At 71.0% G+C, this 115,343-nt stretch carries 94 protein-coding genes and 4 pseudogenes (1 of these 98 running past the window's edge); 54 read left to right on the top strand and 44 right to left on the bottom strand.

Translation table 11 applies throughout. From position 1 onward, the window contains the following. Both hrpB and LE548_RS11355 read right to left on the bottom strand, forming a co-directional pair. Positions 1-1,086 carry the start of an ATP-dependent helicase HrpB gene (hrpB, locus tag LE548_RS11360; RefSeq protein WP_225096579.1) on the bottom strand. The gene continues 1,521 nt to the left of window position 1, outside the view, so the window shows 1,086 of its 2,607 coding nt (coding positions 1-1,086); the start codon lies at positions 1,084-1,086; its stop codon lies beyond the left edge, outside the window. A gap of 66 nt (positions 1,087-1,152) precedes the next feature. After that, the gene (locus LE548_RS11355; protein ID WP_225096822.1) at positions 1,153-2,028 is read right to left on the bottom strand and encodes a class I SAM-dependent methyltransferase; all 876 of its coding nucleotides are present in this window, start codon (positions 2,026-2,028) and stop codon (positions 1,153-1,155) included. 366 nt (positions 2,029-2,394) lie between these two features. Between LE548_RS11355 and rpsA the strand changes: the two genes are divergently transcribed. The 4 genes from rpsA to LE548_RS11335 all read left to right on the top strand — a co-directional run bounded on the left by rpsA (position 2,395) and on the right by LE548_RS11335 (position 6,111). Further along, positions 2,395-3,888, top strand: a complete 1,494-nt coding sequence (rpsA, locus tag LE548_RS11350) for a 30S ribosomal protein S1 (protein WP_055707059.1) — start codon at positions 2,395-2,397, stop codon at positions 3,886-3,888. A gap of 172 nt (positions 3,889-4,060) precedes the next feature. Beyond that, a complete protein-coding gene (locus LE548_RS11345) occupies positions 4,061-4,999 on the top strand; it encodes a PAC2 family protein (RefSeq protein WP_225096578.1) in 939 nt (312 codons plus the stop codon). 45 nt (positions 5,000-5,044) lie between these two features. Further along, entirely contained in the window at positions 5,045-5,680 is a 636-nt protein-coding gene (coaE, locus tag LE548_RS11340) for a dephospho-CoA kinase (protein WP_225096577.1), read from the top strand. Between the two features lie 50 nt (positions 5,681-5,730). Then, positions 5,731-6,111, top strand: coding sequence for a tetratricopeptide repeat protein (locus LE548_RS11335; RefSeq protein ID WP_225096575.1), 381 nt, complete (start codon positions 5,731-5,733; stop codon positions 6,109-6,111). Between the two features lie 67 nt (positions 6,112-6,178). On the opposite strand, the gene LE548_RS11330 is transcribed toward LE548_RS11335, so the two are convergent. Further along, positions 6,179-6,502 carry a DUF6343 family protein gene (locus LE548_RS11330; RefSeq protein WP_225096574.1) on the bottom strand — a complete coding sequence of 108 codons (324 nt, stop codon included), beginning with the start codon at positions 6,500-6,502 and terminating at the stop codon, positions 6,179-6,181. An 86-nt stretch (positions 6,503-6,588) separates the two neighbouring features. Between LE548_RS11330 and LE548_RS11325 the strand changes: the two genes are divergently transcribed. Both LE548_RS11325 and LE548_RS11320 read left to right on the top strand, forming a co-directional pair. Beyond that, the gene (locus tag LE548_RS11325; protein ID WP_225096573.1) at positions 6,589-7,497 is read left to right on the top strand and encodes an acyltransferase domain-containing protein; all 909 of its coding nucleotides are present in this window, start codon (positions 6,589-6,591) and stop codon (positions 7,495-7,497) included. Between the two features lie 98 nt (positions 7,498-7,595). Continuing rightward, entirely contained in the window at positions 7,596-8,279 is a 684-nt protein-coding gene (locus tag LE548_RS11320; protein WP_225096572.1) for a bifunctional 2-polyprenyl-6-hydroxyphenol methylase/3-demethylubiquinol 3-O-methyltransferase UbiG, read from the top strand. Positions 8,280-8,342: 63 nt separating this feature from the next. Here the strand turns inward: LE548_RS11320 and LE548_RS11315 are convergent, their stop codons facing one another. Then, the gene (locus LE548_RS11315; RefSeq protein WP_225096571.1) at positions 8,343-9,155 is read right to left on the bottom strand and encodes an RNA-binding S4 domain-containing protein; all 813 of its coding nucleotides are present in this window, start codon (positions 9,153-9,155) and stop codon (positions 8,343-8,345) included. A gap of 171 nt (positions 9,156-9,326) precedes the next feature. Here LE548_RS11315 and LE548_RS11310 point away from each other — a divergent pair, with 171 nt between their 5' ends. After that, positions 9,327-10,019 carry a uracil-DNA glycosylase gene (locus LE548_RS11310; RefSeq protein WP_225096570.1) on the top strand — a complete coding sequence of 231 codons (693 nt, stop codon included), beginning with the start codon at positions 9,327-9,329 and terminating at the stop codon, positions 10,017-10,019. A gap of 313 nt (positions 10,020-10,332) precedes the next feature. Here LE548_RS11310 and LE548_RS11305 read toward each other — a convergent pair whose 3' ends face one another. Next, positions 10,333-11,010: a GntR family transcriptional regulator gene (locus tag LE548_RS11305; RefSeq protein WP_225096569.1), complete on the bottom strand. Its 678-nt coding sequence runs from the start codon at positions 11,008-11,010 to the stop codon at positions 10,333-10,335. Positions 11,011-11,154: 144 nt separating this feature from the next. Here LE548_RS11305 and LE548_RS11300 point away from each other — a divergent pair, with 144 nt between their 5' ends. Both LE548_RS11300 and LE548_RS11295 read left to right on the top strand, forming a co-directional pair. After that, complete coding sequence (locus tag LE548_RS11300) at positions 11,155-12,615, top strand: NCS1 family nucleobase:cation symporter-1 (protein WP_225096568.1); 1,461 nt, start codon at positions 11,155-11,157, stop codon at positions 12,613-12,615. 5 nt (positions 12,616-12,620) lie between these two features. Further along, positions 12,621-13,340, top strand: a complete 720-nt coding sequence (locus LE548_RS11295; RefSeq protein WP_225096566.1) for an aspartate/glutamate racemase family protein — start codon at positions 12,621-12,623, stop codon at positions 13,338-13,340. Positions 13,341-13,353: 13 nt separating this feature from the next. On the opposite strand, the gene LE548_RS11290 is transcribed toward LE548_RS11295, so the two are convergent. The 4 genes from LE548_RS11290 to LE548_RS11275 are packed head-to-tail and all read right to left on the bottom strand — an operon-like array spanning position 13,354 to position 23,433. Next, on the bottom strand, positions 13,354-13,812 hold the full coding sequence (locus LE548_RS11290) for a GNAT family N-acetyltransferase (RefSeq protein ID WP_225096565.1): 459 nt from the start codon (positions 13,810-13,812) through the stop codon (positions 13,354-13,356). Further along, complete coding sequence (locus tag LE548_RS11285; protein ID WP_225096564.1) at positions 13,805-14,230, bottom strand: RidA family protein; 426 nt, start codon at positions 14,228-14,230, stop codon at positions 13,805-13,807. Before LE548_RS11285 ends, LE548_RS11290 begins: the two co-directional genes overlap by 8 nt. 36 nt (positions 14,231-14,266) lie before the next feature. After that, entirely contained in the window at positions 14,267-16,534 is a 2,268-nt protein-coding gene (locus tag LE548_RS11280) for a UvrD-helicase domain-containing protein (protein ID WP_225096563.1), read from the bottom strand. Further along, positions 16,531-23,433: a DEAD/DEAH box helicase gene (locus tag LE548_RS11275; protein WP_225096562.1), complete on the bottom strand. Its 6,903-nt coding sequence runs from the start codon at positions 23,431-23,433 to the stop codon at positions 16,531-16,533. The genes LE548_RS11280 and LE548_RS11275 overlap by 4 nt, the downstream gene beginning before the upstream one ends. 319 nt (positions 23,434-23,752) lie before the next feature. Here LE548_RS11275 and LE548_RS11270 point away from each other — a divergent pair, with 319 nt between their 5' ends. Both LE548_RS11270 and LE548_RS11265 read left to right on the top strand, forming a co-directional pair. Continuing rightward, positions 23,753-24,172, top strand: a complete 420-nt coding sequence (locus LE548_RS11270) for a hypothetical protein (RefSeq protein WP_225096561.1) — start codon at positions 23,753-23,755, stop codon at positions 24,170-24,172. Further along, positions 24,169-25,374, top strand: a complete 1,206-nt coding sequence (locus tag LE548_RS11265; protein ID WP_225096560.1) for a hypothetical protein — start codon at positions 24,169-24,171, stop codon at positions 25,372-25,374. The genes LE548_RS11270 and LE548_RS11265 overlap by 4 nt, the downstream gene beginning before the upstream one ends. Positions 25,375-25,382: 8 nt before the next feature. On the opposite strand, the gene LE548_RS11260 is transcribed toward LE548_RS11265, so the two are convergent. The 5 genes from LE548_RS11260 to LE548_RS11240 all read right to left on the bottom strand — a co-directional run bounded on the left by LE548_RS11260 (position 25,383) and on the right by LE548_RS11240 (position 30,349). After that, positions 25,383-26,324 carry a hypothetical protein gene (locus tag LE548_RS11260; RefSeq protein WP_225096559.1) on the bottom strand — a complete coding sequence of 314 codons (942 nt, stop codon included), beginning with the start codon at positions 26,322-26,324 and terminating at the stop codon, positions 25,383-25,385. Positions 26,325-26,351: 27 nt separating this feature from the next. Next, positions 26,352-27,497: a DUF3696 domain-containing protein gene (locus LE548_RS11255; RefSeq protein WP_225096557.1), complete on the bottom strand. Its 1,146-nt coding sequence runs from the start codon at positions 27,495-27,497 to the stop codon at positions 26,352-26,354. Beyond that, positions 27,494-28,789 (bottom strand): DUF262 domain-containing protein, encoded by a 1,296-nt coding sequence (locus LE548_RS11250; RefSeq protein WP_225096556.1) that lies wholly within the window; start codon positions 28,787-28,789, stop codon positions 27,494-27,496. The genes LE548_RS11255 and LE548_RS11250 overlap by 4 nt, the downstream gene beginning before the upstream one ends. 73 nt (positions 28,790-28,862) lie before the next feature. Then, positions 28,863-29,822, bottom strand: coding sequence for an expansin EXLX1 family cellulose-binding protein (locus LE548_RS11245; RefSeq protein ID WP_225096555.1), 960 nt, complete (start codon positions 29,820-29,822; stop codon positions 28,863-28,865). Between the two features lie 98 nt (positions 29,823-29,920). Beyond that, entirely contained in the window at positions 29,921-30,349 is a 429-nt protein-coding gene (locus LE548_RS11240) for an ATP-binding protein (RefSeq protein WP_308030175.1), read from the bottom strand. A gap of 138 nt (positions 30,350-30,487) precedes the next feature. Between LE548_RS11240 and LE548_RS11235 the strand changes: the two genes are divergently transcribed. Both LE548_RS11235 and LE548_RS11230 read left to right on the top strand, forming a co-directional pair. After that, the gene (locus LE548_RS11235) at positions 30,488-31,324 is read left to right on the top strand and encodes a helix-turn-helix transcriptional regulator (RefSeq protein ID WP_225096554.1); all 837 of its coding nucleotides are present in this window, start codon (positions 30,488-30,490) and stop codon (positions 31,322-31,324) included. After that, on the top strand, positions 31,321-31,503 hold the full coding sequence (locus tag LE548_RS11230) for a DUF397 domain-containing protein (protein ID WP_225096553.1): 183 nt from the start codon (positions 31,321-31,323) through the stop codon (positions 31,501-31,503). Before LE548_RS11235 ends, LE548_RS11230 begins: the two co-directional genes overlap by 4 nt. Before the next feature lie 47 nt (positions 31,504-31,550). Here LE548_RS11230 and LE548_RS11225 read toward each other — a convergent pair whose 3' ends face one another. The 4 genes from LE548_RS11225 to LE548_RS11210 all read right to left on the bottom strand — a co-directional run bounded on the left by LE548_RS11225 (position 31,551) and on the right by LE548_RS11210 (position 41,420). After that, positions 31,551-36,611: a class I SAM-dependent DNA methyltransferase gene (locus LE548_RS11225; protein WP_225096552.1), complete on the bottom strand. Its 5,061-nt coding sequence runs from the start codon at positions 36,609-36,611 to the stop codon at positions 31,551-31,553. Positions 36,612-36,639: 28 nt separating this feature from the next. Next, positions 36,640-39,504 (bottom strand): DEAD/DEAH box helicase, encoded by a 2,865-nt coding sequence (locus LE548_RS11220; protein WP_225096551.1) that lies wholly within the window; start codon positions 39,502-39,504, stop codon positions 36,640-36,642. A 46-nt stretch (positions 39,505-39,550) separates the two neighbouring features. Next, entirely contained in the window at positions 39,551-40,687 is a 1,137-nt protein-coding gene (locus tag LE548_RS11215) for a serine/threonine-protein kinase (protein WP_225096550.1), read from the bottom strand. A gap of 118 nt (positions 40,688-40,805) precedes the next feature. Continuing rightward, positions 40,806-41,420: a hypothetical protein gene (locus tag LE548_RS11210; protein ID WP_225096549.1), complete on the bottom strand. Its 615-nt coding sequence runs from the start codon at positions 41,418-41,420 to the stop codon at positions 40,806-40,808. A gap of 38 nt (positions 41,421-41,458) precedes the next feature. Here LE548_RS11210 and LE548_RS11205 point away from each other — a divergent pair, with 38 nt between their 5' ends. The 6 genes and pseudogenes from LE548_RS11205 (at position 41,459) to LE548_RS11180 (ending at position 48,770) form a co-directional block, all read left to right on the top strand. Further along, a complete protein-coding gene (locus LE548_RS11205; RefSeq protein WP_225096548.1) occupies positions 41,459-43,408 on the top strand; it encodes a toll/interleukin-1 receptor domain-containing protein in 1,950 nt (649 codons plus the stop codon). 4 nt (positions 43,409-43,412) lie between these two features. Beyond that, positions 43,413-44,180: pseudogene (locus LE548_RS11200) on the top strand (nucleotidyltransferase domain-containing protein). 147 nt (positions 44,181-44,327) lie between these two features. Further along, the gene (locus LE548_RS11195) at positions 44,328-46,286 is read left to right on the top strand and encodes an FUSC family protein (RefSeq protein ID WP_225096547.1); all 1,959 of its coding nucleotides are present in this window, start codon (positions 44,328-44,330) and stop codon (positions 46,284-46,286) included. Positions 46,287-46,525: 239 nt separating this feature from the next. Next, positions 46,526-47,692: a cytochrome P450 gene (locus LE548_RS11190; RefSeq protein WP_225096546.1), complete on the top strand. Its 1,167-nt coding sequence runs from the start codon at positions 46,526-46,528 to the stop codon at positions 47,690-47,692. A gap of 78 nt (positions 47,693-47,770) precedes the next feature. Further along, a complete protein-coding gene (locus LE548_RS11185; RefSeq protein ID WP_225096545.1) occupies positions 47,771-48,421 on the top strand; it encodes a DUF899 domain-containing protein in 651 nt (216 codons plus the stop codon). 175 nt (positions 48,422-48,596) lie between these two features. Continuing rightward, entirely contained in the window at positions 48,597-48,770 is a 174-nt protein-coding gene (locus tag LE548_RS11180) for a hypothetical protein (RefSeq protein ID WP_225096832.1), read from the top strand. Between the two features lie 6 nt (positions 48,771-48,776). On the opposite strand, the gene LE548_RS11175 is transcribed toward LE548_RS11180, so the two are convergent. The 4 genes from LE548_RS11175 to LE548_RS11160 form a co-directional block, all read right to left on the bottom strand. Continuing rightward, positions 48,777-50,738 carry an ABC transporter ATP-binding protein gene (locus LE548_RS11175; protein WP_225096544.1) on the bottom strand — a complete coding sequence of 654 codons (1,962 nt, stop codon included), beginning with the start codon at positions 50,736-50,738 and terminating at the stop codon, positions 48,777-48,779. Positions 50,739-50,894: 156 nt separating this feature from the next. Continuing rightward, positions 50,895-51,308 (bottom strand): hypothetical protein, encoded by a 414-nt coding sequence (locus LE548_RS11170; protein ID WP_225096820.1) that lies wholly within the window; start codon positions 51,306-51,308, stop codon positions 50,895-50,897. 65 nt (positions 51,309-51,373) lie between these two features. Next, the gene (locus tag LE548_RS11165; protein WP_225096543.1) at positions 51,374-51,529 is read right to left on the bottom strand and encodes a hypothetical protein; all 156 of its coding nucleotides are present in this window, start codon (positions 51,527-51,529) and stop codon (positions 51,374-51,376) included. A 268-nt stretch (positions 51,530-51,797) separates the two neighbouring features. After that, positions 51,798-52,397 (bottom strand): ATP-binding protein, encoded by a 600-nt coding sequence (locus tag LE548_RS11160; RefSeq protein WP_225096542.1) that lies wholly within the window; start codon positions 52,395-52,397, stop codon positions 51,798-51,800. A 232-nt stretch (positions 52,398-52,629) separates the two neighbouring features. Between LE548_RS11160 and LE548_RS11155 the strand changes: the two genes are divergently transcribed. From LE548_RS11155 to LE548_RS11145, 3 genes and pseudogenes are all read left to right on the top strand, one after another. Next, entirely contained in the window at positions 52,630-53,490 is an 861-nt protein-coding gene (locus tag LE548_RS11155) for a helix-turn-helix transcriptional regulator (RefSeq protein ID WP_225096541.1), read from the top strand. After that, on the top strand, positions 53,491-53,745 hold the full coding sequence (locus LE548_RS11150) for a DUF397 domain-containing protein (protein ID WP_071382716.1): 255 nt from the start codon (positions 53,491-53,493) through the stop codon (positions 53,743-53,745). A 71-nt stretch (positions 53,746-53,816) separates the two neighbouring features. After that, positions 53,817-54,648 (top strand): annotated as a pseudogene (locus LE548_RS11145) (SAM-dependent methyltransferase). A 67-nt stretch (positions 54,649-54,715) separates the two neighbouring features. Here the strand turns inward: LE548_RS11145 and LE548_RS11140 are convergent. After that, positions 54,716-56,156 (bottom strand): annotated as a pseudogene (locus tag LE548_RS11140) (PLP-dependent aminotransferase family protein). A gap of 46 nt (positions 56,157-56,202) precedes the next feature. Between LE548_RS11140 and LE548_RS11135 the strand changes: the two are divergent. Then, a complete protein-coding gene (locus tag LE548_RS11135) occupies positions 56,203-56,787 on the top strand; it encodes a carboxymuconolactone decarboxylase family protein (RefSeq protein WP_225096540.1) in 585 nt (194 codons plus the stop codon). A 57-nt stretch (positions 56,788-56,844) separates the two neighbouring features. Here LE548_RS11135 and LE548_RS11130 read toward each other — a convergent pair whose 3' ends face one another. The 4 genes from LE548_RS11130 to LE548_RS11115 form a co-directional block, all read right to left on the bottom strand. Further along, entirely contained in the window at positions 56,845-58,332 is a 1,488-nt protein-coding gene (locus tag LE548_RS11130) for a glutamate synthase subunit beta (RefSeq protein WP_225096539.1), read from the bottom strand. 137 nt (positions 58,333-58,469) lie between these two features. Further along, on the bottom strand, positions 58,470-58,949 hold the full coding sequence (locus tag LE548_RS11125; RefSeq protein WP_225096819.1) for a DUF1772 domain-containing protein: 480 nt from the start codon (positions 58,947-58,949) through the stop codon (positions 58,470-58,472). A 184-nt stretch (positions 58,950-59,133) separates the two neighbouring features. After that, the gene (locus LE548_RS11120) at positions 59,134-59,835 is read right to left on the bottom strand and encodes a DUF2293 domain-containing protein (protein ID WP_225096538.1); all 702 of its coding nucleotides are present in this window, start codon (positions 59,833-59,835) and stop codon (positions 59,134-59,136) included. 5 nt (positions 59,836-59,840) lie between these two features. After that, on the bottom strand, positions 59,841-60,599 hold the full coding sequence (locus LE548_RS11115) for an NAD(P)-dependent oxidoreductase (protein WP_225096537.1): 759 nt from the start codon (positions 60,597-60,599) through the stop codon (positions 59,841-59,843). A gap of 152 nt (positions 60,600-60,751) precedes the next feature. On the opposite strand from LE548_RS11115, the gene LE548_RS11110 reads away from it, so the two are divergent. Both LE548_RS11110 and LE548_RS11105 read left to right on the top strand, forming a co-directional pair. Then, a complete protein-coding gene (locus LE548_RS11110; protein WP_225096818.1) occupies positions 60,752-61,132 on the top strand; it encodes a helix-turn-helix domain-containing protein in 381 nt (126 codons plus the stop codon). Between the two features lie 104 nt (positions 61,133-61,236). After that, a complete protein-coding gene (locus LE548_RS11105) occupies positions 61,237-61,869 on the top strand; it encodes a uridine kinase (protein WP_225096536.1) in 633 nt (210 codons plus the stop codon). Positions 61,870-61,872: 3 nt separating this feature from the next. Here the strand turns inward: LE548_RS11105 and corA are convergent, their stop codons facing one another. Continuing rightward, the gene (gene corA, locus LE548_RS11100) at positions 61,873-63,000 is read right to left on the bottom strand and encodes a magnesium/cobalt transporter CorA (RefSeq protein ID WP_225096535.1); all 1,128 of its coding nucleotides are present in this window, start codon (positions 62,998-63,000) and stop codon (positions 61,873-61,875) included. Positions 63,001-63,297: 297 nt separating this feature from the next. On the opposite strand from corA, the gene LE548_RS11095 reads away from it, so the two are divergent. Then, a complete protein-coding gene (locus tag LE548_RS11095; RefSeq protein WP_225096534.1) occupies positions 63,298-64,092 on the top strand; it encodes a methyltransferase in 795 nt (264 codons plus the stop codon). Positions 64,093-64,296: 204 nt separating this feature from the next. Here the strand turns inward: LE548_RS11095 and LE548_RS11090 are convergent, their stop codons facing one another. Together LE548_RS11090 and LE548_RS11085 are read right to left on the bottom strand one after the other, a co-directional pair. Then, a complete protein-coding gene (locus LE548_RS11090) occupies positions 64,297-65,220 on the bottom strand; it encodes a PfkB family carbohydrate kinase (protein WP_225096533.1) in 924 nt (307 codons plus the stop codon). After that, entirely contained in the window at positions 65,217-66,125 is a 909-nt protein-coding gene (locus tag LE548_RS11085) for a pseudouridine-5'-phosphate glycosidase (RefSeq protein WP_225096817.1), read from the bottom strand. The genes LE548_RS11090 and LE548_RS11085 overlap by 4 nt, the downstream gene beginning before the upstream one ends. 108 nt (positions 66,126-66,233) lie before the next feature. Between LE548_RS11085 and LE548_RS11080 the strand changes: the two genes are divergently transcribed. Further along, positions 66,234-66,665, top strand: a complete 432-nt coding sequence (locus LE548_RS11080; RefSeq protein ID WP_225096532.1) for a VOC family protein — start codon at positions 66,234-66,236, stop codon at positions 66,663-66,665. 34 nt (positions 66,666-66,699) lie between these two features. Here LE548_RS11080 and LE548_RS11075 read toward each other — a convergent pair whose 3' ends face one another. Together LE548_RS11075 and LE548_RS11070 are read right to left on the bottom strand one after the other, a co-directional pair. Further along, positions 66,700-67,254: a methylated-DNA--[protein]-cysteine S-methyltransferase gene (locus LE548_RS11075; RefSeq protein ID WP_225096531.1), complete on the bottom strand. Its 555-nt coding sequence runs from the start codon at positions 67,252-67,254 to the stop codon at positions 66,700-66,702. A 41-nt stretch (positions 67,255-67,295) separates the two neighbouring features. Next, the gene (locus LE548_RS11070; RefSeq protein ID WP_225096530.1) at positions 67,296-68,171 is read right to left on the bottom strand and encodes a glycerophosphodiester phosphodiesterase family protein; all 876 of its coding nucleotides are present in this window, start codon (positions 68,169-68,171) and stop codon (positions 67,296-67,298) included. A 280-nt stretch (positions 68,172-68,451) separates the two neighbouring features. On the opposite strand from LE548_RS11070, the gene LE548_RS11065 reads away from it, so the two are divergent. The 6 genes from LE548_RS11065 (at position 68,452) to LE548_RS11040 (ending at position 76,644) form a co-directional block, all read left to right on the top strand. After that, complete coding sequence (locus tag LE548_RS11065) at positions 68,452-69,306, top strand: MHYT domain-containing protein (RefSeq protein WP_225096529.1); 855 nt, start codon at positions 68,452-68,454, stop codon at positions 69,304-69,306. Positions 69,307-69,355: 49 nt separating this feature from the next. Beyond that, on the top strand, positions 69,356-71,494 hold the full coding sequence (gene uvrB / locus LE548_RS11060; RefSeq protein ID WP_225096528.1) for an excinuclease ABC subunit UvrB: 2,139 nt from the start codon (positions 69,356-69,358) through the stop codon (positions 71,492-71,494). A 155-nt stretch (positions 71,495-71,649) separates the two neighbouring features. After that, a complete protein-coding gene (locus tag LE548_RS11055; RefSeq protein WP_225096527.1) occupies positions 71,650-72,228 on the top strand; it encodes a TerD family protein in 579 nt (192 codons plus the stop codon). Positions 72,229-72,282: 54 nt separating this feature from the next. Next, positions 72,283-74,172, top strand: a complete 1,890-nt coding sequence (locus LE548_RS11050) for a TerD family protein (protein ID WP_225096526.1) — start codon at positions 72,283-72,285, stop codon at positions 74,170-74,172. A gap of 222 nt (positions 74,173-74,394) precedes the next feature. Next, positions 74,395-75,411: a TerC/Alx family metal homeostasis membrane protein gene (locus LE548_RS11045; RefSeq protein ID WP_225096525.1), complete on the top strand. Its 1,017-nt coding sequence runs from the start codon at positions 74,395-74,397 to the stop codon at positions 75,409-75,411. A gap of 135 nt (positions 75,412-75,546) precedes the next feature. After that, positions 75,547-76,644, top strand: a complete 1,098-nt coding sequence (locus LE548_RS11040; protein WP_225096524.1) for a calcium:proton antiporter — start codon at positions 75,547-75,549, stop codon at positions 76,642-76,644. Here LE548_RS11040 and LE548_RS11035 read toward each other — a convergent pair. Continuing rightward, entirely contained in the window at positions 76,634-77,905 is a 1,272-nt protein-coding gene (locus LE548_RS11035; protein ID WP_225096523.1) for an MFS transporter, read from the bottom strand. The genes LE548_RS11040 and LE548_RS11035 overlap by 11 nt on opposite strands. Before the next feature lie 210 nt (positions 77,906-78,115). Between LE548_RS11035 and aroQ the strand changes: the two genes are divergently transcribed. Then, positions 78,116-78,589: a type II 3-dehydroquinate dehydratase gene (gene aroQ, locus LE548_RS11030; RefSeq protein ID WP_225096522.1), complete on the top strand. Its 474-nt coding sequence runs from the start codon at positions 78,116-78,118 to the stop codon at positions 78,587-78,589. Here the strand turns inward: aroQ and LE548_RS11025 are convergent, their stop codons facing one another. The 5 genes from LE548_RS11025 to LE548_RS11005 all read right to left on the bottom strand — a co-directional run bounded on the left by LE548_RS11025 (position 78,590) and on the right by LE548_RS11005 (position 82,871). Beyond that, positions 78,590-79,342 carry an amino acid ABC transporter ATP-binding protein gene (locus LE548_RS11025; protein WP_225096521.1) on the bottom strand — a complete coding sequence of 251 codons (753 nt, stop codon included), beginning with the start codon at positions 79,340-79,342 and terminating at the stop codon, positions 78,590-78,592. Then, positions 79,339-80,256: an amino acid ABC transporter permease gene (locus LE548_RS11020; protein ID WP_225096520.1), complete on the bottom strand. Its 918-nt coding sequence runs from the start codon at positions 80,254-80,256 to the stop codon at positions 79,339-79,341. The genes LE548_RS11025 and LE548_RS11020 overlap by 4 nt, the downstream gene beginning before the upstream one ends. Continuing rightward, a complete protein-coding gene (locus tag LE548_RS11015; protein WP_225096519.1) occupies positions 80,253-81,137 on the bottom strand; it encodes an ABC transporter substrate-binding protein in 885 nt (294 codons plus the stop codon). The genes LE548_RS11020 and LE548_RS11015 overlap by 4 nt, the downstream gene beginning before the upstream one ends. A 347-nt stretch (positions 81,138-81,484) precedes the next feature. Continuing rightward, on the bottom strand, positions 81,485-82,141 hold the full coding sequence (locus LE548_RS11010; RefSeq protein ID WP_225096518.1) for an MBL fold metallo-hydrolase: 657 nt from the start codon (positions 82,139-82,141) through the stop codon (positions 81,485-81,487). Positions 82,142-82,187: 46 nt separating this feature from the next. Next, a complete protein-coding gene (locus LE548_RS11005; protein WP_225096517.1) occupies positions 82,188-82,871 on the bottom strand; it encodes a maleylpyruvate isomerase family mycothiol-dependent enzyme in 684 nt (227 codons plus the stop codon). Positions 82,872-83,095: 224 nt separating this feature from the next. Between LE548_RS11005 and uvrA the strand changes: the two genes are divergently transcribed. Then, on the top strand, positions 83,096-86,122 hold the full coding sequence (gene uvrA, locus LE548_RS11000) for an excinuclease ABC subunit UvrA (RefSeq protein ID WP_225096516.1): 3,027 nt from the start codon (positions 83,096-83,098) through the stop codon (positions 86,120-86,122). Positions 86,123-86,292: 170 nt separating this feature from the next. Here the strand turns inward: uvrA and LE548_RS10995 are convergent, their stop codons facing one another. Together LE548_RS10995 and LE548_RS10990 are read right to left on the bottom strand one after the other, a co-directional pair. Next, a complete protein-coding gene (locus LE548_RS10995) occupies positions 86,293-87,204 on the bottom strand; it encodes a carbohydrate kinase (protein ID WP_225096515.1) in 912 nt (303 codons plus the stop codon). Next, complete coding sequence (locus LE548_RS10990; RefSeq protein WP_225096514.1) at positions 87,201-88,331, bottom strand: LacI family DNA-binding transcriptional regulator; 1,131 nt, start codon at positions 88,329-88,331, stop codon at positions 87,201-87,203. The genes LE548_RS10995 and LE548_RS10990 overlap by 4 nt, the downstream gene beginning before the upstream one ends. 377 nt (positions 88,332-88,708) lie before the next feature. Between LE548_RS10990 and LE548_RS10985 the strand changes: the two genes are divergently transcribed. Continuing rightward, positions 88,709-89,134 (top strand): Rieske (2Fe-2S) protein, encoded by a 426-nt coding sequence (locus LE548_RS10985; RefSeq protein WP_225096513.1) that lies wholly within the window; start codon positions 88,709-88,711, stop codon positions 89,132-89,134. A 64-nt stretch (positions 89,135-89,198) separates the two neighbouring features. Here the strand turns inward: LE548_RS10985 and LE548_RS10980 are convergent, their stop codons facing one another. Then, positions 89,199-90,146 (bottom strand): hypothetical protein, encoded by a 948-nt coding sequence (locus tag LE548_RS10980; protein ID WP_225096512.1) that lies wholly within the window; start codon positions 90,144-90,146, stop codon positions 89,199-89,201. A gap of 324 nt (positions 90,147-90,470) precedes the next feature. Here LE548_RS10980 and LE548_RS10975 point away from each other — a divergent pair, with 324 nt between their 5' ends. From LE548_RS10975 to pgi, 12 genes and pseudogenes are all read left to right on the top strand, one after another. Continuing rightward, on the top strand, positions 90,471-90,878 hold the full coding sequence (locus LE548_RS10975; protein ID WP_225096511.1) for a hypothetical protein: 408 nt from the start codon (positions 90,471-90,473) through the stop codon (positions 90,876-90,878). A gap of 67 nt (positions 90,879-90,945) precedes the next feature. Next, the gene (uvrC, locus tag LE548_RS10970) at positions 90,946-93,033 is read left to right on the top strand and encodes an excinuclease ABC subunit UvrC (RefSeq protein WP_225096510.1); all 2,088 of its coding nucleotides are present in this window, start codon (positions 90,946-90,948) and stop codon (positions 93,031-93,033) included. Next, positions 93,030-94,049 (top strand): RNase adapter RapZ, encoded by a 1,020-nt coding sequence (gene rapZ, locus LE548_RS10965; RefSeq protein ID WP_225096509.1) that lies wholly within the window; start codon positions 93,030-93,032, stop codon positions 94,047-94,049. The genes uvrC and rapZ overlap by 4 nt, the downstream gene beginning before the upstream one ends. Continuing rightward, a complete protein-coding gene (gene yvcK, locus LE548_RS10960) occupies positions 94,046-95,113 on the top strand; it encodes a uridine diphosphate-N-acetylglucosamine-binding protein YvcK (protein ID WP_225096508.1) in 1,068 nt (355 codons plus the stop codon). The genes rapZ and yvcK overlap by 4 nt, the downstream gene beginning before the upstream one ends. Then, positions 95,104-96,093, top strand: a complete 990-nt coding sequence (gene whiA / locus LE548_RS10955) for a DNA-binding protein WhiA (RefSeq protein ID WP_225096507.1) — start codon at positions 95,104-95,106, stop codon at positions 96,091-96,093. Before yvcK ends, whiA begins: the two co-directional genes overlap by 10 nt. A 608-nt stretch (positions 96,094-96,701) precedes the next feature. Beyond that, positions 96,702-97,098: pseudogene (locus LE548_RS10950) on the top strand (zinc carboxypeptidase); the annotation flags it as partial. Positions 97,099-97,451: 353 nt separating this feature from the next. Further along, a complete protein-coding gene (gene gap, locus LE548_RS10945) occupies positions 97,452-98,459 on the top strand; it encodes a type I glyceraldehyde-3-phosphate dehydrogenase (RefSeq protein ID WP_225096506.1) in 1,008 nt (335 codons plus the stop codon). 134 nt (positions 98,460-98,593) lie between these two features. Next, complete coding sequence (pgk, locus tag LE548_RS10940) at positions 98,594-99,805, top strand: phosphoglycerate kinase (RefSeq protein ID WP_225096505.1); 1,212 nt, start codon at positions 98,594-98,596, stop codon at positions 99,803-99,805. A 6-nt stretch (positions 99,806-99,811) separates the two neighbouring features. Further along, positions 99,812-100,588 (top strand): triose-phosphate isomerase, encoded by a 777-nt coding sequence (tpiA, locus tag LE548_RS10935; protein WP_225096504.1) that lies wholly within the window; start codon positions 99,812-99,814, stop codon positions 100,586-100,588. 114 nt (positions 100,589-100,702) lie between these two features. Beyond that, complete coding sequence (gene secG / locus LE548_RS10930; protein WP_225096816.1) at positions 100,703-100,933, top strand: preprotein translocase subunit SecG; 231 nt, start codon at positions 100,703-100,705, stop codon at positions 100,931-100,933. A 217-nt stretch (positions 100,934-101,150) separates the two neighbouring features. Further along, positions 101,151-101,486 (top strand): RNA polymerase-binding protein RbpA, encoded by a 336-nt coding sequence (locus LE548_RS10925; protein ID WP_003957010.1) that lies wholly within the window; start codon positions 101,151-101,153, stop codon positions 101,484-101,486. A gap of 179 nt (positions 101,487-101,665) precedes the next feature. After that, positions 101,666-103,318 (top strand): glucose-6-phosphate isomerase, encoded by a 1,653-nt coding sequence (gene pgi / locus LE548_RS10920; protein WP_225096503.1) that lies wholly within the window; start codon positions 101,666-101,668, stop codon positions 103,316-103,318. Positions 103,319-103,393: 75 nt separating this feature from the next. Here pgi and LE548_RS10915 read toward each other — a convergent pair whose 3' ends face one another. Genes LE548_RS10915 through LE548_RS10905 form a run of 3 tightly spaced genes read right to left on the bottom strand, consistent with a single transcriptional unit; the run spans position 103,394 to position 106,949 of the window. Next, on the bottom strand, positions 103,394-105,676 hold the full coding sequence (locus LE548_RS10915; protein WP_225096815.1) for an FtsX-like permease family protein: 2,283 nt from the start codon (positions 105,674-105,676) through the stop codon (positions 103,394-103,396). A gap of 20 nt (positions 105,677-105,696) precedes the next feature. Next, complete coding sequence (locus tag LE548_RS10910; protein WP_225096502.1) at positions 105,697-106,446, bottom strand: ABC transporter ATP-binding protein; 750 nt, start codon at positions 106,444-106,446, stop codon at positions 105,697-105,699. Further along, entirely contained in the window at positions 106,443-106,949 is a 507-nt protein-coding gene (locus LE548_RS10905; RefSeq protein ID WP_225096501.1) for a PadR family transcriptional regulator, read from the bottom strand. The genes LE548_RS10910 and LE548_RS10905 overlap by 4 nt, the downstream gene beginning before the upstream one ends. A 123-nt stretch (positions 106,950-107,072) precedes the next feature. Here LE548_RS10905 and LE548_RS10900 point away from each other — a divergent pair, with 123 nt between their 5' ends. From LE548_RS10900 to LE548_RS10875, 6 genes are all read left to right on the top strand, one after another. Then, positions 107,073-108,344 carry an ABC transporter substrate-binding protein gene (locus tag LE548_RS10900; RefSeq protein ID WP_225096500.1) on the top strand — a complete coding sequence of 424 codons (1,272 nt, stop codon included), beginning with the start codon at positions 107,073-107,075 and terminating at the stop codon, positions 108,342-108,344. Between the two features lie 156 nt (positions 108,345-108,500). After that, positions 108,501-110,123, top strand: coding sequence for a glycoside hydrolase family 13 protein (locus LE548_RS10895; RefSeq protein ID WP_225096499.1), 1,623 nt, complete (start codon positions 108,501-108,503; stop codon positions 110,121-110,123). Positions 110,124-110,151: 28 nt separating this feature from the next. Then, positions 110,152-111,477: an ABC transporter substrate-binding protein gene (locus tag LE548_RS10890; RefSeq protein WP_225096498.1), complete on the top strand. Its 1,326-nt coding sequence runs from the start codon at positions 110,152-110,154 to the stop codon at positions 111,475-111,477. A gap of 11 nt (positions 111,478-111,488) precedes the next feature. Further along, a complete protein-coding gene (locus tag LE548_RS10885) occupies positions 111,489-112,841 on the top strand; it encodes an ABC transporter permease subunit (protein ID WP_225096497.1) in 1,353 nt (450 codons plus the stop codon). Further along, the gene (locus LE548_RS10880) at positions 112,838-113,677 is read left to right on the top strand and encodes a carbohydrate ABC transporter permease (protein WP_225096496.1); all 840 of its coding nucleotides are present in this window, start codon (positions 112,838-112,840) and stop codon (positions 113,675-113,677) included. Before LE548_RS10885 ends, LE548_RS10880 begins: the two co-directional genes overlap by 4 nt. A gap of 161 nt (positions 113,678-113,838) precedes the next feature. Then, positions 113,839-115,343, top strand: a 1,505-nt coding sequence (locus tag LE548_RS10875; protein ID WP_225096495.1) for a DUF4011 domain-containing protein, incomplete at its 3' end; no start/stop codon positions are given.

Genomic DNA, 115,343 nt, shown 5'->3' with positions numbered 1-115,343 from the left:
CGGAAAGGCCGGCAGACGCCCGTCCTCGGCCTCCGTCCAGCACCGGTACACCGCACCCGGCGCCTCACGCCCCGCACGGCCCGCCCGCTGCCGCCCGGCCGCCCGCGACGCCCGTACCGTCGTCAGCCCGCTCAACCCGCGCGCGTGGTCCACCCGGGGTTCGCGCGCCAGCCCCGAGTCGACGACCACCCGCACCCCGGGCACGGTCAGCGACGACTCGGCGACGGACGTGGCCAGCACCACCCGGCGCCGCCGTCCGCCCGCCAGCACCGCGTCCTGCACGGCGGCCGGCGCCCGCCCGTGCACCTGGAGCACCTCGACGTCCCCGAGCTCCCCGAGCTGCCCGGCCACGCGCGCGATCTCGCCGACGCCGGGCAGGAAGCACAGCACGTCGCCCGCCCGCTCGGCCAGTGCCCGCCGCACCACCGACGCCACGTGCGCCGGCAGCGCCGGATCGACCCGCATCCCGTGCGGCGGCCGTAGCGGACGCGCCGGGGGAGCCCACACCACCTCCACCGGATGGGACACACCCGCCGCCTCCACCACCGGTGCCCCGCCGAGCAGCCGGGCCCAGCCCTCCGCGTCCGTGGTCGCGGATGCCGCCACGAGCCGCAGCTCCGGCCGCAGCGTCTGCCGTACGTCCCACAGGAAGGCGGCCGCCGTGTCCGCGTCCAGATGCCGCTCATGGCACTCGTCGAGCACGACGGCGTCGACGCCCGGCAGCTCCTGGTCGCGCTGCAGCCGCTGCAGCAGCACACCGGTCGTCACGACCTCCACGCGCGTGTGCCGCCCCACGGCCCGCTCGCCGCGCACCGTGAAGCCCACGCTCTCGCCGGGCTTCTCGCCCAGCAGCCACGCCATGCGCCGGGCCGCGGCCCGCGCCGCGATCCGCCGCGGCTCCGCCACCACGACCCGCCGCGCCGGACCGCCGCCCACCAGCCCCGCCAGCACCAGCGGCACCAACGTCGTCTTGCCGGTTCCGGGCGGCGCCACCAGGACGGCCGTACCGTCACTCTCCAGGGCGTCGGTCAGGGCGGGCAGGGCGGAACGCACGGGCAGCGCGTCCAGGGCGTCGTAACGGATCACGCCCCCAGTGTCGTACGACGCGAAACGCACCCCACGCGCGCGTACGCGAAGGGAGACGTCAGGGGGTCAGTCCCTCCCCCAGCCTTCGGCCGGGGGGACCCCCGTCTCGCTTCGCTCGCACACGAAGATCGCGGTGCCCGGGATCAGACCGCCGCGCAACGGGGACCAGCCGCCCCACTCGGAGGTGTTCCAGACCGGCCACTCCGGCTCCACCAGGTCCACCAGCCGGAAGCCCGAGGCGACGATGTCCCGGACGCGGTCGCCGATGGTCCGGTGGTGCTCGACGTACACCGCGCGGCCCTGCTCGTCCTGCTCGACGTAGGGCGTGCGGTCGAAGTAGGAACCGGACACCGACAGGCCCTCGGGGCCGGGCTCGTCCGGGAACGCCCAGCGGATCGGATGCGTCACCGAGAAGACGAACCGGCCGCCCGGCCGCAGCACCCGGCGCACCTCGCGCAGCACCAGCCGCGGGTCGGCGACGAACGGCAGCGCCCCGTACGCCGAGCACGCCAGGTCGAAGGAGCCGTCCGCGAAGGGCAGCGCGCCGGCGTCCGCACAGACCAGGGGAAACGATCCGCCGATCCGCAGGGCGTGCTGGAGCTGGCGGTGCGAGAGGTCCAGTGCCACCGGACGGGCGCCCTGGGCGGCCAGCCAGCGCGCGCACTGCGCCGCGCCCGCGCCGATCTCCAGGACCTCCTTGCCCTTCAGCTCCTCCGGCGGGCCGAGCAGCTCCGCCTCCACCTCGTCCAGGCCCTCCGGGCCCCACACGAAGCGGTCGTCTCCGAGGAAGGTGCCGTGCTCGACCTGGTACTCGTCCGCGTTGCGGTCCCACCAGCCCCGGTTGGCCCGCGCGCTCTCCGCGACTCCGGCGTCACGCCGCGTGGCCTCCGAAGAGGAGTCCACCGCGTTGTCGGGGTCGTAGGCTTCCGGCTCTTGGATGATCGGCTCCCTCGTCGTACTCTTCCGTCCAACCCGTCAGGGGGTCCGTCACGGACGGGGTCCCCTCAGGCGTGCGTGGCCTTGTGGGACGTTTCTTCTGCCGGGAATGCGGCGTTCCGCCCTCGTCGTGCGCCTTCGCGCATTGACCATGCCCGCCTGCCCCCGTATGCTACAAGTTGCGCTGCGGGCCTGCGCACCTCAGACGTAGCAGGCTGCGCTCGCATCTGTTGTATGTCCCCTCGGTTGTCGAGGCGCCACCAGCGGTTTTGTGTGGCGCTTCCTTGGCTGTCCGGCTTCATCAGAGCGAAACGGGCTCCCGGCGTAAGCAGTACCTACGACTTCAATGTCCGTACCGGAGCCCTTTCCCACATGACGAGCAGCACCGAGACCACCGCCACCACCCCGCAGGTAGCGGTCAACGACATCGGTAACGAGGAAGCCTTCCTCGCAGCGATCGACGAGACGATCAAGTACTTCAACGACGGCGACATCGTCGACGGCGTCATCGTGAAGGTCGACCGGGACGAGGTCCTGCTCGACATCGGTTACAAGACCGAAGGTGTCATCCCGAGCCGCGAGCTCTCGATCAAGCACGACGTCGACCCGAACGAGGTCGTCGCCGTCGGCGACGAGATCGAGGCCCTGGTCCTCCAGAAGGAGGACAAGGAAGGCCGCCTGATCCTCTCGAAGAAGCGCGCCCAGTACGAGCGTGCCTGGGGCACCATCGAGAAGATCAAGGAAGAGGACGGCATCGTCACCGGTACCGTCATCGAGGTCGTCAAGGGTGGTCTCATCCTCGACATCGGCCTCCGTGGCTTCCTCCCGGCCTCCCTGGTCGAGATGCGCCGCGTCCGCGACCTCCAGCCGTACGTCGGCAAGGAGCTTGAGGCCAAGATCATCGAGCTGGACAAGAACCGCAACAACGTGGTCCTGTCCCGCCGTGCCTGGCTGGAGCAGACCCAGTCCGAGGTCCGCCAGACGTTCCTCACGACCCTTCAGAAGGGTCAGGTCCGCTCCGGTGTGGTCTCCTCGATCGTCAACTTCGGTGCCTTCGTGGACCTGGGTGGCGTCGACGGTCTGGTCCACGTCTCCGAGCTGTCCTGGAAGCACATCGACCACCCGTCCGAGGTCGTCGAGGTCGGCCAGGAGGTCACCGTCGAGGTCCTCGACGTCGACATGGACCGCGAGCGCGTCTCCCTGTCGCTGAAGGCGACCCAGGAAGACCCGTGGCAGCAGTTCGCCCGCACCCACCAGATCGGCCAGGTCGTGCCCGGTAAGGTCACGAAGCTGGTGCCGTTCGGTGCGTTCGTCCGCGTGGACGAGGGCATCGAGGGTCTGGTCCACATCTCCGAGCTGGCCGAGCGCCACGTGGAGATCCCGGAGCAGGTCGTCCAGGTCAACGACGAGATCTTCGTCAAGGTCATCGACATCGATCTGGAGCGTCGCCGCATCAGCCTCTCGCTGAAGCAGGCCAACGAGTCCTTCGGTGCCCACCCGGAGGAGGTCGAGTTCGACCCGACCCTCTACGGCATGGCCGCGTCGTACGACGACCAGGGCAACTACATCTACCCCGAGGGCTTCGACCCGGAGACCAACGACTGGCTGCCGGGCTACGAGAAGCAGCGCGAGGAGTGGGAGCGCCAGTACGCCGAGGCGCAGGCCCGCTTCGAGCAGCACCAGCAGCAGGTCATCAAGTCCCGCGAGGCCGACGCTGCCGCTGCTGCCGAGGGTGGCGGCGAGGCCGCGGCTCCGGCCGCGACCGGTGGCTCGTACTCCTCCGAGGGCGCGGACACCTCCGGTGCGCTGGCCTCGGACGAGGCGCTGGCCGCGCTGCGCGAGAAGCTCGCCGGTGGCCAGAGCTGAACGCTAGCCGCTGGGCTTAGCCGATAGCTGGTCCTGAGGGGCCGTACCTTTCGAGGTGCGGCCCCTCAGCCGTCTTCCGGGGTGTCCGAGATCGCCGATCAGCGGCGTGTCACGGGAATGCCCGTGTTCCAGGGCGCGTTGACCAAGAGGAACACGAGGAGGAGCGGTCACAGTGCTTGATCCGCAGGGTTTGTACGCATGGGAGCCGAAGGGCCTCGCCGTTGTCGACATGGCGCTCGCCCAGGAGTCGGCCGGCCTTGTCATGCTCTACCACTTCGACGGATACATCGACGCGGGTGAGACCGGCGACCAGATCGTCGACCGGCTGCTCGACTCACTGCCCCACCAGCTCGTCGCCCGATTCGACCACGACCGGCTCGTGGACTACCGGGCCCGCCGGCCGCTGCTGACCTTCAAGCGCGACCGCTGGACCGAGTACGAGGTCCCGGCCATCGAGGTCCGCCTCGTCCAGGACACCACGGGCGCCCCCTTCCTGCTGCTGTCCGGACCCGAGCCGGACGTGGAGTGGGAGCGCTTCGCGGCGGCCGTCCAGCAGATCGTGGAGCGGCTCGGCGTGCGCCTGTCCGTGAACTTCCACGGCATCCCCATGGGCGTCCCGCACACCCGCCCGGTCGGCCTCACCCCGCACGGCAACCGCACCGATCTCGTCCCCGGCCACCGCAGCCCCTTCGACGAGGCCCAGGTGCCCGGCAGCGCCGAGGCGCTGGTGGAGTACCGGCTGAGCGAGGCCGGGCACGACGTCCTGGGCGTCGCCGCGCACGTCCCGCACTACATCGCCCGGTCCGCGTATCCGGACGCCGCCCTGACCGTCCTGGAGGCCATCACGGCCGCCACCGGGCTGGTCCTCCCGGGCGTCGCGCATGCGCTGCGCACCGACGCGCACCGCACGCAGACGGAGATCGACCGGCAGATCCAGGAGGGCGACGAGGAACTCACCGCGCTCGTCCAGGGCCTGGAGCACCAGTACGACGCCGCGGCGGGCGCCGAGACCCGGGGCAACATGCTCGCCGAGCCGGTGGACATTCCGTCCGCCGACGAGATCGGGCGGGAGTTCGAGCGGTTCCTGGCGGAGCGGGAAGGCGACAACTGACCTCAGCCGGTTCCGCTGTCAGCGGCAGGGCCTAAGCTACCGCTCATGCTGAGAGTAGGCCTGACCGGTGGCATCGGTGCCGGCAAGAGCGAGGTGTCGCGGCTGCTGGTGGAGCACGGGGCCGTGCTGATCGACGCGGACCGCATCGCGCGCGAGGTCGTGGCGCCGGGCACCCCGGGCCTCGCGGCCGTGGTCGAGGCGTTCGGTACGGACGTCCTCGCCGCCGACGGCAGCCTGGACCGGCCCCGGCTCGGCTCGATCGTCTTCGCCGACCCCGAGAAGCTCGCCGTCCTCAACTCGATCGTGCACCCCCTGGTAGGCGTCCGCTCCCGCGAACTGGAGGAGGCCGCGGCCGCCGACGCCGTCGTGATCCACGACGTACCCCTGCTGACCGAGAACGGCCTGGCGCCCCGCTACGACCTCGTGATCGTCGTGGACGCGAGCCCCGAGACCCAGCTCGACCGGCTGACGCGCCTGCGCGGGATGACCGAGGAGGACGCACGCGCGCGGATGGCCGCGCAGGCCACGCGCGCACAGCGCCGGGAGATCGCGGACATCGTGATCGACAACGACGTCCCCCTGGACACGCTGCACAAGCGGGTCGCGCAGGTGTGGGACGAGCTCGTACGCCGGGCCCGCGAGGAGTCCGCGGAGTCGTCCGCGGGATCATCCACGGAATAGCGGCCCGCTGTCCGGGCGTTGAACTGCCGGAGTGAGGGAAGGACTCAGCCGTGCCCGAGACCAGCGGTTCCACCGGACGTACTCCGGAAACGCATGTGATCGACTTCCGTGCAGCCGAGCATCTGCTCAAAGCACGGGACCCACGCGGCGCGGTGAAACTGCTCGACGGAGTCATCGCCGCGCACCCCGAGAACACCGCCGCCCGCCTGCTGCGCGCGCGTGCCTTCTTCGCGGCGGCGCAACTGCGGCCTGCCGAGCTGGAGTTCACCATCGTGCTGGAGCGCGAGCCGGACAACGCGTTCGCGCATTTCGCGCTGGCCCGCACCTACGAACGCCAGGGCCGCCCCGAGCAGGCCAGACGCCACTTCCGGCTGGCGGCCGCGCTCGACCCCAACCCGGAGTATCTGAAGGCGGCACGCTTCGACGACTGAGCGGCCCGTCACGGGTGACGAGCGAGCGGGCCTTCCCGGGTGCCGGTGCGCCGGTGCCGCGGGCCGGTCATGGATGCCGGTGCCTCGGCGGGCGCCGGAACGGCGGTCGCGTCTCCCGCGGCCGGTACGGCGGCCCGTCGTCCAGCGGCTGATACGGCGGTATGTCACGGCCCGGCTGGTAGTGCGGGCCCTGTCGCATGTGGCGGACGATCATGGTCATGTCGGCGGTGACCACCAGCCACAGCACCGCGCAGGCCGCCGCCCAGCCGGGGCGTCCGGCAAGCGCGAACGCCGCCGTGCCGAAGACCGACCAGACCAGCCCCCACACGCTCAGCCAGAAACGCGCCCGCAGCGCACTGCGCGCGGTCGTCGGTTCACTGCCCGTACGCATGGCATCACCACTCCTCCTTGCAACGTACTCTTCGGTGACGACGTTCACCAACGCCCCTCGTCCGACGTTCGCCGAAGGGGGATCCAGTGCTGCCGGACGCCGACGACCTGCCCGAACTGCTCCTCGACCTGGCCGTGCCGCACGAGGACATCGACGTTCTGGTGGCACGACGCAGCCGGATCACCGGCGACCCGGGAGTGCTGCGGCTGCTCAGGGAGTGCGTGGAGGAACTGTTCCACGACCCGGCGGAGCCGGGCCGCGCCCCTGGCCTCGCCGGGCTCCTCGATGCGGCACCGGCCGAGCTGAGCCAGGTCTTCCCCGTGTACGTCTTCGTCGCCGCGGTCCCGCGCACTCTCGCCCGGCACCGGGAACGCGGCATCCCGCCCGAGGTCTCCCGGCGCACCCTGGCCGACCTGGGCCGGCACATGGCACTGCACCGCAGCCGGCACGGCACGACCGGCGTGTCGGTGCGGGGCTGGCTCGTCCGGCACTTCCGCGGCGAGCTGTTCCAGCTGGGCCGGCTGCAGTTCGAGCGGGCGCGGCTCGGGGAGCGCACGGCGCCGGTGCTCGCGGCGGCCGGACTGACCGCGGCACCCGGCACGCCCTGCCTGAGCCTGCACATCCCGGACCACCACGGCCCGCTCACGCCGTCCGCCTGCGACCGCTCCCTGGCGTGGGCCCGGGACTTCTTCCCCCTGCACTTTCCCGAGGAGCGGCCGGTGGCGGCGCTGTGCCACTCCTGGCTGCTCGACCGGCAGCTACGGCGTTATCTGCCCGCCGACTCCAACATCGTCCGGTTCCAGGACCGGTTCCGCACCGTGCGAGAGGACACCGAACCGGCCGACACCGAGCCCGTCCGGTTCGTCTTCGGGGACCCCGGCCTGCCGGTGGCGGAGCTGCCGCGGCGCACCTCCGTGGAGCGGGCGGTGGGGGACCATCTGCGGGCGGGCGGTCACTGGTACATCGGGCATGGCTGGTTCCCGTTCCCCGGCTGAACAGCGCGGGGCGGAGGCACATCACTCGAAAGGGTGAACTGGCGTGGGAGGGGAACGGGCGTGCGGGAGCGGGCCGTTGTTCGGGCATGACGGTCGAAATGCGTGAGGGACACGAAGGCACCGGACCCGGAGCGATCACCCCGGACGGCTGCGCGGTCGAGCTGTACGAGCGGCTGCCGGTGGGCGACGAGCCGGACATCATCGCGGCGGCGGTACCGGCCGGGGCGCACATCCTGGAGCTCGGCAGCGGAGTAGGCCGCGTGACCCACCCCTTGATCGAGCGGGGCTTCACGGTCACGGCGGTGGACGAGTCCGCCGACATGCTGGCCCGGATCCGCGGGGCGCGCACGGTGTGCGCCCCCATCGAGGAACTGGACCTGGGCGGCGAGAAGTTCGACGTCGTGATGCTCGCGTCGTTCCTCGTCCACGCCGGCGACGAGGAGGTCCGCAGAGGCCTGCTGCGCACCTGCGCCCGGCATGTGGCGGAGGGCGGCTGCGTGCTCATCCAACGGGAGGGCGAGGACTATCACACGAACGTGCCCAGGGAGCGGGTCCACCCGAGCGGCTTGACGGTCCGGATCGCCTCGGCGGAGCCCGTCGGCGAGGGGGTGAACTCGGTCCACGTCGAGTACCTGTTCCCGGACACGGTCTGGACCCAGACGTTCCTGGCCCGGCCCCTGACGAAGGAGCAGTTCGAGTCGGCACTGGAGGAGGCGGGACTGGAGGTGGACACGTATCTGACACCGGACAGGGTGTGGGTGCGGGCGGTACCCAAGGCATAGCGGGCATCCACCGCTGCCTCACCGGGAGCGTGCACGTGCTCCGGCAGCCCGGCCGGCGACGGATCAGCGTCCCCGGGAACGCCCGCCCGATCCACCGCGCCCGCCTGACGCACCGCGCCCGCCCGACGCACCGGCATCACCCCGCCCACTGGATCCGCCGGGCCCGTCGGAGCCGGCGCCACGGCTCGCGCGGCCACCCGCTCCGCCGGACGAGCCACGTCCGCCGGATCCGCCGGGCTTGGTACGGCCACCACGGCCACCCTGCCCGCCCGGTCCACCAGCCCCACCGGATCCGCCCGGTCCACCCAGCCCGGCGAAGCCTCCGGGGCCGGCGAAGGGGCCCGGAGTGCCGAGGCTGCGGAGGCGTTCCAACTCGCGGCGGTCTCGCTTGGTGGGGCGGCCGGTGCCTCGGTCGCGCAGGCCGGCGGGGGCCACGGACTCGCGGGGCGGGGGCGGCGGGGAGTTGTCGATGTAGCACTGGACGGCCACGGGTGCGCCGACGCGCTTGCGGATCAGGCGCTTGACGATCACGACGCGTTCCCGGCCCTCGTGCCGCAGGCGCACCTCGTCGCCGACGCGCACGGCGTAGGCGGGCTTCACCCGCTCACCGTTCACATGCACATGGCCGCCCCGGCAGGCGGTGGCGCCCAGGGAACGCGTCTTGATCAGACGTACGGCCCAGATCCAGCTGTCGATCCGGACCGTTTCCCCGGTAGCCGGCCCCGCGGCCTCGGCGGCGGCCACCGCGGCGGCGATCTTGGGATCGAGGGGCCGACCGGCTGACGTACCGGAGTCGTCGTGGTCCTGGGCGGGGCTCACGCCGTCCGGTCCGCCGGTCCCACGGTTCAGGTTGTCGTCCGCATCCTCGGAAGCCATGAACCGACCTTAACGCCCCGGGCCGGTTGTGCCGGACGCGTTTTCCAGCGGGCGGGGAAGCGGTGCGGGGCTGTCCGTGCAGCTCAGGGGCCTCATGGGGTGCTGGGCCGCTTTCACCCGGGCCGCGTCGGGGAGGGGAGGGGCAGGAGTCGGGGGGCATACCGTGGCCTTATGGACGTCAGCTGTGCCCTCGCCCGGCTCGACCGGCGCGTCACGGAGTGCCGGGCCTGTCCCCGGCTGGTGGAGTGGCGTGAGGAGGTGGCCCGGACCAAGCGGGCCGCGTTCGCCGACTGGACGTACTGGGGGCGGCCGGTGCCCGGCTTCGGCCCGGCCGACGCCCGGCTGCTGATCATCGGGCTGGCCCCCGCCGCGCACGGAGGCAACCGTACCGGCCGGATGTTCACCGGCGACCGCTCCGGAGACGTGCTCTACCAGGCGCTGTACGACGTGGGGCTCGCCTCGCAGCCGACCTCCGTCAGCGCCGGCGACGGACTGGAGCTGTACGGCGTCCGTGTCACCGCGCCTGTGCACTGCGCGCCGCCCGCCAACAAGCCGACCACCGGCGAGCGCGACACCTGCCGCCCCTGGCTGGTCCAGGAGCTGAAGCTGCTGCGCCCGACGCTGAAGGCTGCCGTCGTCCTCGGCGCCTTCGGCTGGCAGGCCGCGCTGCCGGCGTTCGCCGAGGCGGGTTGGAGAGTACCCCGGCCCCGCCCGGTCTTCGCCCACGGCACCCGGGTCGCGCTCGACGACCTCGACCTCTTCGGCTGCTTCCACGTCAGCCAGCGCAACACCTTCACGGGCAGGCTCACCGCCGAGATGCTGCGCGAGGTGCTGCGCACGGCGGCGAAGACGGCCGGCCTGTGATGACCGACCTCATCCGCCGACCTTGAGCCGCCCCTTACGACCGCCGTCTGCTCAGCCGCCCCGTACGACCGCTGTCTGCTCAGCCGCCCACCTTGAGCTGCCCCGTACAACCGTCGTCCCCTGAGCCGTCCTGTACCACCCGTCGTCCCCTGAGCCGGCGACAGCGACCGGACTACCCTCGGCCGGTCCCTGCCCGCCCCAGTCCCCGCTGCCCAGTCCCCGCTGCCCAGACCCTGCCGCCCCGCCGCCCGTCGCCCAGCCCCCATCGGCCCCGCCACGGCCGGCCCCCACGGTCGGCCCCGCCACGGCCGGTTCAGTTCCTGCCGGATCGGTCTCCCTCTCCCGGATCCATGCCGAACAGATGCCGTACCGTCGACCGATAGTTGGCGCGGACGTGGTCGAGGGCGTGGGTGCGGGCTCGGGCCGGGTCGCCGGAGGCGATCGCTTCGTACAACTCGCGGTGTTCGGTGAGGAGTTGGGGCCACTCTTCGTTGCGCCGGGTGAGCCAGCGCAGGCGGCCGTCGACCGGCTCCATGACCGAGATCAGCAGGCTGTTGCCGGCCAGGGCGCGGATGCGGTCGTGGAAGCGGGTGTTGATGTCCGTGATCGCCTCGGCGTCCCCCTCCTTCGTCGCCCGCGCCGCCTGCTCCAGCAGCTCCCGCAGCTCCGCGAGGGCCTCCGGGGTCACTCGGGTCGCCGCAAGCCCCGCCGCGTAGACCTCCAACGCCTCGCGCAGTTCGAAGAGTTCCCGGACGTCGGTCGGCGTCAGCCGGCGTACGACCGTGCGGCGGGCGGACTCGAAGAGGACGAAGCCCTCGGCGACGAGCGCGCGGATCGCCTCCCGCACCGGCACCCGCGAAACGCCGAACCGCTCGGCCAGCTCCCGTTCGACGAGCCGGTCACCGGGGGCCAGACGCCCGGCGATGATGTCCTCCCGCAGGCTCGCCAGGACCCGCTCGCGCACCGCGCCCAGGGGTTCGATCTTCGTCATGGGCCCATCTTCGCCGAAGCGAGGGGTCTTTTACCGGGCCGTAACGGCAACGACATCGGTCCGAATGCTTGACGACGGCACCATGTCGGCAGTTTGGTATACCAAACGGCCGCCGTCCTCCGTCCCCTCGCCCATGGAGGCCCCGTGTCCCTCGCTGATCGCGCCGAAGCCCCCGGCGCCACCGCGTTCGTCCCCGACCCCCGCCTCGTCAACGAGGACCTCGCCCCCGCCGCGCAGCGGAACTGGAAGGTCTTCGACCTGTTCGCCATGTGGATGTCCGACGTCCACAACCTCGGCAACTACACCTTCGCCGCCGGTCTGCTGGTCCTCGGCATGAACGTCTGGCAGGTCTTCACGGCCCTGCTGGCCGGTTTCGTGCTCATCTACGTCGGCATGAACCGGATGGGGAAGATCGGCCAGCGCCACGGTGTGCCGTTTCCCGTGGTCAGCCGCATCAGCTTCGGCGTCTGGGGCGCCAACATCCCGGCGCTGATCCGGGCCGTGATCGCCATCATGTGGTATGGCATCCAGACCTATCTGGCCTCCGTCGCCGTCAACGTGATGCTGCTGGCCGCCTGGCCGGGCCTCGTCTCCCTCACCCACCACTCCTTCCTCGGCCTGGACGCGCTCGGCTGGATCTCCTTCCTCTCCCTCTGGCTGATCCAGGCGCTGATCATCACGCAGGGCATGGAATCCGTACGGAAGTTCCAGGACTTCTGCGGTCCCGCGATCTGGCTGGTGATGATCGCGCTGGCGGTCTGGGTCCTGGCCAAGGCCCACTGGAGCATCTCGCTCACCTCCACCCCGCACCCGGTGTCCACCGGCGAGCAGTGGCGTCAGTGGTTCGGCGCGATCGGCCTCATCCTGGCCACCTACGGCACGCTGATGCTCAACTTCTGCGATTTCTCCCGCTTCGCACCCGACTACAAGACCGTCCGGCGCGGCAACTTCTGGGGCCTGCCCATCAACTCCACCGCCTTCGTCGTCGTCTCGGTGATCGTCACTGCGGGCTCACTGAAGGCGTTCGGGCAGGCCATCACCGACCCGGCGGAACTGGTCGCCAAGGTGGGCAACACCTGGGTGCTCGTCGTGGCCGCGTTCACCTTCGCGGTGGCGACCATGGGCGTGAATATCGTCGCCAACTTCGTCTCACCGGCGTACGACCTCGCCAACGTCTGGCCGCAGAAGATCACCTTCAAGACCGGCGGCATGATCAGCACGGTGGCCGCGCTGGTCGTGACCCCCTGGAACCTCTTCTCCAACCCGACCGTCGTCAACTACTTCCTCGGCGGCCTCGGCGCCTTCCTCGGCCCGCTGTTCGGCGTGATCATGATCGACTACTACTGGGTCAAGCGCGGCAAGGTCGACGTCGACGCGCTGTTCGACGCCCGGCCGGGCAGCCCGTACCACTACCGCAAGGGCGTCAACCCCAAGGCGCTGTGGGCGTTCCTGCCCTCCGCCGCGGTCGCCGCCGTGCTGGCGCTGGTGAAGAGCTTCAGCGATGTGGCGCCGTACTCCTGGTTCATCGGCACCGCACTCGCCGCCGCCCTGTACGCGGCGCTGTGCCGGCGGCAGCGCACGGACCTCACGGCGCAGGAGGCCTGACGGACGTGCGGATCATCGTCACCAACTGCAACACCACGCGGGAGATGACCGACGAGATCGTGCGAGGTGCCCAGGCCGCCGCGGGCCCGGGCACCACCGTGACCGGTCTGACCCCCGCCTGGGGACCGGCCTCGGCCGAGGGATGGCTCGACAGCTATCTCTCGGCCGCGGCCGTCCTCGACACCCTGCGCACCTACGACGGGCCGCCGTACGACGCCGTCGTCCTGGCCGGATTCGGCGAGCACGGCCGGGAAGGCGTACGAGAACTGGTGGACGTCCCGGTCGTGGACATCACCGAGGCCGCCGCCCACCTCGCCTGCCTTCTCGGCCGCCGCTACGGCGTCGTCACCACCCTCGACCGCTCGCGCGGCCAGATCGAGGACAGCCTGGAGACGGCCGGCGTGGCCCGCAACTGCGCCGCCGTCGTCGGCACCGGCCTCGGCGTCCTCGACCTGGCCGACGACCCCGGGCGCACGGAGTCCGCGTTCCTGTCGGCGGCCGAGCGGGCCCGCGAGGCCGGCGCTGAGGTGCTGGTCCTGGGCTGCGCCGGGATGACGGGCCTGCAGCGCGCGGTGGGCGAGAAGCTCGGCCTGCCGGTGGTCGACGGCGTCGCGGCGGCGGTCCGGCTTGCCGAGTCCTTGGTGGCCCTGGGCCTGAGGACGAGCCGGGCGGGCAGCTACGGCAAACCCTTGCCGAAGGAGAGGCGGTGGGGGCGGCCGTCGTGAGCCGGGCGTCGGGTCAGGCCTGAGGCCGCCAGACGTACCGCACATCCGGCTCCCGCTCCTCGTTGCCACTCCCGTCGGTGAACTCGACGGCCGTGAATCCGTGCCGCTCGTAGAACCGGTGGGCGGGCTTGTTGACCTGGAAGGTCCACAGGGTCAGCCCGCCCGGAGCGCGCTCCTTGGCCAGCGCGACGAACCGGTCGCCGATCCCGCGCCCCCGCCAGTCCGGGTCCAGGTACAGCTGGGACAACTCCCCTTCGCGCAGCACCATCACGCCGACGATCCCGGCATCGGCCGCCTCCACCACCCAGGTCTCCCGCAACGGCACGACGACGTCCCGGAAGTGATTCCGTACGTCGTCGTCGGAGCGCGGCCGGACGACGGTGGGCAGCGCGGCACGGAACGACCGCAGCCACACATCGGCGGCGGCCCCGGCGTCCGCCGCCCCCGCCCGCCGGAGAACGACGTCACTCATTCCCGCCCCGCCCCGCCCCCTCCGGCACCACGGCCGTGGCCGTGATCTCCACCAGCTGGCCGGGGTACCCGAGGCAGGCGACGCCGATCAGCGTGGACGAGTGCGGACCCGTGCTCAGGCCCGAGGCCTCGACCACGTCCCACACCGCCGCCAGCACGGCGGGCTCCGCGCTCACCACGTACACATCGGTCACGACCACATGCGCCAAGTCGCTCCCAACGGCGTCCAGTTGCTCCCGCAGATTGGCGATCACCTGCTCGGCCTGCCGCACGGCGTCCCCCGGACCCACCAGCTCCCCCCGGGCGTCGAGCGGCACGGACCCGGCGAGAAAGGCAAGCCTGGTGCCGGCCTCCACCACCGAGGCGTGCGCGTAGGTGGGCGGCGGGAAGAGAGTGGGCACGGTCACTCGGCGGATCATGACGGCTCCTCGGGCAGTGGCTCGACAACCTCCCGATCATCCGCGCCCGGCAGCGCCGACGCATCCCGATTTCTCGGCCCGGAGAAGGGGGCCGAGGAAGCGGCTGGGTTCGCCGTGCCAGAAGACGGCGAGCGCGTCCCGGGAGCGCGTGGCGGCGACGAACAGAAGTGACCGTGCGCGCTGGATCTCCCGTCGATGGCGCAATGCGTCGGAGCGTTCCATCTGGATGACGGCCTCGCGGGGGACAAGACCTTCGCTCACACCGGCGATGATCATGCGCTGATACTCAAGCCCCTTGAACCGGAACATCGTTCCGATGTGTACCCCTTCGTCTCCGCGTGGGCCGTCCGGGCCGATCTCGACGGCCCTGATCCCGGCACGGGCCAGGGTGACCGCGACCTCCTGCGCCATCGCGTTGGTCGGCACACAGATCGCGATCTGCTCCAGCGGGATGTCGGACCATTCCGCGAGCAGTTCCGCCACCGCCGCACGCTCCGAGTCCCAGTCCGGACTCGGGTGCAAGGTGGGTCGGCCGCCGCTGAGGACGGACCGGTATCCGCCGAGTGATTCCTGGTCGCCGTCGAGGTCGTCGAACGACTCGCCTTCCAGCACCCCGAGAGCGGATCCCAGAATCTGCCGGGTGGTGCGGTAGCTGAGGGTGAGCTTGGCGGACCGGCCCCGGATGTTGACGCCGAGGCTGCCCAAGGTCACCTGGTTGTTGTAGATCCGCTGGTGGGTGTCGCCGACGAGGAAGATGTCGTTGCGGTTCCGCGCGACCATGGCGCGCAGCATCTTCCAGTGTCCTGGCCGCAGGTCCTGTGCCTCGTCCACCACGATGTGCCGGTAGCGGTGCCGCAGCCATCCGGCAGAACCGTCCTGGAGATGTACGTTGTCGCGGCCGGCGGCTTGTTCCCGCTGCTGCTCGACTGCCAGGATGCGCCGCTCCCGCTCCATCTCCAGACGTGCGGCGCGCTCGGCCACCTGCGCCCAAGTCTGACGGCCCAGCCGGTCCAGGCGCTGGGTGAACTTTTCCGCCAGCTGCCAGATCTCGGCCCGCTCGGCCCGGGTGACGTTACGGCCCCGGCCCGCGCGCCGGGCCCGGAAGTACTCGGTGCGGGAGGCCACTGCCTGACCGAGGATGACCTGAGTCCACTCGTCGTGCAGAAACTCCGCGTCCCAGGCCGACTCACCCAGCTCGTCGAGCATGGCACGCCATTCGCGCAGCACCTGGTTGTCGTCGATCGTCTGTTTGGCGTTGCCGGGCTCGGCCTCTCGCACCACGCGCAACGCCAGCTGGTCGACATGGCTGATCTCCACGCGGTCGAGCAACTCCTCGCCGCCCAGCTCCATGAGGCGGGCCCGGAGATCCGCTGCGAGATTCTTGTTGTACGTCGTCAGGAGAACCGGCTTGGTACGGCCCGGGGGAAGCTGCTGGACCAGATGCCTGACCCGGTGCAGGGCGACGATGGTCTTTCCGGTGCCGGGACCGCCTCCCACCCGGGCGGGACCGGAGTAGTCCCGCTCCACCAGCTTGGACTGCGTCGGGTGCAGGAAGACTTTCCAACGGCCGAAGTCCTTGCCTTCCAGGGCCTCACGGAGAGCCTCGTCCGTCGTCGTGACCATGGTCGCCGGACGCTCGGCGGCAGCCTGGAAGTCTTCCGTGTCCACCGGCTCCGGCGCGGCGACGGGGGCCGTCACCTGTTCCAGAACCTCGTCGTAGCTCTTGCCGTCGAACAGTGAGAGCAGGATCTCGCCGGTCAGCTGGGGCGCGTACTCGACGAGCCCGAGGAGCTGTTCCTCCGTGGTGAGGGTCCGGATCACCGGAACGAGGGGCTCGGCGACACCCAGGTCGATGAGCTGCTGGTCGGTGAAGCGCGCGAACAGCGGCGGGGCCTGCGCCGGCTCCGGCGGTGCCGCGGCCACCGTCGGGGCGGGCACACTTCTGCGCAGCACGCTCTCCTCGACCACCTGGAGGTCGACGTACTCGATGGCACCGGTGACCTGGTTGATGCCGTACGAGAGCCGGTCGAGGTTCTCGTAGACCTCCTTGCGGTGCTTGACCGAGACGATCAGCCAGTCGTCGTCGGAGAGATGCAGCAGCAGTGCGCGGTACTCGTCATTGACCCGAGCCGACCACAGCCTGCTGTCCCCGCGGAGCTGTTTGAGCGCCAGACCCGTGGCTCGGGGGTTCGCCTTGAATTTGTGCTGGAAGTCGTAGAGAGCGCCCTTGACCGCACGAGGGAGTTTGAGGATCTCCTTGTCGGCCTTGTCGAGCAGACGAAGAGTCACACGCGCGGTGTTCATCGGTGGGGCTCCCCCAGAGTCGTTCCGTTGCTGCGCTGATCACGATGCTCGGCAGGCATCGATGGTTGTACGACGAGCCGGTGGGCCAGCTCTTCGGCGGTCCAGTCGGTGGCCGGCCGCACGTCCCAGCCGGCTGCGCCGAAGGCCCGGTCCCGGTCCTGCGCTTCGTAATCGGGTTCCGCTTCGCCCGTTCGCGGCGCCAGCACCACACCGATCTTCTGCTCCGGCCAGGCGAGTTCGGCCATCCATCCGTGCTCGTCGAGTTCGAACCCGTCGACGGGGGCGGGCACACCGCGCGTGGCGAGCGAGACCGCCAGCAGCTGAAGGCCGGGTTCGTCCGGATCCAGGTACTCAAGGACGGTGTCCCAGCCGGAGCCCGTCGCCGCGGAAGGCGGGGCCTGCTCGATCGACTGCTCGGAGTCGACGGCGGGAGGGGCGTTCTCACTGTCCTGATCATGGACGATGTGCTCGGTCGGCGTGTGAACACCGATGACCGCGCCGAGATCGACCCGGGTGGAGGCGAGCCACCCGGAGCCACCCGTGACGGTGAGGGTGTCCGGTGAGAAGCCGTCGAGCCGGCTCGTGGTCAACTGCGCGCTGTCCCCGCCACCGTGCTCCAGGAACTGCAGCAGGTTGCTCCAGTACAGCCACGCGCGCCAGCGTTCCTTGTGCGCCTGGGAGCCGGTGAGAGCCGAGGGGGTGTCGTCCAGGACGGTCAGCGCCGTCCAGGAGGGGGGCTTGCGCCGACCGTCGGCCACCGCGACCACCCGGCAGTGCGACCGGTCCACCGCACTGAGCACGCGCAGGGGACCGCCCGCTCCGGACAGCGGCGCACCCTGGAGTGCGGCGGTCACCTGGGCGGCCACGGCGTCGCCGGACACGGCCGTCGAATCGGGCCGAGCCCCGGTCAGGCCGGCGACGGCGGCCTCCGCGCGGGCCAGCCACACGTCCCCTTCAGGTGAGCGGAGATAGGCCAGCAGCGTATCCGCCGGGTTGACCCAGACGGTCTCGGCGAGTTCGCCCGGCAGGCCCCGCCGTACCTTGGCGTAGTAGTCGCGGGCCTGGCGTCTGCCCTGCTCACCGTAGGGTTGCCACACGGGGTCGGCCGGCCCCAGGGGCACGGTGCCCGTGTTGTACACCCGTGCGCGCCACTCCTTCACGTCGTAGTACGTCAGCTGGAAGACACGCAGCCCGTCGGCCCGGAGCCGGGTGCGCTTCGCGGCGTCGTCGGCGAGGCGGTTGTGGCGGGCCGTGGCATGGAACTCGAATCCGTCCAGGTACAGCGCCAGTCGGGGGCCGGGTGCGTCGAGCCGTTCGAACAGCACGTCGGGCCGGGTCCCGTCGAGAGCGCGTTGCTGGGACACGCGCCAGCTCAGGGTCGTACCGGCCGGGCCGGTCAGCCGCAGGTCGAGCGAGTACGTACCTGCCGTCGTCGTGTAGGCGTCCGCACTGGCCCGGGAACCGGGCCGGCGGGCCCACTCCCGGAGCGTGTCGATGAACATGACCTCAAGGTCGCTCTCGGCCTGACGCTCCAAGGGGATGGTGTGCGTCGCCACGACCGGGGAGGTCTTCCAGCGCTCCCCGGTCTCGCCGAGGAGCTCGTCGAGCATCTGCCGTACTTCGTTGCGGCTCACCCGGTCGTAGTCGCCCGCGGGGACGCGACGGAGCAGGCAGCGGTGGCAGCCGTCCATGCCCTTCTCGATGCAGGCACAGCTCTCGATGGTCTCCCTGGCCTTGAGGAGCACCTCACGGAACCCGTCGGCCGAGGCGAGGCGATGCAGGTAGCCGGTGCCGCCCGGCAGCCGGTCGTAGACCACGAGGAAACGCCGGGGCCAGTCGGCGTCCCCTCCGTCGGGCATGGACGCGGCGGCGATGTCGATGTGGTCGGGGTCTCCGCCGTACCGGGCGGCGATCCCCACGAACAGGGCAGCCGTGAACGAAGCCAGCCGTTCCCTGGCGCGGGCCACGGACGCGGGGAGCAGTATGCGCACGGCTTCGGTGACCAGTTCGTGGGCGAGGAGCAGGGGGATGTCCTCGCCCTTGCCCTGTCCGCCGCCGGCCGCCCTCGTCTTGCGGCGCGGACACCACAGCAGATGGTGGGCACTGGCCCTGCTGGATGCGGCCAGGGACTCCGTGAGGGCGTCATGGGGCTGGTCCACCACCGGACGGCCGTCGGCGGTCGCGCCTCCGCAACCGGTGCACACGTAGAAGGGATTGATGCGCACGTCGTCGCCGGCGAGGGGCACGGTGCTGCTGCCGTCCTGGCGGTCCACGCCCAGGTTCAGCGTCCGGACGACGGCGCGCCGGGTGAAGTCGACGCCGAACACGGCCGTGTCGTGTCGCCAGGAGCCCGACGCGAGATGCACCGGGTCGATGTCGACGGTCGTGAGCATGGCGTACCGGCGCCGGTCGCGTTCGTCCTTGTCGTCCCGGACGCGGGCGTCGTCCCGTTTGTCCCGGGCGATCACTCGCCGTGGTTCCAGGACGTACTGGACGCACCCGGCATCGGCTATCTCCCGGCCGCCGCAGCGGGGACAGGGCGACGTGTCCGCCTTGGCGTTCTCCGTGCGCACGTACCCGCACGCCGGGCACAGCCGCCACACCGACCAGGCCCGGCGTTCCGGGCTTCCGATGTCGAGGGCGCGGACGACGTGCCGGTAGCCGTTGACGTAGAAGCTGTTGCCCGGAGCGAGCTCGGCCAGGGCGAGCCGGCGTGATCGCTCGTAGTCGCGCACCTCGCTGCGGTACGTCTTCTTCGTGCCGGCGGCCTCGCTGTCGCCCTCGGTCTGCTGCTCGGTCCAGTAGAGCGTCGCCTCCAGCTGGGTCGTGGTGTCGGTGAGGCTGTAGTTCGGCAGCAGCCCCAGGTCGACGAGTGCGCCGTGGGCGCCGGCCTGGCTCAGCTCGCGCAGCAGATCGCCGGTGGTGCGGCGCTCGGCCAGCAACTCTCGGTATTCCCGGTCCTGTTCGGGATCGGAGCGGACAAGGCCGTCCATGGCGGTGTCGATGGCCGCGATCCTGCGCCGCAGTTCCTCACGCCGGGACGTCCAGTCCTCCTCTGCCTCCTGGAGGGCGCGGACGATGCCGCCGGTCGCGTACGTCCGCAGTTCCTCGGCGGCGTGCTCGGTGACCCCGGTCCCGTCCGGCCCGGCTGCCGGAAAGAGGCCGAGGAAGTCCTCGACCAGCGCGGCGCCATGGGTGAGCGCCGCGTCCGCGAGGTCCTGGCACCAGCCTGTGGTGCCGAAGAGCGCGGACACCAGCCGGGGCGCGGGCTGCAGCCGCTCGCCGTCCGCGGTGACGAGCGCTCCCCGGGCGGCCAGGTCCAGCAGGTGCGCCGTGTACTGGCGGCGCAGGATCTCCACCGCGGACAGGTAGCAGCCGGGCGGGACGATGTCACCGGCGATCATCTCGCGGGGTTCGTCCAGGTAGTACAGGTCCCGCGCCCGCCGCCCGCCGAAGGCGACCACCAGGGCGTTGCCCGTCCGGCGCCCGGCGCGGCCGGCCCGCTGTACGTAGTTGGCGGGGCCCTTCGGCAGCGAGCCGAGGAGTACGGCCGACAGATCGCCGATGTCGATGCCGAGTTCGAGCGTGGGCGTGCAGGAGAGCACATTGGGGTCGGTGTAGTGGGTGCCGTCGCGGAAGGTCCGCTCGACCCGCTCGCGCTGCGGTCGCGTGAGCATGCCGGTGTGCTCGGCCGTCACCACGCGGAAGGTGCCTCCGGTCAGATACAGCCGCCGGTAGTAGTCGTTCTGGTAGTCGCGTTCGCGGGAGCCGCCGAACCCTCCGGAGCTGCCGGTCAGGCTCAGCGTGACGTCGTCCTGCGGCGGCCTCAGTACCCCCTTGCACCGGTAGCGGGGGCAGGGGTGCCCGTACCAGCGGGTCTTGCGCTCGGGCGGCACGACCTGCTCCCAGCCGCAGTCCGGGCAGCTCACGAAGGCCTTGTTCACGACGGCGTCGTCCAGCAGGCGCACCTCGACATGGCCCGGCTGCAGGCCGTACACCCTGGTCGCCCGGTCCTGCGCGGTGCGGACCGCGAGGACACCGTCCTCCGCCAGCACCGGCAGCAGCCGTCGCAGGTACTCGTTCGCTCCGTTCGCGTCCAGGCCGAGGCAGCGCCGGGTCCAGTCCTGGTACCAGCCGAGCCGGCCGGTGGCCGTGTCGAAGGTGGACCTCTCCTTGGGGGCGTCCAGCAGGAACCGGGGCGCGGCCACGCCGTCGGGGAACGCGGGCATGCCGTCGGGGCGCCCACCCCACACCTTGAACCGGGTGACTCCGGCATCCCGCATCCACGGATCGAGCCACCGGTGCCGTATGCCTCCGCGCAGCCGCACCCGCTCCAGCAGTCCCCGTACGAACGCGAGATAGCGATCAGGAGTGGGCAGATCACCCACCGCCACCAGCTGACCGGGCAGGGTCAGATGCAGGTCACGGGCCAGCAGGGCGACCTTCTCCGGATCGCGCAGCGCGACCTCGGCCGCCACGGTCCGGGTCAGCTCCAGGGTGCGGCCCTGGCGGGAGCGCAGGCCGAACTCCATCACTGTCGCGAACGCCAGCCGCTCGCCGATGAGCTTCCAGGTGCGGGCGTCGCCCGTGCCCCGCCCGGACAGCAGCCGGTCCACCCCCGGCTCGTCGTGCAGGTCCGGCGGCACGACGGCGGTCAGCGCCTGGGGATCGTCGACGGCGTCGAGCACGTTGCCGATCAGGTCGTTCAGCGCCAGCGGCTGCGGTGAGTCGGCGAGGGTGTGGGCGAGCAGGGACCGCAGCGAGAACTTGTACGAGGCGTTGGCCACGTAGCCCGCGCGGTGAGCGGCGTCCTGAGTGGAGTCGTTGAAGAGAAGCGTCTTGCGTTCTTCCGGTACGAGGGCGATGTCGCCGCCGGTGAACAGCTGGGTGACGGTCGCCGAGGCGAGCGCCGCGAGAGAGGTGCCGAGGAAGCGGATGCCGTTGTCGGTGTTGCACGCGGGGCAACGGTCGTCGACAGCGGCTCTGTCGGCCGATTTCTTGTCGGTGATGGCCAGAGCGAACCAGCCGTCCTGCAGCTCTTCGCGGTCGGCGGCCGTCGGCAGCCGGTACCTGCCCTGTGCGCCGTCCAGAACGACGACGGAGAGCGGATCGACACCGCTGCCCCGCCCCGAGGACGGCCGGGCGCCGGTCAGCGCGTCGAGTGCCTCGTCCCGCTCGGCGGCGGTGGCGGCGATGAAGTACCGGATGCGCCGCTTGTCCCGGCCCACGCCCGCGCGCCATACCCGGTCCTGTGCCATCACCAGCTGCTGTGGATCCGCCTCCGGGGACAGCGCCGCCCATCCGGAGCGACCGCAGGTGCGGCAGTAGACAGCGGGCAGGTGCACGGCGGCCGGTCGTACGGCGGTGTCGGCCCCCGGCTGTGCCTCGGCCCGCCGGGCGTCGCCCGAGGGCCATCCGCCCGACGAGCGCTCCCCGTCCTCGTCCTCGGCTCCTGCGGGCGCGGCGGCGAGCGCGGTACGGCGGGCCGCGGTGCGGTCGTCCTCGTACCAGCGGAACTCGGGGTTCGGTCCGACGCCGCGCAGCACCCGCGTGACCGGCCGCACCCACAGGTGGGCCTCGATGTGCAGCAGCGGACGCGGCCGCTTCTCGTCGGATTCCGGATCCCGGGCGGCCGACAGCAGCGCCACGAACCGGGCGAGGGCCTGCAGAGCCAGCCGGGGGTTCTCCCGCGCGGTACGCCCCCACGCGTACCCGAACCGGCTCATACGGTCCCGCAGTTCCCACTCGCTCAGCGGCTCACCGTCCAGCAAGGACAGCACACCGTGGGTGAAGTCATGCCGCTTCAGCAGTCTGCCGAGCTGGAAGGCGTCGAGTCCGCGCCGCCCGAGCAACCGCTCCGCGAGCCCGTCGAGATCGAGCAGGTCCGGCCGGGCCTCCACTCCTGGACCGCCTGAGCACTCGATCACCTCCTTCGGGGAGGGAGGCTCGGGCAGTTCGTAATCGACCTCGCCGGTGAACTGGCCCGCGGTCATCCGCTCCTCGCCGATCACCGCGTCCGCGGCGAAGGGCACACCGAAGACCTGGCCCGCCACATCGAGGATGCCGCCCTGCTGGCTGCCGGACGCGTTCTCGCCCAGGGTCGCGGAGGTGGCCACCGGGCAGATTCCGCCGAGCGGCCGCCCGGGCCGGTCCTTTCCGGTGGCCTTCGCCAGCCGCCGCAACAGCATCGCCACGTCCGTGCCCTGGGCACCGTCGTACGTGTGGAACTCGTCGAGCACCACGTACGTGATGTCCGCGCCCTCCCACAGCGGCCGGTCCTCGCCGCGCTGCAACAGCAGGTCGAGCATCTTGTAGTTCGTGATCAGCACGTCCGGCGGCGAGACCCGCATCTCCTCACGCCGGGTCATCACCCGCCGGAAGTCCGTGTCGGGCCGGTCGCCGATGTAGAGGCCGGCGGTCACCTGGGCCAGCTCCGGATGCGCCAGGTACTCGCCGATGCGGCCCGCCTGGTCGGTGGCGAGCGCGTTCATCGGATACAGCAGCACGGCCTTGACCCCGCCCCGTCCCTCGGCCTTCTGCCTGCGGCAGTGGTCGAGCACGGGGACGAGGAAGGACTCCGTCTTGCCGGACCCGGTTCCCGTGGTGATCAGCGTGGGAGCCGCGGGCCCCCGTAGCGTGCTGAGCCGCTCCCATGCCTTGGCCTGATGCCGGTACGGCGGGAAACCGGGCGTCCACTCAAGATGCTGCCGCCAGCCGTCGTCCGCCGTGTGAAAGGGGGTCCGGATCCGCAGATACGGTCCGCGGAAGATCCCCGTCTCGGGGTGGCTGAGAAACCGCTCCAGGGCGGCGCGGGTCACCGAGTCGGTCAGGGCATAGGTCGTCGTGAGGTATTGCGTCAGACTGCCGCGCACCTGCGCGGCGGCCAGGGTCGGCCGCACGACGTGCTCCTTCGTCCCAGGTCAATGTACGGGTCAACCGTATAGCGGAGGTCTGACAGCGTCTCCCGGTTCACCGGTTCCGCTGTGGGAATCCAGGGTCGCTTATAGCCGGAATTGCTACCTTTCGTGACAAACCTGATCGAGGCGATGGACGGCCTGCTCGGTCGGGTGGACGCCGGCCATGGCGAAGGCTGCATCCACGGCGCCGCGTCGGACGGACAACGGTCCGTGCCTGCAAGGGTGTTGGGCTAGTGTGGGATCGTTGTCGCGGCTGGGGATTCTGGGTGTCCCGGCGGGCCGGAAACTCGGGGGAAGGCATATGGACCCGTATCTCGCCACACTGGCCGGTGAGGCCGGAACCGCGTTCGTGGCTGTTCTCGTGGGCGAAGGGTGGCAGCAGGCGCGTGATGGGATCGTGGCCCTGTGGCGCCGTAACCGTCCGCAGGACGCGGAGCGCGTCTCGCATGAGCTGGAGACGTCACGCCGGACACTGCTCACGGCTGCGCAGAACGGTGACTCCTGGGTGCAGGACGACATCGCCGCGGACTGGCGGCGGCAGGTGGCCGGACTGCTCGGTGACAGCCCTGATGCCGCGGAGGAGCTGCGCGGGCTGCTGACCAGGCTGGGTCATGAGCCGAGCCGGCAGGAGATCCGGGGCGGCGTGCGGTTCGAAGCGCGTGCGTCGGGCAGTGCCCGGATCTACCAGTCGGTGGGTGACCAGCACATCACCGAACGGTGAGCGACAGGGAACGCCCCGGACGGGAAGACCGGGGGCAGGTCGAATTCAAGGGCGACGCGGCGGACAACGCGCATGTGTACCAGTCCAATGGGGACCAGTACATCTCGCACACGCACGTCTATGGAGTCGATGGCGGCGCGGACGGAGCCCTGACACACGCGGGAGCACGCGCCGCGACCCTGGAGCGGACGCACGAGCGTGTCAGCCTCCTGATCACGGTGCTTCAGGTCACGGAAGCCGAGTGGCGGGCCCGCTGCGCCGAGTTGGCGGCGGAGGCACAGCGGGCCAGGGCCGAGGGGCGGGCCGAGGCGCTGGCCGAGATGCAGGAGCAGCTGAGAGCGGCCGAACTGCGCGTGATGAAGGCGCAGGACATGATGCGGAACGCGGTCGTCGAGCGGGAAAAGGCGGAGGCGTTGCTCACGCAGGCGCAGCAGGAGCTGGCGCTGCGACGGCGTGCCGAGGAGCGGGCCCGGACCGATGAAGTCCCGGTGTCCGCAGCCCGACTGCGTGAGGAAGGCGAGCAGTTCACCGAGCTCCTGGAGAGGGCCGAGGCGGAACTCGGGGCCGTGCGCGACGATCTGCGGTCGCTGGGCGATGACGCAGCCGGACCGGGCGGTCCACAGCCCGCGCAGGTCATCGAGGGGCAATGGACTCGGCGTTCCGAGGCGGACCCTGGTCTGAGCCGGATGACGGAGGACTCTTTCAAGACTCCCACGCCGGTTTTCCAGGTTCCCACGCAGGCCTACCCGCAGGCATACACGCAGGCCTACCCGCCGACCTACCCGCAGGCCTACCCACAGGTCAAGGGTGCGACGCGACAGCCGGTACCTGGTCCGCCTCGGCGGTTCAGGATCGGTGTGGCGTGGGTGATCTGCGCGATTCCGCCCTGGATTCCGATGCTCGTCGTCACGGCGAATCGAGCCGCGTACGCCTCTGACGCGGCCCTCTGGAAAACGGTGCCGTTCACCGTCGTGACGGTTCTCCTGGGCGCGGCGGTGTGCGGGCTCGGGCTGCTGGCCGACCTGGCAGTGGTCGGCATGCTGGACCGGGACTCCGAGACCACGGCCCTGGGCGGTGGGTGCGCGCTCTCCCTCATAGCTTGCGTCATGCTTCTGCTGATCGCGTTCTTCACCCCCCTGAACGCGCCTGGCCCCGCCGGTGCGTGGGGGCGGGGTCTCGCCTCACTCGTGGGTCTGGGCTGACCACACCCTCAGTTGTTGGACAGCCGGTCGCTGCCCGGCTTGGTGCCCACGTACGCGAGGCGGAAGACCTTCCGCTCGGGCACGAGCCGGAAGTAGAGCCGGCCCTTGCCCGGGGTCATACGGCCGTGCCAGGAGAAGCAGACGTCCTGGCCGTCGAGGTCCGGGTCGGGGAAGGTGCACAGGTGCCGCCGACTCTGTGACTCCGGAGTGATGTGCGGGTTCTGCCAGTCCGGCTCGGGGGAGCGGGCGAAGTCCCAGTGGCCGGCGGCCGTCGACTGGAGGTCGGCGAGGAGGCCGCGGACGGGACGGAACCACTTCGGGTCGAGATGCAGCAGGTCACGGTCGAAGCGGGGCAGACGCTCCAGCGAGGGGAAGAACTCGGCCCAGGAATCGAGGATGTCGGACGGGCCGGTGAGGGAGTGGAGCCCGGTGCTGCGTGCCCACGCCTCGTGCTCGTCGGCCTCCTCCGGGCAGGAGCAGTGGCGGACCCGGTCCCGGTCGGTCTCGATGTCGTCCTCGCCGAGGCGGTTGATGTCGACGTCGAGCCAGGAACTCGCCCACTTCTGGGTGAGAGGGAGACTGATGGCCATGCTGTCCATGAGGTGGGCGGCGCCGAGACCGACGGCACGGCGGCCGTCGTGGAAGTGCTCGATCTCCGCCGCGTCATGTCCCGCCGCGTCCAGCACGCCTCTCAACGTGTTGCGGTCGCGCAGTCTCAGGATGTAGCGGTGCCGGTCCTTGTTGAGCGACGTGGCGTTCGCCCACTTCTGGTATTCGTGACCGCGCGCGAGTTCGGCGGGCTGGAGGGGGCTCTCGATCACCAGCGCGACCTTCCGCCAGCCCCCCAGATGCTTCAGGGTGGACACGAACACGGCCATCGCCGCGTCCACTTGGCGTGGGCCCGCCTCGGACGTACAGGACAGTTCGTTCAGGAACAACGACAGCGGCACTGCGACCCTCCCCCTGGGGTGCGGATGTCAGTCGAGGAGCTGTTCGAGGGAGTTCTCCCACTCGTCGAAGAAGCCCTCCGGCCAGTCGGACAGGGAGCCGTCCTCGTGGATGCGCGGGGTGACGATCTCTGCCTGCAGACCACGGCGGCGGAAGTAGTGGACGGCGGTGTCCGTGGCGGCGATCGGGCCCTTCTTCACCGCCAGACGCAGCCCGTTGAGCACGTGATCGGAGTGCGTCTCCACGATCAGCTGTGCCCCGGCCGACGCGGCGGCGGCCAGCAGCGCGGCCATGCGGGACTGGCCGCGCGGGTGGAGGTGGGCCTCCGGGTTCTCCAGCAGGATCAGGGTCCCCGGCCCTGCCGAGAGGCAGGCGACGACGATCGGCAGCGCGTACGTCAGGCCGAAGCCGACGTTCGTCGGCCGGCGGCGCGCGGACGAGTCGAGGCCGGCCGTACCGTCGAAGCCGTAGCTGAGGCGGACGGCGTCGATGCCGGGGATCTCCGCCGCCTCCAGGTTGACTCCCGGGCACAGCTCCTGCATCCACGCCACGACGTGGTCGAGGAAGTTGCTCGTCGGTGCGTCGGGGTGCCGCAGCGGATCCGTGCTCAGGGAGCGACGGGCGTGGTGCCGCAGGTAGTTGACGGTGTGTTCGCCGCGTGCGCCGAGGAAGCCGAGGCCGATCGCCTGGTGGTGGGACTTGGGGTAACTGGTGGCCGGGACGATGCGATCCGCCTTGAGGTACTGGAAGCGGCGGCGGATGCAGATCGATGGCGGCACCAGCGCGGCATCAGGGACGGAATGCAGGGCCAGCACGTCCTGTTCTGCGGCGTACAGCGCCGACCAGGTGGGGGTCGCTCCACGGTTGGTGCGGAGCCCGATGCTGATCAGCGGAGTGGGTGACTCCGGTGTGCGGGCGAAGTCCTCGTGGAGGACGTCCAGTCCGGTCCCCAGCTCCACCAGGTCGCCGTTCAGGAGGAGTCCTCCGCCCGGCGAGGCCAGGTGCGAGGACAGGGACAGGGTGGACGAGTCGTACGACTGCTGGAGCAGGGCGAGTGCCTGGAGGACCGAGCTCTTGCCGGAGGAGTTGAGACCGGTGAGCAGGGTGACCGGGGCGAGCGGGATGTCGGCCGAGCGGAACGCCTTGAAGTTGGTGAGCGACAGCTGGTCGATCACTGTGTACTGCCCCCGTTGTCGTCCAGAACGGCCCGGAACAGGTCATGGATCCTGGTGAACCGCGCCTGGACCCGCGCCCGGTCGCCGGTGCTGACGGACACGACAGCCTCGAAAACCGGGTTGGCCATGAGCCGGTCGTAGCCGTCCATCACCTGCCGACGGGACGCTACCAGCGCGGCACGCTCGGCATCCGTGAGTTCGGCCAGGTTCACCGTCACCGACTCGAAGAGGGCCTTGTTCACGGGATGGCGCCACCGCTGCCCCGCGAAGTGTTTACGGAAGGCGTGCCTGCCGAAGACCGCCTCGGCCGTGGTCATCGCCTGCTTGAACCGGTCGGCGAGTTCGGTCCGCGCCTGTTCGGGCAGCCGGTTGATCAGCCGCATGGTGTGGGCGAGGAACTGGTCGAAGTCCTGGTACTTGTACGCGTCGGGCGCGGTGAGCATGAAGGCCAGCGACCGCAGGACCATCTCCCGGTCGGCCATGCGCGAGACGCCGACGCTGCCGCCGGTCGCCGACAAGAACTCCGCGGACTCGGCCAGCGAGGCCAGCAGCGCGCGGGCCGGTCCCGGAATGAGCGCGTGCCGGATCTCCTGGCGGGTGAGGGGCAGCCCGCCGGTGTTGATCCGGGCGAAGATGTTGAACTTGACCTCCTCCGGAGTACCCGGCCGGATGACGTGCACGACGACCTGCGTCTCGTTCAGCCGGATCTGCAGCCGCCCGGTGAGGTCCTCGTACCGTTTCCCCTCGAAGTCGTCCTTCAGGTACTCCAGGCCGCGCAGCCGCAGCGGCCCCGCGTCGATGCCCGCCACCTCGGCCAGGGCCTGGGGTGCGATGAACCGGGCGATGGCGGTGAGCCGTTGGATGCCGTCGACGACGGCCCACTCGCTGTCGTCCAGTTCGGCGGCGTAGAAGGACGGGATCGGGATCCGCAGCAGCAGGGATTCGATCAGCCGGCTCTGCTGTTCGTCCGACCAGATGCCGGCGCGCCGCTGGAAGTCCGGGGCGAGGTCGATCATGCCGTTGCTCAGCCGGGACATGAGCAGGTTGATGGTGGGGTTGCTGGTCTGGATCTCGATCTTGGAGGGGTCGTACGGCGCGGTGATCCGGTCCGCGGCGTCCTCGGCCTCGCCGTCCTGGACCTCCAGCTCGACGTCGGTGGGACGGCCGTCGGCTCCGACCTCGACACGGAGGCCCCCGCTGTCCTCACCGAGCGGATCGTGCCGGTAGCGGCTGAACAGGGACTGCTGCTCCCGCGCTGCCCCACGGCTGCCGATGCTGTCCTCCAGCGACATATGCCCTCGCGTCCCGTTTTTCGTAGCCGTTGCCGGTTCCGATTCTGCCCGAGAGGGCCGGGTGTCCGTCCGCTCAGCGCAGCGCGAATTGGACGTGCGTCGACTGCACGACGTCCGGCCGCACGGCGATGCCGTCGACGGTCAGCTGCTGCCCGTAGATGTCGGTGAGCCGGAGAGAGCCGCCGCAGCCGGTGCCGTCGGGGGAGAGGAAGTAGTCGTAGTCGGTACGGGTCAGCTGCCGCCAGCCGCCGCCGTCCCTGACCTCCAGCCGGGCCAGCGGATTGCGGTGACCGAGGGCCTGGATGCCGCACCAGTCGCGGCTGGAGCCGGTCTTGTAGCGGATGGCGATCGGGTCGGAGGTGCCGGGGCTCAGCAGGCTCCAGGTGATGGGGATCCGGCCGGCGGAGAGGGCGCCGAGTCCGGCGAACGCCTGCTCACTCAGGTCGAGTTGACCGGGCGCGCATTCGGGGCACTCGTTGGTGATCCGGACCGTGACGGAGGCACCGCCCGCGGTACGGACGAGGAGGTACGCCCCGCACGCCTTGGAGACCTCGTAGTCGGTGTGGTTCATCGCGGCGACCATGAGATCCGGGCTCGGACCGTACAGGCAGGCTCCGTCGCCGTCCCCGGCGGCATAGTGGGTGGCGACTCCGCTGTAGGTGACGCCGGGCTTGATCCGTCCCGCGAGTGGCGCCGCGCCGGAAGCCGGTCTCGGGGCGGTCGGGCTGGTGGTCGTGGAGGACTGCTGGGCCGAGGAGGCGGGTGTGGCGTGCGCGGTGTGCGTCGCGGGCGTGCTGGTCGTCGGGGCCGGTGACGCCGTGGACGGCGTGGGCGTCGGAGTCGGCTTCGGCTGTGGCTTCCCCGTCGGCTCTGCGGCGGTGGGGGTGCTTGCGGCCCGCACGGTGTCCGCCTGGTGAGCGGGGCGAAAGGCCATGGCCAAGGTGACGACGAGCCCGGCCACCGCCAGGGCGACGGCTGTGACGAGCGCGGTGCGTCGTCTGGGGACGGTACGGCGGTGAGAGCGCGATGCCACGGATCAGTCCTTCACAGGGGGCCAGGAGTACGCGTGCTTCTGCCGCACAGTGGTCACCGTGGCAGGAAAGGTTGCCGTGGCTCGGCGGCTCCGTGACGTCAGGGGCGGTACGGCAGGAAGACCTCCGCCCATACGGTCTTCCCCGGCCCGCCGGACGCGCGAGGCGCCACGCCCCACTTGTCGGCCAGTGCCTCCACGAGGAGGAGTCCCCGGCCGGACTCGGCGCCGGGATCCTCCTGCGGGTGGGCGGGGCACGGAAGCCGTTCGCCTCGGGTGTCGGTCACCTCGATACGGAACGTGCCGTCGACGTAGGTGAGTTGCAGGTGGAAGTCGCGTCCGGGCACGTGTCCGTGGCGTACGGCGTTCGCGGTGAGCTCGGCCGTGATGAGGGTGAGCGTGTCGTTGAGCGGGGTGGCGTAGGGGTGGCCCCACTCGTTCAGCCGGTGCGAGACGAGACGGCGGGCGAGGCGGGCGCCGCGCGGGGTGGAGGTGAACCGCATGGCGAACTCATGAGTTTCCGACTTCATGCGGTCAACGGTGGTGCACAGTGAGTAACGTTTACAGGGGTGAACTGCTGACGCCTTGCGGGCTGTACGGGGCGGTGGTGTGCCTGTACGCGGGGTGGGGCGTGACCGTTCGGGTACGGGGATGGAAGGAGCCGGGGTGTGAGTGAGGAAGTGCGGGCGCCGGAGGGTGAGTACGAGGTCGGTACGGGCGTCCTGGTCGTCTTCGGGCGGCAGCTGAAGCTGTTCCGTGAGCGGGCGGGGCTGGGGCGAGCGGAGTTCGGGACGATGGTGGGGTACTCCGCTTCGACCATCGCCTCGTTCGAGCAGGGGAGGCGGATTCCGCCGCCCAAGTTCATCGACCAGGCGGATGAACTGCTGGGCGCGGGCGGGGTGTTGAGCGCCAGTAAGGAGGAGGTGGCTCGGGCGCAGTATCCGGCGTTCTTTCGGGATGCGGCGAAGTTGGAGGCTCAGGCGGTTGAGATCCAGGTGTACGCCACTCAAGCTGTGCCGGGGCTGTTGCAGACGGAGGAGTACGCACGGGCGGTCTTTGCCATGTGGCGGCCACTGCTGGAGGAGGAGGCCATCGAGCAAGGTGTGGCTGCTCGGTTGGCTCGGCAGGAGATCTTCGCCAAGCGCCCCACGCCGCATTTCAGCTTCGTGATCGACGAGGCTGTGCTGCTCCGTCCGCTGGGCGGGGATGTTGTCTGGCGAGGCCAGCTGGAGCACCTCCTGCTGGTCGGTGAGAAGCGGAACGTCCAGATTCAGGTGATGCCGAACTCCCGCCAGGAACACGCAGGACTGGGTGGTCCCTTCACCTTGATGGAGGTCAGGGAAGGGCGCAGGATCGCGTACACGGAGGTGCAGGGCGACAGCCATGTCCACACAGAGCGTGGAAAGGTGCGGGAGCTCGAACGCACGTACGGGACTCTTCGCGCGCAGGCGCTCACTCCGGCAGAATCGCTCGCGTTGATCGAAAAGTTGTTGGGAGAAGTATGAGCGGCGACGAGCTGGCTTGGTCCAAGAGTAGTTACAGCGCTGGTAACGGCGGAGAGTGCGTTGAGGTTGCCGCCACCTCGGACGCGGTGCACGTCCGTGACTCCAAGGACACGAGCCGACCTGCACTGACTGTGGAGCCCGGCGCCTGGAGCGCGTTCGTGGAGTTCGCGGCGGTTTGACAACGAGGGAGCCCTCGGCACGTACGTCTCGTGCCGAGGGCTCTTTGTCATGCCGAGGCGGCTTCCGGTGGTGACCAGCGGCCGGCGGCGATCTCCGCATCCAGGCGGGCCTGGAAGTGGGCGTGCGCGGCCCGCATTTCGGCTTCCCGGTCGGCCTTGTAGAAGAGGGCTGTGTAGCCGTCCGGGGGCGGGGTGTGGTCCGGGTCCTCCAGGTGGGCAATGAGGTCCAGGTAGTCCTGCTTGGTCTGGCCGTGGCCGTAGGTGAAGGGACTAGCGGCGATCTTGCGGCCGTTGGCGTCGAACCAGGTCGCGGACTCGTAGTCGTACAGCTGTGGGTAGCGGGACTTGAAGATCGCCGCGAGTTGGTCTGCAGTGATGCCGAGCCATACGGCGACGAGGGCGTCTATTTCGACGAGGGCAGCTCGGCGTTCGTGCTCGGTGCGGAGAGGCGTGGTGTATTCCCAGGTCGGGTTGAGGTTGGCGGTGAGCGGGTTCAAGCCTGGCCAGTTGGAGTTAGCCCAGTCTTCGTAGCCAGCCCATCGGGGATCGAATAGTTCCTCCCAGATGGGTGCGTAATGGGTAGTGAGAGCGTTCAGGCGGAGGGTGCGGAGAAGTAGAGCGGAGGTGAGGGGATGATTGGGGTCGGGCGCGGGCATCTTGGCGGCGTCGGTTGCGTGAAGGTTAGCTCGGCCGGTGATGCGTAGCAGATAGTCCAGGGGGAGTGCAGCCCAGAAGCCGGCATTGAGTGCAGTTGTGCGGTTGTTCAGGCAGGCCATCGAGAACACCGCATCGATGTGTGAGGGGCCCGGGGGGATCAGGGCCGCAAATAGGCAGCGGCTGCTGTCGAAGGGGATCATCTTTCGCCAGGCCAGCCGATAGTATGAGCTGGAAGGCCTTCCGCGCCATGAGTCTTGGGCCGCGAGATATGTGACTTCGTCCGTTGCCCGTACATAGTTGGTGATCGGAATGCGGGCTTCGGGTAGCTCTGTTGGCACGAGAAAGTCCCAGTCTCTATTACTCCGACAGGGGATTCTCGGCTCCTTGGAGTAGGGAAGCGCAGCGCCGAAGTGTGGCCCCTGCAAGATGATCTCCGAGAGTGACTCCACGGTTTGGTTTGCCCAGCGAATCAGCCCTTCCTTCTTTGCGCCGGATTCGTGGTATCCGCTTGTGATCAGAGCTTGGTAGTCGCCCAGGGTGCTGCGATATGCGGCCAGTGCCTCAATGGCCCCTTGTTCACTGCGCAGGACGGGATATAGCAGCGGAGTCTGCGTTGCCGGTCCGGTCGACCCTGTGAGGGCCTGCCAGCTGGCCAGCAGGTCTGTGTTCACGTGTACGACACGCTCCTGGTGCGGCCGGATGTCCCATGAGCCGTTGTACTTGATTCCGGGAGCAGGGCCTCGCCCGTCGTGGGAAAGTGAAGCGGGTAGAACATCGGCGTCACGGAGTTCGCTGAGGTGAAGGAAGTCAGGTTCCTGAGGCTTGCCGTAGATGTGCATCCCGAATTCCTGGGACCAGTTCAGATCGTCGAACGCCCACCTGGATGAGTTGACGAAATGCGCGTGGACTCGAAGATGTTGATATGTGGCGGCTCGGAGGGTTCCTTCGCGTACGCCGCTGAAATGTGTGTCCGGGTGGATCAAGCCGACGCTGCCATGCGGTGCAATGTGCTGCCATACCCGAGTCATGAAGCCTCTGTAGAGGTCACCTTGGGTACCGACGAGGAGCGGATACATGGCTGGACTGCTCAGTACGGACACAGCCCCAGCATGGGCGGTCAACTCGCCGAGGACGAAAGCCTGGCCGTCCGTGCTCGTGCCCAGCAGATCTTCCTTGCGGAGGCGCCACTCCGACGCGCTCGGCTTATCTGCCAGCATGAACCAAGGATCGAGCTCTGCCAGAACCAGACCCTCCTGCCACTGCGGCCGCACCCAAGGCGGATTCCCCACCTGCAAATCAAACCCACCCGCCCGCGCAAACACCTGCGCGAACTCCAACTCCCAATGAAAGAACCCCTGCTGCCCCGCCACATCCCGAGCAACCGCCGCCCACGGATACCGCTCCTCCAAATGATGAGCTGGATCCATGCCCATCAAATCCGGCAGCCCATCCTCATACGGCTCAAGCTCATCCAGCCGCTCGAACTCGGAGATCAGCGAGTCCGCAGGCACATCCCGGCGCCCCAGCAAGGACTCCGCGAAGTCCAGCCAGTCGTCAAGGTCGGCCAGCGGAATCACAGCCCGGCGCTGCTCACCCACCGCCTCCTTGCGCCGCCCACTGCGCCGTTTGTCCAAGTCACCCCGGGTCAGTTCGACCTGCTTGGCCTCGACCCCGAAACCAGGCAGCGCATCGGCCTCCCACGACATGAGCACATCCGCGCCCGAGGAGGACTCAAACGCCCCCGACTCCTCCAGCTCGACGAGCCGCCGGTACCGGTCATCACTCCCGTCAAGCAGCGCAGCACTCTGCACGGGCCAGAACCACAGCGCACACCACGCGTCCATCAGCGTCTTCAGCCGCCAGTAAGGCGTGTCGACGGCCTCCAGGTCCGCCAGGACCTTCTCCCGCTGCACAGCCACCTCGGGCGACCGCAGCCAGTCACCCTCCGCGCCCCACACCTCGATCCGCCGCGAGATGTCCCGCTCGGAGATCTCCAGACGCCGTACGACCAGCCCCCACAGGTACTCCACCCGCCGGGCCAGCCCCTGCAACCGCTCCGTCTGCTTCTTCGACGGCGACTTGGTGACGGCCTTCCGCCAGGCGCCCAGCGCCTTCGACTCCTCCGGAGCCAGCGCCTTGGCCTCCTTCTCGGCCGCGACCGAACCCCATTCCTTCGCGGGCAGCAGGAAGTGATGAACAGCCCCCTCCGGAAGCCCCCCACCCGCCTCCGTCAGCGGGAAACGCTCCGGAGTCGACCCCAGCCAGCCCCCCTTCTTCAGCCTCTCAGCGGCATATACCTCCCTCCGGCCGCCGATCAGCGAGTTACCCCTCCTCAAATGCAGCCCGAACCACGGCGCCTCCATCCCCGGATGCATCGTGTTCAGCCACAGCGAGACCTCGGCCAGCTCCACAGCGGTGGAATTCAGGTCCACGCCGTACGAGTTGTGCAGCGCGATGTACGCCTTCGCCTTCTGCAGCTCGACCGCGTACTTCTCGGTGTCGATGGCGACGCCCAACTCGTCCTGCCGGCGCCGCAGATACTCCGCCGCCACCTGGTTGATGGCCTCGTTCAGGAACGCGCCCGAACCGAGCGCGGGCTCGCAGATCTTCCAGTCCAGCAGTTCCCGCGCCTCGGTCACCTCGCCGTCCTGGTCCAGGCGGTGCTGCAAGGCCAGCTGGACCGTGACCTTCGTCAGGGACTCGGGTGTGTAGTAGGACGCGGAGGTCTGGCGGTCGCGGCCGGAGAGGCGGTAGACGAAGGAACCGGGGCGGTAGCGGACCCGCACCTCCTCGCCGGTCTCCTCGTCCCGGCGGCGGACGAAGACAGAGTCCGGGTATTCGTCGGCCTTCGACGCCGGCACCAGCCAGGAGCCGTCCTTCGAGTAGCCACCCTTGGCGACCTCGTACAGCTCCTCGTCCGCCACGAAGCCGGAGTACGACATCAGGCCCTCGTACACGGCACCGAGCTGGTTGATGCCGAGCTGGGCGTAGGAGATGAAGCCGCCGCGCTCGCCCTTCCTGCCCCGGGTGAGCATGAGCAGGCGCAGGACGCGGTACAGGGTGGCGTTGCGCAGGCGGGTGTCGACGTACACCGGCTCGCCGGTCTCGTCCTCGTCGAAGCGCGGGTCCACCACCGAGCGCCGGCCGATCAGGCGGATCGACTCCGGTTCGAAGAGCTTGGAGTGGAGGGGCTCGAAGCGCAGCCCTATGTCCTCCGACACGACGTCGTCGACGGTCTCGGCGGCCGCGCCATGCGTCCGGCGGGAGCGGTAGCCCTCCTGGACCATGCGGAAGAGCAGGTCCAACGAGTCGTACAGGTACGTACCCTCGCGGGCCTTCTCGCCCACCAGATCCCGCTCCGCCACCAGCTCGCCGAGCCGCCCGAGGCCGTAGCCCTGGTGGTACTCGGGGTAGTCCGACGGCAGGATGCCCAGCTCGGGACGGGCCTCCGCGTACAACAGGAACAGGATGCGGTACAGATACCGCAGCGACTCACGCGTCAACTGCTTGGACAGTTCCGGGAGTTCCGCGATCTCCTCCGGGCGGAGGCCCTTCGCCCGGATGCGGTTCAGTACCTCGTTCGCGATCAGCTCCACCGACAGCCGGAGCCCGTCGCGCAGGTCGCTCGACACGCCCACCGCATGCTTCGTCGACTTGTCGACCAGCGTGGCGAGCGGGTTCTCGCCGCCCTCCTCCGGCGTCCGCAGGGAGTCCGCACCGAACAGGGCCGCCAGGGTGTCGAGTTCGCCGCCCGCACGGGTGTCGTTGCGTTCCAGCGCCGCGTCCAGTGAGGCCGCCAGGTAGCGGCCCTCGCCCCACACCGTACGGTCGGCCAGGATCACCACACCGCCGACCAGCAGCAGGACGTACCGAGGGGGTTCCTCCGACGCGAACAGGAAAGACGCCAGTTTCGAACCCGTCGTGACCTCGGTGGAGGCGTCGACAGTCAGCGGATGGAGGAGGCGGCCGGGGCCCGCCGGGTCCAGGGCCGCGTCCGGTTCCGCTGCCCAGCCGCAGTCCAGGGCGACCAGGCCGGGCTCGGCGTGGGCCACCTGGATCTCGTAGGTGTGGTCCGCGCGGTCCACCGTCAGCGTCTGCGGCTTCGCGTCGTAGCCCAGGGCCCGCAGGACGTCGGCGTTGAGGGCCGCCGCCCGCTCGCGCCAGGACGGGGCGTCGTACGTCGTCGCGTCGTCGTCTGGTTCGGCCGCAGCCTCCGCGAAGGACGCGCGTGCCCGGAAGTAGGGGCGGCGCAGCTCGCGCAGGCCCAGGCGCGGCGTCACCGGGAGGGCGTCCTCGGCGTCGGTGGCCGTGGCCTCCGCCGCACGGGCGGCTGCCTCCTCCCGTTCCTTCCAGATCGCGAGCAGTCCGGCCTTGAGGTCCTTGGGGAAGACCTCGGCCAGGTAGTGCGCGGAGAAGTAGTCGCCGCGGTTGACGAGGGAGTCGTACGACATGACGGAATGGACCTCGGGGCTCGGGTGATCAGTCGGTGGAGTCGAGGACGGCGAGGACGCGGAGCATCGGGCGGCCGGTGGTCAGGAGCGAGTCGGCCAGACCGGCCAGGTCGGTCTTGGTGCGCTCGCCCGCCAGCGTCGGCTGCTCCCACGTACCGAGGCGCTGCTTGTACTTCTCGATCGGGTCGGCCAGCGCCTTGTCCCAGGCGGCGCTGTGCCGGCGCAGGAAGCGTTCGGCCGCCTCCAGGGCGCCCGGGATACCCGAACTCAGCAGGTCCAGGTCGTGGTCGTGCAGCGGGTTGGCCATGGTCGGGCCGACGCCCGCGCGGCGCAGTACGCCCACCATGTCGTCGGTGACCTCGCCACGCTGCACGGCCATCCACTTCACCACGGTCGGGCGGCCCAGCGCGTTCGAGAAGATGCCCTGGACGAGGTAGGTGGGAGCGTCGACGTCCGCCGTGATGACCGGCGCCTCCTGGCGGCCGAGCCGCACGAGCACCTTGTCCGTCAGCCACTCGACCACCGGGTGCAGATCGGTGAGGAGCGAGATCTCCGGCCAGCTGGACGAGGACGACTCCCGGGCCCGGACGAGGGAGAGGTCGGCGAGCTTGCGGTTGAGCGTGACCAGCAGGCGTTCGTGCAGACGCTGTTCGCGGCGGTAGTCCGGGGGCAGGGACTTCATGCGGTGGACCAGGTCGGACGGCGGCCGGAAGGAGATCAGACCCGTCTCGGTGTCCTGGTCCAGCTCCAGCTGCCGCTGCGCGTCCGGGAAGACCTCCCGGATCGCCTCGTCGATGAAGTCCCGCGTGCCGGCGAACAGGCGCGGCACGTCCGCCGGGGCGGGCGGAACCGTGCCGTCGGGGTCGTCGGGCGCGTCGGGGTCGCCGGTGCCGTCGCCGACCGCGCCGAAGAAGTCCGCCAGGAAGTCGGTTCCCGTGTCCTCGTCGACTGCGGCCTGCGCCGTGGCGTCCAGCGACTCGTCGACCGTACGGCCGCGCAGCAGGTCCTGGATCAGTGACTTCTCCTCGGCCTCCGCGCGGTAGAGACCGGAGACCGCCTCGGCCGTGCCCAGGCTGCGGTGCGCCTCGTCCTCGCGTTCCAGCAGGCGCTCGGCGACCGTGCGGTCGTCCTTCGCATCCTCGACCTCGCTGGTGAGGATCAACGCCCGGAACTGCGGCTGGTGGGCCTGGCCGTAGCGGTCGATACGGCCGTTGCGCTGCTCGATGCGGATCAGCGACCAGGGGACGTCGTAGTGAATGAGGTGGTGGCACTGGCGGTGCAGGTTGACACCCTCGGATGCCACGTCACCCGTGAACAGCAGACGTACCGGCGTGTCCGCCAGGCCGAAGTCCTCGACGCAACTCATCTGCTGTTCGTCGGAGAGGCCGCCGTGCATGACGCGCGCGGCTTCCCGCTGGGCCCTGCCCTTGAAGCCGAGGGCCGCAGGGACCTTCTCCCGCAGCCACTCCAGGGTCTGCACGCGTTCGGAGAAGACGACGACCCGGGTGTCGCTCTGCGGCCCGACGCCGATCTCCCGCAGCTGTCGCACCAGAGACTCGAACTTCGCCGAGTCCGTCTCCGTCATGACGAACGCCAGGTCGCTCAGACGCCGGAGCGCGGCGAGCTCGGCGTCCGGCGCCGGGCCCTCCTTCGCCTTCAGCGTCCTGATCCGGGCGTCGACCGTCGCGGCCAGGGCCACGTGCGAGGAGAGGAAGGACTTGAGGAGCGTGTACGGGAAGAGGCGGCTCTCGCTGACCGACGGCGTGCCGTCGTCCCGCGGGAGCCAGACCTGGGCCAGCTCCTCGAAGATCTTCTCCTCGGCAGAGGTCGCCGCGCAGTGCACCGAGACGCTCGGACCGCGGTCCGCCCACTGTCCCCTCATCTGCTCGCGCACCTCGGGGCTGATCTTCGTACGCCGGATGAAGAGGTGCTCGATGTCCTTGGCCTCGTAATGCTCCGGGTCGCGGATCGCGGCAGGGTCGAGCAGGGAGATCAGCTCGGCGAAAGAACGGGCGTCGCCGTTGTGCGGGGTGGCCGAGGCCAGGATCAGCGCATCGGTCTGCGGGGCGAGCAGCCGGGCCAGCTGATTGCGCAGCGAGCCGCGGTTGATGAGATTGTGGGACTCGTCGATCACGACAGCGTCCCAGGTGATGCGCTCCAGATGATGCTTGTACTGGTCCGTGTTCTTCAGGGTGTCGATGGAGACGATGACCCGCTTGAAGTACGTGAACGGGTTGCGGCCGGCCGGGATCTCCCGCTGGATGCGTTCGATGCCGACCGAGTCGAGACGGATGAGCGGGATCGCGAAGCGGGTCCACAACTCGTGCTGGAACTGCTCCAGGACGTGCTGGGGGGTCACGACCAGAATGCGTTCGCCGCGGCCCCGGCGGATCAGCTCCGCGAGCGTCAGCCCGATCTCCAGCGTCTTGCCGAGGCCCACCACGTCGGCGATGAGCATGCGCGGACGCAGGTTCCTGCCGGACAACGCCAGCTGCGCGGGCCGGTGCTGATACGGCAGCGCGTCGAGGAGGAAGGTGTCCGCGAGGGCCAGTCCGCGTTCGGACTGCGGAAGCGGAGTCTTGCGCAGGACGGCTTCCAGGAAGAGGCGGCTGCGCCGGAAGTTCGGGGAGTCGTCGGAGGCCAGCCTGGTCCTGCGCGGATCCATCAGCTGCACGTCGTCGAGCTTGGTGAAGAAGACGGCTTCCTGGTCCCGCACGAACTCGGAGACGCCCACCGCCTCGATGCGGTCACCGTCGTGGGCGGTGTGCCGGACGTTGCGTACCAGCCACTCCTCGTCGCGGACCTCGATCTGCGAGCCGGGCGGATACTTCGCGTCCCCTTCATCGCTGCTGAGGGGAACGGTCTGCGCAACGCCGGACGGCTCGACGGTCACGGGGCTGCCTCCTGTGCGAGAACTGGGGTGTCGGCGGGGTCGGGCGTCAGAACTTGGCTCGCTGAGCGTAGGTCTCACGCAGCTGTTGGGCCACGCGCCTGGCCTGCGCGGAATGGCCCGCTCGCGGTGGGTGTGGGCGCTGCGGAGGGTGCGGAGGGCGTTCCCTCACCGTCGGGGTGTACGGGACGGCCGCCGGGGGTGTCGGCTCGGCGGGAGCGGGCGGGGCGGGCTGCTGGGGAGCCGTGACCGTGGGCAGGTCCTGAGAGGAGGGGGCGAGGGGCGCCGGGGCGACGGCCGGAGACGTCGGGGTCGTCGTGTACGCGGTCAGGCGGCGACGCGCCTGTGCGACAGTGAGTCCCTCGTTCTCGATGACGGCGCGGCACTGCTGCACAACGCCCTGCAGGGTGGGCCGGGCGCTCGGGTCGTAGGCCAGCATGGCGGTCAGCAGCGGGGCCAGCTGGTCCGGGGCACCGGTCAGGTCCGGCTGCGCGTCGACCTTGGTGATCAGATGGAAGAGAGCGTGGATGTTCTCGGCCTGGAAGGGGTAGTGGCCGGTCGCCGCGTACAGCAGCACGGCACCGAGCGCATAGACGTCGACCGGCGCGAGCAGGGGCTTGATGCCGTTCGCCTGCTCCGGTGCCATGCAGGTGGGCGTGCCGAGGACGGTGTTGGGGGCGGTCAGGGAGGCACTGGACTCCGTGAAGACCGCGAGTCCGAAGTCGATGATCTTCGGGCCGTTCGGACCGAGCAGGATGTTGGCGGGCTTGAGATCGCGATGCAGCAGGCCCTGCTTGTGCACGCCCGAGAGCGCCTCGGCGAGGGTGGCGCCGAGAGAGGCGACCAGCGCGGCGGGCAGCGGTCCGCAGTCGGCCACATGTCTGCGCAGGTCCGGACCGTCCACGTATTCGGTGGCAAGCCAGGGCTGGTCGGCCCCGGGGTCCGCGTCCATGAAGGCGGCGATGCGTGGACCCCACACGGTCTTCAGCACCTCCACCTCCTGGGCGAAGCGCAACCGGGTCTCCGAGTCGACCACCGCCGGCTTGATGACCTTGACCGCCGCGGGCTCACCACCTGGTGACTCGCCGAGGTACACCTGCCCCATACCGCCGTGACCGATGCGGCCCAGCAACTCGAAGTCACCGAGCCTGACCGGATCCTCCGGGCTCAGCGGCGCCGCGTTCACGTGAGTCCCGTCCTTTCGCCCTGGTCATGCGGTGTGTGCAAGGCGTAACGGTAGTCCAAGCGAGGGAAGGTCGTGCCGAGTGGTGCAGGAAATGTGAAGGAGGACGTGATCCGCCTGATCAGCCTTCACTGCCCCTCTGACCTGCGGGGGGGGGGTGCCCCACATCCGCCCCGGTCGGGCCGGGTGCCGGAAGGGCGATGAGATCCCCGACCCCCGCCACCTCCTGCAGGGTCCGCGCCAGAGACGTCAGCGTGCGCCGTACCTCCGCGATCTCGTCGCGCAGGGCCTGCGCGTGCTCCCACTCCCGCTCCCACGCCACCGGGTCCCGGCCGTCCGGCCGCCGGGACTCGTACGCCGTGAGCCGGGGATGCCACGACGACAGGAGTGGGCGCAGGACGCGGTTGAGGACGGTGACCGCGAGGACGCCGAAGCTGACGTGGCCGGGGGAGAGACGTGGGGCCACGTCGGGGCCGTAGCGGCGCAGGATCTCCCGGGTGGTGTGGAAGAACGAGTAGAAAGAGGACAGCGCCTCGCGCAGGAACCCCTCGTCCCGGCCCAGCTCCTCCACCGAGACCCGGGTCACCAACTCCAGATACAGCTCCCAGGCCGCACTGCGCTCCGCGTCGGCGGGTTCCCAGGTGCCGGAGATCTCGCCGACGAACGGGATCGTGAGCTTGGCCGTGATCTGCGAGGGACCACTCGGTCGCCGTCGCCTGCGCTGTCTGTGTGCCATGATCGCCCTCCCCGGTACCCACAGTAGGGTAAGTCGCCGTGTGGGACGTCTTCCTCAGCTACAGCCGCGGTGATGTGGAGCGGGTCCGTCCGCTCGTCCGTGCGCTGCGTGACGGCGGGCTGACGGTCTTCACCGACGAGACCGGCGTCGCCTCCTTCGCCGGCATCAGCGACACCATCCGGCGTGAACTGGGCCGTTCCAAGGCGCTGCTGGCGTACTACTCGGCCGCCTACCCCGAGCGGGAGGCCTGCCAGTGGGAGCTGACGACCGCCTACCTCGCGGGCCTTGAGGAGGGCGATCCGCGCCGCCGGGTCATGGTCGTCAACCCGGAGCCCACCACCGGGCACATCCACCCCGTCGAACTCCGCGACGCCCGGCACGCCTCCGCCGACGATCCCGCCGCCCTCGTGGCCGACGTACGCGAGCATGTCGGCGCGCTGGCCGGGCCGATGACCCTGCGGGAGCGGGGCGGCGGGCGGGGCCGGTTCCGGGCGCCGGAGCCGCACCCCGGTTTCGTCGGCCGGCTGTCCGAACTCTGGCGTGTGCACTCCGCGCTGCACGCCCACGCGGCCCCGCTCACCGTCGGCCGGTCCGCGACCCGCACGGTGCAGATCCGAGGCATGGCCGGCATCGGCAAGACCCTCCTCGCCGAGGAGTACGCGGTCCGCTTCGAGGCCGCCTATCCGGGCGGGGTGTACTGGCTCGACGGACAGGCCTACGGCGAGTCGCTGCACGCGCTCGGACTGGGCGACCGGCAGGCTCACTTCCGTCACTTCGACGCCGTCGGCGAACCGTTCCTGTGGATCGTCGACGCCGTCGCCCCGGAGCGCACACCCCTGCGGGCCATGGCGGCGATGGCCGCACCGCACCCGCTCGGGCACACCGTCTTCACCCTGCGCAGCCGCGCCTACGACGCCCTCGGCACGCCCGTCGACCTGGGGCCGCTGGACGACGTCCACGCACGTGGACTCGTCGGCGGGGACGCGGCGCTGGCCGACGCGGTCGGCGGCCACCCGCTCGCGCTGGCGCTGCTGGGCCGCGCCCTGGCGGCCGGGCACCGCGCCCAGGACCTGTACGACAGGCTGCACGCCCGGAGCGGGTCCCTCCTCGACACGCTCGCCGGCGACGACGTCACGGCGGCCGTCGTGCACGACGTGGACACCGCCGACGCGGCCGACGTACTGCGCTGCGCGGCGGCCCTGCACCCCCTGCCGGTGACCGCCGAGGACGTGTGCCGGGTGCTGGCCGCCGTCGACCGGGTGCCGCAGGTCGTGGCGGGCCGGCGCGCGGGCAACGGCATCGCGGAACTGCGTACGCGCAGCCTGCTGACCCCGGCCGCCGAGCCGGCCGGGGCCCGCGCGGACGGCGGCCGCTGGTCCCTCCACCCGGTCATCCTGCACGCCTGGCACCAGCACGACCCGGCGCCCGCCCGCACCGAAACCCTGCGGCACGCGGCCCTGCGCACCCTCTGCGGCCGGCGCGAGCCGGTTACGCTGGCCCTACCCGGAAGCCGTAGGGAGGCCCTCGTGTCAGCAGCCCCCAGCGAGTCGGAGCGGATGGCGGCCTTCGACATCCAGGTCGAGCTGGTCACCCGGATCGGCGTGCAGGAACTGGCCCCCGGCACGGGAAGCCTGCGCGAGGCGCTGTCGTCGCTGAAGTCGCTCATCGACTTCACCCGCGGCACGCTGCACACCTACAGCATCCGCCTGGAGCAGGGCACGGCCGAGGGCGCCGTCACGGTGCAGAGCCTCGCCTATGCCCTGATCAATGACACGATCCGGCCCTTCACCACCACCTGGCATCCCCGGCTCGCCGCGTACGAAGCCCGCCGCCCCGCCGACGTCGCACCGCTCGACCACGAACTCTCCTGGCCGGAGGCGGAGCGGATGCGGGCCGACCTCGCGGCGCTGCGCGAGCCGCTGCGGCGTATCGCGGAAGGGCTCGCGGAAATTTCGGGAGCGGACTTCGGGGTCGCTGCGGCAGGCTGAGGGCATGAGCCAGACCGCCGACCTCGACTTCCTCGCCGCCACCGCCGACCGCCTCGCCGCCCTGCCCACCGTGCAGGCCGTCGCCCTCGGCGGCTCCCGGGCCCAGGGCACCCACCGCCCCGACAGCGACTGGGACATGGCGATCTACTACCGCGGCCCCTTCGACCCCGATGACCTGCGGGCCGTCGGCTGAGAGGGCGAGGTGTCCGAGGTCGGCGGCTGGGGTGGCGGGGTGTTCAACGGCGGGGCATGGCTGGACATCGACGGACGCCGGGTCGATGTGCACTACCGGGATCTCGACGTGGTCGAGCACGAGCTGGCGGAGGCCGAGGAGGGACGGTTCCGGGTGGAGCCGCTGCTCTTCCATCTCGCCGGCATTCCCACGTACCTGATCGTGGCCGAACTCGCCGTCAACCAGGTGCTCCGGGGCACCCTTCCGCGCCCGGCGGGCTACCCGGACAAGCTGCGGGTCAGCGCCGCCGAGCGCTGGCACGGCACCGCCCTCGCCACCCTGGACTACGCCAGGGCCAACCACGCCCCCCACGGCCGGCTCACCGAGACCGCCGGAGCCATCGCCACGGCCGCCGCCCAGGCCGCGCACGGGGTGCTCGCGGCGCGCGGGGAGTGGGTGACCAACGAGAAGCGGCTGCTGGAACGGGCCGGGCTGCGAGGGATCGACGGTGTGGTGGGTGAGTTGCGGGGCGAGCCCGAGGCCCTCGCCCATGCCGTCACCAAAGCCAAGCGCATGATCGGGGCGGCATTGCGTTCATAAAGAAACCGGCCGCCCGGGGCACGTTTCACCTCGCCGAAACGTGATCGCCCTGTTTGCCCGGCGCACGCGTCCTACCGTGGAAGCACGGTCCGCCGGCCACCGTCGTCCGAAGGCCCACCCCGCCCTCGTACGACGAACAGGAGCCCCGTGTCCCGGCCCGCCGCACCCCTCTGGCTCGCCCACGCCCTGCGCACCCAGCGCGGTCCCGTGCCCTGGAGTGCGGTGACCCGGGGTGCGCTCGCCGCCGGACCCCTGCTGCTCGCCGGGGTGCTCGCCGACCGGCTGCCCAGTGGCGTGCTCGCCGCCATCGCCGCGATGCTCGCCGGCATCAACGACCGTCCCGGCAGCCGGCGCGCCTCCGTCAAACGGCTCGGGGTGCCCGCGCTGGCCGGTGGCCTCGGGCTGCTCGTGGGGACGTACGCCGGGCAGGGCCTGGCCGCCGTACCGCTCACCCTGGTGCTCACCCTGCTGGGGCTGGCCGCCGGCGGCATCAGCGCGGTCGGGCCCGTCGCCTCCGCCGCCGGTACGCAGTTGCTCGTCGCCGCGGCCCTCGGCGCCGGGATGCCCGCCGCCATCAGCGGCTGGCAGCGGGCGCTCGCCTTTCTCGCCGGCGCCGGGTGGCTGATCCTGCTACGGCTCGCGCTGCCCACGCCCGGCTCGCTCGCCGGGGACTTCCGGTTCGACGGAGAGCGGGACGCGGTCGCCGATGTGTACGACGCCGTCGCCGCCCTTCTCGACGCCGTGGGCGGTGACCACGCCACCGCCCGGCGGGCCGCGCTCACCGCCGCCCTCGACCACGCCCAGGACGCCCTCGCCGGACCCCGGCTGCGCCGGTACGCCAGTTCCGCCGCCGAGCGCCGGCTGCACGCCCAGTACGCGGCCGCGCTGCCCCTCGCCGAGGCCGCCACCGCCCTGTACTGGGCCGCAGAACCCGTCGCTCCGCGGGCGGCGGAGGGCCCCCGGCGGCTCGCCGCCGCCGTCCGTGGCAACACCGGCACCGGCCCGCTGCCCGCCCCGCACCGCTCGGCGCCCGCCCTGCGGGCGCTGGACGACGCCCTGTTGCGCGCCGCCGAGGCCTTCGACCGGGCCGACAGCCGTGACCACCGGATGCTCGCTCGCCGGCAGAGTCCGAAGGACGTGGTCCGGGCCGCGTTCGGCACCGGCGGGCGCGAGTACGGGCTGCGTGTCGCCCTCTGCTTCGGGGCCAGCGCCGCCATCGCCCAGGCGCTGCACCACGCCCGCTGGTACGGGCAGCATCAGCACTGGTACTGGCTGCCCGCCACCGCCGTCTTCCTCGTCAAGCCCGACCTCGGGCCGCTCGCCTCCCGGGTGCTGTGCCGGGCCGCCGGGACCGTGCTGGGCGCTCTGGTGTTCACCGGGCTCGCCGCGCTGCTGCCGCACCCGGCGGGGCTGATCGCGCTGGTCGCGGTCTGCGGGGCGCTCGTCCCGGTCGCGACGAGGCACTTCGCCGCGCTGACCGCCGTCGTCACCGTCCTCGTCCTCGCGCTCGTCATGGTCGGCGGTGAACCGCAGGCCTCCGTCACCTCCGTCAGCCGCATCGGCGAGACGCTGCTCGCCTGCGCGCTCGTGCTGGTCGTCGGGCATCTGCCGATGCCGGGGGAGCGCGGTGGCGGGGTACGGGCCCGGCTCGCCGCAGCCGGGAGCGCCGCGCACGCCTACCTCGTGCACGTCCTCGGCGAGTCCGGTGACCGCGCCGAGCGCGAGTCCGTCGATGACCGCGCCGAGAGAGAGTCCGTCGATGACCGCGCCGAGAGAGAGCCCGCCGACGAGCGACCCGGGCGTGAGCCCCTCGACGTTCGCGCCGAGCGCTGGGCACTGCGCCGTGAGGCCTACCGCACCCTCGCCGAGGCCCGCACCGCCATCGCCCTCGCCGCCGCCGAACTGCCCGCGCTGGCCCGGCACACCGCGGGCACGGACGCCGTCGCGGACGTCCTGGAGCGACTTGTCGACACGACCACTGCCTGCGCCGTCCACCTCGACGACACCGGCCGGCTCACCCCCCGGCACATCCGCCAACTGCGGGAGGCCCTGACCGAGCTGGAGCTCCAGGGAATCGAGGCACCCCCGCTGCCCGCCGCCGCGTAGCCGTGCAGTCGTACGGCTGACCCACGCAGTCGTACGGCTGACCCGCGCAGTCGTATGGCTGACCCGCGCAGTCGTATGGCTGACCCGCGCAGTCGTACGGCGGACCCGCGTGCTGCTTGTGCGGCTGCGAGTCACCGCGCTCCCGCGAACTTTCTTCATTCTTATGGCAGTTGGAGCATTGCATGCCTACGCCGGCCAGGTCAGGTGTCCGGGACCTGACGCCGCGTAGGCTGATGCGCATGGAACTCGCGGACGGCCTCATCCATCACCCCTACGACGTCTACCGACGCCTGCGGGACACCGCCCCCGTGCAGCGCATCGCCGGACCCGACGGCACCCCCGCCTGGCTCGTCACCCGGTACGAGGACGTCCGGGCCGCGCTCGCCGACCCGCGGCTGTCGCTGGACAAGCGGAGCGGAGCGACCGGCAGGTACAAGGGCCTGTCGCTGCCGCCCGCCCTCGACGCCAACCTCCTCAACATGGACCCGCCCGACCACACCCGCATCCGGCGCCTGGTCGGCCGGGCCTTCACCCCGCGCCGCGTCGAGCAGCTCCGCGCGCCGATCCGCCGTACCGCCGACCGGCTCCTCGACGCGCTCGGGCCGCACGGCAGTACGGACCTGGTCGCGTCGTACGCCGCCCCGCTGCCCATCACCGTCATCTGCGACCTGCTCGGCATCCCGGAAGGGGACCGGCTGGACTTCCGGCAGTGGACCGACTGTCTCACGGCCCCCGACCCGGCCCGCCCGGACGCCTCCAAGAAGGCCATGGCATCGATGCTGGGCTTCCTCACCCGGCTCGTCGCCGCCAAACGCGAAGAGCCGGCCGACGATCTGCTCTCCGACCTGATCGCCGTACGCGACGACGGCGACCGGCTCGGTGAGGAGGAGCTGATGTCGCTGGCCTTCCTCATCCTCTTCGCCGGGTACGAGAACACGGTCCAGCTCATCGGCAATTCCGTGCTGGCCCTGCTCCAGGCCCCGGACCAGCTCGCCGCCCTGCGCAAGGACCCGGCACAACTCCCGGCGGCGGTCGAGGAGTTCGCCCGTCATGAGGGTCCGATGCTGTTGGCCATGCGCCGGTTCCCGGTCGAGGACGTGACGATCGCCGGGGTGACCATCCCGGCGGGCGAGACGGTCTGGGTGTCGCTGTCCGCCGCCAACCGCGACCCTGACCGCTTCCCCGACCCCGACCGGCTCGACCTCTCCCGCGACGCCGCCGGGCATCTCGCCCTCGGGCACGGCATCCACTACTGCCTCGGCGCTCCGCTGGCCCGCGCGGAGACGGAGATCGCCCTGGCCGCCCTGCTGGAACGCCTCCCCGAACTCGCCCTGGCCGACACCGAACTGTCCTGGCGTCCGTCGATGCGCGCCCGGGGGCTCAGGGCCCTGCCCGTGACGTACTGAAAAATCTTCGTGCCCAGCGATGAGTTCCGCCCCCGGCGACGGTCACCCTCCCGAACCGACCGTCGGACAGGAGGGCCCATGTCGCTTCCGGAGATCGTCTCGCGTGAGCAGTGGCGCGTGGCGCGCGAGGAGTTGCAGCGCGAGGAAGAGGCGGTCAGACGGGCGCGCGCGGAGCTGAGCGCACAGCGGCGGCGGCTGCCCATGGTCGAGGTCGACACGGAGTACGTCTTCGAGGGCGGCGACGGCAAGGCCACACTCCTCGACCTCTTCGAGGGGCGGACCCAGCTCGTCGTGCACCACTTCATGTTCGCGCCGGAGTGGGAGGCGGGCTGCCCCTGCTGCTCGGCCTTCCTCGACCAGCTCGGCCATCTCGCCCATCTGCACGCCCGGAACACCTCGTTCGCTTCCGTCTCCCGGGCCCCGTTCACCCGGTTCCTGCCGTTCAAGGCACGGATGGGCTGGACGGTGCCCTGGTACTCGTACCTGCCGTCCCACGGCGACTTCAACCGCGACTTCGAGGCCACCGTGGAGTCGGACCAGGGCCTGGCCGAGCGCCCGGGCATCAGCTGCTTCCTGCGCGACCACGACCGGGTCTTCCACACCTACTCGGTCTTCGAGGACGGGCTGGACGGCGCCTGCACGCTCGCCGGTCTGCTCGATCTCACCGCGCTGGGCCGCAGCCCCGCCGGCAGCGACCGGCTGCGCCTGCACGACGAGTACGACGGCTGACACAGCGGGTGACGTTTGAAGACATGGCGTGTCCGGTTCATGTCGCAAAGTGAGCGGATTCTCGTGGTCCGCGCCGAACGGTTGTCGGTAATGTCTCAGTCCCGTCACTCGGCGAGGCGATTCCGTTCTCCAGGGCGTTAACTCCTCTCAGAGCGACGCTTTCTGGAGGTGCGAGATGGTGAACGGGCGAACGGTGCTCGAACGCTTTCCCGCCGGTGGTCCGCGGGGGTCCCGGCCCGCTGAGGAGTTCGCGCACGCCCGGCGTCTGGAAGGCCTGCCCGCCGAGGTCGTCATGGACCTCGCGACGGACACCTTCCTGGTGATCGTGCGCGGCGACAGCGCCGAGTGAGCCGGCTCAGGCGGGCTTCGGCGCCGGCACCCGGGCCGTGAACTGGTCCGCCTGGAGCGCGTACAGCTCGGCATAGACACCGCCCCTGGCCAGCAGCTCCTGCGGGGTGCCGGACTCCACCAGGCGCCCCCGCTCCAGCACATGCACCAGATCGGCGTGCCGCACCGAGGCCAGCCGGTGAGTGATCAGCACGACCGTCTGCCCGCTGCCCGCCAGCGCCCGGATCTTCTCGAACACCTCCAGCTCGGCCCGCGCGTCCAGCGCCGCCGTCGGTTCGTCCACGATCAGCAGCCGCCCGTGCCGGTACGCGGCCCGGGCGATGCCGAGCCGCTGCCACTGCCCGCCGGACAGCTCGTGCCCGCCGCTGAAGTTGCGGGCGAGCAGGGTGTCCAGGCCGCGCGGCAGACCCGCGACCACCTCCTCGGCCCCCGCCTCGGCGACCGCCGCGGCCACGGCCTCCTCGGTCAGGGGCGCGGAGGAGCGGCCGACGGCCACGTTCACCCGGGTGGTGAACGGCCAGCGCTTGAAGTCCTGCGCCACCATCGCGACACGCTCGGCGAGCAGCCGCCGGTCGGCCCGCGCCGCGTCGACGCCGTCCCACAGGATCCGGCCCCGGTCCGGGACGTACAGGCCCGCGAGCAGCTTGACCAGCGTCGTCTTGCCCGAGCCGTTCTCGCCGACGAGCGCGATGATCCGGCCGAGGGGCAGGCTGAGGGTGATGTCGTCCAGGGCGGGGCGGGCCGTGTCACCCGGACGGGCGGAGTCACCCGGATAGCTGAAGGTGACGTTCTCGAACCGGATCTCCTTCGGGTCCTCCGGCAGGGTTTCGCCGCCCGCCGGGATGGCCCGCTCGGCCGCCTCCGCGTACAGCCGGTGCAGATCGCCGACGAACAGGGCCTCCTCGTGCAGCTGATTGATCTCCAGCACCAGCGTGTCCAGGCTCGACGCTCCGGTACGGATCGCGATCACCGCCGTACCGGCCACCGACAGGGCCATCGCGCCGGACAGCAACAGCGCGCCCAGCGTGGCGTAGGTCGCGAGCGTGGCGAGGCCCGTCCAGCCCGCCGCGATCAGGCCGGTCCGCGCGGCCAGCCGGGACAGCCGGGCCTGTTCCGCCTCCGCCGTCTCCGACATGGACCGGAAGTGGCGCAGCAGGAACGGCCCGACTCCGTGCACCCGGATCTCCGGGGCGGCGTCGGGCTCGGTGAGCAGGTTGCTGATCAGCCGGCCGGCCCGGGCGTGCTGCACCCAGGTGTGGAAGGACTCGTAACGGCGCCGGGCGTTGATCAGCGCGCCCCAGGCGCTGGGCAGAGTCATCGTGACCAGCAGCGGCAGCAGCACCGGATGCAACACCGCCAGGACGCCGGCCGCCGCGATCAGCGAGATCAGCGCGCTGATCACCCGGGTGCCGTAGGAGATCATGCGGCGCGCGGACTCGGCGCCGTACTTGGCCGTGTCCAGCAGCTTGTGAAAGGCGTGGTCCTCGATCGCGGCCAGCTCCACGTTCGCCGCCCGCTCCAGATACAGCTCGGTCGCCACGCGCTCGACCTTCGGCTCCAGCCGTCCGGTGGCGTAGGTGGAGGCGGCCCGCAGCAGGGCGCCCACCAGGGACATGGCGGCCACGGTGAGCAGGGCGGGGGCGGCCGAGCGCAGCCGCTGCCCGACGTCGGGGCCGGCGAGCAGCTCGCGGAGCACGCTGTTCACGGCCAGCAGGCTCACCGCCTGGGCGGCGCCGCGGACGGCCTCGGCCGCGAGGACGACCCGTGCGGCGCGGGCGTCGGCCTGCAGGGCCAGCCGGAGACTGGACGCCAGCATGCCGGGCAGCCGCACCACCATCGCGCGGAAGCTCAGCTCCAGGAAGGCGTCCGCGTGCTCGTTCCACCCCATGTCGTACCGCAGCGGCCCCCCGAACAGCAGCCGCTCGGACTCCGACACCACGGGCTCAGCCGCGTCCCGCCGCTTCCCCACCGCCCACCTCCCGGCGCGTCACCGACCGCCACTATCCCCAGGCGGACCGACGGCGGGCAGGGCGCGCGGGGGAGCGAGGGGGGCGTACGAGGGGTACGGGAGGGGCCGTCGGCCGATCAGCCGACTGAAAGGCAGCTGACCTGAACGGGCGCGGCGTCACGGCCGGAGCAAGCGCAGCGGCTGGGCCCGCGACCAGTCCGGCGCCGTCCCCAGCGCCCGGCACATGGCCAGGTACAGCGGAATCGGCGGGGTGTACGGCACCGTGCCCTCGGGGCGATGGATGAGCCGGGCGGGCCCGGTGACCAGGGCGCCGGGGGCGTACTGGGCGGGGGACGGCCAGGGGAGCGCGTAGTCGGAGTCTGCCGGAACGATCCACCACCACTGCGCGCCGTCGGTGTACACACAGCCAAGCCGGGGCAACCGCGGTACGACGAGCGGGCCGAGCCGGTCCGGCACGGCCACCGCGTCACAGCCGAGCGGGGCCGTCATGTCCTCCGGGAGCAGCAGCCGTCGGGGCGCGTCCGGGACAGGCCGCCGGCGCTGCAGCCGGACGAGGGTGTCGAGGCCGATCGGACGCTCGGCGGCGGACGCATGGGTGTCGTTCTGGTCCGCGCCGGTGATGTCGGGTCCGCCGGTCACGGCCGTTCCCCGGCGCGGTGCTGTTCGGGAGCCCGGTGCAGCGGCTGGTGCCAGGGGCGGTCCGGGGGCCGGTGTCGGTGCGGCTCCGGCAGGCCGCCGTGCCGGTGCGGTTCGGGTATCCCGTAGCGGTACTGCTCGGCTGCCTGATCCATCCGCTGCTCCGGCGGCATGTGGCGATGCTGCCGCTCGGGCGCCTGGGACAGCGAAGGCTCCTTCGCTCCGTGTGTGGGGTGTGCCTCGTGGGCGAGTTGTTCCCCGGTCCCGTGTGTGGGGTGTGCGTCATGCCCGAGTTGCGCCCCGGTCCCGTGCGTGCGGTGTGCCTCGTGCCCGAGCGGCTCCGCAACCCCGTGTGTGCCGTACGTCCCGCGTCCGCGCGGCTGCGCGACCGCGTGCCCGCCCGGGACGGCCTGTTCCGCGTCCTCATGGCCGGTCCCCGTCGGTTCGTCCTCGCGGGAGTCGTGCCGGACGGTCCGGCTTGGGGCGGGCGCCCCAGCCGAGGTCGTTGCACGGGTCGGCGATGCCGGGGGCGGCGTCGGTCTGCCGCGGCAGGTCGGCCCAGACGAGCAGGCCGGGGCCGTGTTCCTGGGCACCCCAGGCCCGGCACAGCGCGTCGACGAGGAACAATCCCCTCCCGTGCTCCTCGTCCGGTCGCTGCGGGGACGGGTGGGGTTCGCCGGGAGCACAGCCCTCGTCACTGACGGAAATACGCACGATGTCGTCGTGATCGTGCAGCTCGCACACGACACGGCTGCTCGCGGTGTGCACGATCGCGTTGGTGACCAGCTCGGATATGACCAGGGCCGCGCTCTCGCAGGTGTCCGCGCATACCGACCAGCCGGTGAGCCGGGCCTGCGCCAGGCGTCTCGCCTGAGCGACGGAACCCGGATGTGCGGCCAGCTCGAAGCGGAACCGGCGCTCGGCAGCGTCCCGTTGAGGGGCTGCTCCCGACGCGGCACCGAGACCGGAACGGTCTGCGGCGGCGTCTGTTCCTAAGGGCGCGGACGGAATCACGCTTGCCACTATCTCCCCGCCGTGAACACTTGGCAAGTGTCACTCTGAAAATTGCAGAGTGCTGTGTGACTTGGTCAGGGGCCGTGGCACACTGCTCGCAACAGCACGTCGAGCGGCGCCAATTGGGGTCATCGAAGGCCCGCCCGGTCTTCGAATGAATCTTCGAACGGCGCCGCAGGACTGTCGGGAAACATGGCTGTGCGGCTCTCGGTGGAGTGAGGCTTTCGGTGGAGGTGTCAGCGTGAGCGAGCCGCGGTCCGCGCCGACGGTGGGCCAGGTGGTCCTCGGCCGGCGCCTGTTGGACCTGCGGGAACGCGCCGGGCTGAAGCGCGAGGAGGCCGCCCGCGTCCTGCGTGTCGCGCCCGCCACCATCCGCCGTATGGAGACGGCCGAGGTCGCCCTCAAGATCCCGTACCTGCAACTGCTGCTGAAGGCCTACGGCGTTCCCGACGACGAGGCCGACCTCTTCGTCCAACTCGCCGAGGACGCCAACAAGCCCGGCTGGTGGCAGCGGTTCCACGACATCCTGCCGGGCTGGTTCTCGATGTACGTCAGCCTGGAGGGCGCGGCGAGCCTGATCCGCTCGTACGAGCCGCACTTCGTCCCGGGCCTGCTCCAGACCGAGGACTACGCGCGCGGTGTGCTCACGTCCGGTGCCATCGGCCAGACCAGCCCGGACGACATCGAGCGGCACGTCGCACTGCGCATGCAACGCCAGGAGTTGCTCACCCGTCCCGACGCCCCCCGCTTCTGGGCAGTGATGGACGAAACCGCCCTGCGCCGCCAGGTCGGTGGCCCGGAGGTGATGCGCGCGCAGATCGACAGATTGCTGGAGGCCGCGAAGCTGCCCCATGTGACGCTCCAGGTGGCCCCGTTCGCGAGCGGGCCGCACCCGGGGACGTACGGGCCCTTCGTGCTGTTCCGATTTGCCATGTCAGAACTGCCGGACATGGTCTACAGCGAGTACCTGACCGGCGCGGTCTATCTGGACGCGCGCACCGAGGTGGCGACCCACCTGGAGGTCATGGACCGCATGGCGGCGCAGGCCGCTACGGCACAACGCACGAAGGAGATCCTCCAGGATCTCCGCAAGGAGCTGTGAATGGATCGCATCAAGCCCCGCGGACACGTCTACAACGGCATGCCGGCGCGGGAGCTGGGCAGCGAGGGGTGGCACAAGCCCTGGAGCGGCGGCAACGGGGGAAACTGCCTGGAGGCGATGAAGCTGGCCGACGGCCGGATCGCCGTGCGCCAGTCCACCGACCCGGACGGACCGGCGCTGATCTACACCACGGACGAGATGACCGCCTTCATCGAGGGCGCCAAGGCGGGGGAGGCCGACTTCCTGCTGTCGTGACCTCCTTGTGTGACCGTTCCCTCAACTCCTCTGTTCCTCTGTCTGACGCTGAATTGACGGGTGCTTGATCAATGGGTGAGATCGACACCGGCAAGCCGCATCCCGCGCGGACGTACGACTGGTATCTCGGCGGCAAGGACAACTGACCCCGTCGACGAGGCGATGGGCCGGCAGATGCCGGCCCTCGACCCCCGGGTGCCGGTGATGGCCCGCGTCAACCGGGCGCTTATGCACCGTGCCACCCGCTGGCCGGCCCAGCAGGGTGTACGGCAGTTCCTGGACATCGGCACCGGCATACCCACCGAGCCGAATCTGCACCAGGTCGCCTGGGGGTACCTCCCACGCCTTCCGGGCAGTGGGGGAGGGTCGTGCCCGACGCCCGCGTCGTCTACTGCGACAACGAACCGATCGTGCTGGCCCACGCGGCGGCCCACGCGGCGGCCCTGCTGCGCAGCACACCGGAGGGCGCGACCGAGTACCTCCAGGCCGACGTCCGCGATCCGGACGCGATCGGCGCGGGCGTGCGCCGGATCCTGGACCTCGACCGCCCGGTGGCGTCTTCCTCGTCGCCCTGCTGCACTTCGCCCCGACGAGGACGGCGCGCACGAACCGGTCACCCGCCTGCTGTCCGAACTGCCCGCCGGCAGCTACCTGATGATGACCCACGCGACGGCCGACGTCACCCCCGAGGAGTCGGCGGCCGCCGTGGCGAAGCTGAAGGCGGCCGGCGTCATCCTGGCCCTGCGCTCCCGAGAGGAGTTCGCCCGCTTCTTCTCCGGCCTCGAACTGATCGAGCCGGACGTGGAGATCGTCCGCAAGTGGCACCCGGAACTGGGCGAACCGGTCCCGGGGCAGGACGTCGGGGTGATTCCGGAGTACGGGGCGGTGGCCCGGAAGGGGTAGGCGGCAGGGGCCGGGGCCCTCTCGGGGCTGGGGGGCTCTCGGAGTCAGGGGAGTCTCGTCCGCTCCCTCACCCGGGTGGCAGGACCGTGCACAAGGCCTCCAGTGCCGCGCCGTAGGCGTGTTCGGCGCTGGCCGCGTACCCCACCACCAATCCGTCACCCGCCGTCGGCTCGGCCTGCGGATGCCGGAACGCGGCGAGGCCGTCCAGGGCGACGCCCTGCCATGCGGCCGCCTTGACCGTGGACCGTTCGGTGCCCTGCGGCAGCCGCAGCACCGCGTGCAGACCGGCCGCGAGACCCGTCACCTCGACATGCGGCGCGTGCGCGGCGAGCGCCGCGACGAGCCGGTCACGCCGGTGTCGGTAGCGCTGCCGCATGCGCCGCACATGACGGTCGTACGACCCGGAGACGATGAACTCCGCGAGCGCCAGCTGGTCCAGGACGCTCGCCCAGCCCTCCCGCTCACCCTTCGCCGCGAGCACGCGCCCGACATACGGCTCCGGCAGCACCATCCAGCCCAGCCGCAGTGCCGGCGACAGGCTCTTGCTGACCGACCCGATGTGGATCACCCGCTCCGGGTCGAGGCCCTGGAGCGCGCCGACGGGTCTGCGGTCGTAGCGGAACTCGCCGTCGTAGTCGTCCTCCAGCACCACCGCCCCCCCGCGCGCGTGCCCAGTCGATCACGGCCGCCCGCCGCTCCGGATGCAGCGGGCCGCCGGTCGGAAACTGGTGCGCGGGCGTGAGCAGTACGGCCCGCTCCCGCCGGAGTACGTCCACGCGCGCGCCGTCCCCGTCCAGCGGCAGCGGCACCGTCCGCACCCCGGCCGTCGCGAGCAGCTCCCGGTGGAAGCCCAGCCCGTACGCCTCCACGCCCAGTGGACCGCGCAGCACCCTGCCCGCGCCCTGGCCGCCGTGGCCGCCCTGGCCGAACAGCAGCCGCAGGGCGTGCGCGAAGCCCGAGCAGACGACGATCCGGTCCGGCTCGGTCCGCACGCCACGCGCGCGTGCCAGATATTCCGCCAACGCCTCCCGCAGCTCCCGCCGCCCGGCCGGATCCCCGGGCCCGAACGCCTCACTCGGCGCGGCCTGCAGCGCCCGGCGGTACGCGGCCGCCCAGGCGGCCCGCGGGAACGCGGAGGCGTCGGGCGCGCCCTGCCGCAGATCGTGCCGCGGCCCACGCGCGCGGGGAGGTGCTTTCACCGGGGTCCGTACGGCGCCGCGCAGCGGCTCCGCCCGCTCGGCGACCCGGGTCCCGGAACCCTGACGGGCGGTCAGCCAGCCCTCCGCGACCAGCTCCGCGTACGCGTCGGCCACCGTGTTGCGGGCCACACCCAGGTCGGCGGCGAGCGAACGGTACGGCGGCAGGCGCGTGCCCGGAGCCAGCCGTCCGCTGCGTACGGCCTCCCGCAGCGCCCTGATCAGCGCGGCCCGCCGCCCGCCCGGACCCGACAGTTCAAGGTGCAGGTCGGCACCGATCCGCTCCGCGGAATTGACCCATGATTCCGTCATGGAAATGCACCCTACTGCCGGTCTTTTCGGCCCGTAGGTTGAAGCCATGACGACGAACACGATCACCACCGCGCCCGACACCACCACCGCACCCGACACCACCATCGCACCCGACGTCACCATCGCACCCGACGTCACCGCCGCACCCGACGTCACCGCCGCGATCGCCGCCGCCGAGGCCGGCCGCACCCGACTCGACTTCGCGAAGGCCGCGCCGAAGGTCTTCCGCGCGATCATCGGCTTCGACGCCGCCGCTCGTCAGGGCCTCGACCCCGCGCTGGTCGAGCTGATCCAGATCCGCGCCTCGCACCTCAACCACTGCGCTTACTGCCTGCACATGCACACCAACGACGCCCGCAAGGCCGGCGAGAGCGAGGACCGGCTCCACATGGTCGCTGTCTGGCGCGAGGCCCGGCACTTCTTCACGCCGAGGGAGCAGGCCGCGCTCGCCCTGACGGAGGCCGTGACCCTGGTCGCCGACGGAGGTGTCCCCGACACCGTCTATGCCGAGGCCGCCGCCCATTTCGAGGAGGAGGAACTGGCCCACGTCCTCGCCCTCATCCTCACGATCAACACCTGGAACCGGGTGGCCCTGTCGACGGGCAAGGTGGCGGGCACGGACGAGCGGTAGCGGTGACCGATCCCCGTCATCCCAGTCATCCCCGTCGTCACGGTTATGACGTCTTGCCTACACCCGCATCGGCCGGTCCCGCGGTGACACCGGGGCGGGCAGCCGTGAACTGCCCGTCAGATAGCGGTCGACGGCCGCCGCCACCGCCCGCCCCTCCGCGATCGCCCAGACGATGAGCGACTGTCCGCGCGCCGCGTCCCCGGCGGCGAACACCCCGGGGACGTTGGTCGCGAAGCCGTCGTCCCGGGCGATCGTGCCGCGCGGAGTGAGCGCCAGGCCCAACTGCCCGATCAGCCCGTCCTCCTGGTCCGGCCCGGAGAACCCGAGGGCGAGCAGCACGAGGTCGGCGGGGAGCGTCCGCGCGGTGCCCGGCAGCGGGCGGCGCAGCTCGTCGACCTCCACCAGATGCAGCGACCGCACATGCCCGCTGTCGTCCCCGGTGAAGCGGAGCGTGGACGCGGCGAACAGCCGGGCGTCCGCGTCCGCCGCCGGCGCCGTCCGCAGATCCCGCGCCTCCTCGTGCGCCGCCGACAGCCGGTAGACCTTCGGGTACGTCGGCCACGGCTCGGTGTCCTCGTCCCGCTCGGCACCCGGCTGCGCGTAGATGTCCAGCTGGGTCACGGATGCGGCCCCCTGGCGCACTGCGGTCCCCAGACAGTCCGCACCGGTGTCCCCGCCACCCACGATCACCACATGCCGGGCGGCCGCCGACAGCGGCGAAACCTCCAGATCCCCCTCACACACTCGATTGGCCAGCGGCAGATACTCCATCGCCTGGTGTATCCCGTCCAACGACCGGCCCGGCACCGGAAGTTCCCGCCACGCCGTCGCACCCGTGGCGACGACGACAGCGTCGTACCGCCCGCGCAGCTCCACCGCCCCGACGTCCCGCCCGACCGCCGTCGACGTACGGAACTTCGTGCCCTCGGCCCGCATCTGCCCGATCCGCCGCTCCAGATGGTGCTTCTCCATCTTGAACCCGGGGATGCCGTACCGCATCAGCCCGCCCAGCCGGTCGTCCTTCTCGTACACGGCGACCGTGTGCCCGGCCCGGGTCAGCTGTTGCGCCGCGGCGAGCCCGGTGGGCCCGGAACCGATGACCGCGACCGTCTTGTCCGACAGCCGCTCGGGCGGCCGCGGCGGGACGAAACCCTCCTCCCAGGCCCGGTCGGCGATCGCGCACTCGACGTTCTTGATGGTCACGGCCGGCTGGTTGATCGCCAGCACGCACCCCGCCTCGCAGGGAGCCGGACACAACCGCCCCGTGAACTCGGGGAAGTTGTTCGTCGCGTGCAACCGGTCGCTCGCCGCCCGCCAGTCCTCCCGCGAGACCAGGTCGTTCCACTCGGGGATCAGATTGCCCAGCGGGCAGGCGTCGTGGCAGAACGGGACGCCACAGTCCATGCAGCGGTCGGCCTGCTTGCTGATGATGGGCAGCAGCGCTCCCGGGACGTACACCTCGTCCCAGTCCCGCACCCGCTCCTCGACGGGCCGCCGCGGCCACTCCTGGCGCGGCGTGGTCATGAAACCCTTGGGATCGGCCATGATCGTCGCCACTTTTCGGCACTCTTCCGGCACTTCCGGCACTCTTCCGGCCACGATACGTCCGCACCGCGGATCGCGCAGAGTAGCGGGCGGCGGCCGGGACGGTCCGGGTGAGGCGGTGGGCGGGCCGGGCACGGTCAGGTGAGCGCCAGGACGTAGACCAGGGCGGCCGCGGCCGAGGCGACGGTGCGGACGTGGTTCCAGAACGTCCACTCGCGCACATACACCGGCCAGTACACGGCGGCCTCCGGCGCGCCCGCCGCCAGCCGGGCCAGCCTGTCGTTGCGGGGGACGTTCGCCACCGCCGTCAGCCCGAACGCACCGAGCAGATACAGCGCGCTGCCCAGCAGCAGTTCGACCGTCCCGTCCTCCGGCCACACCACGAACGTCACCACGGCGATCATCGCGTTCAGCATCGCGGCACCGCCGAACACGGTCATGAAGGCGGGCCGTACCGCCGCGACGTTGATCGCGTTCATCGCCGCCACACCCTGCGCGGGCGGCAGCGCCGATAGCCCCCGCATCACGAACGCCGAGAAGGCGCAGAACACCCCGGCGACCAGCCCGCTGCCCAGGATCCCCGCCACGACCAGCACGAAGAACGGCCCCTCGATCATCTCCACGCCCTCATCTCGTCTCGTCCCACCCGGGCCGGGGCCCGGCAGCACCGTCCCCCAGTCCATGCCCAGGCCGGACCACATGCCGACCCCGTCTCTTCCCGCCCCTCCCTCCCTGCCCTCTTCCCTCCCTGCTCTCCTTCCTCCTTCCTCCTGCCCTCCTGCCCTCCTGCCCTCCTGTTCCTCAGCCGACGTCCGCCCCGGTGCCCTGCCACGCCCGCAGCACGCCCGCCACGGCCGGGGCGATCCGGCGCCGTGCCTCGTACCGCGGCACCCCGCTCATCAGCAGCTGGTCGTACGGCGTGTCCACATGCCGTACGGCCGCGACGACTGCCGAGAGCACCGCCCCCTCCGTCAGCGCCCGCCCGGCCGCGCTGCGCCCGACCCGCCCGCTGCCCCGCACGGACGCGTGCGCCGCGACGGCCCGGGCTCGCTCGGCCGGGCAGCCGGGCAGCAACCGGAGTATCTCGGCCGCGAACGCCGCCACGAACCGCTCGTCCTCCGCCGCCCTGCGCCGCGCGTCCCGTGCCCGCCGCCGGCGCCGCGCCTCCGCGTCCGCCAGACAGCGGGCCTCGGCCCGGGCCAGCGCGGCCTCCTCCACGAGCACGCCCTGCCGCTCGTACCGGCTCCTGCGCCGGTTGAACCGCACCACCACCGCCGACAGCGTGCTCTCCTCCCGCGCTCTGCGGGTCAGCGCCGTGTCACCGCGCGGCAGGAACACCAGGTGCCCGAGGTCGGCACAGTCCAGACAGCGCGGCGCCCCGTCCTCCAGCATCAGCAGCGACAGCGGCCCGCCCCGGCACGTGGCACACCGCTTGCGCTTGGCGCTCTGGACGACGACAAGCCGCCCGGGGGAGTGGGGAGTTGATGTCGAGGAAAGGCCCATACGCGCTACTTTCCCCGCCGCCGCCCACTGACTCCGTGTTCCTGCCTGTCGTCCTCCTCCCTGCCCCGCACGTTGAACACCGACACCCGCGTACGGTGCCACGCGGGAGTCTCGATCTCGTCCACCACCGCCACCGCGAGATCGGCGTACGACAGCCACGGCTCACCTCTGCCGTCGCTCCCGGCACCGCCGACGCCGGGCAGCCGCTCCCCGCCGACCCGGTACCGCCCCGTCCGTGGCCCGTCGTGCTCCAGGAACCCGGCGGGCGTCAGCATCACCCAGTCGACGGGACCGTCCGCGCGTTCCCGCAGCCGGTGCAGCCCGGCGGTGTGCGCCAGCGCGAAGGGCCGCAGCGGTGGTGGGAAGGCCACCGGGTCGTCCAGCACCATCCGCCCGTCCGCGCCGAGCAGATTGGCCCCCAGCCCCACCGCGACCAGCCGTGACACCCCGGCCGCGCCGAGCCCGTCGAGCAGCGCGTCGGCGGCCCGCACGAAGAACCGCGGGTCGACCGAGCCGACCGCCTCCTCGGGCCCGCTGAACGGCGAGACGGCGTGCACGGCACCGGCGTGCCCGGCGGCGACCCGGGCGACCGTCCCGGCGTCCAGGACATCGCCCTGTACCACCGTGACGCCTTCGGCACCGAGATCCGGATACCGCGCCGGATCCCGCACCACCGCAGTCACCGTGCGGCCCCGCGCCAGTGCCTCGGCCGTCACCGCCCGCCCGGCCCGGCCTCCGGCACCGAGGACCACGATCCCTGTCATCCCCAACCTCCCTGTCCTGAGCGGCTGTTCGCGCTCGGCCAGGACGTTAGGGAGCGGACCCCCGGTTACTTCAACGGTATCGGCGATACCCTCGGCTCATGACCGACGCGCCGCACAGAATGGCCGACCTGTCGCGGTCCACCGCCGGCGCCATGGATGCCGGCCGGCCCGCACCTCTCGATCCCGACATGTTCCACCCCCTCTGTCCGTCCTCCGTGATGCCCGTCCGCGTGGGCGACAAGTGGGCGGGCATGGTGATCCGCTGTCTCCAGGACGGCCCGCGCCGCTTCGGTGAACTGCGTGTCCCGCTCAGGGCCGTCACGCCCAAGGTCCTCAGCGAGACCCTGCGCGCCATGGAGCGCGACGGACTGGTCACACGCACCGCCTACGACGAGAACCCGCCCCGGGTCGAGTACGCCCTCACCCCCCTCGGCCGCACGCTGATCCCCCTTCTCGACGCGGCCCGCGCCTGGAGCGAGACCCATCTCCCCGCTCTGCTGGCAGCCCGGCGGACAGCGGCGGACCGAGGCTGAGCCGCCCGCCCCGTGCCGCCCGGGACCGTCCCCTGCCGGAGCGCACCCCCGCCCTCCGGCAGGCGGCGCCGCCTCCTTCTCCGCCACCCGGCATCATGGGCCCTGTGCGACTCGAAGCGATCACCTGGGACCGGCTCGCCGAGCAGCTGGCCGACCGGCTCACCGGACTGGAGCCGGCCGACGGGGGCGCCTGGCCGCGCGTCGGCTTCGACGGGGCCCCGGCCGCGCGTCCAGGAGACCTCGCCGAGCGGGTCGGCGAGGCGCTGCGCGTGCGCGGCCGGCCCTCGCTCGTGGTCGGCGCCGAAGGTTTCCTGCGCCCCGCCTCGCTGCGCCTCGAACACGGGCGACGCGACGCGGAGTCGTACTACGGCGGATGGTTCGACACCGGCGCCCTCTGGCGTGAGGTCTTCGGCCCGCTCGATCCCGGAGGCAGCGGGCGCGTCCTGCCCGACCTGTGGGACCCGGCCACCGACCGCGCCACCCGCAACCCCTACGTCCAACTCCCGCCCGGCGGGATCCTGTTGCTCCATGGCCCCCTCCTGCTGCGCCACTGGTTCCCGTTCGACCTGACCGTGCACCTCCTCCTCTCCCCGGCCGCCCTGCGCCGCCGTACCCCCGAGGCCGAGCACTGGACGCTGCCCGCCTTCGAGCGCTACGCGTCCGAGGCCGATCCGGCCGGCACGGCGGACGTCCTGGTGCGCGCCGACGACCCACGCCACCCCGCCTGGAGCGGCTGACGCTCAGAGCCAGCCGTTGCGCCGGAAGCCCCGGTACAGAGCCACGCACGCGCCCGCCATGACGACCATGGCCAACGGATATCCGAACTGCCAGTGCAGCTCCGGCATGTGGTCGAAGTTCATGCCGTACACACCGCACACCATCGTCGGTACGGCGATGATCGCGGCCCACGCGGTGATCTTGCGCATGTCCTCGTTCTGCGCGACGGTCACCTGCGCGAGATGGGCCTGGAGGATGGAGTTGAGCAGCTCGTCGAACGCCGCGATCTGGTCCTTGGCCCGGATCAGATGGTCGAGCACATCGCGGAAGTAGGCCTGTATCTCCGGAGGGACGACCCGTATGGGCCGGGTGGCCAGGTCCTCCACCGGGCGGCTCAGCGGCACCACCGCCCGCTTCAGCTCCAGCAGCTCACGCTTCATCTGGTAGATCCGGCCGGGGTCGAGCCGTGCGCCGTCCTCGGCGAACACCTCTGTCTCGACCTGGTCGATGTCGGCCTGCACCGCGTCCGTGACGCTCAGATAGTCGTCCACGACATGGTCGGCGATCGCGTGCAGCACCGCTGCGGGCCCCTTCGACAACTGGTGCGGATGCGACTCCAGCTCCTCGCGCAGCGGGCCCAGCGAGCCGTGCCGGCCGTGCCGCACCGTGATGACGAAGTCCTCGCCGACGAACACCATGATCTCACCGGTGTTCACCACCTCGCTGGTCGCCGTCAGCCGTTCGTGCTCCACGTAGCAGACGGTCTTGAAGACCGCGAAGAGCGTGTTGCCGTAGTGCTCCAGCTTCGGGCGCTGGTGGGCCTCGACCGCGTCCTCCACGGCCAGGGGATGCAGGTCGAACAGCTCCGCGATCCCCGCGAACTCACGGTCCGTCGGCTCGTGCAGCCCCAGCCAGACGAATCCCTCGCCGGTCTTGCGCACCATCCGCACGGCGTCCACGAGGTCGGTGCAGGTCGGCACCCGCACACCATCCTGATACGTCACGCAGTTGACCACCGAGGAGCCCAGCGGTGACCTGGCGGGATGGCTCAGGTCCACGCGCGGCCGCCGCCTGGCCAGCCGTGCCACCTTGCGCAGGCCGGCGGCCTTGCCCAGTCCCGTGACCCGTCGCAGATTCCCCGCCATGGACATCTGGATCTCCTCGCATGGATCCCCCGCGTAACGCTTTTCGCGCCTCGTCCGAGCAGTGTGCCAGCCGAGAGCAAAACGCGGGTAAGCCTGTGGGAACAGGATGTTCCGCTTGGTTCCCGCCTGTGGACAGAGCGCCGTGCCGGGTCGCCGGCCCGGCCCCGGCCCGGTCGCCGGCCCGGCCCCGGCCCGGTCGCCGGCCCGGCCCCGGCCCGGTCGCCGGCCCGGCCCCGGCCTGGCCTCTCCCGTGTCCGGAGCGTCGGCAGATCCGGACGAGCCGGTGGCTGGGATGATCCTCACATGACGCGATCCGAGGGGTACCTCCTGGACAACCGGCAGAACGAGGCGGCACAGCGCTTCGACGCCTTCGCCGCGCTCTTCGACCCCACGACCTTCCGGCACCTTGAGGGATGCGGCGTCGGACCCGGCTGGCGCTGCTGGGAAGTCGGGGCGGGCGGCACGTCCGTGGTGTCCTGGCTCGCCAAGAAGGTCGGCCCCACCGGCAAGGTCGTCGCGACCGACATCGACACCTCGCTGCTCACTGCCGTGGCCCACCCGCCGGTGGAGGTCCGCGTCCACGACGTGGGCACCGAGGAGCCCCCAGGCGAGGGCTTCGACCTGGTCCACGCCCGGCTCGTCCTCGTCCATGTCCCGGACCGGGAAAGGGCGTTGCGCTCCCTGATCCAGGCACTGCGGCCCGGCGGACGGCTGCTGCTGGAGGACGCCGACCCCGCCCTCCAGCCCCTGACCTGCCCCGACGAGTACGGCCCCGAGCAGCGGCTGGCCAACCGGCTGCGCCAGGGCTTCCGCAAGCTCCTGGCCGAACGAGGCGCCGATCTGTCCTACGGCCGCAAGCTTCCGCGCCTGCTGCGCGAGGCCGGGCTGAGCGAAGTGGAGGCCGACGCCTACTTCCCGGTGACCTCGCCCGCCTGCACCGCGCTGGAGGCGGCGACGGTCCGTCAGATCCGTGCCCGCCTCGTCGCCGCCGACCTCGCCACCGACGAGGAGATCGACCAGCACCTGGCCAATGTCGAGGCCGGTTCGATGGACCTGGCCACCGCACCGATGTTCTCGGCGTGGGGGAAGAAGGCGTAAGGACCGGGCCGGGCCGGGCGTACGGAGAGGAGGGCTCGGCGGACGCACGCAGGGGGCTCAGCCGCTCCGACCGTGCCGGGCGTCCGCCCGCCTCCCGCGGTCACCGCCGACCGCCGACCCCGCCCTCGGTCCAGCCGTCCCTGCCCGGAACCGGCGGTCCGGCCCCCACCCGACCCACCACCGACCGCCTGCCCAGTTCTCCGTCTAGCTCTCCCTGCCCGGAACCGCCGGTCTGGCCCCCACTCGACCCACCGCCTCCGCCCCCGCCCGGCAGCCCGAGGCTGCCGCCTCCCGGGGATCCGCGCCCGCGAGCAGTGCGGCGAGGAACGCGCCGGTGAAGGCGTCGCCGGCGCCCGTGGTGTCCTGCGGGACCGCCGGTGTCGCGGGGATCCTGGCCGGCGGGGCGCCGGTCCGGGCCACCAGTGCCCCGTCGGCGCCCGCCTTGGTCACCACCAGTGGCACGAGACGGCTCAGCTTGACCGCGGCGTCCGCCGGGTCCGACAGGCCCGTCAGCAGGCATGCCTCGTCCCGGCTGGGCAGCAGCACGTCCAGCCCTTCCGCGAACGCGAGGAACCGGTCCACCCCCAGTCTTTCCAGGAAGCCCGCCGACGCCGGATCCAGGCTGACCGGCACACCACGCGCGCGTGCCGCCGTGAGTGCCGTGGCCGCCAGTGCCCGGCTCGGCTCGGTGAACAGCAGATAGCCCGACAGATGCAGCCGGGCGACCCCGTCGAGGAGCGCGTCGGACCAGTCGGCGGGTTCGAGCCGCAGGGACGCCCCGCTGTCCGTGAGGAACGTGCGCTCGGCCGCCGCCCCGGTGTCGACGAGACAGATCACCGTCCCGGTCGCCGCCTCCGGGTCGACCACCAGCCGGGGCCGCACCCCGGCCGCGACCAGCTCCCGCTCGTGCCACGCGGCCGTGTCCGTGCCGACCCGCCCGAGCAGCCGTACGTCCGCGCAGCCCGCGTGGGCTGCCCAGCAGGCCACGTTCGCGCCCGCGCCGCCGGGCAGCGTCCGGATCGCGGCGGCCGTGTCCGTGCCGGCCGCGAGCGGTCCTCGGTGCCGGGCGACGACGTCCGTGACCACGTCCCCGACGACCAGCAGAGCCCCGGTCCGGCCCGTGGTCACCCCCTGGTCCAGGCGGTGGCGATCCGCGCCGCCAGCCGTACGTTGCCGCGTACGGCCGCCAGATTGGCGCTCAGGGAGGCGCCCTCCGTGTGCCGGACCAGGTAGTCCAGCAGGAACGGCGTGACCGCCTGCCCGCTGATCCCCTGCTCCGCGCATGCGTGCAGCGCGTCGGCGAGCACGCGCGCGTGCACCTCGGGATCGAGCTGTTCAGCCTCGGGGACGGGATGGGCGACGATCAGCGCCGATGCGGGCGCGTCGAGCGCGTCCTGGGCCCGCATGACCTCGGCGACCTGCTCCGGACTGTCCAGCGTCCAGTCGACCGGATGCCCCGAGTCGGACAGGTAGAAGCCGGGGAAGCGGTCCGTGCCGTACCCGGCGACGGCCACGCCCAGCGTCTCCAGCCGCTGCAGCGTCGCCGGCACGTCCAGGATCGACTTCACGCCCGCGCAGACCACGGTGATCCGCGTACGCGCCAGCAGCCCCAGGTCGGCCGACTCGTCCTGCGTCACCGTCCACTCGCGGTGCACACCGCCCAGCCCGCCCGTGGCGAACACCCGGATGCCCGCGAGCGCCGCCAGCCGCGCCGTCGCCGACACCGTGGTCGCCCCGCTCACGCCCCCGGCCACGGCGAGCGGCAGATCGCGGTGGCCCAGCTTGCGGATGCCGTCCTCGTTCGCGACCCGCTCCAGCTGCTCCTTGTCCAGCCCGACCCGGGGGCGGCCGTCCAGGACGGCGATGGTCGCGGGTACGGCGCCCTCTCGCCGCACCGCGTCCTCCAGCTCCAGCGCCACCTGGAGATTGCGCGGGCGGGGCAGGCCGTGCGCGATGATCGTGGACTCCAGGGCCACCACCGGCCGCCGTGCGTCGATCGCTTCCCGGACCTCTTCCGACACCACGAGCACCACGCGCATCGCCTCCTGTCCGTCGGCCTTGCCTTGTCTCTGGATCTCTGGCGGGTGCCGGCCACGGCTAAACGCTTGCGGCCTGTGGGGGACGCCACCAGCCTGGGCGGCATGACGAAGAACAGCATGCGTCTCGACCACGTCGTCCTGTGGGTGACCGACCCGGTGGCCGCAGCCCGCTTCCACGCGGACGCCGTCGGTCTGGAGCCCGTGAGACTCACCGAGTTCATCGAGGGGAAGGTGCCGTTCCCTTCCATGCGCGTCAACGAGGAGACCCTCCTGGACCTCGCGCCGCGCACCTTTGTGGACCAAATGAAAATGCTGCCCGGTGCCGCCGACAGCGCCGGCCACCCGGTCAACCACGTCTGTCTGTCCCTGCCGGCCGAGGCCTTCGACGCTCTGCGCGCCCGGCTGGAGCACCACGGCGTGCCGTTGTCCGACATCGGCCACGACTCGTTCGGAGCCCGCGGCAACGCCCCGCGCACGTTCTACTTTCAGGACCCCGACGGCAACGTCTTCGAGGCCCGGCACTACGACGACTGAACCCTGACCGGATCAGAGGGCCACAAGTCAGCGGTCAGAACAGCGGCTCGGGCAGCACGCCCTCCAGCGCGAGCAGCTTCCGCTTGGTCTCCAGCCCGCCCCCGAAACCCCCGATACCGCCATCGCTCTCCACCACGCGGTGACACGGCACCACCACCGGCAGAGGATTGGCGCCCATCGCCGCGCCGACCGCCTGCGCCCCGCCGGGCTGCCCGACCCGGCCCGCGAGATCGCCGTACCCCACCACCGTGCCGTACGGCACCCCGGAGGCCAGCTCGCGCAGCACCTGCCGGTTGAAGCCGGAGATGAGCGACCAGTCCAGCGGCAGATCGAAGCCGTGCCGCTCGCCCGCGAAGTACGCGCGCAGCTGGCGTATCGCCTCGGCCAGCAGCGGCGAGTCCGGATCCTCGACCGGGGTGACGCCGAGCCGGGACGCCAGCCGCTCCAAGGCCCGGTCGCGCACCGCGTCCGTGGCGTTGAAGACGACGTTGACCAGGCCGTCGCGGCTCGCGGCCAGCATCAGCGGACCGATGTCGCTGCCGACGACGGCCCACACGACCCGTTGCTCATCCTGCCCTTGGCTGTCCATGCGACCACGGTACGGCCCGCCACTGACAACGCCCGCCCGGCTCAGCCCGAGCCCAGCGCCCCCCGCACCACGTCAGGCTTGTTGGTGATGATTCCGTCGACGCCGTAACCCGCGACCCTGCGGGCGGCGGCCGCGTCGTTCACCGTCCAGGCGAACACGCCGAGCCGCCTGCCGTGCGCCCCCTTGAAGGCGTGCACGGCCGCGACGTAGCCCAGGGAGAGCGACCCGGTCGAGGGATTGACCAGATCGGTGAAGCGCGCGTACTGGTGCAGCTGCGCCACCTTGGGCGAGCCGAGAAGGGCCGTGGTGACGGCCGGCTTCAGCTCGTGCACGGTCCGGATGCTGTCGGCGCTGAAACTCTGCACGATCAGCCGCCCCAGATGGCTCTGATCGAGCCAGCCCTCGTTGCCGAGGAGCTTCAGGATCTGCTGCTCCATACCCGGGTACAGCTCGGGGTTCTTGACCTCCAGGAGCAGCTTCTCGTGGTTGTGCTCGATCCGGCGCATGTACTGCGTGAGGGTCGGCACGCGCGTGCCCGCGTACGCGGGGGAGTACCAGCTGCCCGCGTCCAGCCGGGCGATCTCGGCCGCGGTGAAGTCCTTCACCTTCCACGGCGCCCGGCCGGGGAAGACCTGCTCGACGTTCGTGGTGCGGTTGAGGCTGTCGTCGTGGATGACGACCAGCTCGCCGTCCTTGGTGCGCTGGACGTCGTTCTCGACCCAGGTGAAGCCCAGCTGCGCGGCCTTGTCGATCGAGGCCAGCGTGTTCTCGGGAGCGTAGGCGGAGGCGCCGCGGTGTGCGATCACCGTAGGCGCGCCGGAACCGCCGGCCCGGGCGTCGGAAGACGGGATCAACAGGACCGCCGCGACCCCCAGGGCCGCGACGGCCGTGACGGCCCCCACTACGCGCGCGTGCATGCAGACTCCTCGCGTCCAGCGAATACCGAATGCAACAAGAGTGACAGCAGATCGTCAGTGGTACGCGCGCGCATGACGGTCACACATCGCAGGCAGATGTCGACGTGCGCTCACCGTTGCCGCACAAGTGCGGCAACGCCGTGTTTCTTTGCCGGAAAATCGTTCGACCATTCCGGTGGGAGTCATACTCTCTGCGACAACCCTGACCGCCCGCGCGGTCCTGGGCCGGGGGAACATTTCAGGTATTCCGGGACGCAAGAGGGCGGAAGGGCAGCCACGGATGCAAGGCACGGTCGACGGATTCAGCTACGGGGCCGTCACCCCGTTGGTGGCCTATCTGATGGCCTGCCTGGGCGGTGCCCTCGGCCTGCGCTGCACCACCCGGGCGCTGCTGGTCACGCACTCCTGGCGGCCCGCCTGGCTGGCCCTCGGCGCCGCCGCGATCGGCTCCGGCATATGGACCATGCACTTCGTCGCCATGATGGGCTTTGCCATCAAGGAGACACCGATCCACTACGACAAGCCGATCACCTACGCGAGCCTCGGCCTCGCGATCGTCATGGTCGGCGTCGGCATCTTCATCGTCGGCTACCGGGGCGCCACCGGCACCGCGCTCTTCACCGGCGGCACGATCACCGGTCTGGGCGTCGCCTCGATGCACTACCTCGGCATGGCCGGCGTCCACTTCCACGGGCGGTTCACCTACAACACCCTCACCGTCGCCGCCTCCGTCGTCATAGCGGTGGTGGCCGCGACCGCCGCCCTGTGGGCCGCCGGACGCGTGCGCGGCTTCCTCTGGAGCGTGGGGGCGAGCCTCGTCATGGGGTTCGCGGTGAGCGGCATGCACTACATGGGCATGGCAGCCCTGCGCGTCCACCTCGACGGCCCCTCTCATGCCACCGGCGGCGCGCCGGAGCCGTCCGTGCTCGCACCCATGCTGATCGGCCCGCTCGCCTTCCTGCTCCTCGCGGCGGTCGTCGTGGTCTTCGACCCGCTGATGGTGATGGGCCGGCCCGTCCGCAGGATCGCCGAGCACAAACCGGGCGTCCCCGCCGCCGTCGCCTCCCACCTGGACCGCCGGCCCGCGCTCCACAACGAGCGCCAACCCGAGCACCACGGCTCCCGGACCAGGTAAAACACCTGATCGGGGCCCGTTGTCAGTGGGGGGTCGTACGGTGGATGGCATGCGGCCCGTTTCCCACATCGAACGCACGGTGGCGCCCTTCGAGGTCGTCAGCCCCTACCAGCCCAGCGGAGACCAGCCGGCGGCCATCGCCGAGCTGGCCAAGCGCATCGAGGCCGGTGAGAAGGACGTCGTCCTGCTGGGCGCGACCGGCACCGGCAAGTCCGCCACCACAGCGTGGATGATCGAGAAGCTTCAGCGCCCCACGCTCGTGATGGCGCCGAACAAGACGCTGGCCGCTCAGCTGGCCAACGAATTCCGCGAGCTGTTGCCGAACAACGCGGTCGAGTACTTCGTCTCGTACTACGACTACTACCAGCCCGAGGCCTATGTCCCGCAGTCGGACACCTACATCGAGAAGGACTCCTCGATCAACGAGGAGGTCGAGCGCCTGCGCCACTCGGCGACGAACTCGCTGCTCACCCGCCGCGACGTCGTCGTGGTCGCCTCGGTCTCCTGCATCTACGGCCTCGGCACCCCGCAGGAGTACGTGGACCGGATGGTCCCCCTGAGGGTCGGCGACGAGATCGACCGGGACGAGCTGCTGCGCCGCTTCGTCGACATCCAGTACACCCGCAACGACTTGGCCTTCACCCGCGGCACCTTCCGGGTCCGCGGCGACACCATCGAGATCTTCCCGGTCTACGAGGAGCTGGCCGTCCGTATCGAGATGTTCGGCGACGAGATCGAGGCGCTGTCCACGCTGCACCCGCTCACCGGCGAGATCATCAGCGACGACCAGCAGCTGTACGTCTTCCCCGCCTCCCACTACGTCGCCGGCCCGGAGCGCATGGAGCGGGCCGTCAACGACATCGAGAAGGAGCTGGGGGAGCGCCTCGCCGAGCTGGAGAAGCAGGGCAAGCTGCTGGAGGCCCAGCGGCTGCGGATGCGCACCACGTACGACATCGAGATGCTCCGCCAGATCGGCACCTGCTCCGGCGTGGAGAACTACTCGATGCACTTCGACGGCCGCTCGCCCGGCTCCCCGCCGAACACTCTGCTCGACTACTTCCCGGACGACTTCCTGCTCGTCATCGACGAGTCACACGTCACGGTCCCGCAGATCGGCGCCATGTACGAGGGTGACGCCTCCCGCAAGCGCACCCTCGTGGAACACGGTTTCCGCCTGCCGTCCGCCCTGGACAACCGCCCCCTGAAGTGGGAGGAGTTCCAGGAGCGCATCGGCCAGAGCGTCTACCTGTCGGCCACTCCGGGACCGTACGAGCTGTCGCGCTCCGACGGCGCGGTCGAGCAGATCATCCGCCCCACCGGCCTCGTCGATCCCGAGGTCGTCGTCAAGCCCACCGAGGGCCAGATCGACGACCTGGTGCACGAGATCCGCAAGCGCACCGAGAAGGACGAGCGCGTCCTCGTCACCACACTCACAAAGAAGATGGCCGAGGACCTCACCGACTATTTCCTGGAACTGGGCATCCAGGTGCGCTATCTGCACAGCGACGTCGACACCCTGCGCCGCGTCGAGCTGCTGCGCGAACTGCGCAGCGGCGAGTTCGACGTCCTGGTCGGCATCAACCTGCTGCGCGAGGGCCTCGACCTGCCCGAGGTGTCCCTGGTGGCGATCCTGGACGCCGACAAGGAGGGCTTCCTGCGCTCCGGCACGTCGCTGATCCAGACCATCGGCCGCGCGGCGCGCAACGTCTCCGGCCAGGTCCACATGTACGCCGACAAGATCACCCCGGCGATGGAGAAGGCCATCGAGGAGACCAACCGCCGCCGGGAGAAGCAGGTCGCCTACAACAAGGCGAACGGCATCGACCCGCAGCCGCTGCGCAAGAAGATCAACGACATCGTCGCGCAGATCGCCCGCGAGGAGGTCGACACCGAGCAGCTCCTCGGCAGCGGCTACCGCAAGTCCAAGGACGGCAAGGGCGCCAAGGCACCCGTCCCGGCGCTCGGCGACAAGGCGGCCAAGGGCGCGAAGGCCGGCAAGGCAGCCAAGGGCCAGGCGGTGCCCACGGACCGTCCGGCGGCCGAACTCGCCGAGCAGATCGAGGAGATGACCGAGCGGATGCGCGCCGCCGCCGCAGAGCTGCAGTTCGAGATCGCGGCCCGGCTGCGCGACGAGGTCTCGGAGATGAAGAAGGAGCTGCGCCAGATGCGGGAGGCGGGCCTCGCCTGAGCTGCCGACCTCTGCCGGACCTCGGAATACGCGCCAAGTGTTGCAAGACCGACACAAAGCGCGGGCCGGGGTTCGGCACTGTCGGCGCGCCTGCGTAGGGTTTTGGACAACCGCGCACTGCGCGGCAACAGGGGACCATCGAGAGGGGATTCAGGGTGTCCGTCAACTTGAGCAAGGGTCAGGCCATCAGCCTGGAGAAGAAGGACGGAGGCACCCTGACCGCGGTCCGTATGGGGCTCGGCTGGCAGGCGGCGAAGCGGCGCGGCCTGTTCGGTTCGCGCACCAAGGAGATCGACCTGGACGCCTCGGCGGTGCTCTTCGCCGAGAAGCAGCCGGTCGACGTCGTCTTCTTCCGCCACCTGGTGAGCGACGACGGTTCCGTGCGCCACACCGGCGACAATCTGGTCGGCGGCGCCGGCCAGGGCGGGGACGACGAATCGATCCTGGTGGATCTGCAGCGCGTCCCCGTCCACATCGACCAGATCGTCTTCACCGTGAACTCCTTCACGGGCCAGACCTTCCAGGAGGTGCAGAACGCGTTCTGCCGCCTCGTGGACGAGACCAACGGCCAGGAACTGGCCCGCTACACGCTGGACGGCGGCGGCGACTACACCGCCCAGATCATGGCGAAGGTGCACCGCGCGGGCTCGGGCTGGACGATGACCGCCCTGGGGACTCCGGCCAACGGCCGCACCTTCCAGGACCTGATGCCGGCGATCCTGCCGCACCTGTAGGACCGCCCGCCCGACCGGCAGCGCGTACGACACAACGACACGGGGGGCACGGCGATGACGGCCGAGCTGGTGCGGGGGCAGAACCACCCGCTGTCCGAGGTCCTGCTGACGATCCGGATCTCGGCGGGGGCCCCGGTCCTCGCCGGAGCCACGCTCGGCGACGAGAACGGCACGGTGCACGGCCCCCAGTGGGTGGCCCATCCCGGCACCCCCGCCCTGCTCGGCGTCGAGGTGCCCCGGCAGGCCGCCGCCGAGCACCGGCTGACCGCCGACCTGGGCGCCCTGCCCGAGACCGTGCACCGCGTCGCCGTGTTCCTCGCGCTGCCCACAGGGTCCGCCGGGCCGCTCCGGTTCGGTGCCGTCGCAGCCCCGCACACCGCGGTCGACGGCCCCGACGGCAGCGAACTGGTCAGCTACACCCTGACCGGCCTGGACACCGAGACGGCGGTGATCGCTCTGGAGCTGTACCGCAGACAGGGCGCCTGGAAGGTCCGCGCGATGGGCCAGGGCTACGCGGCCGGTCTGCCCGCACTCCTGGCCGACCAGGGACTGCCCGCGGCCGCCGACCTCGCGGCCGCCGTCCAGCACTCGGCGGCCCCCGCCCCGGCCTCCACAGCCGCTCATGGCACGGCGGCGCCGGCGCGCCCGCACACACCGGCGCCCGCACCCTCCTACGACGCCCAGAACCCGTACGACACCCAGGCCCCCGACGCCGCCCCGCGCGCCCCAGGCACCCCGGTGGACTACACCCACCCCCGCCGCCGCCCGCACGGCACCGAACCGACGCCCTCAGCCTCTCCGGCCACCGAGGAGCAGCCCGCGCAACCGGTCGCGGGGGACGCCGTCGGCTGGTCGATGGAGGAGCGCCTGTACAACCAGGTCTGGGGCATGTTCGAGGACCTGGCCCGCACCACGGCCGCGTACCGCAGCGCCGTCGAATTCGCCGACTCCCGTCTGGAGAAGGAGCTCGACCAGGCGCTGGCCGACCCCCGCGGCCGGCTCGGCACGGCGGGCGACACCGCGCGCGAGGCGGCCCACGCCCGCCGGACGCAGCTGGTCGACCAAGCCCGCGCGGCCCTCGATCGCGACCTCGCCCAGCTCGCCGCGGAGTCCGACGTGGTCGAGCCCGCACTCCCGCCCGCCTACGCCCGCTGGGACAACCCTGTCTGGCACGCCTACCGGGTGCCGGCCGAGCCGCCGATGGCCCTGCGGCTGGGCGATCTGCATCTTCCGGAGAGTGTGCCGCTGCGCGTCCCCCTGCTGGTCAGGCTGCCGCTGGAGCGGGGCCTGTGGCTGGACAGCGGCCCGGTGGCGCCCGACGGCTTCCCGGACGCCGCCGAGCTGCGGCAGCTGGCCATGGAGGCGGCGGTCGCGCTGGCGGCGCGGCTGCTCGCCGTGCATCCGCCGGGGGACTTCGCCGTGCAGGCCATCGACCCGGCCGGGGCCGGGGCCGCGGCGCTCGGGGTGCTGACGCGGACCGGTGTGCTCACCACGCCTCCCGCAGCCGGGGCGGCGGGCGTGGCGGAGGTGCTGGAGAGGCTCACCCGGCGGGTCGACCTGGTGCAGATGGCGCTGCGCGGCGGCACGCCCGAGTCGCTTCCGGCCGATGTCGACACCGCGCGGCAGCTGCTGATCGTCAACGACTTCCCGCACGGCTTCGACGACCGCGCGGTGACCCGACTGCGCTACCTCGCCGACGAGGGCCCCGCGGTGGGCGTGCATCTGCTGCTGGTGGCGGACCGTGAGGATGCCGCCGCCTATGGCCCCTTGCTCGACCCGCTGTGGCGTTCGCTGATGCGACTCACACCCGTGCCCGACGACCATCTTGCCGATCCCTGGGTCGGGCACGCCTGGACGTATGAACCGGCGCTGGTGCCGACCGGGAGCCAGATCGTGCAGCAGGTGCTCACCGAGGTGACCAGGGCCCGGGTCAAGCACAGGTAAAGTGCTTCCATCAGGCCATTTGACCTTTCTTTTGCTTTCAGCTTTACCTTTCCTTGGTGATTGGGGTATGGTCTTCCGTACGGAGGGGAGTACTCCCTGACTGCGGCGCACCCGTCAGTACGGACCGGTCCGGTCCCGGGGCGCCGGCCCCGCGCGGGTGGAAGAGACCTCCGGCAGCGACAACGCTGAAAGTGTTTGCCGTTACGTCATGCCGGAGGTGCAGTGTACGTTTCCGTGACCCTGTGGGTCCTGACCATCGTGGGCCTGGCCGCCCTGATCGCGGTCGACTTCTTCATCGGCCGCAAGCCGCATGAGGTGTCGATCAAGGAAGCCGGTGTCTGGACCGTCGTCTGGATCGCCCTGGCCGGACTCTTCGGCGTCGGTCTCTTCGTCTTCGGTGGCGGTCAGCCGGCCGGTGAGTTCTTCGCCGGATTCATCACCGAGAAGTCGCTCAGCGTCGACAACCTCTTCGTCTTCGTCCTGATCATGGCGAAGTTCGCGGTGCCCACGCAGTACCAGCAGCGCGTCCTGCTCGTCGGCGTGCTCATAGCCCTGGTGCTGCGGGCGGCCTTCATCGCCGCGGGAGCCGCGATCCTCGCCAGCTTCTCCTGGGTGTTCTACCTCTTCGGCGCCTTCCTGATCTGGACCGCCTGGAAGCTCATCCAGGAGGCCCGCGCGGACGAGGAGGACGAGGAGTTCGAGGAGAACAAGCTTCTGAAGGCCGCGGAGCGCAGGTTCGGCGTGGCCGACCGTTACCACGGCACGAAGCTGTGGATCCAGGAGAACGGTAAGCGGGTCATGACCCCGATGCTGGTCGTGATGCTCGCCATCGGCACCACGGACGTCCTGTTCGCCCTGGACTCCATCCCCGCGATCTTCGGCCTGACCCAGGACCCGTACATCGTCTTCACCGCCAACGCCTTCGCCCTGATGGGCCTGCGCCAGCTGTACTTCCTCATCGGCGGCCTGTTGAAGAAGCTGGTTCACCTCTCGTACGGCCTGTCGGTGATCCTCGGCTTCATCGGCGTCAAGCTGGTGCTGCACGCACTGCACGAGTCCGGTGTCCACGTCCCCGAGATCAGCATTCCGGTCTCGCTCGGCGTGATCTGCGCCGTCCTGATCGTCACCACCATTACCAGCTTGATGGCGAGCAGAAGGCAGGCGGCCCCCGAGGCGGCGGGCGTCGAGGGTGAAGGCGCCGCGAGGGACGGCGTCGATGCCCGACCCGGCCGGCGGTGACAGCGTCCCCCGGCGGGAGCGGTACCGCGCGGAGCAGGTCCCCCTCCCGCCGGCGGTATGGACGGAACAGAAAGGACGCGAGGTATCCGAAAAGAGCAGAATGCGAATCCCGTAGGTCTCTGCGACGATCGCCGCATGATCACTGGGCTCCGACCGCTCATCCGCCCATGGACGACACTCGTGCCGGTGCTCGCGGTCGTCCTCCTGGTCTTCACCTGGGGCCGTGACCTGCCCGGCGTGGTCGTGGGCCTGGTCACCGTCGTGCTCGCCGGTTCCGTCCTTGCGGCCGTGCACCACGCCGAGGTGGTCGCCCATCGTGTCGGCGAGCCCTTCGGCTCCCTCGTTCTGGCCATCGCCGTCACGGTCATCGAGGTGGCCCTGATCGTGACCCTGATGGCCGACGGCGGCGACAAGAGCTCCACCCTGGCGCGGGACACCGTCTTCGCCGCCGTGATGATCACCTGCAACGGCATCGTCGGGCTCTGCCTGCTCGTCGCCTCCCTGCGGCACGGCACCGCAGTCTTCAACCCCGAGGGCACCGGCGCCGCCCTGGCGACCGTGGCGACGCTGGCCACGCTCAGCCTGGTGCTGCCCACCTTCACCACGAGCAAGCCCGGACCCGAGTTCTCCCCGGTGCAGCTGACGTTCGCCGCGCTGTCCTCACTGATCCTGTACGGCCTGTTCGTGGCCACACAGACCGTGCGCCACCGCGACTACTTCCTGCCGATCACCCGGCAGGGCGAGGTCATCGCCGACACCCACGCCCAGCCGCCGTCCGCGCGAACCGCCCGGTTCAGCCTCGGCCTGCTCGGCCTGGCCCTGATCGGTGTGGTGGGTCTGGCCAAGGGCGTGTCGCCCACCATCGAGTCGGGCGTGGAGGCGGCCGGTCTGCCGCAGGCGGTCGTCGGTGTGATCATCGCCCTGCTGGTGCTGCTGCCCGAGACGATCGCCGCGCTGCGCTCCGCCCGCCGCGACCGGGTCCAGACCAGTCTCAACCTGGCGCTCGGCTCCGCCATGGCCAGCATCGGCCTGACCATCCCCGCCGTCGCCCTGGCCTCCGTCTGGCTGTCCGGCCCGCTCGTCCTCGGCCTCGGGTCGACCCACATGCTGCTGCTCGCGCTGACCGTGGTGGTCAGCTCCCTGACTGTGGTGCCGGGCCGGGCCACCCCCTTGCAGGGCGGCGTCCATCTGGTTGTCTTCGCGGCCTACCTGGAGCTGGCGATCAACCCGTGACGGGCTCCACCACCGGTACGGGCACCGGGCGGGTCTCGGGCAGCAGGGCGAAGCACACGAGGCTGAGCAGCGCGACACTCGTGAGATAGACGCCCACGCTCCAGGGGACCCGCCCGCTGTGCTCCGCGAGCGCCGTGGCCACGATCGGGGTGAGGGCGCCGCCCAGGACACCGCCGAGGTTGTAGCCGACAGCTGCGCCCGTGCAGCGCACTCGTGCCGCGTACAGCTCCGGCAGATAGGCGGCGATCACCGCGAACATGGTGATGAAGGAGACCAGGGCGCCCAGGATGCCGAGGAACATCAGCAGCGGCTGGCCGGTGGCCAGCAGGGCGACCATCGGGAGCATCCACAGACTGCAGGCCGCGCACCCGGTCAGGCACATCGGCCGGCGCCCGTAGCGGTCACCGAGCAGCGCCATGCACGGCGTGAGGGCCGCCTTCACCACCACCGCGGCCATGACACAGGTCAGCATCACCGTCCGGCTCACCCCGAGCCGCTCCGTCGCGTACGCCAGCGACCAGGTCGTCACGGCGTAGAAGACCGCGTACCCGGCGGCCAGCGCCCCGGCCGTCAGCAGCACCAGCCGTCCGTGATGCCGCACGACCTCGACGAACGGCACGCGCGCGTGGTCGTCGATCTCCAGGAACCGGGGGCTCTCGGCGAGCGACGAGCGCAGCCACAGCCCGCCCAGCGCCAGCGCGCCGGCCGCCCAGAACGGCACCCGCCACCCCCAGCGCGCGAACTCCGCGTCGGACAGCGTCGCCGACAGCGCCAGCACCACCCCGTTGGCGAGCACGAACCCGATCGCCGGCCCCACCTGCGGAAAGCTCGACCACAGGGCGCGTCGGCCGGGCGGCGCGTGCTCGGCGGTCAGCAGCACCGCCCCGCCCCACTCTCCGCCGAGCCCCAGACCCTGCAGAAAGCGCAGAAGGAGCAGCAGGACCGGCGCGGCGACGCCGATCGACCCGTACGACGGCACGCAGCCGACCGCGACCGTCGAGGCGCCCGTGAGCAGCAGCGACAGAACCAGCACCGGCCGCCGTCCGCGCCGGTCGCCGAGGTGGCCGAACAGCACCGAGCCCAGCGGCCGCGCCACGAACCCCACCCCGAACGTCCCGAACGCCGCCAGCGTCCCCGCGAGCGGCGAGAACGTCGGGAAGAACAGCGGCCCCAGGACCAGGGCCGCCGCCGTCCCGTAGACGAAGAAGTCGTAGAACTCGATCGCGGTCCCCGCCAGCGAGGCCGCGGCGAGCCGGGGCATCGAGGGTGTGCTTACGGTGCGTACAGGCTCCATACCGCGTCAACTACCCATCGTGATCAAGGGTTACGGGGAGCGCATGGAGGTGATCAAGCCACCGGAGTGTGCGCCCACGCGACGGAGCGCACGCCTCGCCGCCCGCTCCGGCCACCGTGATAGACCGGGTGCGAGCGGCGGTCGTCGACGCACCGCCCCGAACGGACCGGAGGAACCGTGCCCCGCACCCTGGCCAACGCCCCGATCATGATCCTCAACGGGCCCAACCTGAACCTGCTCGGCCAGCGCCAGCCCGAGATCTACGGCAAGGACACGCTGGCCGATGTGGAGGCGCTGTGCGCCAAGGCGGCGGCCGCGCACGGCGGCACGGTGGACTTCCGGCAGTCCAACCATGAGGGCGAACTGGTCGACTGGATCCACGAGGCGCGCCTGAGCCACTGCGGGATCGTCATCAACCCCGGTGCCTACTCGCACACCTCGGTCGCGATTCTGGACGCGCTCAACACCTGCGACGGCATGCCCGTGCTGGAGGTCCACATCTCCAACATCCACCAGCGCGAGTCGTTCCGGCACCACTCCTACGTCTCGCTGCGCGCCGACGGCGTGATCGCCGGATGCGGAGTGCAGGGATACGCGTTCGGCGTGGAGCGTGTGGCCGCCCTGGCCGGCGCGGTCCAGGCCGAAGCGTAGCTACAGCCGGCCCGCCTCCACGATCCGCCGCAGGAAGCGCCGGGTGCGCTCCTGCTGCGGATCGCCGAAGACCTGTTCGGCGGTGCCGCGCTCCAGCACCACGCCGCCGTCCAGAAAACAGACCTGGTCGGCGACGTCCCGCGCGAAGCCCATCTCGTGCGTCGCCAGAACCATGGTCATGCCGTCGCCCTTGAGGCCGCGCACCACCTCCAGCACCTCGCCGACGAGTTCCGGGTCGAGCGCCGCCGTGATCTCGTCCAGCAGCAACAGCCGGGGCCGCACGGCGAGGGCCCGTACGATCGCCACACGCTGCTGCTGCCCGCCGCTGAGCCGGTCCGGATAGGCATTCGCCTTGTCACCCAGTCCGAGGCGCTCCAGCAGCCCCCTGGCGTTTTCCTCGGCCTCCTCGCGGGAGACGCCGTGCACCCGTCGCGGCGCCAGCGTGACGTTGTCCAGCACGGTCATGTGCGGGAAGAGGTTGTACGCCTGGAAGACGACGCCGATCCGGCGCCGTACCGCGTCCTGGTCGGCACGGGGATCGGTGATCTGCTCGCCGTCCAGCCAGATCGCGCCGTCGTCGATCTCCTCCAGCAGGTTGGCGCAGCGCAGCAGCGTCGACTTGCCCGAACCGGAGGCGCCGATCAGCGCGGTCACCGTGTGCGGGGCGACCTCCAGGTCGACGTCGCGCAGGACGACGGAGCCGGCGAAGGTCTTGCGGACGGACTCCATGCGCAGCACGGGCGCGTCGCTCATAGGGATCCTCCCTGCGCCCGCTGCCGGTCCATCCGGGCCGTCACCCAGTCCGTGAAGCGGGTCATCGGAATGGTCAGCGCCACGAACACCAGCCCGGCGACGATGTACGGCGTGTAGTTCAGACTGCGGCCCACGATGATGTCGGCCGCGCGTACGGCGTCCACCGCGCCGCCGATCGACACCAGACCGGTGTCCTTCTGCAGCGACACCAGGTCGTTGAGCAGCGGCGGCACCTGACGGCGCACCGCCTGCGGCAGCACCACGTAGCGCAGCGCCTGCCGGTTGGTCAGGCCCAGCGAGCGGGCCGCGGCCCGCTGCGAGGGGTGGACGGACTCGATGCCAGCGCGGAACACCTCGGCCACGTACGCCGAGTACGTCAGCGTCAGCGCCGTCCCGCCGAGCAGCACCGGATCGACCGTCACGCCCTGCAGGCGCAGCGCCGGCACACCCAGGACCACGATCATCAGGTTGATGATCAGCGGAAGCCCGCGGAAGAAGTCCGTGTACGCCGCCGCGAGCACGCGCAGCGGGAAGAACACCGGGCCGCGCAGGGTGCGCGCGATGGCGATCAGCATGCCGAGGACCAGGACGGCGGCGCCGCAGATCACCAGCAGGCGGACGTTCAGCCACAGCCCTTCGAGGACCTTCGGCAGTGCCTCGCGCGCGTACTGCGCGCTGAAGAACGTCTCCTTGGTGCGCGGCCAGCCCGGCGCGTCGACCACGATCAGATAGAGCACGGCGGCCGTGACGAGCGTCGAGAGCGCCGCGACGGCCGTGGCGCGGCGGGCACGCGCGCGTTTGTAGCGCTCGCGCTCCAGCCGCCGCGCGGAGGGCACGTAGCCGTCACCGGCGCCGGTCATGTCTCCCTTGTCGTCGGCCCCCTCCCGGGCCGACTCGCCCTTGGCGACCGTCACTTGAGCACCGGGGCGCCGACGGCGTCCGAGAGCCACTGCTTCTCCAGCCCGGCAAGCGTGCCGTCCTTGCGCAGGGCGTCCACGGCGCCGCTCACGCACGACGTCAGCGCGCTGCCCTTGTCCAGCACCAGCCCGAACTGCTCGGGCGTGCCGCCCTGGTTCTCGAACTGGCCGACGATCTTCGCGTCCGTCACCTCGGCCGCGGTGATGTAGAACGCGGTCGGCAGGTCGGTGACGATGGCGTCCACCTGACCGTTCTTCAGCGCGGACTTGGCCTGGTCGTTCTTGCCGTACACGGCGGGGTCCTGCGACGGCTTCACCACATCGGTGATGTAGTTGAGGCTCGTGGTGCCCACCTGGGCGCCCAGCTTCAGCTTCTTGAGGTCGGCGATGCTCCGCGCGTTCGCCGCCTTGCTGCCCTTCAGCGCGATCACGGCCTGGCGCACGTCGTAGTAGCCGGAGGAGAAGTCCACGGCCTTCTTGCGCTCGTCGCTGATCGACACCTGGTTGATGTCGAAGTCGAAGGTCTTCACACCGGGCGCGAACGCCTTGTTGAACGGCACGCTCTGCCACACGACCGCGTTCTTGCCGTATCCCAGCTGCTGGGCGACCGCATAGGCGACCGCCGACTCGAAGCCCTTGCCGTTGGCGGGCTTGTCGTCCTTGAACCAGGGCTCGTACGCCGGTTCGTCCGTCGCGATCGTGAGCTTCCCGGACGTCTTGGTGGCCAACTTGCCCGGGACGCAGCTCTTTGCGGCCGAGCCGGACGGAGCGGCCGAGGCCTTCTCGTCGGGCTGCGGAGCACAGCCGACGGCGGTGGCGAGCAGGGCTACGGTGGCGGCGGTCATCGCGCGGCGCAGGGTGCGCGGGGCAGGGTACATGGCGGGAGATTGGCAGCGGAGCCCTTGTTTGTCCAGGTCACAGCGGTAACTGTCCGCATGGTGGGAACGGGTGTTGCGGCTGTGTGAACATCCCTCGTGCACCTTGCCACGCGTCGGCCGCCGGCCTGGGCCGCCGGTCGAGGGCGGGGTGGGAGGACCGGCGGCCCCTCCGCACAGGAGCCGTCATCCCGTGCGGGGCTGCCACCAGTTGACTGCGTAACGCCCAAGTCCGGGAGCGCGCACGGGAGTCCGGTGCGTGTGAAGCGTTCACACGGGGCGCGCACAAGCGAAGAAGCGCCGGGCGCACGCGCGAGACGTACGCCCGGCGCGCGTGATCCGAGCCGCCCTCACCACCCGCGCGCGTGCCACTCCGGCAGCTGCGGGCGCTCCGCGCCCAGCGTGGTGTCGTTGCCGTGCCCGGGATAGACCCAGGTCTCGTCGGGCAGCACGTCGAAGATCTTCGTCTCCACGTCGTGGATCAGGGTGGCGAATGCCGCCGGATCGCGGTGCGTGTTGCCGACGCCGCCCGGGAAGAGGCAGTCGCCGGTGAAGACGTGCGGGTGGCCGTGCGGGTCGTCGTAGACCAGCGCGATCGAACCCGGGGTATGCCCCACCAGATGCCGCGCGATGAGCTCCACGTTGCCCACCCTGATGACGTCGCCGTCGTCCACGAGCACGTCGGTGGGCACCGGGATACCCGAAGCGTCCTCGCGGCCCGCGTACGTACGCGCGCCCGTGGCCGCGACGACCTCCGCGAGCGCCTGCCAGTGATCACCGTGCTGATGCGTGGTGACGACGGACGCGATGCCGTCGTCACCGATCATGTTGAGCAGTGTCCTCGGCTCGCTCGCGGCATCGATCAGGAGCTGCTCGTCGGTGGCGCGGCAGCGCAGCAGATAGGCGTTGTTGTCCATCGAGCCGACCGCGATCTTCGTGATCATCAGGTCCTTGAGCTCGTGCACCTGCGCCGCTCCACCGACCTTGACCTCTCCGGTGTACGTCATGGTCATCAGCCTATAGCGGGGAGAGGTCCTGCGGACCGCCGACGGCTTACAGCGGAGGCAGCTTCGGCAGCGCGCCCTTCACGGTCAGGCCGGAGCCGTCGCGCCGCCCGGCGAGCCAGCCCAGGAGGTCGGCGGGCGTCCCCTCGGCGGCGACCGCCTCACCCCGCGCACCACCGCCCGTGGTCCAGTTCCGGCCATGGGCGGACAGGTTGGTCGAGGGCACCTCCGCGTGCCCGGCGAAGCGCCGCGCCAGGAAGCCGATCTCCCGCTCGGTGAACTCCGCCGGAAGATCCTCCAGCTCGTACCCGATCCCGAGGTCCACGTGGTGCAGCTCCACCTCGGCCCACCGGCGGAACGGCACCCGGGACGCGGAGTCGGTGACCCCGTTGCGCAGCTCGACGATGCGCGACCAGTCCGCCGGCGCGTCGCCCGCAGCCTGGAAGCGGGCCGCGCTTTCCCGCAGGTCGGCGAGCTGCGCGTCGAGGGGGCGCGGGGCGTCGCGTTCGATGTCGGTGTCGCGCACCTCGGAGCTCGCGTACATGGGCCGGCCCTCAAGAACGTTCGCGAGTGCGTCGGCGTTGCGGGCGAGGTGGGCGAGGACGTGCCCGCGGCTCCAGCCCGGAAGCCGTGACGGCTCGGCGAGCGAGGCGTTGTCCAGTCCGGTGACCGCGTCGAGGAGTCGTCCGGTCGCTTCACGTACACATGCCAGGTCATGAGCGTGATCAGTCATGGGCCTGACCCTAGCCCCGCCACACCTTTGGGTGAAGGTGGTGAAGCTCGTCCGCAAATCGAAAGCACGTGCTATATCGTCGGTGGTGGCGTCGGGCATGCTGGATGGCCGGGGGTTGTTATGCAACCGGGCAATCCGACCGACGTTGTCAGTGGCTCCCCCTAGTCTGAAGAAGCACGGGGGCCCCGCCCCTGTCACTTCTCTCAAGAAAGGTGCGGACCGGCGTGGCCGACCGTCTCATCGTCCGTGGCGCGCGCGAGCACAACCTCAAGAATGTCTCGCTCGACCTGCCTCGTGACTCGCTCATCGTCTTCACGGGCCTGTCCGGGTCGGGCAAGTCCTCCCTGGCCTTCGACACGATCTTCGCGGAGGGCCAGCGTCGCTACGTGGAGTCCCTCTCCTCGTACGCCCGGCAGTTCCTCGGCCAGATGGACAAGCCGGACGTCGACTTCATCGAGGGTCTGTCCCCGGCGGTCTCCATCGACCAGAAGTCGACCTCGCGCAACCCGCGCTCGACGGTCGGCACCATCACCGAGGTCTACGACTACCTGCGTCTGCTCTTCGCGCGCATCGGCAAGCCGCACTGCCCCGAGTGCAGCCGCCCGATCTCGCGCCAGTCGCCACAGGCCATCGTGGACAAGGTCCTGGAGCTGCCGGAGGGGAGCCGCTTCCAGGTGCTCTCGCCGCTCGTGCGCGAGCGCAAGGGCGAGTTCGTCGATCTCTTCGCCGACCTCCAGACCAAGGGCTACTCCCGCGCGCGCGTCGACGGCGAGACGATCCAGCTCTCCGACCCGCCGGCGCTGAAGAAGCAGGAGAAGCACACCATCGAGGTGGTCGTCGACCGCCTCACGGTCAAGGACTCCGCCAAGCGCCGCCTCACCGACTCGGTGGAGACCGCGCTCGGCCTGTCCGGCGGCATGATCGTGCTCGACTTCGTCGACCTCCCCGAGGACGACCCCGAGCGCGAGCGCATGTACTCGGAGCACCTGTACTGCCCGTACGACGACCTGTCCTTCGAGGAGCTGGAGCCCCGCTCCTTCTCCTTCAACTCGCCCTTCGGCGCCTGCCCCGAGTGCACCGGCATCGGCACGCGCATGGAGGTCGACCCCGAGCTGATCGTCCCGGACCCGGACAAGACGCTGGACGAGGGCGCCATCCACCCCTGGTCGCACGGGCACACCAAGGACTACTTCGGCCGGCTGATCGGCGCCCTCGCCGACGCGCTCGGCTTCCGCACGGACATCCCCTTCGCGGGCCTGCCCCAGCGCGCCAAGAAGGCCCTGCTCTACGGCCACAAGACCCAGATCGAGGTGCGCTACCGCAACCGCTACGGCCGCGAGCGCGTGTACACCACGCCCTTCGAGGGCGCGGTGCCCTTCGTCAAGCGCCGGCACAGCGAGTCCGAGAGCGACGCCAGCCGCGAGCGCTTCGAGGGCTACATGCGCGAGGTGCCCTGTCCCACCTGCGAGGGCACGCGTCTGAAGCCGATCGTCCTCGCGGTCACGATCATGGACAAGTCGATCGCCGAGGTCTCCGCGATGTCGATCAGCGACTGCGCGGACTTCCTGGGCGAGCTGAAGCTGAACGCCCGCGACAAGAAGATCGCGGAGCGGGTGCTGAAGGAGGTCAACGAGCGGCTGCGCTTCCTGGTCGACGTCGGCCTGGACTACCTCTCGCTCAACCGCGCGGCGGGCACCCTCTCCGGCGGCGAGGCCCAGCGCATCCGCCTGGCCACCCAGATCGGCTCCGGCCTCGTCGGCGTGCTGTACGTCCTCGACGAGCCCTCCATCGGCCTGCACCAGCGGGACAACCACCGGCTGATCGAGACCCTGGTCCGGCTGCGCGACATGGGCAACACGCTCATCGTCGTGGAGCACGACGAGGACACCATCAAGGTCGCCGACTGGGTCGTGGACATCGGCCCCGGTGCCGGTGAGCACGGCGGCAAGGTCGTGCACAGCGGCTCCCTGAAGGAGCTGCTCGCGAACACCGAGTCCCAGACGGGCGCGTACCTCTCGGGCCGCAAGTCGATCCCGCTGCCCGACATCCGCCGTCCCCACGACCCGTCCCGCCGGCTCACGGTGCACGGCGCCCGGGAGAACAACCTTCAGGACATCGACGTGTCCTTCCCGCTGGGCGTGTTCACGGCCGTCACGGGCGTCTCCGGCTCCGGTAAGTCGACGCTGGTCAACGACATCCTGTACACGCACCTGGCGCGCGAGCTGAACGGCGCGAGGAACGTCCCCGGACGGCACACGCGCGTGGACGGCGACGACTTGGTCGACAAGGTCGTGCACGTCGACCAGTCGCCCATCGGCCGCACCCCGCGGTCCAACCCGGCCACGTACACCGGAGTCTTCGACCACATCCGCAAGTTGTTCGCCGAGACCACCGAGGCGAAGGTCCGCGGCTACCAGCCCGGCCGCTTCTCCTTCAACGTCAAGGGCGGTCGCTGCGAGAACTGCGCGGGCGACGGCACGATCAAGATCGAGATGAACTTCCTCCCGGACGTCTACGTCCCGTGCGAGGTCTGCCACGGCGCCCGGTACAACCGGGAGACCCTGGAGGTCCACTACAAGGGCAAGTCCATCGCCGACGTGCTGAACATGCCGATCGAGGAGGCCACCGACTTCTTCGAGGCGGTCCCGGCCATCTCCCGGCACCTGCGGACGCTGAAGGACGTCGGCCTCGGCTACGTCCGCCTCGGCCAGTCCGCCACCACCCTCTCCGGTGGTGAGGCACAGCGGGTGAAGCTCGCCAGCGAGCTGCAGAAGCGGTCCACCGGACGCACGGTCTACGTCCTGGACGAGCCGACCACCGGTCTGCACTTCGAGGACATCAGCAAGCTGCTGACGGTCCTCGGCGGCCTCGTCGACAAGGGCAACACGGTCATCGTCATCGAGCACAACCTCGACGTGATCAAGACCGCCGACTGGGTCGTGGACATGGGCCCCGAAGGCGGCGCCGGCGGTGGCCTCGTGGTCGCCGAGGGCACGCCCGAGGAGGTCGCCGGGGTCCCGGCCAGCCACACCGGCAAGTTCCTGCGCGAGATCCTCGGTGCCGACCGCATCAGCGACGCGCAGTCGGTGAAGGCGCCGCGCACCACTACGGCCAGGAAGACGGCCGCGGCAAAGTCGACGGCGAAGAAGACGGTGACGGCCAAGGCCAACAGCACGGCGACCAAGAAGGCCGCCGCGGTCACGAAGAAGGCCACCCCGGCGAAGAAGACGACCCGGACCCGCAAGGCCTGACACCACATCGAAAAGATCTGCCGCGACATCAAGAAATCGGCGCCCCGTGGGAACTGCCCACGGGGCGCCGTTCGTTCATCCATCAGCCAGCCCGGCTCCGCGGTGCGACAGACCTACGCACACTGCGGGTCCGGCCGCACCTTGTCAACAGCACAGGGAAGACAGCCGGTTCACCACTCACCCAGCTCGGCCGCGTACGGCGGCTCGGCCCCCGCCCGCGAGCAGGTGATCGCCGCCGCCCTGGTTGCGAAGCGCAGCAGCCGCCTCCAGCCCTCCGTCCCGAGGGTGGCCAGCGCTTCCGCGGACAGCGCGTCCTGGGCGTGCAGCCCGTGCAGCAAGGCCGCGTTCACCGTGTCACCGGCGCCGATGGTGTCCACCACGGCGACCTGCTCACCCGGCACGGAGTACTCCCCGCCGTCCCGCGTGAACACCGTCAGACCGTCTCCACCCCGGGTCACCACGACCGCCGACGGCCCGGAGGCCAGCCACTCGCGCGGAGTGCCACCCAGCCACTCCGCGTCCTCCGCGGAGAGCTTCAGCAGCGTGACCGAGGGCAGCCAGCTCTTGAAACGCGCCCGGTAGGCGTCCGCGTCCGGAATCAGTCCCGCCCGGATGTTGGGGTCGAGCGCGGTGAACAGCCCCTGCCCGGCCGCCGCGTGCATCAGCTCCTCATAGGCGCTCGCCCCCGGTTCCAGGACGAGCGAGCAGGTGCCGAAGGACACCGCGCGCGTGCCGGCGGGCAGCACGGCGGGTGCGGTGAACAGCCGGTCGGCCGTGCCGTCGACGTAGAAGGAGTAGGCGGCGGAGCCGCCGGCGTCGAGCGTGGCCACCGCGAGGGTCGTCGGCTCCGGCCCGCGCTGGACACCCGACACCTCGACGCCTGCCCGCCGCAGCCCGTCGAGCAGGGCCTCACCGAAGGCGTCGCGCGAGGTCCGCGAGCAGAACGCCGTGGGTGAGCCGAGCCGGCCCAGGGCGACGGCGGTGTTGTACGGGCCACCGCCGAGCGCCGGCTTGAGGTCCGCGAGGGCACCGGGGCCCTGCGGTACCAGGTCGATCAGTGCCTCACCGGCGACGACGATCACGAGACGGCTCCCCTCTCGGACAGCGTGGATGGGTCGGTGTGCTCGGTTCTCCCGGCCCCGACCGGCTCTTCCGGGCAGCCGCAGGACGTGCGGTGCACGAACGCACACGACAGACGGAGCGTCCGGGCCGGCCGGCCCGGCTCGCCCAGCCGGTCCAGCAGCACCCGCACGGCCTGGGCGCCCAGCTCCCTGCTGGGCTGGGCGATGGCGGTGAGCCGGGGCGAGAACAGGTCCGCCCAGGCGAAGTCGTCGAAGCAGCACAGGGCGATGTCGTCCGGGACGGACAGTCCGTGCCGGCGCAGAGTGCGCAGCGCGCCGATGGTCATCGCGTTGTTTGCGGTGACCAGGGCCGTGGGCGGATCGGGCAGCGCGAGCAGGGCCGCCGTGGCCCGCTCGGCACCGGCGGACTCGGAGTCGCCGGACACGAGAAGCTGTTCGTCGTGCGCCAGACCGGCGGCGGTGAGGCCGTCCAGATAACCGGCGACGCGTTCTTCGGTGGTGCTCAGCCCGGGCAGGCCCGCGACCATCCCGATCCGCCGGTGTCCCATTCCGGCGAGATGGGTGACGAGGCGGGCGGTCGGTCCAGCGCCGTCCGCGCAGACCTGGTCGCACCACGGCACGTCCTGGCCGGGAGCGGCGCCCTCCTCACCACCGGCCGGGACGGCGCCCGGCACCTGGGTGTCGATCACCCGGTCCAGGAACACGGTGGGGACGGTGTGGCGGCGGAGGTAGCCGACGAGGGCGTGCGGACGCGCGGAGGGGGCGACGATCATGCCGTCCACCCGGCGCTCATGGAGGAGCTGAGCGACCTTGCGTTCATGTCCGGGGTCGTCGTGCGGGTCCGCGATGAGCAGGCTGTATCCCGCGTCCAGGGCGGCGGCCTCGACGCCCTGCAGGATCTCCGTGAAGTAGGGATTGCTGATCGCCGACACCGCGAGCCCGATGGAGCGGGTGCGGGAGGTCACCAGGGAGCGGGCCAGGGTGTTGGGGGTGTAGCCCAGGGTGTCGATGGCGTCCAGCACGGCCTGGCGGGTGTGGGGCAGCACCGGGCGCGTGTCGTTGAGGACGTGGGAGACGGTCGCCACGGAGACACCGGCACGGCGAGCGACGTCCGCCATGGTGGCCATCGCGTTCCCCTCTCTGAACCGTCGAGGCTGGGCATCACCGGCCCCTGCGGGGGCTCCGGCCCGGAACATATCCCATCGAGCACCCCCGCGTAAACGCTTGCGCAAGCGTTTACGTCCTCTGCCCGGACAGCTTCCGGCCCATCGTCCGGGCCCGCACCGCACCGCACTTTTGCCCCCAGCGCGCACGTGACGCCTCCCCCCACCGCGCCCCGCCACAGCACCCCTGCCTCCGCGCCCTCCGCGCTCCTCATCGTTCACACGCCCGCCTCCCCGCCCCTCCCCGCCCCTGTCCGTCCAGCTCCCCGCCCCCGCCGCAGGACCGGCCCTTCTGCCCGGGTATGGTCGCCCTGCACAGTCCTTGACCACTGGAGTTCCAGATGCCCGCCCGACCGTCCGCGAGCCGTCGTACCGTCCTTCGTGGGGCCGCCGTGGCCCCGGTCGCCGGGCTCGGCCTGGCCGCGTGCTCAGGGCCGGGCGGTGCCTTGGCCTCGGCCACCCCGACCGCGCCGGTCGATCTCGGTGCCGCGAGCGAGATCGCGGAGGGCGGCGCCAAGCTGTACCGGGATCACAACGTGGTCGTCAGCCGTGACAAGAGCGGTGCCCTGAAGGCGTACAGCACCATCTGCACGCACGCGGGGTGCGCCATCAACAAGCTGCAGGGGACGACCCTGATCTGCCCCTGCCACGACAGCCAGTTCGACGCCACGACGGGCAAGGTGGTCCAGCAGCCGGCCACCGAGCCCCTCGCCGAGCTGCCGGTGAAGGCGGCGGGCGGCAGGATCATCGCCGGGCCGGGCGCCTGACCGAAGACCGACGCGGCCCCCGCAGGCCCCGCCTGCCGTCAACCGGCCTGCGGCGCGCGGGGCTTCACTCCCAGGCCCAGGCGATGCCGACGATGCCCGGCCGGATGCGGGGCTCGACCACGTGGACGCAGTGGTGGGGTCCGGTGAGCGGCAGTTCCTGGCGGCCGCTGCGAGGGGCCGCCGGCGAGGGCTGGGTGAAGCGGTGGCAGTGTGCCGGGAGCGCGGCCGGGTTGAAGCGGACCTGGAGCGCGTACTGGCCGCCGGGCGCGCAGAAGCGGTGCAGATGCTCGCGGGAGGGCCCGGCCGTGCCGTCCTCGATGCCGTACCGGAAGAGGAAGGTGTCGCCGGAGCGCAGTCGGGTGCCGAAGAGCAGCTCGGCGACCAGTACGCCGGTGTGCTGGTCCCAGCGGACGCGTCCTGTGCGGCAGTTCTCCAGGGCCCGCACCCTGATGTCCTGCGGCCGGCAGCCGGGGTCGCCGTGGTGCACGGCGAGGAACCGGTCGACGCCGTCACGGTGGGCCCGCACGATGTGGTGAGCCTCGCGGCCCGCCAGCTCGCGCCGGGCGCCGATCCGGACGTGTTCGTGATGGCCGAGGGTGTGCAGTCCGTCGTCGCAGGGCCTGCCGAGGTCGGCCCGGAGCCGGTTCAGGACGTCGGATGCCTCGATGAGGGCGCGGTAGGAACGGGTCCCCGGGTGGCCGGCGGCCGTGCGTTCATGGGCGTCGGTGAGCAGCCGGATCAGTGACTCGTCCGGCAGCTGGAGGATCTCCTCCAGTGCTCGTACGGCCCGCAGCGACTCGGGGCGCTGGGGGCGGCGGGCGCCCTGCTGCCAGTAACTCAGGCTGGTCACCCCGACCTTGACCCCGTGCCGGGACAGATGATGCTGGACGCGCTGGAGCGGCAGTCCGCGAGCGGCGATCGCGGCGCGCAGCGCCACGTGGAAGGGGCCGCCCCGCAGGGCCGTGTCCAGTTCCGCGGTGGGGACGTCCGCGTGCTCGGTGGCATGCCGCATGCCGAGGCGCCTTTCTGTGTGGTGTCGCTACGGCTGGTCAGACCGTCTGCGCTGGTGTGCGGGGTCACCCTCGTGGGCGCTGTGGACGCCCGTGGCTGCACAAGCCGCGTCCCGTTGTACGGACGTGCTCGGCCCCGAGTTCCCCCGCATTGAAGCGTGTTGACCAGACCCCGACAACACCCCGAACCCGCCATGACCCCACCCGGCCGGGGCATGGCGCGCCGCCGGAACCGTCGCTCAGCGGAGCCGCGTCGGCGTCCGCCCGCCGCATGCGAGGATCGACGGGGGACGGAGACCTGGGCATTCGCGGGTGACACAGCCGCCATGACGCCCGAGGAGGCGGTCGCCGGGCTGCGGCGGCGGATCGTCGACGGGCGTCTCGAAACCTGGTTCACCAGCTCCGCCGGGCTCCTGTTGAAGGTGCTGACCAACAGCGAGCCCGCTCTGGTGATGCTCCTCGACGGGGACGACGACCCGGGCGGGCACGCGATCATCGCCGGAGCCGGAGCCGGAGCCGGAGCCGGAGCCGGAGCCGGAGCCGGAGCCGGAGCCGGAGCCGGAGCCGGAGCCGGAGCCGGAGGCTTGCGCGGGGGCTTCCGGCTCGCGAACGGGCAGTGCGACACGTACCCCGACGAGGACACCGTGCCGATCGGCGCGGCGCTCCGGATCGTCCAGCCGGTGATCGACAACGGTGTGCCGCCGGCCGATGCGGGGTGGTGCGGGGACGGGTGAGCGGCGCGAGGCGGGCGTTGTCCACAGGCCCGACGCGGTGTCGGTGCTCGCCAGTAGGGTGTGAGACATGGCCGACCCCTCCAGCTACCGCCCCAGGCCGGGTGAGATCCCGGACTCTCCGGGGGTGTACAGGTTCCGTGACGAGCACCGCCGGGTGATCTACGTCGGAAAGGCGAAAAGCCTGCGCCACCGCCTGGCGAACTACTTCCAGGACCTGGCGAACCTGCACCCGCGCACCCGGACGATGGTGACTACCGCCGCGTCCGTGGAGTGGACCGTGGTGTCCACGGAGGTCGAGGCGCTCCAGCTGGAGTACTCCTGGATCAAGGAGTACGACCCCCGGTTCAACGTCAAGTACCGCGACGACAAGAGCTACCCGTACCTCGCGGTGACGATGAACGAGGAGTTCCCGCGCGTGCAGGTGATGCGCGGTCACAAGAAGAAGGGCGTGCGGTACTTCGGGCCGTACGCGCACGCCTGGGCCATCCGGGACACCGTCGACCTGCTCCTGCGCGTCTTCCCGGTGCGTACCTGCTCGGCCGGCGTGTTCAAGAACGCCGCCCGCACCGGCCGGCCCTGCCTGCTCGGCTACATCGGCAAGTGCTCGGCCCCCTGTGTCGGCCGGATCAGCCCCGAGGACCACCAGGACCTGGCCGAGGAGTTCTGCGACTTCATGGCCGGACGCACCGGTACCTACCTGCGCCGGCTGGAAAAGCAGATGATGGCGGCGGCCGAGGAGATGGAGTACGAGCGAGCCGCCCGGCTGCGCGACGACATCGAGGCCCTGAAGAAGGCTATGGAGAAGAACGCGGTCGTGCTCGCCGACGCGACCGACGCCGACCTCATCGCCGTCGCCGAGGACGAACTGGAGGCGGCCGTCCAGATCTTCCACGTGCGCGGTGGCCGGGTGCGTGGCCAGCGCGGCTGGGTGACCGACAAGGTCGAGGACGTCACCACCGGCGCACTGGTCGAGCACGCTCTGCAGCAGCTGTACGGCGAGGAGACCGGGGACGCCGTGCCGAAGGAGGTGCTGGTCCCGGCCCTGCCTGAGCCGGTCGAGCCGGTCCAGGAGTGGCTGACCGGCCGACGTGGGGCGAACGTATCGCTGCGCATCCCGCAGCGCGGCGACAAGAAGGCGCTCATGGAGACCGTGCAGCGCAACGCCCAGCAGGCCCTCGCGCTGCACAAGACCAAGCGCGCCTCCGACCTGACCACGCGCTCGCGTGCCCTGGAGGAGATCGCCGAGGCCCTCGACCTGGACAGCGCCCCGCTCCGGATCGAGTGCTACGACATCTCGCATCTCCAGGGGGACGACGTGGTCGCCTCCATGGTCGTCTTCGAGGACGGCCTGCAGCGCAAGAGTGAGTATCGCCGCTTCCAGATCAAGAGTTTCGCCGGGCAGGACGACGTCCGCTCCATGCACGAGGTGATCAGCCGCCGCTTCCGGCGCTACCTCGCCGAGAAGGAGCGGACGGGGGAGTGGGCCGACGGCGAGGAGGACATGGCCGGTGGCGAGTCCGTGCTGACCGGCACGGACGAGATCACGAACTCCCTCAAGGACGACGACGGCCGCCCCAGGAAGTTCGCCTACCCGCCGCAGCTCGTCGTGGTCGACGGCGGCCAGCCGCAGGTCGTGGCGGCCCGGCGCGCCCTGGACGAGCTGGGCATCGACGACATCGCCGTGTGCGGCCTCGCCAAGCGCCTGGAGGAGGTCTGGGTGCCCGGCGAGGACGACCCGGTGGTCCTGCCGCGCACCAGCGAGGGCCTCTATCTGCTCCAGCGCGTGCGGGACGAGGCTCACCGCTTCGCGATCACCTACCAGCGCACCAAGCGGGCCAAACGCTTCCGCGCCGGCCCCCTGGACGACGTCCCCGGCCTGGGCGAGACCCGCAAACAGGCGCTCATCAAGCATTTCGGCTCGGTGAAGAAGCTCCGGGCCGCCACAATCGAACAGATCCAGGAGGTGCCCGGGATAGGCCGGAAGACGGCCGAGACCATCGCCGCGGCCCTCGCCCAGGCGGCCCCGGCCGCACCCGCCGTGAACACGGCGACCGGAGAGATCATTGAAGACGAGGAACCCGACACGGCGGGCGGTTCCTCGGGGGAGCCCGTATCCGCGGGTCTCCCGGACGAACGACGGGGGCAGGAGACATGACCGAGCACGACGCACAGCCCACGACAGAGCGAGATACGGCGCCTAAGGAAGCGGGCCAGGACCGGCCCCAGACGGCGGCCGGCGATCAGCACGCGGTCCAGGAAAACGGAGCACAGGTGAGTACGGACGTCACGGCGGCCGCGGCCCCCGAAGCGGCCATCCCCGAACTGGTGATCATCTCCGGCATGTCCGGAGCGGGCCGGTCGACGGCGGCGAAGTGTCTGGAGGACCTCGGCTGGTTCGTCGTGGACAACCTCCCGCCCGCCCTCATCCCCACCATGGTGGAGCTGGGCGCCCGCTCGCAGGGCAACGTGGCGCGGATCGCCGTCGTCGTGGACGTGCGCGGGCGGCGCTTCTTCGACAACCTGCGCGAGTCCCTCGCCGACCTGGACACCCGGGGCGTCACCCGGCGGATCGTCTTCCTGGAGTCCTCCGACGAGGCCCTGGTGCGCCGCTTCGAGTCGGTGCGCCGCCCGCACCCGCTCCAGGGCGACGGCCGCATCGTGGACGGCATCGTCGCCGAGCGTGAGCTGTTGCGCGAGCTGCGCGGGGACGCCGACCTGGTGATCGACACCTCCAGCCTCAACGTGCACGAGCTGCGCGCCAAGATGGACGCCCAGTTCGCCGGCGAGGAGGAGCCCGAGCTGCGGGCCACCGTCATGTCGTTCGGCTTCAAGTACGGCCTGCCGGTCGACGCCGACCTGGTCGCGGACATGCGGTTCCTGCCCAACCCGCACTGGGTCCCGGAGCTGCGCCCGTACTCCGGGCTCAACGAGGAAGTCGCCGCCTACGTCTTCAACCAGCCCGGCGCGAAGGAGTTCCTCGACCGCTACGCCGAGCTGCTGCGCCTGATCGCGGCCGGCTACCGGCGCGAGGGCAAGCGGTATGTGACCATCGCCATCGGCTGTACGGGCGGTAAGCACCGCTCGGTGGCGATGTCGGAGAAGCTCGCCGCGCGTCTCGCGGCCGAGGGCGTGGAGACGGTGGTCGTACACCGGGACATGGGACGGGAATGACGGAACGTACACCGCGGCTGAGCAGGCTGCGCCGGATGGTGCCCGAGTCGCGCGCCGGCCGCCCGGCCGAACCCCGCGGCGGCCGGCCCCGCCGCCGGGGAGCCCAGCCCAAGGTCGTCGCGCTCGGCGGCGGCATGGGCCTGTCCGCCTCGCTCGCCGCACTGCGCCGGATCACCGGCGACCTCACCGCCGTGGTCACCGTGGCCGACGACGGCGGTTCCAGCGGCCGGCTCCGGGACGAGCTGGGCGTGCTGCCGCCCGGCGATCTGCGCAAGGCGCTGGCCGCGCTGTGCGGGGACGACGACTGGGGCCAGACCTGGGCCCGGGTCATCCAGCACCGCTTCCAGTCGCAGGGTGACCTGCACGAGCACGCGGTCGGCAATCTGCTGATCGTCGCCCTGTGGGAGCAGCTCGGCGACCATGTGCAGGCCCTGGACCTGGTCGGCAAGCTGCTCGGCGCGCACGGCCGCGTGCTGCCCATGTCGGCCGTGCCGCTGGAGCTGCAGGCCCTGGTCAAGGGGCACGACCCGGAGCGCCCGGACGACGTGGACACGGTGCGCGGACAGGCGACGGTCGCGCTCACGCCGGGTGAGGTGCAGTCCGTGCACCTGGTGCCGAACGACCCGCCGGCCGTCCCGGAGGCCGTCGCCGCGGTACTGGACGCGGACTGGGTGGTGCTCGGCCCCGGTTCCTGGTTCTCCTCGGTGATCCCGCACCTGCTCGTCCCCGAGCTGCTGGACGCCCTCACCGAGACCAAGGCACGCAAGGTGCTGTCCTTGAACCTCGCCCCGCAGCCCGGAGAAACAGAGGGCTTCTCACCGCAGCGTCATTTGGAGGTTTTGGGGCGACACGCCCCTAAACTCGCCCTGGACGTGGTGCTGGCCGACGAGGCCGCCGTGCCCGACCGCGACTCGCTCACCGAGGCCGCCGAGCGGCTGGGAGCCGCGGTCGAGCTGGCGCCGGTGGCCCGGACCGACGGCACTCCCCGGCACGACCCGGAGCTGTTGGCCGCCGCGTACGACCGTATTTTTCGGATGCATGGAAGGATCGGCCCATGGCGATGACGGCAGCGGTGAAGGACGAGATCTCCCGGCTCCCCGTCACCCGGACCTGCTGCAGGAAGGCGGAGGTCTCCGCCATTCTGCGGTTCGCCGGCGGCCTTCACCTGGTGAGCGGGCGCATCGTGATCGAGGCGGAGCTGGACACCGCGATGGCGGCCCGTCGCCTCAAGCGGGACATCCTGGAGATCTTCGGCCACAGCTCCGAGCTGATCGTGATGGCGCCCGGCGGGCTGCGTCGCGGCTCGCGGTACGTCGTCCGGGTCGTGGCGGGCGGTGACCAGCTGGCCCGCCAGACGGGTCTGGTCGACGGCCGGGGTCGCCCGATCCGCGGGCTGCCCCCGCAGGTGGTCTCCGGGGCCACCTGTGACGCGGAGGCGGCCTGGCGCGGGGCCTTCCTGGCGCACGGCTCGCTGACCGAGCCCGGCCGTTCCTCCTCCCTGGAGGTGACCTGCCCGGGTCCGGAGGCCGCGCTCGCGCTGGTCGGCGCCGCCCGTCGGCTGTCGATCGCTGCGAAGGCCCGTGAGGTGCGGGGTGTGGACCGGGTGGTCGTGCGCGACGGCGACGCGATCGGCGCGCTGCTGACCCGGCTCGGGGCGCACGAGTCGGTGCTGGCCTGGGAGGAGCGCCGGATGCGCCGCGAGGTGCGGGCCACGGCCAACCGGCTCGCCAACTTCGACGACGCCAACCTGCGCCGTTCGGCCCGCGCCGCCGTGGCCGCCGGTGCCCGGGTGCAGCGGGCGCTGGAGATCCTCGGCGAGGAGGTGCCCGAGCACCTCGCGGCCGCGGGGCGCCTGCGCATGGAGCACAAGCAGGCCTCGCTGGAGGAGCTGGGCGCGCTCGCCGACCCGCCGCTGACCAAGGACGCGGTGGCGGGCCGGATCCGCCGCCTGCTGGCGATGGCCGACAAGCGCGCCACCGACCTGGGCATCCCGGGCACGGAGGCCAACCTCACCGAGGAGCTGGCGGACAACCTGGCCGGCTGACGCCGTGTGAACAGGCCGGTGCGGAGGCCCAGTTGGGGCTTCGGCGCCGGCTTCTTCACACCTGCCCAGGCTCCGGTGGCGCGTCCATGAGGCACACGTGCGTGTGCGAGGCCGCGTGAGCTCGATCGTGTGATGGCCTGCATCAGAAGCTTGCGGGGCTTTGACTGGGCCGGGACAGCATCGCTGAGCGGTCTGGCACGTTGGGTTCGGCGCCGGCGAGCGGGTCCCTGTTGCGTCGGCGAGATGGGTCAGGGCCTCTTCGCCGCCTCTGGCCGCGCCCACGTGGTCAGGTCGTGGGGGACTTCGCCCGCCCGGCTCGGACCACGGGCGCGATCCTGGTCGCCGCCCGGGACGCGAAAGCGGATGACCGGTGTGCCCAAGACCGTTCGGGGCGTGCCGGTGCACGGTACCTGCACGCACCGCCACCGCCTCTGCTTCCTCGGCAGTTGGAGGCGTACGTCCTCGGCAGTTGGAGGCGTACGACGCAGCGCAGCCGGCGGTGTCCGTAGCGCACGTTCCGTCACTCCGGTGACGGAACGGTGGACCCACTACTCCCTGGGCGCCCACGGATGTACGACGACGCCGAGAGCCCCGGCCGTGAGCGGCGGGGCGCCGGTGCGGCCGCCGCCGTGCACACCGACCACGCCTACCAGCGGCTCACCCGCTCCGTCGACCTCACCGGGGTCGACGCGGCCGACGAGCCGGCCCTGAGCACCCGGCTGATGTGGGGCACCGAGCCCGGCGACGACGTCGCGCTCATGACCGGCGGCACGGCGAAGCAGGGCGAGGGCTTCGAGACCTCCCTGGGCGCCTGGCGCATGCCCGGACCGCCCCCGGGCAGCCCGGCCGCACTGAAGGACTGGACACGTACCGGGGCGCTGCACCGGACCTGAGGGCGGTGACCACGGACGACACCGTGCTGCTCGGTTCGGTCCGGAGCAGGTGCCGTCGGCGGCCGGCCGGACGGCCCTGCTGCGGACGGCGTTCGCCGCGCTGGGCGCGTGAGGGGCGCCACGTTGACAGATCCCGCTCGCCTTGTTCCAACAGGTGAGCGGGAGGCCTCTCAACGGTGCGCGAAACGGGCCCCGTCGAGCCCTGATCAAGTGAGCCGACGCGCTCACGAACGAGTGAACGGAGCGTAAAAACCGCCGGGCATTCCCTACCGAATATGGGTGAATCAACTGCTGATCCGAGGCGGTCCGTACCTCTACTGGCGGGTACGGAACGCCTGCCCGTGTATGGGCCATCTCGATGTCACCCCGGGGCCCGCAGCGGGGTAGGGTCGGTGGTGGTCGGGGACATCCCAAACAGAGCTCGCCGGCACCGCATGGCCGGCGTACCAACGAGGAGATCGGTTCGTGACGATCCGCGTAGGCATCAACGGCTTCGGCCGCATCGGGCGTAACTACTTCCGCGCGCTGCTGGAGCAGGGTGCTGACATCGAGGTTGTGGCTGTCAACGACCTGGGTGACACGGCGACCACCGCGCACCTGCTCAAGTACGACACGATCCTGGGTCGCCTCAAGGCTGAGGTCTCCCACACCGCCGACACCATCACCGTCGACGGTCACACCATCAAGGTGCTCTCCGAGCGCAACCCGGCCGACATCCCCTGGGGTGAGCTGGGCGTCGACATCGTCATCGAGTCGACCGGCATCTTCACCAACAAGGCGGACGCCGAGAAGCACCTCGCCGGCGGCGCCAAGAAGGTCCTCATCTCGGCTCCGGCCAAGGACGAGGACATCACCATCGTGATGGGCGTCAACCAGGACAAGTACGACGCGGCGAACCACCACGTCATCTCCAACGCCTCCTGCACCACCAACTGTGTGGCCCCGATGGCGAAGGTCCTGGACGAGAACTTCGGCATCGTCAAGGGTCTGATGACCACGGTGCACGCGTACACCAACGACCAGCGCATCCTGGACTTCCCGCACAAGGACCTGCGCCGCGCCCGCGCCGCCGCCGAGAACATCATCCCGACCACCACCGGTGCCGCCAAGGCCACCGCCCTGGTCCTGCCGCAGCTCAAGGGCAAGCTGGACGGCATCGCCATGCGCGTCCCGGTCCCGACCGGCTCGGTCACCGACCTGGTCGTCGAGCTCGGCCGCGAGGTCACCAAGGAAGAGGTCAACGCCGCCTTCCAGAAGGCCGCCGAGGGCGAGCTGAAGGGCCTCCTCGACTACACCGAGGACCCGATCGTCTCCTCGGACATCGTCAACGCCCCGGCGTCCTGCACCTTCGACTCCTCCCTGACCATGGTCCAGGAGGGCAAGAACGTGAAGGTCATCGGCTGGTACGACAACGAGTGGGGCTACTCCAACCGCCTCGTGGACCTCACGGTCTTCGTCGGCGGCCAGCTCTGATCGTCGCAGCAAGGTCTTGAAGTGAGAGCAGGGCTCGGGCAGCGCACCGCCGCGCTGTCCGGGCCCTGTCCTGCGCCCGGACCACGTCCTTTTACGATCAGGTGCACCACGAGCCCTCCTCAGGAGTCCACTCAATGAAGACGATCGACGAACTTCTCGCCGACGGCGTGAGCGGTAAGCGGGTTTTCGTCCGCGCCGACCTCAACGTGCCGCTGGACGGCACCACCATCACCGACGACGGCCGTATCCGCGCCGTCCTGCCCACCGTCAAGGCCCTGGCGGACGCCGGCGCCAAGGTGGTCGTCGCCTCGCACCTGGGCCGCCCGAAGGGTGCCCCGGACCCCGCGTTCTCGCTGCTGCCCGCCGCCGAACGCCTCGGTGAACTGCTCGGCGCCCCGGTCGCCTTCGCCCAGGACACCGTCGGCCCCGCCGCCCACGACGCCGTCGACGGCCTCCAGCCCGGCCAGGTCGCGGTCATCGAGAACCTGCGCTTCAACGCCGGCGAGACGTCCAAGGACGACACCGAGCGCGGCGAGTTCGCCGACCGGCTCGCCGCCCTCGCCGACGTCTACGTCGGTGACGGATTCGGTGCCGTGCACCGCAAGCACGCCTCCGTCTTCGACCTGCCGAAGAGGCTGCCGCACTACGCCGGCCACCTCATCGCCACCGAGGTCGGCGTCCTGAAGAAGCTCACCGAGGACGTCCAGCGCCCCTACGTCGTCGCGCTCGGCGGTGCCAAGGTCTCCGACAAGCTCGCCGTCATCGACCAGCTGCTCGGCAAGGCCGACCGTCTCCTCATCGGCGGCGGCATGGCCTACACCTTCCTCAGGGCCAAGGGCTACGAGGTCGGCATCTCCCTCCTGCAGGAGGACCAGATCCCGGCCGTCACGGAGTACATGGAGCGCGCCGAGAAGCAGGGCGTCGAGCTGGTGCTCCCTGTCGACGTCCTGGTCGCCCGGGAGTTCCCGGACCTGAAGACCAAGGCGCCGGCCGACTACACCGTGGTCGACGCGGACAAGATCCCCGCCGACCAGGAGGGCCTGGACATCGGCCCGAAGACCCGAGAGCTGTACGCCTCGAAGCTCACCGACGCCGCGACCGTCTTCTGGAACGGTCCCATGGGCGTCTTCGAACACCCCGACTACGCCGGAGGCACCCGGGCCGTGGCCCAGGCCCTCCTCGACTCGGACGGCTTCACCGTCGTCGGCGGCGGCGACTCGGCCGCGGCCGTGCGTACGCTCGGCTTCGACGAGAAGGCGTTCGGACACATCTCGACCGGTGGCGGCGCCTCCCTCGAATACCTTGAGGGCAAGACGCTCCCCGGCCTCGCCGCACTGGAGGACTGACCCCGCATGACCACTCGCACGCCGCTGATGGCGGGCAACTGGAAGATGAACCTCAACCACCTTGAGGCCATCGCACACGTCCAGAAGCTCGCCTTCGCCCTGTCCGACAAGGACTACGAGGCCGTCGAGGTCGCCGTCCTGCCGCCCTTCACCGACCTGCGCTCCGTGCAGACCGTGGTCGAGGGCGACAAGTACAAGATCAAGTACGGCGCCCAGGACATCTCGCAGCACGAGTCCGGCGCCTACACCGGGGAGATCTCCGGTGCCATGCTCGCCAAGCTGAAGTGCACGTTCGTGGCCATCGGCCACTCCGAGCGCCGTCAGTACCACCACGAGACCGACGAGCTCGTGAACGCCAAGGTCAAGGCCGCCTACAAGCACGGCATCACCCCGATCCTGTGCGTCGGTGAGGAGCTGGACGTCCGCGAGGCGGGCAACCACGTCGGCCACACCCTCGCCCAGGTCGAGGGCGGTCTGAAGGACCTCCCGGCCGAGCAGGCCGAGACCATCGTGATCGCCTACGAGCCCGTGTGGGCCATCGGCACCGGCAAGGTCTGCGGCGCCGAGGACGCGCAGGAGGTCTGCGCCGCCATCCGCGCCAAGCTCGCCGAGCTGTACTCGCAGGACGTGGCCGACAAGATCCGCATCCAGTACGGCGGCTCCGTCAAGGCGGGCAACGTCGCGGAGATCATGGCGCAGGCCGACATCGACGGCGCCCTGGTCGGCGGTGCCTCGCTGGACGCCGACGAGTTCGTCAAGATCGTGCGCTTCCGCGATCAGTGACGCCCGCGGTGAGTAGGCGGTAGCGGCGATACGTCGTACTCTTGCGGGGGCACAGCCGAGGTGCTGTGCCCCCGTCGTCCATCCGAATCCGAGGAAGTTGGTCCAGCCGTGGTTTTGGGGTTCTCGATCGCCCTGATCGTCTTCAGCCTGCTGCTGATGCTGCTGGTGCTGATGCACAAGGGAAAGGGCGGCGGCCTCTCCGACATGTTCGGTGGCGGCATGCAGTCGTCCGTCGGCGGCTCCTCGGTCGCCGAGCGCAACCTCGACCGGATCACCATCGTGATCGGCCTGCTGTGGTTCGCGTGCATCATCGTCCTCGGCATCCTGATGAAGTCGAACGGCTGACACTTCCGCACAGCGCACACATCACGCATATTCGGTACGTAAGGCCCCATGTTCGGTACGCGCTCCTGAGCGCGGCCTATCATGGGGCTTGCGTCTGGGTGTGGGGCTTGTAACTCCAATGACTGGACGCGCGTTGGGCCTTACGTAGACTGAGGCGCTCGCAGCGAAGCGAAACGCCGACTCGCTTCGCGGCACCATCACGCAGGGAGTTACGACCGTGGCAAGTGGCAACGCGATCCGAGGAAGCCGGGTCGGGGCGGGGCCGATGGGCGAGGCCGAGCGTGGCGAGTCCGCGCCGCGTCTGCGCATCTCCTTCTGGTGCTCCAACGGGCACGAGACGCAGCCCAGCTTCGCCAGCGACGCACAGGTGCCCGACACGTGGGACTGCCCGCGCTGCGGCTTCCCCGCCGGCCAGGACCGGGACAACCCGCCGGACCCGCCGCGCACCGAGCCCTACAAGACGCACCTCGCCTATGTGCGGGAGCGGCGCAGCGACGCGGACGGCGAGGCGATCCTCGCCGAGGCGCTCGCCAAACTGCGGGGCGAGATCTAGGAGTTACGGCCGGCCAGGTGCCCCAGGGTGCCTGGCCGGAGCCGTCCGGGTGCACCTGTTGTTGTCCCTGTGGACAGCGTCGCGTCCGCTCCTCCTCTGCCCTGATCAACTAGGTTGGGACCGGCAGCGGGACAAGGAACGCAGCAGGACAGGTGCACGAAGGAAGGCTGAGGTCGCACATGAACGCAGACGGCCGGACCAGGCTCAACCAGACGCCCGAGTGGGCCGCTCTCGCCAAGCACCGCGAAGAGCTGGCCGACACCCATCTCAAGGAGCTGTTCGCCGCCGATCCCGGGCGCGGCGCGGGGTACACGCTCCAGGTCGGTGACCTCTACATCGACTACTCGAAGCACCTGGTCACCGACGAGACGCTGCGGCTCTTGCGCGAGCTGGCCGCCGCCACGGACGTGTTCGGTCTGCGGGACGCCATGTTCCGCGGCGAGAAGATCAACGTCACCGAGGACCGCGCCGTACTCCACACCGCGTTGCGCGCCCCGCGGGACGCGGTGATCGAGGTCGACGGCGAGAACGTCGTGCCCAAGGTGCACGCCGTCCTCGACAAGATGAGCGACTTCGCCGACCGCGTCCGCTCCGGCGCCTGGACCGGCCACACCGGCAAGCGCATCAAGAACGTTGTCAACGTCGGCATCGGCGGCTCCGACCTCGGCCCCGCGATGGCCTACGAGGTGCTGCGCGCCTTCACCGACCGCGCCCTCACGGTCCGCTTCGTCTCCAACGTCGACGGCGCCGACCTGCACGAGGCCACCCGCGACCTCGACCCGGCCGAGACGCTGTTCATCATCGCCTCCAAGACCTTCACCACCATCGAGACGATCACCAACGCCACCTCCGCCCGGCAGTGGGTGCTGGACGCGCTCGGTGCCGACTCGGCGGTGGCCAAGCACTTCGTGGCGCTGTCCACGAATGCCGAGAAGGTGGCCGAGTTCGGCATCGACACGGCCAACATGTTCGAGTTCTGGGACTGGGTCGGCGGGCGCTACTCGTACGACTCCGCGATCGGCCTCTCCCTGATGATCGCCGTCGGCCCGGACCGCTTCCGCGAGATGCTGGACGGCTTCCGGCTGGTCGACGACCACTTCCGCACCGCCCCCGCCGAGACCAACGTCCCGCTGCTGCTGGGCCTGTTGGGCATCTGGTACGACAACTTCCACGACGCCCAGTCGCACGCGGTCCTGCCGTACAGCCACTATCTCTCCCGCTTCACCGCCTATCTCCAGCAGCTGGACATGGAGTCCAACGGCAAGTACGTGGCGCGGGACGGCAAGCAGGTCGACTGGCAGACCGGGCCGGTGGTGTGGGGCACGCCCGGCACCAACGGGCAGCACGCGTACTACCAGTTGATCCACCAGGGCACCAAGCTGATCCCGGCGGACTTCATCGGCTTCGCCGAGCCGGTGGCCGAGCTGAGCGGCCGGCTCAAGGCGCAGCACGACCTGCTGATGGCGAACTTCTTCGCCCAGACCCAGGCCCTCGCCTTCGGCAAGACCGCCGAGGAGGTCCGCGCTGAGGGCGTCGCCGAGGAACTGGTCCCGCACAAGACCTTCCAGGGCAACCGGCCGACCACGACCATCCTGGCCCGGGAACTCACCCCGTCCGTCCTCGGCCAGCTCGTCGCCCTCTACGAGCACAAGGTGTTCGTCCAGGGCGCCGTGTGGAACATCGACTCCTTCGACCAGTGGGGCGTCGAGCTCGGCAAGGTCCTCGCCAAGCGGGTGGAACCGGCGCTGACGGAAGGCGCGGAGGTGCCCGGCCTGGACGCGTCGACCAGGGAACTGGTCGCCAAGTACCGCGAGCTGCGCGGCCGTAGCTGACCGGCACGCAAGCCCTGGGACGGCCGGAACTCCGACGGCCGTCGACCGCGGGGTCCGCGCACGGCCGGGCCCCGCTCAGGCCACCGCGCTCAGCGTGTCCGCGAGCCGTCCGCGTGCCGCGCGGGCGGCGGGGAGCGCGGCGAGCGCGGCCGCACCCAGCACGGCGGCCGAGCCCAGCGCGAGCAGCAGCCCGGGCGACGGGGACCGGGCGATCCCCGCGCCGATGCCGCTGGAGGCGCCCTGGGCGTCGATGAGCCGGCGGGCCAGCGGCAGGCCGAGGGCCGTGGCGGCGAGCGTCGAGGCCAGGGCCGTACAGCTCGTCGCCGTCACGGTGATGGCGGTGATCTGCCGTGGGGACATGCCGATCGCCTTCAGGGCGAGCACGTCCCGCTCGCCCTCGCGGACGCTGCCGCCGATCGCGGTCAGCAGTTCGACCAGCCCGATGAGGGCGAGCACGGCGATCAGGCCGGCGACGACACCGCGCAGCGGGGACAGCCCGTCGGCCGGGTTCGGCACGGCGTGCACGTCCAGGTGGCCCCGGCCGGCCGCGGCGAGCGCGGCGGCCACGCGGTGCGGGTCGGCGCCGGGGCGCAGCCGCAGCTCGTAGAAGGCCGGGGCGAGTCCCGGGTCGTTCTCGCGGAGGGTGTCCAGGGAGGCCGTCACGACCCGGCCGGTGTTCTGCGGTTCGATGCTGCGGCCGACGATGTGCAGGATCTGCGGCCGGTCGCCGACCATCATCCGCACCCAGTCGCCGACCCGCGCGTGCAGCAGGTCCAGCAGCCCCTGCCCGGCCACCGCCTCGTCCGGTCCGTGCGCGGCCCGGCCCTCGGCGAGGGCGCAGGGGTAGGGCCGAGTGTCGGTGCCGAGGCCGCGCAGGGCGATGGTCCCGGTCTGCCCGGGCACCAGCGCGGCCAGCTCGACCCCGGGATAGGCGGCGGCCACGCGGGGGTCGCCGGCCAGCAGGGACCGCAGCTGCGCCGGGGCCGGCACCCCGTCCGTGCGGACGGTGAGCGAGGTGGGCAGACCGACGCGGGCCGGGCTGGTGTGGAAGCGGTCGATCGTGGTCCACGCGCTGAGCGCCACCACGATCAGCAGCATCGGCAGGGCCAGCCGGGCCACGGTGGCCAGCGACCGTCCGCGCCCGGTGACGACCTTGTGGCAGCCGAGGACCAGCGCGGCCGGCAGCCGCAGCCCGAGCGCCCGCCGGGCCGGGCCGGTGAACCGGCCGCCCGCTGCCACGGCCGGGCGCGGCACCGGAACCGGCGGCACCCGGCCGGCCCGCCAGGCCGCGAGGCCCGTGGTCAGACCGATGAACAGCACCGCGCCCACGGGCACCACCAGCAGCGCCACGGCGTGCCCCGGCAGCCCCTGCCACACGCCCACGGCATCGCCGAGCCGCCCGGGGATCCGGCTGCCCAGCGTCTCGGTGAGCGCGGCGGCGGCCACGGCACCGAGCAGGGCGTAGGCGAGGTGCTGGAGCAGGAAGATCCGTACGACCTGGCCAGGGGTGAAGCCGATCGCCTTCAGCACCGACAGGTCCCGCAGATGACCGCGGATCCGGGTGGCGATCGCCCCGTGCACGGCGAGTCCGGCGGCGATCAGTGCGCCGAGCCCGAACAGGCCGAGCACCTGCCCGAGCAGCCGGTTGTCGCCCTGTGCCGCGGCGCGCGCCTGCTGCCAGGTGGAGACCTGGCCGATCGCGCCCGCGCCGAGCACGGTGACGGCACGCTGCACCGCGTAGTCCGTGTCGGCCGGATCGCCGAGCCGCAGCCCGATGACCTGGCCGCCGGGCGCCCGGACCGCCGACGGCAGGGCCCAGACCAGACCGGGCTGCTCACCGGGGCTGTAGCCGGGCTCGGCGCTGTCGGCGATGCCCTCGACGGTCAGCGTGCGGGCGGTGCCGGGCAGCGCCAGGGTGTCTCCGGGCTCGGCCAGCAGGGCGCGGGCCAGGCCGCTCTCCAGCACCACGCCGTCCGGCTCGGCCGGATCCAGCCAGTGCCCGGCGGTGAGCAGCGGCCGTCCGACGGAGGGCAGCTTCGGGGTGCCGCGCAGCTCCACGGAGGCGCGGGTGCCGCGCGAGGCGACGGTGACGGACTCGGTGCGATAGGGACCGGCGACGGACGTGACGCCGTCCAGCCGGGCGAGTGCGCCGGTGTCCGCGGACGACGCGGTGTGGATCCACACATGTGCCCCGCGCGCCTCGGCGAAGGTCCGCTGCCAGGGGTTGGTGGCGTAGCCGAACAGGGCGGCGGCCAGCAGCAGCGAGGCGATGATGCCGGCGGTGGCCAGCACGAGGAACAGCGCCTCGCCGCGGTGCGTGCGCAGATCGGAGTGTGCCCAGCGCAGGGTGGCCCGCACGTCCCTGAGATCCAGCACGGTCAGTCCTTCAGCTCCAGCACACCGGAGATGCCGCTCGGGCGGGCCGGCGTGTCGTCCAGGGTGGCGTCGTCGGCTATCCGGCCGTCGAAGAAGCTGATCACCCGGTCGGCGGCGCTCGCCAGCCGGGCGTCATGCGTGACCAGCACGATCGTCTGGCCGCGCCCATGGAAGCGGGACAGCAGCCGCATCACCTCGCGCGTGCCCTTGCTGTCGAGGCTGCCCGCGGGCTCGTCGGCCAGCAGCAGCGGCGGATGGTTGACCAGCGCCCGGGCGAGGGCGACCCGCTGCTGCTCACCGCCGGACAGCTCGCCCGGCATGCTGCGCTCCTTGCCCTCCAGCCCCAGCTCGGCCAGGAGCGTCTCGCGCTCGGCACGGGCCCGCTTGGGCGGGACCCCGGCCAGCAGGGCGGGCAGTTCGACGTTGTCGGCGACGGACAGGTTCGACACCAGGTTGAAGAACTGGAAGACGAAACCGATGGCCTTCCGTCGCTCCACCGCCCAGCGAGCCTCGCTGAAGGAGTCCGTGCACCGGCCGTCCAGCCAGATACTGCCCTCGTCCGGCCGCTGGAGCCCGCCCAGCAGGTGCAGCAGCGTCGACTTCCCGGCGCCGGACGGGCCGGTGATCGCAACGAACTCGCCCCGGGCCACGCTCAGGTCGACGCCGCGGACGGCGTGCGCGGGCGCGCCCTCGCCGTGGTGGGTCTTGACCAGGCCCGCGGCCCGAAGGACCGGGACGGTGTCCTCGCTCATTCCAGTTCCTCCTGGCACCGTTCCAGCCAGTCGAGGTCGGCCTGGAGATGCAGCATCGCGCCCTCGATCAGCAGATGGGCGATTCGGTTGTCCCGGTTCTCGGCCGCGGCCAGTTTCGACAGGGTGCGCATGGTGTTGAGGTACTGACGCCGCTGCTTGTTGATGAGGGCGATCTGGTCGGCGAGACCTGTCTGCGAGGCGAGGGCGAGCTTCATGAAGAACTCGTCCCGCACCCGCGGCTCGTCCTCGGTTTCCTCGAACCAGGCGTGCAGCGCCTCCCGCCCGGCGTCGGTGAGGTGGTAGACCTTCTTGTTGGGCCGGCTGGACTGCTCGACGTCCTCGCCCTCGATGAGCCCGGACTTCTCCAGGCGGCCGAGGGTGACGTAGATCTGGCCGACGTTCGGCTGAGGGTACGCGGAGCCCAGCAGTTGCTCAAGGTCCTGCTTCAGCTCATAGCCGTGGGCCGGGCCGCGGGCGAGGAGTGCCAGGAGGGCAAGGCGCACGCGAGCTGTCCTCCTGTCCTGTCACCATGTGCTCCAGGCCCTAGTATCCCGCATACCTAACAGGTATACATGGCCTCTGACCCCGGGCGAGGGTGCCCGGAGCCGGTGTGCAAGGAGGAACCTATGCGGTGGATACGCGCCGCCGGTAGGGGCCTCCTCGTCCTCGTCGTGATCACGACCGGGTACGTCACCTCCGGCATCGGCGCCGGCGAGGGCGCGGGCGGTGGACGCGGCCCGCTCACCCTGGCCACCGCCGGCGACCTCACCGGCTACCTCGGCCCGCTGCTCCAGGGCTGGAACCGCACCCACCCCGGCGAGAAGGTCACCCTCGTCGAGCTGCCGGACTCGGCCGACGAAACGTATGCGCAGATGACGACCGACCTGCGCGGCGGCGACCGGAGCCGCTTCGACGTCCTCAACATCGACGTCAACTGGACCTCGGAGTTCGCGGCGGCCGGCTGGATCCGCACGCTGCCCCGCGACCGGTTCCCCCTCAAGAGCTTCCTGCCCCCGGTCGTGGACACGGCGACCTACGACGGGCGCCTGTACGCGGTCCCGTACGTCACGAACGCCGGACTTCTCCTCTACCGCAAAGATGTCCTCGCCGAGGAGGGCGTGCCGCCGCCGCGCACCTGGACCGAGCTGGAGCGCGATGCGAAGAGCGTCGCGCCGAAGTACCACCTCGACGGCTACGCGGGCCAGTTCCTGCCCTACGAGGGCCTCACCGTCAACGCGGCCGAGGCCGTGTACTCGGCGGGCGGCAGCATCCTCGGCGACGAGGGCACGCGCGTCACCGTCGACTCGGCCGCCGCCCGCGAGGGCATCGGTTTCCTCGCCCGCGGCGTCCGCGAGGGCTGGATCCCGAAACAGGCGCTTACCTGGAAGGAAGAGGAGTCCAAGCAGGCCTTCCAGGACGGAAGGCTGCTCTTCCTGCGCAACTGGCCCTACGCCTATGCCGTGGCCTCCGCCAAGGGCTCCAAGGTCGCCGGGAAGATCGGTGCCGTACCGCTGCCCGGGCCCGGCGGACCGGGGACGAGCGTCCTCGGCGGCTCCAACCTCGCGGTCAACACCCATGCCCGGCATCCCGATTCGGCCGCACGCCTGATCGCCTACCTGACCAGCGCGCAGGTGCAGCGCCAGGTGCTCGTCCGGGGCGCGCTGCCGCCCGTACGCGCCGCGCTGTACCAGGATCCCGCGCTGATCCGGCAGTTCCCCTATCTGCCGACCCTGCGCACCGCCGTGCTCACCGCCGCGCCGCGCCCCAAGAGCGCGCACTACGACCAGGTCAGCCTGGTGGTGCAGGCGGTGGTGCACGGCGCTCTGACCGGACGCGAGACGCCCGAGCAGGCCGTGCGACGGCTGGCGCGCGAGCTCGACGCCATCGCCCGTCGATAGTCTCTCGACTCCTCCATCTAGTTACTTGTTAAGTAACGCGGACATCTCATCTCTGCTTGGGATGTACGGATAAGTCCCTATTTGCGCCCCCAACTGTCCAGTAGCTTCCGTTCTTTTCATTGACACTCTCGCGACACGCCTACCTAACATGCATGCATGCTGAGTAAGTACCACTGGTGGCGTGACGCGGTGATCTACCAGGTCTACGTCCGCAGCTTCCTGGACAGCACCGGTGACGGCGTCGGCGATCTCGCCGGGGTCCGTGCGGGGCTGCCGTACCTGAAGAAGCTGGGCGTCGACGGGATCTGGCTGAGCCCGTTCTATCCTTCGCCGCAGCACGACCACGGCTACGACGTGGCCGACTACCGCGGGGTCGACCCGCTCTTCGGCGACCTCGCCGAGTTCGACCTGCTGATGGCGGCCGCCCACCGGCTCGGCATCAAGGTGCTCCTGGACATCGTCCCCAACCACTGCTCCAGCGAGCACCCCTGGTTCCGCGAGGCGCTGGACAGTGCGCCCGGCAGCCCGGCCCGCGCCCGCTTCCACTTCGCCGACGGCCGCGGCCCGGACGGCGGCGAGCCGCCCAACAACTGGCACGCCATGTTCGGCGGCCCGGCGTGGACGAGAGTCGGCGACGGCCAGTGGTACCTGCACATGTTCACGCCCGAACAGCCCGACTGGAACTGGCGCAATCCCGAGATCACCGCCGAGTTCGACCGGACCCTGCGCTTCTGGCTCGACCGGGGCGTGGACGGCTTCCGCATCGACGTCGCCGCCGGCCTGTTCAAGCACCCCGAACTGCCCGACTCCGACGACCCCGAGGCCGACGCCCGCAACCGCGACTCGGTCAACCCGCTCGCCTGGAACCAGCCCGAGGTGCACGGCATATGGCGGCGCTGGCGTGCGACATGCGAGGAGTACCGGGAGCGCGACGGCCGTGAACGCCTCCTCGTCGGCGAGGTCTCCGTGCCCACCGCCCGCGAACACGCCCTGTACGTCCGCCCCGACGAACTCCACCAGGCCTTCTTCTTCGACCTGCTCGGCGCCCCCTGGGACGCCGACGCCTTCCGCAAGGTCATCTCCGAGGCCATGCAGGACATCGCCGGCACCGGCTCCACGGTCACCTGGGTCCTCAACAACCACGACCAGGTCCGCACCGTCACCCGCTACGGCGAACCCACCCCGCAGGGCAGCGGACCAGGGCCTGTCCTGGGCGCCGCCCGTGCCCGCGCCGCCGCGCTGCTGATGCTGGCGCTGCCCGGAGCCGCGTACATCTACCAGGGCGAGGAACTGGGCCTGCCCGAGGTCGTCGACCTGCCCGACGACGTCCTCACCGACCCGATCTTCCGGCGCACCGGCAGCCGTGCCCGCGTCCGGGACGGCTGCCGGGTGCCGCTGCCCTGGTCCGGGCAGGCCTCGCCGTTCGGCTTCACCTCCGGCGCGGAGGGCGTGCAGCCCTGGCTGCCGCAGCCCGACTGGTTCGCCGAGCACGCCACCGACCGCGCCCTCGCCGACACCCGGTCCTTCTGGCACCTGTACCGCGAGGGCCTGCAACTACGGCGGTCTCTCCCGCAGTTGGGCGAGGGAACGCTGCGCTGGCTGGACACCCCACCCGGTGTCCTCGCCTTCGCCCGCGGCGACGACCTGGTCTGCGCCGTCAACTTCACCACGGCCCCCGCCCCCGCGCCGGTCTCCGGCACCCCCCTGCTGTCCAGCGGCCCCTGCCCGCCCGGCGTCCTGCCCGGCTCCACGGCCGCCTGGTGGCTCAGCGACCTCTGATCAACCACCTCTTGAAGGGACATCGACGATGATGCGACGCCGTACCACCCTGCTCACCAGCTGCACCGCCCTCGCCCTCGCGCTCGGCGCCACCGCCTGTGGCGGCGGGCCGGTCTCGGCCGGCGGCGGTGACAAGGCGCTCAGCGGCCAGACCGTCACCGTGGCCGGCGTCTGGTCCGGAGCCGAGCAGAAGAACTTCCAGAAGGTGCTGGACGCGTTCACCGCGAAGACCGGCGCCACGACCCGGTTCGTGTCCACCGGCGACAACGTCTCCACCGTCGTCGGCAGCAAGATCGAGGGCGGCGACGCCCCCGACGTCGTGATGGTCCCGCAGGTCGGCGTCCTCCAGCAGTTCGCGAAGAAAGGCTGGCTGAAGCCCCTGTCCGGCACCGCCCGGCAGACCGTCGACGCCGACTACGCGCCCGTGTGGCGGAAGTACGGCAGCGTCGACGGCACCCTGTACGGCCTTTACTTCAAGGCCGCCCACAAGTCCACCGTCTGGTACAGCCCCGACGCGCTCGCCCAGGCCGGGGTCAAGCCGCCGACGACGTACGACGAGATGCTGAAGGCCGGGCACACCGTCTCCGACTCCGGGCTCGCCGCCTTCTCCGTCGCCGGTGAGGACGGCTGGACCCTCACCGACTGGTTCGAGAACATCTACCTCTCCCAGGCCGGACCCGAGAAGTACGACGCCCTCGCCGCGCACAAGCTGAAGTGGACCGACGCGAGCGTGGTCAGGGCGCTGGGAACGCTCGGCAAGCTGTTCAAGGACAAGCAGCTCGTCGCGGGCGGCCAGAAGGAGGCACTGAACACCGACTTCCCCGGCTCGGTGGAGAAGGTGTTCGGCCCCAAGCCCGAGGCCGGCATGGTCTACGAGGGCGACTTCGTGGCCGGGGTCGCCCACGACCAGTTCGGGAAGACCATCGGCAAGGACGCGAACTTCTTCCCCTTCCCGGCGGTCGACGGCGGCACGGCACCGGTGGTCAGCGGCGGTGACGCGGCCGTCGTCCTCAAGGACGGCAAGAACGCCACGGCCGGCATGAAGCTCCTGGAGTACCTGGCCACCCCCGAGGCGGCGGCCGTCTGGGCGAAGGCGGGCGGCTTCCTGTCCCCGAACAAGAAGCTCGACTTCTCGGCGTACGGCGACGACGTCACCCGGGCCACCGCCAAGTCCCTTGTGAACGCGGGTGATTCGGTCCGCTTCGACATGTCCGACCAGGCGCCCGCCGCCTTCGGCGGCACCAAGGGCGCGGGGGAGTGGAAGCTGCTCCAGGACTTCCTGCGCGACCCGTCGGACCCGAAGGGCACCGCGGAGCGGCTCGAAGCCGCGGCGGCCAAGGCCTACCAGGGCTGAACGGCAGCATCATGACCGCCACCACTTACCTGAAACAGCAGGCGGGCCCGCGGGCCGCCGGCGTGGCGCGCGGGCGCCGCGGCCGGCGGCGCGCCCGGCTGATCGCCCTGCTCTTCGTCTTCCCGGCGCTGCTCCTGCTCGGCGCGCTCGTCGTCTACCCGGTGCTGTTCTCCGTCGGCCGCAGCTTCTTCGACGCCACCGGCACCCGGTTCGTCGGCGCCGGCAACTACACCGAGATGTTCCGCGACCCGGCCACCCTGAAGGCCATCCGCAACACCGCCGTCTGGGTCGTCGTGGCCCCGGCCCTGCTGACCGGTCTGGGCCTGATCCTGGCCGTGCTGGTGGAGAAGGTCCGCTGGGCCACCGCCTTCAAGCTGCTGCTCTTCATGCCGATGGCGGTGTCCTTCCTCGCCGCCGGCATCATCTTCCGCCTCGCCTACGACGAGGACCCGAACAAGGGCGTGCTCAACGCGGCCGTGGTCTCCGTCCACGACGCCTTCCGGGGCACGCCGGCCTACCCGACGGCCCGCGGGCGCGCCGGACTGCTGACCCAGGACCGGGACGGCTCGTACCGTACGACCGCCTCCACCGGCCGGTCCGTGGCGCTCCCCATGGTCGGCGTCCTGCCCAAGGACCTGCCGAAGAACGCCGCGCCCGCGTACCCGGCGGCCGCGCGGCAGGCCACCCCCGGTGAGCTGCGCGGAGTCGTCTACCTGGACTTCACTCCCGGCGGGGGCGGCCGGCCGGGCAAGGTCGACCCGAAGGAGAGCGGCCTGCCCGGGATGACGGTCCAGGCGCTGCGCGACGGCCGGACGGTCGCGAGCGCCACGACCGCCGCCGACGGCTCCTTCCGCCTGTCCGGGCTGCGTGCGGGCTCGTACACGGTGAAGCTGCCGAAGTCCGACTTCGCCCAGCCCTACCAGGGTGTCTCCTGGCTCGGCCCGGCCCTCGTCACACCGGCGATCATCGGCGCGTACCTGTGGATCTGGACCGGCTTCGCGATGGTGCTGATCGGCGCGGGGCTGTCCACCCTGCCCCGGGACGCGCTGGAGGCGGCCCGGATGGACGGCGCGAACGAGTGGCAGATCTTCCGCCGGATCACCGTGCCGCTGCTGGCCCCCGTGCTGACGGTCGTCTTCGTGACCCTCGTGATCAACGTGATGAAGGTCTTCGACCTCGTCTACATCATCGCGCCCGGACCGGTGCAGGAGGACGCCACCGTCCTCGCGACCCAGATGTGGCTGGTGTCCTTCGGGGGCGGCAACAACCAGGGCCTCGGCAGTGCCCTGGGCGTCCTGCTCCTGCTTCTGGTGATCCCCGCGATGGTCTTCAACGTCCGCCGATTCAGAAGGAGTCAGCGATGAACGCGGTCAGGAGAGGGCTCGGCAACGGCCTGGTCCAGGCCTTCCTGGTGGTGATCGGCCTGATCTGGCTGACCCCGCTGGCGGGACTGTTCGTGTCCTCGCTGCGGTCGTCCCAGGACACCGCGAAGGGCGGCTGGTGGACGGCCCTGACGAGCCCCGGGCAGCTGTCCTTCGACAACTACTCGGCCCTGCTGAAGAACTCCGGCATGACCCAGGCCTTCTGGAACACGGTACTGATCTCGGTGCCGGCCACCACGCTCGTCGTGGGTCTCGCGGCCCTCGCCGGATACGCCTTCGCCTGGCTGGACTTCCCGCTCAGGGAGCCGCTCTTCCTGCTGGTGGTGGCCCTGTTGGTGGTGCCGGTGCAGATCGGCCTGCTGCCGGTGGCCAAACTCTTCGGCGCGCTGGGCCTGTTCGGCACCATCCCCGGTGTCGTCCTCTTCCACGTCGCCTACGGCCTGCCGTTCGCGGTGTTCCTGCTGCGCAACTACTTCGCGGAGATGCCGAAGGAGATGCTGGAGGCGGCGCGGATGGACGGCGGCAGCGAGTGGCGCATCTTCACCCGCCTGGTCCTGCCGGTGGGACGCCCCGCGATCGCCTCCCTCGCGATCTTCCAGTTCCTCTGGGTCTGGAACGACATGCTGGTCGCCCTGCTCTTCGCCGACAGCTCCGCCCAGCCCCTGACCGTGGAACTCCAGTCCCAGATCCGCCAGTTCGGCAGCAACATCGACGTCCTGGCCCCGGGCGCGTTTCTGTCCCTGATCGTGCCGGTGGTGGTGTTCTTCGCCTTCCAGCGGCACTTCGTACAGGGCGTGATGGCGGGATCCGTCAAGTGAGCGCAGCGGAACCACACATCATGCACACGCCTGCTGCACAACGGATTCATGCCATTGGGCGATCAACCGGCGTGTCAGATGGCGTGAGCTGATAGGGAGATACCTCCAGGGGGGCCGGGGAGGGTGGTCACCCCTGCGCCCGCTCAGGAGGTATCCACCGCATGGCCCAGCAGCCCACGACCATGATGAAGACCGTCCTCGACGGATGGCGGAACTCTCTGCTGGACATGGGCGGGCGCAACCGGCTGCTGAACTTCCGGCACACCAGAACGGCCACGCTGGAGATCGACTCGCCCGGCGCCGACGCGCTGCTCGCGGACCTGGCCAGGGGATGGGAGTTCGCGCCGGTCCCGGAGAAGACGCCGGGCGTGGGCCTGGAGAAGGCCGGCGACACGGCGGAGGGGACCACCGGCCGGCCGCACCGCCCGGGACTCGTCACCCAGAAGACCACCCAGGCGGCGCTGGACTCCTCGCTCTACCAACTGCGCCAGAAGTCCGGCCAGATGTACAACGACTACGGCCTGTGGGTGCTCTGGCTGGGCGTCGGCATGCTCCACTGGCGCGAGGCCGACGCCCACGAGAGCAGCGCCGCGCCCCTGCTCCTGGTACCCGTCGAACTGCGCAGGGACGGCAACCGCCGCTACCGCCTGCACCCGGCGGAGGACCAGGAGCGCATCCACAACCCCGCGCTCGCGGTGAAACTGGACCGGCTCGGCGTCGACTGGACACCCGTCACCGCGACCGACGCCGCCGACCTGTCCGGCGTCCTCGCGGCGGCCCGGTCGGTCGCGGCCGGGCCGCAGGGGTGGGCGGTCGAGGAGCGCGTGGTCCTCGGGCTGTTCGCCTCCCACCGCGAGGCGATGTACCAGGACCTCCAGCAGAACGAGGAACGGATCCTCGGCCATCCGCTGGTGCGGGCCGTCGCCCTCGGGCCCGATGCGGGCCTGCCCGACGGCCTGATCGACTTCGAACCCCCCGACGCGGACCGCATCGACGACATCCAGCTGCCCGAGCAGACCCCGCTCGTCCTCGACGCCGACGCCTCACAGCGGCAGTGCATCGCCGCGGCCCTCGACGACCGGTCCTTCGTCATGAGCGGCCCGCCCGGCACCGGCAAGAGCCAGACCATCACCAACCTCATCGCCGCACTCATGCATGCCGGCCGCAGCGTGCTGTTCGTCAGCGAGAAGGCCGCCGCCCTCGACGTCGTACGCAACCGGCTGCGCGGGGTCGGGCTCGGTGACTTCGTCATGGCACTGCACAGCGGTGACACGAGCAAGAAGGCGGTGGCCGCCGAACTCGCCCGGGTGCTCACCACCGAGGCCCGGGTCACCGGAGCCGCCGAGCACGAGCTGGCGCGCGCCCGGAAGCTGCGCGCGGACCTGTCCGCGTACGCCGCCGCCATGAACGAGACCCGCGAACCCCTGGGGCGCAGCCTGCACGACGTCCTCGGCCGCCTGGTGCTGCTGGAGCAGTCCGACACCCCCGGCCTGCCGCTGGGCACGGAGAACGCCAAGGTCGTCCGCACCCTGACCGCCGGCGCCCTGCAGGAACTCGCCACCGCCGCCCAGACGGTCGCCCGTGCCTGGCGCCCCGCCGCCGAGGGTGAGTCCTTCCCCTGGCGGGGCCTAGTGCCGCAACAGGCAACGTTCGCCCCGTCGCGACG

This window comes from Streptomyces sp. CoH27, assembly GCF_020181035.1.
Taxonomy (GTDB): Bacteria; Actinomycetota; Actinomycetes; order Streptomycetales; family Streptomycetaceae; genus Streptomyces; species Streptomyces camelliae.
The sequence above is the reverse complement of the archived record's forward strand: the minus strand, read 5'-3'. Positions and strand labels throughout refer to the sequence as shown.

Coding starts and splice junctions, on each gene's coding strand:
- rpsA (WP_055707059.1), top strand. CDS start 2,395: ATGACGAGCAGCACCGAGACCACCGCCACCACCCCGCAGGTAGCGGTC.
- coaE (WP_225096577.1), top strand. CDS start 5,045: ATGCTGAGAGTAGGCCTGACCGGTGGCATCGGTGCCGGCAAGAGCGAG.
- LE548_RS11330 (WP_225096574.1), bottom strand. CDS start 6,502: ATGCGTACGGGCAGTGAACCGACGACCGCGCGCAGTGCGCTGCGGGCG.
- LE548_RS11320 (WP_225096572.1), top strand. CDS start 7,596: ATGCGTGAGGGACACGAAGGCACCGGACCCGGAGCGATCACCCCGGAC.
- LE548_RS11315 (WP_225096571.1), bottom strand. CDS start 9,155: ATGGCTTCCGAGGATGCGGACGACAACCTGAACCGTGGGACCGGCGGA.
- LE548_RS11310 (WP_225096570.1), top strand. CDS start 9,327: ATGGACGTCAGCTGTGCCCTCGCCCGGCTCGACCGGCGCGTCACGGAG.
- LE548_RS11305 (WP_225096569.1), bottom strand. CDS start 11,010: ATGACGAAGATCGAACCCCTGGGCGCGGTGCGCGAGCGGGTCCTGGCG.
- LE548_RS11290 (WP_225096565.1), bottom strand. CDS start 13,812: ATGAGTGACGTCGTTCTCCGGCGGGCGGGGGCGGCGGACGCCGGGGCC.
- LE548_RS11285 (WP_225096564.1), bottom strand. CDS start 14,230: ATGATCCGCCGAGTGACCGTGCCCACTCTCTTCCCGCCGCCCACCTAC.
- LE548_RS11280 (WP_225096563.1), bottom strand. CDS start 16,534: ATGAACACCGCGCGTGTGACTCTTCGTCTGCTCGACAAGGCCGACAAG.
- LE548_RS11270 (WP_225096561.1), top strand. CDS start 23,753: ATGGACCCGTATCTCGCCACACTGGCCGGTGAGGCCGGAACCGCGTTC.
- LE548_RS11250 (WP_225096556.1), bottom strand. CDS start 28,789: ATGTCGCTGGAGGACAGCATCGGCAGCCGTGGGGCAGCGCGGGAGCAG.
- LE548_RS11240 (WP_308030175.1), bottom strand. CDS start 30,349: ATGAAGTCGGAAACTCATGAGTTCGCCATGCGGTTCACCTCCACCCCG.
- LE548_RS11230 (WP_225096553.1), top strand. CDS start 31,321: ATGAGCGGCGACGAGCTGGCTTGGTCCAAGAGTAGTTACAGCGCTGGT.
- LE548_RS11225 (WP_225096552.1), bottom strand. CDS start 36,611: ATGTCGTACGACTCCCTCGTCAACCGCGGCGACTACTTCTCCGCGCAC.
- LE548_RS11210 (WP_225096549.1), bottom strand. CDS start 41,420: ATGGCACACAGACAGCGCAGGCGACGGCGACCGAGTGGTCCCTCGCAG.
- LE548_RS11190 (WP_225096546.1), top strand. CDS start 46,526: ATGGAACTCGCGGACGGCCTCATCCATCACCCCTACGACGTCTACCGA.
- LE548_RS11185 (WP_225096545.1), top strand. CDS start 47,771: ATGTCGCTTCCGGAGATCGTCTCGCGTGAGCAGTGGCGCGTGGCGCGC.
- LE548_RS11180 (WP_225096832.1), top strand. CDS start 48,597: ATGGTGAACGGGCGAACGGTGCTCGAACGCTTTCCCGCCGGTGGTCCG.
- LE548_RS11165 (WP_225096543.1), bottom strand. CDS start 51,529: ATGGATCAGGCAGCCGAGCAGTACCGCTACGGGATACCCGAACCGCAC.
- LE548_RS11150 (WP_071382716.1), top strand. CDS start 53,491: ATGGATCGCATCAAGCCCCGCGGACACGTCTACAACGGCATGCCGGCG.
- LE548_RS11135 (WP_225096540.1), top strand. CDS start 56,203: ATGACGACGAACACGATCACCACCGCGCCCGACACCACCACCGCACCC.
- LE548_RS11130 (WP_225096539.1), bottom strand. CDS start 58,332: ATGGCCGATCCCAAGGGTTTCATGACCACGCCGCGCCAGGAGTGGCCG.
- LE548_RS11125 (WP_225096819.1), bottom strand. CDS start 58,949: ATGATCGAGGGGCCGTTCTTCGTGCTGGTCGTGGCGGGGATCCTGGGC.
- LE548_RS11120 (WP_225096538.1), bottom strand. CDS start 59,835: ATGGGCCTTTCCTCGACATCAACTCCCCACTCCCCCGGGCGGCTTGTC.
- LE548_RS11115 (WP_225096537.1), bottom strand. CDS start 60,599: ATGACAGGGATCGTGGTCCTCGGTGCCGGAGGCCGGGCCGGGCGGGCG.
- LE548_RS11110 (WP_225096818.1), top strand. CDS start 60,752: ATGGATGCCGGCCGGCCCGCACCTCTCGATCCCGACATGTTCCACCCC.
- corA (WP_225096535.1), bottom strand. CDS start 63,000: ATGTCCATGGCGGGGAATCTGCGACGGGTCACGGGACTGGGCAAGGCC.
- LE548_RS11095 (WP_225096534.1), top strand. CDS start 63,298: ATGACGCGATCCGAGGGGTACCTCCTGGACAACCGGCAGAACGAGGCG.
- LE548_RS11080 (WP_225096532.1), top strand. CDS start 66,234: ATGACGAAGAACAGCATGCGTCTCGACCACGTCGTCCTGTGGGTGACC.
- LE548_RS11075 (WP_225096531.1), bottom strand. CDS start 67,254: ATGGACAGCCAAGGGCAGGATGAGCAACGGGTCGTGTGGGCCGTCGTC.
- LE548_RS11070 (WP_225096530.1), bottom strand. CDS start 68,171: ATGCACGCGCGCGTAGTGGGGGCCGTCACGGCCGTCGCGGCCCTGGGG.
- LE548_RS11065 (WP_225096529.1), top strand. CDS start 68,452: ATGCAAGGCACGGTCGACGGATTCAGCTACGGGGCCGTCACCCCGTTG.
- uvrB (WP_225096528.1), top strand. CDS start 69,356: ATGCGGCCCGTTTCCCACATCGAACGCACGGTGGCGCCCTTCGAGGTC.
- LE548_RS11050 (WP_225096526.1), top strand. CDS start 72,283: ATGACGGCCGAGCTGGTGCGGGGGCAGAACCACCCGCTGTCCGAGGTC.
- LE548_RS11040 (WP_225096524.1), top strand. CDS start 75,547: ATGATCACTGGGCTCCGACCGCTCATCCGCCCATGGACGACACTCGTG.
- LE548_RS11035 (WP_225096523.1), bottom strand. CDS start 77,905: ATGCCCCGGCTCGCCGCGGCCTCGCTGGCGGGGACCGCGATCGAGTTC.
- LE548_RS11025 (WP_225096521.1), bottom strand. CDS start 79,342: ATGAGCGACGCGCCCGTGCTGCGCATGGAGTCCGTCCGCAAGACCTTC.
- LE548_RS11015 (WP_225096519.1), bottom strand. CDS start 81,137: ATGTACCCTGCCCCGCGCACCCTGCGCCGCGCGATGACCGCCGCCACC.
- LE548_RS11010 (WP_225096518.1), bottom strand. CDS start 82,141: ATGACGTACACCGGAGAGGTCAAGGTCGGTGGAGCGGCGCAGGTGCAC.
- LE548_RS11005 (WP_225096517.1), bottom strand. CDS start 82,871: ATGACTGATCACGCTCATGACCTGGCATGTGTACGTGAAGCGACCGGA.
- LE548_RS10990 (WP_225096514.1), bottom strand. CDS start 88,331: ATGGCCACCATGGCGGACGTCGCTCGCCGTGCCGGTGTCTCCGTGGCG.
- LE548_RS10985 (WP_225096513.1), top strand. CDS start 88,709: ATGCCCGCCCGACCGTCCGCGAGCCGTCGTACCGTCCTTCGTGGGGCC.
- LE548_RS10980 (WP_225096512.1), bottom strand. CDS start 90,146: ATGCGGCATGCCACCGAGCACGCGGACGTCCCCACCGCGGAACTGGAC.
- LE548_RS10975 (WP_225096511.1), top strand. CDS start 90,471: ATGACGCCCGAGGAGGCGGTCGCCGGGCTGCGGCGGCGGATCGTCGAC.
- uvrC (WP_225096510.1), top strand. CDS start 90,946: ATGGCCGACCCCTCCAGCTACCGCCCCAGGCCGGGTGAGATCCCGGAC.
- rapZ (WP_225096509.1), top strand. CDS start 93,030: ATGACCGAGCACGACGCACAGCCCACGACAGAGCGAGATACGGCGCCT.
- yvcK (WP_225096508.1), top strand. CDS start 94,046: ATGACGGAACGTACACCGCGGCTGAGCAGGCTGCGCCGGATGGTGCCC.
- whiA (WP_225096507.1), top strand. CDS start 95,104: ATGGCGATGACGGCAGCGGTGAAGGACGAGATCTCCCGGCTCCCCGTC.
- pgk (WP_225096505.1), top strand. CDS start 98,594: ATGAAGACGATCGACGAACTTCTCGCCGACGGCGTGAGCGGTAAGCGG.
- tpiA (WP_225096504.1), top strand. CDS start 99,812: ATGACCACTCGCACGCCGCTGATGGCGGGCAACTGGAAGATGAACCTC.
- pgi (WP_225096503.1), top strand. CDS start 101,666: ATGAACGCAGACGGCCGGACCAGGCTCAACCAGACGCCCGAGTGGGCC.
- LE548_RS10910 (WP_225096502.1), bottom strand. CDS start 106,446: ATGAGCGAGGACACCGTCCCGGTCCTTCGGGCCGCGGGCCTGGTCAAG.
- LE548_RS10900 (WP_225096500.1), top strand. CDS start 107,073: ATGCGGTGGATACGCGCCGCCGGTAGGGGCCTCCTCGTCCTCGTCGTG.
- LE548_RS10895 (WP_225096499.1), top strand. CDS start 108,501: ATGCTGAGTAAGTACCACTGGTGGCGTGACGCGGTGATCTACCAGGTC.
- LE548_RS10890 (WP_225096498.1), top strand. CDS start 110,152: ATGATGCGACGCCGTACCACCCTGCTCACCAGCTGCACCGCCCTCGCC.
- LE548_RS10885 (WP_225096497.1), top strand. CDS start 111,489: ATGACCGCCACCACTTACCTGAAACAGCAGGCGGGCCCGCGGGCCGCC.
- LE548_RS10880 (WP_225096496.1), top strand. CDS start 112,838: ATGAACGCGGTCAGGAGAGGGCTCGGCAACGGCCTGGTCCAGGCCTTC.